The 115,343-nt window shown below is 36.1% G+C and carries 108 protein-coding genes, 2 tRNA genes, 1 riboswitch and 1 other annotated feature (1 of these 112 running past the window's edge); of the genes, 49 read left to right on the top strand and 61 right to left on the bottom strand.

Going from position 1 to position 115,343, the window contains the following annotated elements:
• The 4 genes from BBS29_RS03755 to BBS29_RS03740 form a co-directional block, all read right to left on the bottom strand.
• A protein-coding gene (locus tag BBS29_RS03755) for a metal-dependent hydrolase family protein (RefSeq protein WP_068129180.1) crosses the window boundary here: on the bottom strand, positions 1-875 show its 5' portion. It extends 352 nt beyond the left edge of the window; only the first 875 of its 1,227 coding nucleotides appear in the window; the start codon lies at positions 873-875; its stop codon lies off the left edge, out of view.
• A 10-nt stretch (positions 876-885) separates the two neighbouring features.
• The gene (locus tag BBS29_RS03750) at positions 886-2,040 is read right to left on the bottom strand and encodes a hypothetical protein (RefSeq protein ID WP_068129177.1); all 1,155 of its coding nucleotides are present in this window, start codon (positions 2,038-2,040) and stop codon (positions 886-888) included.
• 125 nt (positions 2,041-2,165) lie between these two features.
• Positions 2,166-4,523, bottom strand: a complete 2,358-nt coding sequence (locus BBS29_RS03745; protein WP_068129174.1) for an FdhF/YdeP family oxidoreductase — start codon at positions 4,521-4,523, stop codon at positions 2,166-2,168.
• A 94-nt stretch (positions 4,524-4,617) separates the two neighbouring features.
• A complete protein-coding gene (locus BBS29_RS03740) occupies positions 4,618-5,799 on the bottom strand; it encodes an L-lactate MFS transporter (RefSeq protein WP_373554033.1) in 1,182 nt (393 codons plus the stop codon).
• Between the two features lie 165 nt (positions 5,800-5,964).
• Between BBS29_RS03740 and fdhD the strand changes: the two genes are divergently transcribed.
• Entirely contained in the window at positions 5,965-6,759 is a 795-nt protein-coding gene (gene fdhD, locus BBS29_RS03735; protein ID WP_441295485.1) for a formate dehydrogenase accessory sulfurtransferase FdhD, read from the top strand.
• Between the two features lie 15 nt (positions 6,760-6,774).
• Here the strand turns inward: fdhD and BBS29_RS03730 are convergent, their stop codons facing one another.
• From BBS29_RS03730 to BBS29_RS03705, 6 genes are all read right to left on the bottom strand, one after another.
• Positions 6,775-7,554: an N-acetylglucosaminidase gene (locus BBS29_RS03730; protein WP_068129169.1), complete on the bottom strand. Its 780-nt coding sequence runs from the start codon at positions 7,552-7,554 to the stop codon at positions 6,775-6,777.
• A gap of 41 nt (positions 7,555-7,595) precedes the next feature.
• Positions 7,596-8,609 carry a 3-deoxy-7-phosphoheptulonate synthase gene (gene aroF / locus BBS29_RS03725; protein WP_068129167.1) on the bottom strand — a complete coding sequence of 338 codons (1,014 nt, stop codon included), beginning with the start codon at positions 8,607-8,609 and terminating at the stop codon, positions 7,596-7,598.
• A gap of 117 nt (positions 8,610-8,726) precedes the next feature.
• Positions 8,727-9,521, bottom strand: a complete 795-nt coding sequence (locus BBS29_RS03720; RefSeq protein WP_068129165.1) for a hypothetical protein — start codon at positions 9,519-9,521, stop codon at positions 8,727-8,729.
• Between the two features lie 113 nt (positions 9,522-9,634).
• On the bottom strand, positions 9,635-11,110 hold the full coding sequence (gene mqo / locus BBS29_RS03715) for a malate dehydrogenase (quinone) (protein ID WP_068129163.1): 1,476 nt from the start codon (positions 11,108-11,110) through the stop codon (positions 9,635-9,637).
• Between the two features lie 87 nt (positions 11,111-11,197).
• Positions 11,198-11,527 (bottom strand): hypothetical protein, encoded by a 330-nt coding sequence (locus tag BBS29_RS03710; RefSeq protein WP_068129161.1) that lies wholly within the window; start codon positions 11,525-11,527, stop codon positions 11,198-11,200.
• A gap of 12 nt (positions 11,528-11,539) precedes the next feature.
• The gene (locus BBS29_RS03705; protein WP_068129159.1) at positions 11,540-12,202 is read right to left on the bottom strand and encodes an HAD family hydrolase; all 663 of its coding nucleotides are present in this window, start codon (positions 12,200-12,202) and stop codon (positions 11,540-11,542) included.
• Between the two features lie 129 nt (positions 12,203-12,331).
• On the opposite strand from BBS29_RS03705, the gene BBS29_RS03700 reads away from it, so the two are divergent.
• The gene (locus BBS29_RS03700; protein ID WP_068129157.1) at positions 12,332-13,312 is read left to right on the top strand and encodes a YeiH family protein; all 981 of its coding nucleotides are present in this window, start codon (positions 12,332-12,334) and stop codon (positions 13,310-13,312) included.
• Positions 13,313-13,376: 64 nt separating this feature from the next.
• The gene (locus tag BBS29_RS03695) at positions 13,377-13,724 is read left to right on the top strand and encodes a hypothetical protein (RefSeq protein ID WP_068129155.1); all 348 of its coding nucleotides are present in this window, start codon (positions 13,377-13,379) and stop codon (positions 13,722-13,724) included.
• 44 nt (positions 13,725-13,768) lie between these two features.
• Here the strand turns inward: BBS29_RS03695 and BBS29_RS03690 are convergent, their stop codons facing one another.
• The 4 genes from BBS29_RS03690 to BBS29_RS03675 all read right to left on the bottom strand — a co-directional run bounded on the left by BBS29_RS03690 (position 13,769) and on the right by BBS29_RS03675 (position 17,803).
• Entirely contained in the window at positions 13,769-14,641 is an 873-nt protein-coding gene (locus tag BBS29_RS03690; protein WP_068129153.1) for a DegV family protein, read from the bottom strand.
• A 135-nt stretch (positions 14,642-14,776) separates the two neighbouring features.
• On the bottom strand, positions 14,777-15,532 hold the full coding sequence (locus tag BBS29_RS03685) for a class I SAM-dependent methyltransferase (RefSeq protein ID WP_068129150.1): 756 nt from the start codon (positions 15,530-15,532) through the stop codon (positions 14,777-14,779).
• Positions 15,533-15,579: 47 nt separating this feature from the next.
• On the bottom strand, positions 15,580-17,025 hold the full coding sequence (locus tag BBS29_RS03680; protein WP_068129147.1) for an amino acid permease: 1,446 nt from the start codon (positions 17,023-17,025) through the stop codon (positions 15,580-15,582).
• Between the two features lie 178 nt (positions 17,026-17,203).
• Entirely contained in the window at positions 17,204-17,803 is a 600-nt protein-coding gene (locus BBS29_RS03675; RefSeq protein ID WP_068129145.1) for a TetR/AcrR family transcriptional regulator, read from the bottom strand.
• A gap of 138 nt (positions 17,804-17,941) precedes the next feature.
• Between BBS29_RS03675 and BBS29_RS03670 the strand changes: the two genes are divergently transcribed.
• Positions 17,942-19,636, top strand: coding sequence for a YhgE/Pip domain-containing protein (locus BBS29_RS03670; protein ID WP_068129143.1), 1,695 nt, complete (start codon positions 17,942-17,944; stop codon positions 19,634-19,636).
• A gap of 35 nt (positions 19,637-19,671) precedes the next feature.
• Here the strand turns inward: BBS29_RS03670 and BBS29_RS03665 are convergent, their stop codons facing one another.
• The 4 genes from BBS29_RS03665 to BBS29_RS08345 form a co-directional block, all read right to left on the bottom strand.
• Positions 19,672-20,058, bottom strand: coding sequence for a YolD-like family protein (locus tag BBS29_RS03665; protein WP_068129141.1), 387 nt, complete (start codon positions 20,056-20,058; stop codon positions 19,672-19,674).
• Positions 20,059-20,139: 81 nt separating this feature from the next.
• Complete coding sequence (locus BBS29_RS03660) at positions 20,140-20,544, bottom strand: HIT family protein (RefSeq protein ID WP_068129140.1); 405 nt, start codon at positions 20,542-20,544, stop codon at positions 20,140-20,142.
• A gap of 64 nt (positions 20,545-20,608) precedes the next feature.
• Positions 20,609-22,222, bottom strand: a complete 1,614-nt coding sequence (locus tag BBS29_RS03655) for an aryl-sulfate sulfotransferase (RefSeq protein ID WP_068129138.1) — start codon at positions 22,220-22,222, stop codon at positions 20,609-20,611.
• A 99-nt stretch (positions 22,223-22,321) separates the two neighbouring features.
• Positions 22,322-22,459 carry a hypothetical protein gene (locus BBS29_RS08345; RefSeq protein WP_155974679.1) on the bottom strand — a complete coding sequence of 46 codons (138 nt, stop codon included), beginning with the start codon at positions 22,457-22,459 and terminating at the stop codon, positions 22,322-22,324.
• A gap of 186 nt (positions 22,460-22,645) precedes the next feature.
• Between BBS29_RS08345 and BBS29_RS03650 the strand changes: the two genes are divergently transcribed.
• Positions 22,646-24,061 carry a pyridoxal phosphate-dependent decarboxylase family protein gene (locus BBS29_RS03650; protein WP_068129136.1) on the top strand — a complete coding sequence of 472 codons (1,416 nt, stop codon included), beginning with the start codon at positions 22,646-22,648 and terminating at the stop codon, positions 24,059-24,061.
• A gap of 77 nt (positions 24,062-24,138) precedes the next feature.
• Here BBS29_RS03650 and BBS29_RS03645 read toward each other — a convergent pair whose 3' ends face one another.
• Genes BBS29_RS03645 through BBS29_RS03630 form a run of 4 tightly spaced genes read right to left on the bottom strand, consistent with a single transcriptional unit; the run spans position 24,139 to position 27,934 of the window.
• The gene (locus BBS29_RS03645) at positions 24,139-24,435 is read right to left on the bottom strand and encodes a rhodanese-like domain-containing protein (protein WP_068129133.1); all 297 of its coding nucleotides are present in this window, start codon (positions 24,433-24,435) and stop codon (positions 24,139-24,141) included.
• Between the two features lie 43 nt (positions 24,436-24,478).
• Positions 24,479-25,678, bottom strand: coding sequence for a 3-phosphoglycerate dehydrogenase family protein (locus tag BBS29_RS03640; RefSeq protein WP_068129130.1), 1,200 nt, complete (start codon positions 25,676-25,678; stop codon positions 24,479-24,481).
• Positions 25,679-25,681: 3 nt separating this feature from the next.
• Positions 25,682-26,761, bottom strand: a complete 1,080-nt coding sequence (gene serC, locus BBS29_RS03635) for a 3-phosphoserine/phosphohydroxythreonine transaminase (RefSeq protein ID WP_068129128.1) — start codon at positions 26,759-26,761, stop codon at positions 25,682-25,684.
• An 18-nt stretch (positions 26,762-26,779) separates the two neighbouring features.
• Entirely contained in the window at positions 26,780-27,934 is a 1,155-nt protein-coding gene (locus BBS29_RS03630; RefSeq protein WP_068129126.1) for an HAD family hydrolase, read from the bottom strand.
• A 150-nt stretch (positions 27,935-28,084) separates the two neighbouring features.
• Between BBS29_RS03630 and BBS29_RS03625 the strand changes: the two genes are divergently transcribed.
• On the top strand, positions 28,085-29,221 hold the full coding sequence (locus tag BBS29_RS03625; RefSeq protein ID WP_068129124.1) for a tyramine oxidase subunit B: 1,137 nt from the start codon (positions 28,085-28,087) through the stop codon (positions 29,219-29,221).
• A 20-nt stretch (positions 29,222-29,241) separates the two neighbouring features.
• Positions 29,242-30,714 carry a ribosomal protection-like ABC-F family protein gene (gene abc-f / locus BBS29_RS03620; RefSeq protein ID WP_068129123.1) on the top strand — a complete coding sequence of 491 codons (1,473 nt, stop codon included), beginning with the start codon at positions 29,242-29,244 and terminating at the stop codon, positions 30,712-30,714.
• Positions 30,715-30,865: 151 nt separating this feature from the next.
• A riboswitch (SAM riboswitch) is annotated at positions 30,866-30,964 on the top strand.
• Positions 30,965-30,997: 33 nt separating this feature from the next.
• Here abc-f and BBS29_RS03615 read toward each other — a convergent pair.
• Genes BBS29_RS03615 through BBS29_RS03600 form a run of 4 tightly spaced genes read right to left on the bottom strand, consistent with a single transcriptional unit; the run spans position 30,998 to position 34,361 of the window.
• Entirely contained in the window at positions 30,998-31,099 is a 102-nt protein-coding gene (locus BBS29_RS03615; RefSeq protein ID WP_068129121.1) for an SE2200 family small protein, read from the bottom strand.
• Between the two features lie 21 nt (positions 31,100-31,120).
• Complete coding sequence (gene lqo / locus BBS29_RS03610; RefSeq protein WP_068129119.1) at positions 31,121-32,617, bottom strand: L-lactate dehydrogenase (quinone); 1,497 nt, start codon at positions 32,615-32,617, stop codon at positions 31,121-31,123.
• Between the two features lie 2 nt (positions 32,618-32,619).
• On the bottom strand, positions 32,620-33,153 hold the full coding sequence (locus BBS29_RS03605; RefSeq protein WP_068129117.1) for a GrpB family protein: 534 nt from the start codon (positions 33,151-33,153) through the stop codon (positions 32,620-32,622).
• A 47-nt stretch (positions 33,154-33,200) separates the two neighbouring features.
• Positions 33,201-34,361: a GNAT family N-acetyltransferase gene (locus tag BBS29_RS03600; protein ID WP_068129116.1), complete on the bottom strand. Its 1,161-nt coding sequence runs from the start codon at positions 34,359-34,361 to the stop codon at positions 33,201-33,203.
• A gap of 205 nt (positions 34,362-34,566) precedes the next feature.
• On the opposite strand from BBS29_RS03600, the gene BBS29_RS03595 reads away from it, so the two are divergent.
• Positions 34,567-36,372 carry a M3 family oligoendopeptidase gene (locus BBS29_RS03595; protein ID WP_068129114.1) on the top strand — a complete coding sequence of 602 codons (1,806 nt, stop codon included), beginning with the start codon at positions 34,567-34,569 and terminating at the stop codon, positions 36,370-36,372.
• 105 nt (positions 36,373-36,477) lie between these two features.
• Positions 36,478-37,212, top strand: coding sequence for a glucose 1-dehydrogenase (locus tag BBS29_RS03590; protein ID WP_068129112.1), 735 nt, complete (start codon positions 36,478-36,480; stop codon positions 37,210-37,212).
• A 216-nt stretch (positions 37,213-37,428) separates the two neighbouring features.
• On the opposite strand, the gene BBS29_RS03585 is transcribed toward BBS29_RS03590, so the two are convergent.
• The 29 genes from BBS29_RS03585 to dnaA all read right to left on the bottom strand — a co-directional run bounded on the left by BBS29_RS03585 (position 37,429) and on the right by dnaA (position 72,222).
• Positions 37,429-38,727, bottom strand: coding sequence for an NtaA/DmoA family FMN-dependent monooxygenase (locus BBS29_RS03585; RefSeq protein WP_257009081.1), 1,299 nt, complete (start codon positions 38,725-38,727; stop codon positions 37,429-37,431).
• Positions 38,728-39,215: 488 nt separating this feature from the next.
• Positions 39,216-39,695 carry a 23S rRNA (pseudouridine(1915)-N(3))-methyltransferase RlmH gene (rlmH, locus tag BBS29_RS03580; protein ID WP_068129110.1) on the bottom strand — a complete coding sequence of 160 codons (480 nt, stop codon included), beginning with the start codon at positions 39,693-39,695 and terminating at the stop codon, positions 39,216-39,218.
• 112 nt (positions 39,696-39,807) lie between these two features.
• Positions 39,808-40,608, bottom strand: a complete 801-nt coding sequence (locus tag BBS29_RS03575) for an MBL fold metallo-hydrolase (RefSeq protein ID WP_371440757.1) — start codon at positions 40,606-40,608, stop codon at positions 39,808-39,810.
• Positions 40,605-41,357: a two-component system regulatory protein YycI gene (yycI, locus tag BBS29_RS03570; RefSeq protein WP_068129109.1), complete on the bottom strand. Its 753-nt coding sequence runs from the start codon at positions 41,355-41,357 to the stop codon at positions 40,605-40,607. Before yycI ends, BBS29_RS03575 begins: the two co-directional genes overlap by 4 nt.
• Positions 41,357-42,667, bottom strand: a complete 1,311-nt coding sequence (locus BBS29_RS03565) for a YycH family regulatory protein (protein WP_068129107.1) — start codon at positions 42,665-42,667, stop codon at positions 41,357-41,359. Before BBS29_RS03565 ends, yycI begins: the two co-directional genes overlap by 1 nt.
• Positions 42,660-44,507, bottom strand: a complete 1,848-nt coding sequence (gene walK, locus BBS29_RS03560) for a cell wall metabolism sensor histidine kinase WalK (protein WP_068129105.1) — start codon at positions 44,505-44,507, stop codon at positions 42,660-42,662. The genes BBS29_RS03565 and walK overlap by 8 nt, the downstream gene beginning before the upstream one ends.
• Positions 44,508-45,206 carry a response regulator YycF gene (gene yycF / locus BBS29_RS03555; RefSeq protein ID WP_068129103.1) on the bottom strand — a complete coding sequence of 233 codons (699 nt, stop codon included), beginning with the start codon at positions 45,204-45,206 and terminating at the stop codon, positions 44,508-44,510.
• 106 nt (positions 45,207-45,312) lie between these two features.
• On the bottom strand, positions 45,313-46,245 hold the full coding sequence (locus tag BBS29_RS03550; RefSeq protein ID WP_068129101.1) for an ABC transporter ATP-binding protein: 933 nt from the start codon (positions 46,243-46,245) through the stop codon (positions 45,313-45,315).
• Positions 46,238-47,293, bottom strand: a complete 1,056-nt coding sequence (locus BBS29_RS03545) for an ABC transporter ATP-binding protein (protein ID WP_068129098.1) — start codon at positions 47,291-47,293, stop codon at positions 46,238-46,240. The genes BBS29_RS03550 and BBS29_RS03545 overlap by 8 nt, the downstream gene beginning before the upstream one ends.
• A 4-nt stretch (positions 47,294-47,297) precedes the next feature.
• Entirely contained in the window at positions 47,298-48,227 is a 930-nt protein-coding gene (locus BBS29_RS03540) for an ABC transporter permease (RefSeq protein ID WP_068129096.1), read from the bottom strand.
• Positions 48,224-49,156, bottom strand: a complete 933-nt coding sequence (locus tag BBS29_RS03535; RefSeq protein ID WP_068129094.1) for an ABC transporter permease — start codon at positions 49,154-49,156, stop codon at positions 48,224-48,226. The genes BBS29_RS03540 and BBS29_RS03535 overlap by 4 nt, the downstream gene beginning before the upstream one ends.
• Before the next feature lie 62 nt (positions 49,157-49,218).
• Positions 49,219-50,847: a peptide ABC transporter substrate-binding protein gene (locus BBS29_RS03530; protein WP_068129092.1), complete on the bottom strand. Its 1,629-nt coding sequence runs from the start codon at positions 50,845-50,847 to the stop codon at positions 49,219-49,221.
• A 170-nt stretch (positions 50,848-51,017) separates the two neighbouring features.
• Positions 51,018-51,090: transfer RNA gene (locus tag BBS29_RS03525), tRNA-Asp, on the bottom strand.
• 27 nt (positions 51,091-51,117) lie between these two features.
• Positions 51,118-51,189: transfer RNA gene (locus BBS29_RS03520), tRNA-Glu, on the bottom strand.
• A gap of 167 nt (positions 51,190-51,356) precedes the next feature.
• Positions 51,357-52,643 (bottom strand): adenylosuccinate synthase, encoded by a 1,287-nt coding sequence (locus BBS29_RS03515; RefSeq protein ID WP_068129090.1) that lies wholly within the window; start codon positions 52,641-52,643, stop codon positions 51,357-51,359.
• A 107-nt stretch (positions 52,644-52,750) separates the two neighbouring features.
• Positions 52,751-54,157 carry a replicative DNA helicase gene (dnaB, locus tag BBS29_RS03510; RefSeq protein WP_068129088.1) on the bottom strand — a complete coding sequence of 469 codons (1,407 nt, stop codon included), beginning with the start codon at positions 54,155-54,157 and terminating at the stop codon, positions 52,751-52,753.
• Between the two features lie 11 nt (positions 54,158-54,168).
• Complete coding sequence (gene rplI / locus BBS29_RS03505; protein WP_068129086.1) at positions 54,169-54,615, bottom strand: 50S ribosomal protein L9; 447 nt, start codon at positions 54,613-54,615, stop codon at positions 54,169-54,171.
• Positions 54,612-56,588 carry a DHH family phosphoesterase gene (locus BBS29_RS03500; protein ID WP_068129083.1) on the bottom strand — a complete coding sequence of 659 codons (1,977 nt, stop codon included), beginning with the start codon at positions 56,586-56,588 and terminating at the stop codon, positions 54,612-54,614. Before BBS29_RS03500 ends, rplI begins: the two co-directional genes overlap by 4 nt.
• A gap of 3 nt (positions 56,589-56,591) precedes the next feature.
• Positions 56,592-57,512 (bottom strand): DUF2232 domain-containing protein, encoded by a 921-nt coding sequence (locus BBS29_RS03495; protein WP_068129081.1) that lies wholly within the window; start codon positions 57,510-57,512, stop codon positions 56,592-56,594.
• Between the two features lie 59 nt (positions 57,513-57,571).
• A complete protein-coding gene (gene serS / locus BBS29_RS03490) occupies positions 57,572-58,849 on the bottom strand; it encodes a serine--tRNA ligase (RefSeq protein WP_068129079.1) in 1,278 nt (425 codons plus the stop codon).
• Between the two features lie 53 nt (positions 58,850-58,902).
• Positions 58,903-59,097 (bottom strand) — a binding site (T-box leader).
• A 49-nt stretch (positions 59,098-59,146) separates the two neighbouring features.
• The gene (hutI, locus tag BBS29_RS03485; protein WP_068129077.1) at positions 59,147-60,385 is read right to left on the bottom strand and encodes an imidazolonepropionase; all 1,239 of its coding nucleotides are present in this window, start codon (positions 60,383-60,385) and stop codon (positions 59,147-59,149) included.
• Complete coding sequence (gene hutU, locus BBS29_RS03480; RefSeq protein ID WP_068129075.1) at positions 60,385-62,043, bottom strand: urocanate hydratase; 1,659 nt, start codon at positions 62,041-62,043, stop codon at positions 60,385-60,387. The genes hutI and hutU overlap by 1 nt, the downstream gene beginning before the upstream one ends.
• A 52-nt stretch (positions 62,044-62,095) precedes the next feature.
• A complete protein-coding gene (gene hutH, locus BBS29_RS03475; RefSeq protein ID WP_068129073.1) occupies positions 62,096-63,592 on the bottom strand; it encodes a histidine ammonia-lyase in 1,497 nt (498 codons plus the stop codon).
• A gap of 94 nt (positions 63,593-63,686) precedes the next feature.
• Positions 63,687-66,158, bottom strand: a complete 2,472-nt coding sequence (gene gyrA, locus BBS29_RS03470; RefSeq protein WP_084778820.1) for a DNA gyrase subunit A — start codon at positions 66,156-66,158, stop codon at positions 63,687-63,689.
• 13 nt (positions 66,159-66,171) lie between these two features.
• A complete protein-coding gene (gene gyrB, locus BBS29_RS03465) occupies positions 66,172-68,091 on the bottom strand; it encodes a DNA topoisomerase (ATP-hydrolyzing) subunit B (RefSeq protein WP_068129071.1) in 1,920 nt (639 codons plus the stop codon).
• Between the two features lie 14 nt (positions 68,092-68,105).
• Complete coding sequence (recF, locus tag BBS29_RS03460) at positions 68,106-69,203, bottom strand: DNA replication/repair protein RecF (RefSeq protein WP_068129070.1); 1,098 nt, start codon at positions 69,201-69,203, stop codon at positions 68,106-68,108.
• Positions 69,190-69,417, bottom strand: a complete 228-nt coding sequence (yaaA, locus tag BBS29_RS03455; protein WP_040928956.1) for a S4 domain-containing protein YaaA — start codon at positions 69,415-69,417, stop codon at positions 69,190-69,192. The genes recF and yaaA overlap by 14 nt, the downstream gene beginning before the upstream one ends.
• A gap of 176 nt (positions 69,418-69,593) precedes the next feature.
• On the bottom strand, positions 69,594-70,727 hold the full coding sequence (gene dnaN / locus BBS29_RS03450; RefSeq protein ID WP_068129068.1) for a DNA polymerase III subunit beta: 1,134 nt from the start codon (positions 70,725-70,727) through the stop codon (positions 69,594-69,596).
• A gap of 166 nt (positions 70,728-70,893) precedes the next feature.
• Entirely contained in the window at positions 70,894-72,222 is a 1,329-nt protein-coding gene (gene dnaA / locus BBS29_RS03445; RefSeq protein WP_068129066.1) for a chromosomal replication initiator protein DnaA, read from the bottom strand.
• A 447-nt stretch (positions 72,223-72,669) separates the two neighbouring features.
• Here dnaA and rpmH point away from each other — a divergent pair, with 447 nt between their 5' ends.
• From rpmH to BBS29_RS03345, 20 genes are all read left to right on the top strand, one after another.
• The gene (rpmH, locus tag BBS29_RS03440; protein ID WP_040928948.1) at positions 72,670-72,807 is read left to right on the top strand and encodes a 50S ribosomal protein L34; all 138 of its coding nucleotides are present in this window, start codon (positions 72,670-72,672) and stop codon (positions 72,805-72,807) included.
• Positions 72,808-72,913: 106 nt separating this feature from the next.
• Entirely contained in the window at positions 72,914-73,249 is a 336-nt protein-coding gene (gene rnpA, locus BBS29_RS03435) for a ribonuclease P protein component (protein WP_068129064.1), read from the top strand.
• Between the two features lie 14 nt (positions 73,250-73,263).
• A complete protein-coding gene (gene jag / locus BBS29_RS03430; protein ID WP_068129062.1) occupies positions 73,264-74,121 on the top strand; it encodes an RNA-binding cell elongation regulator Jag/EloR in 858 nt (285 codons plus the stop codon).
• A 12-nt stretch (positions 74,122-74,133) separates the two neighbouring features.
• Positions 74,134-75,510, top strand: coding sequence for a tRNA uridine-5-carboxymethylaminomethyl(34) synthesis GTPase MnmE (gene mnmE / locus BBS29_RS03425; RefSeq protein ID WP_068129060.1), 1,377 nt, complete (start codon positions 74,134-74,136; stop codon positions 75,508-75,510).
• Between the two features lie 11 nt (positions 75,511-75,521).
• On the top strand, positions 75,522-77,402 hold the full coding sequence (gene mnmG, locus BBS29_RS03420; protein WP_068129057.1) for a tRNA uridine-5-carboxymethylaminomethyl(34) synthesis enzyme MnmG: 1,881 nt from the start codon (positions 75,522-75,524) through the stop codon (positions 77,400-77,402).
• Between the two features lie 42 nt (positions 77,403-77,444).
• Positions 77,445-78,161 carry a 16S rRNA (guanine(527)-N(7))-methyltransferase RsmG gene (gene rsmG, locus BBS29_RS03415; protein ID WP_040928943.1) on the top strand — a complete coding sequence of 239 codons (717 nt, stop codon included), beginning with the start codon at positions 77,445-77,447 and terminating at the stop codon, positions 78,159-78,161.
• A gap of 13 nt (positions 78,162-78,174) precedes the next feature.
• Positions 78,175-78,984 carry a ParB/RepB/Spo0J family partition protein gene (locus BBS29_RS03410; RefSeq protein WP_068129056.1) on the top strand — a complete coding sequence of 270 codons (810 nt, stop codon included), beginning with the start codon at positions 78,175-78,177 and terminating at the stop codon, positions 78,982-78,984.
• Positions 78,985-78,997: 13 nt separating this feature from the next.
• Positions 78,998-79,786 carry a ParB/RepB/Spo0J family partition protein gene (locus BBS29_RS03405; protein WP_068129055.1) on the top strand — a complete coding sequence of 263 codons (789 nt, stop codon included), beginning with the start codon at positions 78,998-79,000 and terminating at the stop codon, positions 79,784-79,786.
• Positions 79,787-80,716 (top strand): mechanosensitive ion channel family protein, encoded by a 930-nt coding sequence (locus tag BBS29_RS03400; protein ID WP_143861256.1) that lies wholly within the window; start codon positions 79,787-79,789, stop codon positions 80,714-80,716.
• Between the two features lie 12 nt (positions 80,717-80,728).
• Entirely contained in the window at positions 80,729-80,914 is a 186-nt protein-coding gene (locus BBS29_RS03395) for a DUF951 domain-containing protein (RefSeq protein ID WP_068129053.1), read from the top strand.
• Positions 80,915-80,931: 17 nt separating this feature from the next.
• Positions 80,932-82,032 (top strand): redox-regulated ATPase YchF, encoded by a 1,101-nt coding sequence (gene ychF, locus BBS29_RS03390; RefSeq protein WP_068129051.1) that lies wholly within the window; start codon positions 80,932-80,934, stop codon positions 82,030-82,032.
• 132 nt (positions 82,033-82,164) lie between these two features.
• Positions 82,165-82,470: a 30S ribosomal protein S6 gene (gene rpsF, locus BBS29_RS03385; protein WP_040928935.1), complete on the top strand. Its 306-nt coding sequence runs from the start codon at positions 82,165-82,167 to the stop codon at positions 82,468-82,470.
• A gap of 24 nt (positions 82,471-82,494) precedes the next feature.
• Entirely contained in the window at positions 82,495-82,971 is a 477-nt protein-coding gene (ssb, locus tag BBS29_RS03380) for a single-stranded DNA-binding protein (protein WP_068129049.1), read from the top strand.
• Positions 82,972-83,151: 180 nt separating this feature from the next.
• Positions 83,152-83,997, top strand: coding sequence for a molybdate ABC transporter substrate-binding protein (gene modA / locus BBS29_RS03375; protein ID WP_068129047.1), 846 nt, complete (start codon positions 83,152-83,154; stop codon positions 83,995-83,997).
• Positions 83,998-84,759: a molybdate ABC transporter substrate-binding protein gene (modA, locus tag BBS29_RS03370; RefSeq protein WP_068129045.1), complete on the top strand. Its 762-nt coding sequence runs from the start codon at positions 83,998-84,000 to the stop codon at positions 84,757-84,759.
• A 7-nt stretch (positions 84,760-84,766) separates the two neighbouring features.
• Complete coding sequence (modB, locus tag BBS29_RS03365) at positions 84,767-85,432, top strand: molybdate ABC transporter permease subunit (RefSeq protein ID WP_084778818.1); 666 nt, start codon at positions 84,767-84,769, stop codon at positions 85,430-85,432.
• A gap of 135 nt (positions 85,433-85,567) precedes the next feature.
• Complete coding sequence (rpsR, locus tag BBS29_RS03360; protein WP_040928931.1) at positions 85,568-85,807, top strand: 30S ribosomal protein S18; 240 nt, start codon at positions 85,568-85,570, stop codon at positions 85,805-85,807.
• A gap of 126 nt (positions 85,808-85,933) precedes the next feature.
• Positions 85,934-87,457, top strand: a complete 1,524-nt coding sequence (locus tag BBS29_RS03355) for an AbgT family transporter (protein WP_068129043.1) — start codon at positions 85,934-85,936, stop codon at positions 87,455-87,457.
• 11 nt (positions 87,458-87,468) lie between these two features.
• Positions 87,469-88,743 (top strand): amidohydrolase, encoded by a 1,275-nt coding sequence (locus tag BBS29_RS03350; RefSeq protein ID WP_083286856.1) that lies wholly within the window; start codon positions 87,469-87,471, stop codon positions 88,741-88,743.
• A 14-nt stretch (positions 88,744-88,757) separates the two neighbouring features.
• Positions 88,758-90,188, top strand: coding sequence for a M20 family metallopeptidase (locus BBS29_RS03345; RefSeq protein WP_068129039.1), 1,431 nt, complete (start codon positions 88,758-88,760; stop codon positions 90,186-90,188).
• A gap of 17 nt (positions 90,189-90,205) precedes the next feature.
• Here BBS29_RS03345 and BBS29_RS03340 read toward each other — a convergent pair whose 3' ends face one another.
• A complete protein-coding gene (locus tag BBS29_RS03340; protein ID WP_143861254.1) occupies positions 90,206-90,679 on the bottom strand; it encodes a general stress protein in 474 nt (157 codons plus the stop codon).
• 133 nt (positions 90,680-90,812) lie between these two features.
• On the opposite strand from BBS29_RS03340, the gene BBS29_RS03335 reads away from it, so the two are divergent.
• Both BBS29_RS03335 and BBS29_RS03330 read left to right on the top strand, forming a co-directional pair.
• Positions 90,813-91,655 (top strand): helix-turn-helix domain-containing protein, encoded by an 843-nt coding sequence (locus BBS29_RS03335; protein ID WP_068129035.1) that lies wholly within the window; start codon positions 90,813-90,815, stop codon positions 91,653-91,655.
• 186 nt (positions 91,656-91,841) lie between these two features.
• Complete coding sequence (locus BBS29_RS03330) at positions 91,842-92,312, top strand: hypothetical protein (RefSeq protein ID WP_070622657.1); 471 nt, start codon at positions 91,842-91,844, stop codon at positions 92,310-92,312.
• Positions 92,313-92,391: 79 nt separating this feature from the next.
• Here the strand turns inward: BBS29_RS03330 and BBS29_RS03325 are convergent, their stop codons facing one another.
• On the bottom strand, positions 92,392-92,778 hold the full coding sequence (locus BBS29_RS03325) for a general stress protein (protein ID WP_068129030.1): 387 nt from the start codon (positions 92,776-92,778) through the stop codon (positions 92,392-92,394).
• Positions 92,779-92,964: 186 nt separating this feature from the next.
• Between BBS29_RS03325 and guaB the strand changes: the two genes are divergently transcribed.
• Together guaB and guaA are read left to right on the top strand one after the other, a co-directional pair.
• A complete protein-coding gene (gene guaB, locus BBS29_RS03320) occupies positions 92,965-94,434 on the top strand; it encodes an IMP dehydrogenase (RefSeq protein ID WP_068129028.1) in 1,470 nt (489 codons plus the stop codon).
• An 18-nt stretch (positions 94,435-94,452) separates the two neighbouring features.
• The gene (gene guaA, locus BBS29_RS03315; RefSeq protein ID WP_068129026.1) at positions 94,453-95,997 is read left to right on the top strand and encodes a glutamine-hydrolyzing GMP synthase; all 1,545 of its coding nucleotides are present in this window, start codon (positions 94,453-94,455) and stop codon (positions 95,995-95,997) included.
• 143 nt (positions 95,998-96,140) lie between these two features.
• Here the strand turns inward: guaA and BBS29_RS03310 are convergent, their stop codons facing one another.
• Positions 96,141-96,992, bottom strand: coding sequence for a LysR family transcriptional regulator (locus BBS29_RS03310; RefSeq protein WP_068129025.1), 852 nt, complete (start codon positions 96,990-96,992; stop codon positions 96,141-96,143).
• Between the two features lie 118 nt (positions 96,993-97,110).
• Here BBS29_RS03310 and tcuA point away from each other — a divergent pair, with 118 nt between their 5' ends.
• Positions 97,111-98,574, top strand: coding sequence for an FAD-dependent tricarballylate dehydrogenase TcuA (gene tcuA / locus BBS29_RS03305; RefSeq protein WP_068129023.1), 1,464 nt, complete (start codon positions 97,111-97,113; stop codon positions 98,572-98,574).
• A 56-nt stretch (positions 98,575-98,630) separates the two neighbouring features.
• Positions 98,631-99,389 carry an aspartate dehydrogenase gene (nadX, locus tag BBS29_RS03300; protein ID WP_068129021.1) on the top strand — a complete coding sequence of 253 codons (759 nt, stop codon included), beginning with the start codon at positions 98,631-98,633 and terminating at the stop codon, positions 99,387-99,389.
• Between the two features lie 66 nt (positions 99,390-99,455).
• Here the strand turns inward: nadX and BBS29_RS03295 are convergent, their stop codons facing one another.
• Both BBS29_RS03295 and BBS29_RS03290 read right to left on the bottom strand, forming a co-directional pair.
• The gene (locus BBS29_RS03295) at positions 99,456-99,896 is read right to left on the bottom strand and encodes a hypothetical protein (RefSeq protein ID WP_068129019.1); all 441 of its coding nucleotides are present in this window, start codon (positions 99,894-99,896) and stop codon (positions 99,456-99,458) included.
• A gap of 232 nt (positions 99,897-100,128) precedes the next feature.
• Positions 100,129-102,024: an acyltransferase family protein gene (locus BBS29_RS03290; RefSeq protein WP_068129017.1), complete on the bottom strand. Its 1,896-nt coding sequence runs from the start codon at positions 102,022-102,024 to the stop codon at positions 100,129-100,131.
• Between the two features lie 197 nt (positions 102,025-102,221).
• Between BBS29_RS03290 and BBS29_RS03285 the strand changes: the two genes are divergently transcribed.
• Together BBS29_RS03285 and BBS29_RS03280 are read left to right on the top strand one after the other, a co-directional pair.
• Positions 102,222-103,253, top strand: coding sequence for a M42 family metallopeptidase (locus tag BBS29_RS03285; RefSeq protein ID WP_068129015.1), 1,032 nt, complete (start codon positions 102,222-102,224; stop codon positions 103,251-103,253).
• The gene (locus BBS29_RS03280) at positions 103,253-103,702 is read left to right on the top strand and encodes an SRPBCC family protein (RefSeq protein WP_068129013.1); all 450 of its coding nucleotides are present in this window, start codon (positions 103,253-103,255) and stop codon (positions 103,700-103,702) included. The genes BBS29_RS03285 and BBS29_RS03280 overlap by 1 nt, the downstream gene beginning before the upstream one ends.
• A 56-nt stretch (positions 103,703-103,758) precedes the next feature.
• Here the strand turns inward: BBS29_RS03280 and BBS29_RS03275 are convergent, their stop codons facing one another.
• Positions 103,759-104,619, bottom strand: coding sequence for a polysaccharide deacetylase family protein (locus BBS29_RS03275; protein WP_068129011.1), 861 nt, complete (start codon positions 104,617-104,619; stop codon positions 103,759-103,761).
• A 121-nt stretch (positions 104,620-104,740) separates the two neighbouring features.
• Here BBS29_RS03275 and BBS29_RS03270 point away from each other — a divergent pair, with 121 nt between their 5' ends.
• From BBS29_RS03270 to BBS29_RS03215, 12 genes are all read left to right on the top strand, one after another.
• Positions 104,741-105,283, top strand: a complete 543-nt coding sequence (locus tag BBS29_RS03270; protein ID WP_084778817.1) for a cysteine hydrolase family protein — start codon at positions 104,741-104,743, stop codon at positions 105,281-105,283.
• 34 nt (positions 105,284-105,317) lie between these two features.
• Positions 105,318-106,073: an SDR family NAD(P)-dependent oxidoreductase gene (locus BBS29_RS03265; RefSeq protein ID WP_068129008.1), complete on the top strand. Its 756-nt coding sequence runs from the start codon at positions 105,318-105,320 to the stop codon at positions 106,071-106,073.
• Between the two features lie 33 nt (positions 106,074-106,106).
• Entirely contained in the window at positions 106,107-106,877 is a 771-nt protein-coding gene (locus BBS29_RS03260; protein WP_068129006.1) for a M15 family metallopeptidase, read from the top strand.
• A gap of 109 nt (positions 106,878-106,986) precedes the next feature.
• Positions 106,987-107,235 carry a type II toxin-antitoxin system Phd/YefM family antitoxin gene (locus BBS29_RS03255; protein ID WP_040928909.1) on the top strand — a complete coding sequence of 83 codons (249 nt, stop codon included), beginning with the start codon at positions 106,987-106,989 and terminating at the stop codon, positions 107,233-107,235.
• Positions 107,228-107,497: a Txe/YoeB family addiction module toxin gene (locus tag BBS29_RS03250; protein WP_068129005.1), complete on the top strand. Its 270-nt coding sequence runs from the start codon at positions 107,228-107,230 to the stop codon at positions 107,495-107,497. Before BBS29_RS03255 ends, BBS29_RS03250 begins: the two co-directional genes overlap by 8 nt.
• 278 nt (positions 107,498-107,775) lie before the next feature.
• Positions 107,776-108,504, top strand: a complete 729-nt coding sequence (gene pxpB / locus BBS29_RS03245) for a 5-oxoprolinase subunit PxpB (RefSeq protein ID WP_068129003.1) — start codon at positions 107,776-107,778, stop codon at positions 108,502-108,504.
• Positions 108,494-109,486 (top strand): biotin-dependent carboxyltransferase family protein, encoded by a 993-nt coding sequence (locus BBS29_RS03240; protein ID WP_068129001.1) that lies wholly within the window; start codon positions 108,494-108,496, stop codon positions 109,484-109,486. The genes pxpB and BBS29_RS03240 overlap by 11 nt, the downstream gene beginning before the upstream one ends.
• Positions 109,486-109,929, top strand: a complete 444-nt coding sequence (locus BBS29_RS03235; protein WP_068129000.1) for an acetyl-CoA carboxylase biotin carboxyl carrier protein — start codon at positions 109,486-109,488, stop codon at positions 109,927-109,929. Before BBS29_RS03240 ends, BBS29_RS03235 begins: the two co-directional genes overlap by 1 nt.
• A 1-nt stretch (position 109,930) precedes the next feature.
• Positions 109,931-111,283 (top strand): acetyl-CoA carboxylase biotin carboxylase subunit, encoded by a 1,353-nt coding sequence (locus tag BBS29_RS03230; protein ID WP_068128998.1) that lies wholly within the window; start codon positions 109,931-109,933, stop codon positions 111,281-111,283.
• A 5-nt stretch (positions 111,284-111,288) separates the two neighbouring features.
• Complete coding sequence (locus BBS29_RS08270; RefSeq protein ID WP_068128996.1) at positions 111,289-112,047, top strand: LamB/YcsF family protein; 759 nt, start codon at positions 111,289-111,291, stop codon at positions 112,045-112,047.
• A 21-nt stretch (positions 112,048-112,068) separates the two neighbouring features.
• Positions 112,069-113,283: an NRAMP family divalent metal transporter gene (locus BBS29_RS08265; RefSeq protein ID WP_068128994.1), complete on the top strand. Its 1,215-nt coding sequence runs from the start codon at positions 112,069-112,071 to the stop codon at positions 113,281-113,283.
• Positions 113,284-113,713: 430 nt separating this feature from the next.
• Entirely contained in the window at positions 113,714-115,006 is a 1,293-nt protein-coding gene (locus tag BBS29_RS03215) for an MFS transporter (protein WP_083302050.1), read from the top strand.
• The last annotated feature ends 337 nt before the right edge of the window (positions 115,007-115,343 follow it).

The following is a 115,343-nucleotide window of genomic DNA, read 5'->3' as shown; positions in this document are numbered from 1 at the left end:
TTTAATCCAACTTCACTCACCCCAAGTTCTTCTGCAAATTCAATCACAGACACTGGTGCGAGTAATGTTGGTACTAAAAATGTCCCTTGCTCTTTCATTTGATCAATAATTTTATCTGTTAAGTAAATCCCGTGCTCAATTGAGTGGATACCCGCATCTAAACATTGTTGAATACCTTCTTCTCCTTGAGCATGTGCCATGACTTTAACGCCATTTCTATAGCGTGCTTCTTCGACGATGACATTCAGTTCTTCTTGAGAATATTGTGTAAATCTTGGATGGTCTGTCGGCGTAGAAACACCACCTGTAGCCATAACTTTAATAACGTCTGCGCCTGCTCGTAATATTTCACGTGTTTTTTTACGTACTTCTTCAACGCCATCTGCGATATTTGTTGGTAGCCCCGGATGCGGTAAAATAAACGGTACATCAATACCAGAATAGTTCGTTGAATCACCATGACCTCCAGTAATAGATAATGCAGATACCGAAATCACCAATCTTGGACCGACGACGAGTTCGTCTTCAACCGCTTTTTTAAATCCTAAATCTGCACCATACGCATCACGTACTGTTGTAATCCCTGCGTTAATTGTATTTCGTGCGTATTCAATCGATTTAAAAAAGTTATAAGAAAATGGTTGTGCAAGTTTTTCAGCAAGTGGCTGAAATTCTGTTGCGAGATGGACGTGTGAATCAATAAAGCCTGGTACTAAATATCTTCCTTCACCATCTAGTACTTCGACAGAATCATCGACTGATTTTGGATTCACTTCTACAAACTTACCATCTTCAACTAGGACACTTGTATTTTCTAATACGTCTTCGTCCGATCCATTGATAAGATTTACATTTTTAACTAATAATTTACTCATTCTAATCCCCCTAAATTAATCCCATCACAAAGCTTGCGATTACTGCTGATGCGATAGTTACTGTCACAAATCCACCGATTAACATCGGCGATACGAGTTCATCGAATAATGCTTCTTCATCTCTGTCATTACTCGCTTCACTTCTCGATACTTCTTCACAAAGAATGTAGTCCGCTGGGAAACCAAGTAATGCTGTTAAAGCGACTGGTATCCCTTTCGTATGATGCCATCCGACGATCTTTGAACCGATAAAACCACCGATTAAAAGACCGACGACACCAACTGCTAAAATTACAACGACTGCTGGGAAGTGATTGACGACGTCTTTTGGTGTAATACCTCCCATCGTATTAATAATGACGATCATTAACGCTGCCATTAAAAATGAGAATGAGTTCGCTTTTTCTAATGCTGCTTTTGGTAAAATACGAAGATTCACTAAAATAATCCCGAATAATAGTGAGTATAATGTATAGTGAATCGGAGTATATTTAGCCAGCACTGTTGCCACTGCACCAAATCCAAAAATAATTGTTAGTAAAACTAAGTTGTTTTTTAGAATATTAAATCGTGCATGCTCATAACGTTCCTTATTTTCTAAATCTTGTTGCTTTTCCGCATCTGTTTTATGTTTTAAGAAGTAACGACTGTACTTTCTCATAAAATAAGTCGTGATTGGCATACCAACTGGTGTTTGGAATGCAGCAATCATGACAGGAACGACGATTAAGCTCGTTAACCCAAGTTCTTGTAGACGCTCTGTCGTAATGAGTAGTGCAATTACTCCTCCAGAAATAGGACCGATACCACTCGCTGCTACTGAAAAATCAAACGCAAGTGTTCCGATAGTAAGTACGAGCACTACAGCACCTACTAATCCAAATAATGCAATGACGACTGCACGCCATTGTTTCTTTAATATGTCATAACTCATCAGTGTTCCCATATGTACGATAAGAGCTGGTATTAACACCATACCGAGTGATGGTATTAACGTTTGCTCTGTCATATTTTCTGGGAACAATCCAGACCATACGAGTAGCAAATATAAAATCATCGCTGTCATCAGCATTGGCACTCTCGCATGAGTCACAATCGAAATCAATTCGCCAATGGTGAGAATTAAAAGAATTAAAACTGTTGCTACAATTGGATCAAAAGTCATTTTACTCACCTCAAAATTAATTAATGATTTGATTATGGACCATCCAAACTTAAAAGTAAATGAATTTTCTGAATATTCAATATATAAAAATATACCTGAGGTGTAAAACCTCAGGTATTTGTAAATTAGTTCGGATTATCTTCTAAATCCGGTACTGGTTTTTCTAAATATTGTCTGTCTTTATTTGCATTGAAGAAGTCTGCTTTTTCTACTTTAACGTTTGCGTTATAATCCGGCATTTCAACGAAGCTCTCGTATACACCGATTTGTGCTAAGAAGTTTCCTTCTGGGAATAACGTACCTACGTTACCTTCACGGATATCTGCATATCTCGCATGTCCTTGGAATACTCCATTTTCATTGTAAAGTACGATTGCTTCTCCGTCTTCAATCGCTTGACGCTTAGCGTCTTGTGGGTTAATCAGTACATCGTGACGACCCATGTGGTTAAAGTTATCTAAGTCACCGTAAACCATTGAGTTAAACTGTGCACCACGGCGCATTAAGAGTTTATACTCTCCAGCTTTTTCATTACTCTTTGGAATCTCCATCGTAATTAAGTTCGCACGACCGTCTGGAGTTGGACATACGCCACCTTCACATAACCAAGCACCACCATATTGGTAAACGTCTCCTGCTTTAGTTAAGTACTGTACCCCATCATATGCAGGGTTACCTTTTGCGATTTCGTTACGAATCTCTTGTCCTGATTTAAAGTCGATTAAATGACTATCTTCAGGTTTAACACGTTTAGCGAGATCGACATAGATCTGCCACTCACTACGTGCTTCTTCGATTCTATTACGGTTTCCTTCAATTTCAGGGGAGAAGTAAACCATACGCTCTGTAGATGTCGATAAACCACCGCCGTCTTGCTCGTAACGAGTTTTCGCTGGTAATACGATGACTGCTTCTTTTGCATCGACGAGTGTAGACGTATTTAAAATAATATCTTGGTGCACACGAATATCTAAGTTAGCTAAAGCTTGTTCTACAAAGTCAGGGTTTGGCATCGTCTCTAAGAAGTTACCACCTGACATATAGTATAGTTTTAGTTTTCTTTCGTTGTCTTCGTCTAACATTGCGTTTTCAATCGTTACACCGACTGTATCTCCAGGCCAGTTTGGTAAGTCAAAGCCCCATAACTTCTCGATTCTTTCGACGTTTTTATCGTCAAATCCTCCACCAGGAAGTGAGAATGGATCTGCACCCATTTCTCCTGAACCTTGTACACTTGAGTGTCCACGTAGTGGCATTAATCCGCAATGTTTTTTACCTAACCATCCACGTAATAACGCGATGTTCGCAACTTGTGAGATGTTATCTGTTGCGTGTGAGTGCATCGTTAAACCGAGCGCCCAGACCATAACACCTGTTTTTGCGTGCGCAAGTGTTTCAGAAAGTTCGATAATATCGCTCTTAGAAACACCTGAAGACTTAACAATTTCATCCCAGTCTTGAGATTTCACGTTTTCTACTAAGTCTTCGTAGTTATTTACATGGTCTTTAATAAATTCATGGTTAATTGCAGCACCTTCACGTGCTTCCTCCATATCAAACCAATGCTTCATGATACCGTGCATTAAAGCAATATCTCCACCGATATTTACTTCGTAGAATTCATCTGCAATTTTCGTTCCGAATAATGCAGATTCTGTTACCGATGGTACCCAATAATTTTCAAGTGCTGGTTCACGGTACGGGTTAATGACGATAATTTTCGTACCACGTTTTTTCGCTTCCATCATGTATTTCGTTGATACTGGTGATGCGTTAGATGCAACAGATCCCCAGAATACTAGTACATCTGTACCTAGCCAGTCTTGATAGTTACAAGTTGAGGCACCAACACCAATTGAGCGCATTAATGCTGATTTAGATGGTGAGTGACAAATACGTGATGCGTTATCGATATGGTTTGTACCTAAGAAACGCGCTATTTTAGCTGCTACATAGTACGATTCGTTTGTAATCCCACGACTCGTTAAGTAAAACGCGTATTGTTTCGGATCTAATTCACGCATTTTATCTGAAATTTGCTCCATTGCCTCATCCCAAGAAATACGTGTAAAACGACGCTCGCCTTTACGGCGGATCATCGGATAAGGAATTCTTCCTTTTTCACGGAGCTCACGACTTGAGTATTTGCGTAACTCATCGATATCTTGGTGTAAAAACTCTGGGTCAATTGGTGGTGCAGTATTTAAACGTAATACGTTAAAACGTGTCGTACACATATGTGGACCGTTTAACGTTTGGTCTTGAAGACCAGACACACCTAATGCACACCCGTCACATACACCTTTTAAAATGATGTTTTTGGCGTAGTTTAAGTTATCTCTATTTTTCCATACGATTTTGGCTGTATCTCTCATATGATGTGGTTTAACTTTAGTTAATCCAAATGGAATTGGACTTACCCATAATTTGGGGTCCCAGCGTTTTGTCTTATTAATTGGACCTGGATGTAATGTTTTGCCCATTATATTTCCCCCTCAAAATATTTCTACCCTATATTATACACAATATAGGGTAGGAATGATGAATGATTTAATTCGTCTAAACTGATTCGCTTGTTTAGTTGTTTAACTCTGATTCTCTTTTAATTTTAGCAATATCTGAGCGGATGAGAATCGAAATTATTAACGCTACGACAAACATCGCAACGAAAATGTATAATGTCATGTCGTAACTTTGTGTTGCTTCGTAAATTTTTGCTACGATAAATGGTCCAACTAAACCTGCAAGTGCCCAAGCTGTTAAAATATATCCGTGGATTGCACCGAGTTGTTTAGTACCGAATAAGTCAGCGATATACGCTGGAATTGCTGAGAATCCTCCATCGTAACAAGAAATCATGATGAATAACATAATCATGAATAGTACGCCGTTTGTTGTAAACGGTAGTAACGCAAATACGACGATTTGAATGATGAAGTATATAGTATACACATTTGGTCGACCAATATAATCTGAGATACTTGCCCAGAATAATCGTCCTGCACCGTTAAATACTCCCATAATTCCTACCATCAGTGCCGCACTCTTTACAGATAAACCTGCAACTTCTTGTCCCATTGGACTTGCAACTGCTAATATCGCGATTCCACACGTAATATTTATGAATAACATTAACCATAAGAAATAGAATCGACGTGTTTTAATTGCTTCGTTCGCAACAAGTTGCACGTAGTCTTTCTTTTGCTCTGGTTGTTCTTCTAATGGAACACCTGATGGGTGGTAACCTTCAGGTGGTCTTTCGATATAGAGACTCGCTGAAAGCATAATTACGAAGTATGTCGCCCCCATTATGTAAAACGTGTTTGCGATTCCAACTGAATCGATTAAGTACCCCATTACTGGACTTGCGATCATCGCTGCAAATCCGAATCCCATAATTGCAAGACCTGTCGCCATTCCACGTCGATCTGGGAACCATTTAACTAAAGTTGAAACTGGTGTAATGTACCCGATACCGAGTCCAATACCACCGAGGACACCGTAACCAAGATATAGTAACCAAAGACTTTCAATCTGTACGGCAAACCCAGAAACGATTAAACCAGATGCGAAGAATATCGTTGAGATTAAACCTGATGCTCTTGGTCCTCTCGCTTCAACAAAGTGACCCATAAATGCTGCAGATGTTCCTAAGAAAAATATCGCGATACTAAAAATTAGCGATACTTCACTTAACGTCCAACCAATTTTGTCTTGTAATGGTTGAGTAAATACACTCCACGCATAAACAGACCCGATAGAAATATGTAAAGCTACACCGGCCAGTGCTATGAGCAGCGATTTTTCGTTGTTGACATTGTGTTTCCCCCTTACTTCCTTTTCACAAAGTTGTCAATCAAGTATAATTAGAATTATATAACTGTAAGTAAGGGTTTACAATATATTTTTTAGGGGTTAATTAAATTGAATATCATTTCAAATGAAACGATTATAAAATATAAAAATAATGCATTCGAAACGTTAACTGACAAGGTCGCTACAGAGTTTCCATTAACGATTTACATCAATGACACAGAGTTTGCAACACTCGTTTGTACACCAGACCATCTCGAAGAATTAGTCATCGGTTTTTTAGCTTCTGAAGGAGTAATTCGTTCATTTAACGATATTAAAACGATGAACATCGATGACCGTGGTGGTTTTTGTCACATTGAAACAACTCGAGAAATTCCGATTGATGTGTTCAGCTTTACAAAACGCGTCCTCGGGTCATGTTGTGGTAAAAGTCGACAGTTTTATTTCCAAAGTGATATGGAGATGTCAAAAGTATCGATGTCTAAAACGAAAGTGACACCAGAGCAGATTGTTGACCTTATGGAGACGATGCAAAATACGTCTGACGTCTTTAAAGAAACTGGCGGTATTCATAACGCGAGTATTGCTTCACCTGACGGAATCATCGTACAACGTGGAGATATCGGTCGACATAACGCACTCGATAAACTTTACGGCTATTGCTTAAAAAACGGTATTACCGTTCACGACAAAGTGATTATTTTTAGTGGAAGAATGTCTTCTGAAGTATTAACGAAAGTGTCTAAAATCGGAGTCGGAATTGTATTGTCTAAATCGGCACCGACGGACCTGGCGCTTCGCCTTGCTGAAGATTTAAATATAACGGCAGTCGGTTTTATTAGACGTGGTGGATTCAATATTTATAGCCATCCGAATAGAGTGATCGGAGCAAAAGAGGAGTAACGCATAGCGTTACTCCTATTTATATATGTCTTTCTCTATAAAATCCGGCTTTAATTGTACTGCTTCGTAATGTGATTCTAACACTCTAGCAATAGAATCTGGCCATTTTATATCCGTCGCATATAAATGCGTTCCTGGCGAGTTTGGATTCCATCTCATATCGTAGAGCGTTACTTGATTATTATCAAAATAATGCTCTTTAATAAATTTCGCACCACCGAGAATTGCGTTCTCTTTTGAATCCCAATTTGCTTTTTTGGCATAACTGCTTCCTGTTTTTATCGCCCCGATATCAAATGCTCCAATCCCAAAGTAATTATAGTACGTAGTTCCATCAACTTTAATTCCTTTTGCGAGCTCTGACTTTCCGTTACCTGTTTCTATTTTTGCATGTGCTATTAAATATAATGCATTCACATTATATTCTTTTTCTGCCTGAACAAAAAATTCACCAGTATCTTTTAAAACACCTGAGTCTTTTAACAATTCATTAGCATCTTCAACAGAGATTTTTGACTGATTATCTAGTTGTACAAACTGAAATACGCCTTGGTGTTTAGGGTCCATAGCATTTTTAATATCTTCATCTGTCGCAGGTACAAGGTAGCCCGAATCAAATTTTAAATCTTCTGTTCCATTATTTAATTGTAGTTGTAACGCTTCTTCAAATGTATACAAAGGCTCGTCCTCCGATTCCACTAAGTAACTCATCGAAACGATAAATGCGATTATAAATGTCACGATAACGATTAACATCATAATGACCATCGCGTGGCTTTGAATTGATTTATTCATAACTCTCCTTTAATTAAAACATGACTATAGCACTTATAGGCTTATAATGTCTTGCCTTCCATTTGGAGCAATAATTGTATCGTCGACATTAAATCACTAAACTCTTCAGGTGTTAACGATTGTTGACCATCACTCCATGCTTTTTCAGGATTTTGGTGCACTTCGATTTGAAGTCCATTAGCCCCTGCCATTACCGCTGCTTTTGCCATTGACGGAATGACGTAACGAATACCTGCTGCATGAGATGGATCGACGACGATTGGTAAATGTGACTCTTTTTGTACAACAGGTACTGCTTGAATATCTAGCGTATTACGAGTTGCATCTTCAAACGTACGGATACCGCGCTCACAGAAAATAACGTTTTTATTGCCACCTGCTAATATATATTCTGCACTCATTAACCATTCTTCAATTTTTGCTGACATACCGCGCTTTAAAAGAATTGGTTTATCTGTTTGGCCGATTGCTTTTAATAGATCAAAGTTCTGCATATTACGTGCACCGATTTGAATGACGTCAACCATGTCAACAAATGTATCTAAATGTTCTGTTCCCATAAGTTCTGAAACGATTGGAAGTCCGGTTTCCTTTTTTGCTTCATTTAAAATTTTTAACCCTTCCACGCCAAGGCCTTGGAAACTATATGGTGATGTTCTTGGTTTAAATGCTCCGCCTCTTAACGCGTTCGCACCAGATGCCTTTAGCTGTTTAGCGAGTTCTATTGTATCCGTCTCGTTCTCGACAGAACAAGGCCCAGCACACATTAAAAAGTGTGGCCCTCCAATTTTAACACCGCCGATATCGATAATACTGTCTTTTTCATGGAATTGACGGTTTGCTTTTTTATAAGGCGCGGTAATACGATATACACCTTCTACGATATGATATTTTTTCAGCGTGTTCACATCTACCTTAGATACGTCTCCTGTTAAGCCTAAAATAATTCTATTTGAACCGTTGGAACGATGTGCATTTAAGCCCATCGACTCAACGAACTGTGTAATTTCATCGATTTGGTTTTCACATGCGTTTTGTGAAATGTGAATAATCACAAACAATCCTCCTATCTAACTGCAAAAAAACTGCCACTAAAAGTGGCAGTCATAATATTACGTCCACACAATAATCTCTTAAGTATTGTAACACGTTTCATGTGAAACAAATAATACTTAACCTCCGAATAATCGTGCGAGAAACCCTTTTTTCTTTTTCTCTGGAGTAAATGTCACTTGAGAAGATTCTTCGTTCTCTTCTTTGTCCGTCTCTTTCGGTTGATAATCATTCATATCGTAACTATCTCGATTATCTTCGCTTTCAGTTTTTGATTCTTCTTGAATTTCTTCTTTTATCTCTTCAGACTCATCTTTAACTTCTTCAGTTTCTTCTACGTCTGATGGCTCTTCTGTTGTTTCTTCTTTTGGAATCGATGCTTCAATTTCTTCTAGCTCTTTATTATCAGATTCTACTTTTTCTGCAGAATGTTGAAGATCCTCTTTAATAGATGATACTTCTGATACGAGGAGTTTTTGTTGCTCTTTCGTATCGAGTAGATTTTCGTCATAACGGTCGAGTCGTGATACGAGCGTTTTAATATTTTGATGAAGTTCTACGTTTTCCTGACGCATTTCTTCTAGCTTATCGACGACGAGTCGTAGTGCTTTTAGTACCTCTTCATTCGACGCAACGTCATTTTTCTCTTCTTTATTTTTTTCTATAATATCATCTGCTTGTTTTAATACTTCATCTGCAGCGAGCTCTAACGTATACCCAGGTTCTTTAGAGATTTTGATCATCTCTTGTAATATAAGCACGTCATTTTGAGAAAATAGACGTCGTTGGTATTCGTCACGTGTCACTTCATATCCACGTTCTTCTAGCATACGGAAGTATTTACGTACGTTTTGATCAGACAATTCGACCATATCTGTCACTTGTGCCGTTGAATAATACACTGGTGTTTGCATTGTCGTCTCTCCTATCGTTATTTCTATCGTTATTATATTATAACCGATAGCGTTATAACTTTCTAGAGAATCCAGTAAAAAAGCCTAGCGACTTAGTATCGCTAGGCGTTATTTTAGTTAATTTTTAGTACTTCACGTACTTCTTTGTCTATGACGTTATATAAGTCTCTTTCGTCTGAAAGTTTTTTACCATAAGACGGAATCATCTTTTTAAGTTCCGCTTCCCACTTTTCAAACGAATCTTTAAATGAGTGTTTTAATACGTTGATCATCGCATCAGTTGATGTTGAAGCACCTGGTGATGCTCCGAGTAACGCTGCGACAGTTCCGTCTTCAGAAACGATTGTTTCTGTTCCGAACATTAATGTTCCTTTTCCTTTGTCTGTATCTTTAATGACTTGAACACGTTGTCCTGCTATGATTGTATCCCAATCTTCTTTTTTCGCTGTTGGAACGAATTCTCTTAACTCTTCAATTCTATCGTTGTCTGATAGTAATAATTGGCTAATTAAATATTTTGTTAATGGAATTTCTTTCGCTCCTGAAGCAAGCATTGTAAACACGTTGTTTGGTTTTACAGAACCAATTAAATCGAAGTATGACCCTGTTTTTAAGAACTTCGGAGAAAATCCTGCGAACGGTCCGAACAGTAATGATTTCTTACCATCGATATAACGTGTGTCTAAGTGTGGTACTGACATTGGTGGGGCACCAACTTTTGCTTTACCGTATACTTTTCCTTCATGTTGGTTAACGATCTCTTCATCTTGACAGACGAGGAAAAGTCCACTCACTGGGAAACCACCGATGTTTTTAGACTCTGGTAATTTTGTCTTTTGTAACAGTGGTAAACTTCCGCCACCTGCACCGATAAATACGAAGTCCGCAATATGGAATTCTGATCTACCAGTCGTTAAATCTTTCACTTGAACTTCCCATTTACTGTCGTCAATTCTCTTTAAATCTACGACTTCATGTTTATATTGTAATGAGGCGCCTTGTTCTTCTAGATTATCGAATAATTGCTTCGTTAACTCTCCAAAGTTAACGTCTGTACCTTTATCGATATACGTTGCAGCGATGTCATCGAATGACTCGCGTCCTCCCATCATAAGCGGCATCCACTGTTCTAACGTTTCTTTATCACTGCTAAATTCCATACCTTCAAATAATGGTTGGTCTTTTAATAGTTCTTGACGTTTCTTTAAAAATGCCACGTTTTCTTTACCTTCGACGTAGCTTAAGTGCGGTACTTTTTTAATAAATTTTTCTGGGGCTTTTAACTGACCTGAATTTACTAAATGTGCCCAATATTGTAATGACGTTTGCCATTTTTCATTGACGTTTACCGCTTTAGTAATGTCAACGTTGCCGTTAGCGTCTTCTGGTGTGTAGTTTAACTCACATAGTGCTGAGTGCCCTGTACCTGCGTTGTTCCATGGACTTGAACTTTCTAGAGCAGGAGCTTCTAGCGTTTCAAACATCTTAATATTCCAGCTTGGTTCTAACTCTTTAATGAGCGCACCTAGCGTTGCACTCATAATGCCGCCCCCAATAAGGACTACATTTTTCTTCTCCTCATTTGCCATATTGAATCGATCTCCCTATTTCATATTCAATTATTATTATATATGTCTCAATATCGTTATAAAAGCCTAGAACTTATCTTTTTTAAGTTAACCTAACTTCTTTTTAACATATTCAACAAATGTCTCTTCTTTGCCTGTTTTCGTCTCTACGAGTGCGATTTTCCCCATACCTTCAGGGAATTCAATAAATAGCCCGTGCTCATTCTGATATACGTCTTTAATATCTTTATAATCAAATACTCTGCGGTATGCTTCACCGTTCATATTGACATTCATTATAAGACGTTCATTCGTTGTAATGAATGCACCTTCCCACTCTGCTTGTCCTTGTACATTATAAATTAACGTACCTTCGACCGCTGGTCCGAATGACTCTGTCGGATATAGTTCTGATTCATTGATGTTTATTAATGACATAATTATCATCCTTTAATTTAAAATTTCCCATCCATTTTTATTTGCGATGATTTTAAGGTTCGTATCTGGTTTCACTACGACTGGATGCCCTACGAGCTTTAACATGCTTAAATCCGTCGCACTATCGCTATATGCATGGCTTTTATCCCAGTCGATATTTTTATGTTTTAAATGGTTACGAATTAAATCGATTTTCCTCGCACCAAATACTCGTACAAATGGTATTTTAGTCGATAGGACGCCCTTCTTATTGTAATTCACTTCTGAACCGATAATGTGGCTAAATTCATCTTTAAACATCGCCTTTAACATCGGTTGAAATGCACCTGAAATTAAAATCGTATAGTAGTCGTTATCACGTAACCATTGTAGCCTTTCGACCACCGTTTGGTTTAACTGTTCTCTCATCGCTTCTCCGACTTCACTGAAAAATGTCTCCACTTCATCTTTAGAAGCACCTTTAAATGCATAAATATAGGATTCTAATGCTTTATTTTGAAATTGGAGTTCTGGAACGAGTTTTAATTTGTGCCCAAAATACGTCGGTGCAAAGCGACGAACAAAGTGTTTATAGTACTTTTTATATTTTGGATTGTCACGCATATGGTATCGAAGTGTTTGGAACGTTTCATATGGATAAAGTGTTCCGTCAAAATCAAATAGTGCGACTTTCATATAGATGTCTCCTTTATGAGTGTTAACAGTTCTAGTTTATCATATTAAAGCTACGTTATAACACATTTAACATGTTGACCAAGTATAGATATTATTAGATTATAATATTAAGTATAGGAGGGGGAACCTATGAAAAATAAAAAGTTATTTACATATGGCATTTTATTTACAATACTAATTGCTTCAATCAGTTATATACTCGCTCAACTACCGTTACTATCGAGTATTGGAGCGCTTGCAATTGCGATTATTATCTCTATGATTTACAGAAATACTCTAGGTTACCCAGAACTATTATCCGACGGCATTACGTTCGTATCTAAAAAGTTACTACGTGTCGCGATTATTTTATACGGACTAAAACTTAACTTATATACAATCGCAACTGATGGTCTATGGCTACTCGTCGGTGGTGTTTTCGTAATTCTTTTTAGTGTGTTCCCATTAATGTTCATCAATAAGCTACTTAAAGGTAATGAAGACATCGCGTTATTACTTGGATTTGGTACAGGCATATGCGGTGCCGCTGCGATCGGTGCGGTATCGTCGATTATTAAAAGTGATGAAGAAGACACAGCGATTAGCATCGGTTTAATATCGCTCGTCGGGACGTTTTTCGCACTCATTTACACATTCTTATACCCGGTCGTTTCAATGACAGACACAGTGTACGGCATGTGGGCTGGAATCAGCTTACATGAAATTGCACAAGTCGTATTAGCAGGTGGAGTAAGTGACGATAGTCTCGCGTATGCGTTACTCGCAAAATTGTCTCGTGTATTTTTACTCGTGCCGGTGAGCTTTGCATTAATGTACATATGGTCAAAGCGAAATAACAGCACGAATGATAGACAAAAAGTGAATTTCCCATATTTTTTAATCGGCTTTTTATTACTTGCTGTCGTCAATACGTTTATAGATATTCCGAGCAATGTGTCGAGTATCGTTGACGAAATAGCGAAGTTCTTTATGATTATGGCAATGGTTGGCCTCGGTTTAAACGTTTCGTTTAAAACTCTCTTTAACAAAGCAAAAGCACCGATGGTATCTCTCTTAGTCACATCGAGTTTACTATCGATTATTACATATTTTGTATTAATTTTGTTTTAGAGCGTTTAACATACGTATGAATTGGATACATTGTATAATAGACAATTAGAAGGAGTGGACAATTATGTTTAGACATATTATTAACTGGTACGTTGCATCAAACATCTACCAGTCAGGTGTAAATAAAGTAAGAGCGAACGGTGAACTTGGAGAAGACTTTGAGAAAAAATTCAATGTAAACTCTAGAGAAATGTTAATTGCTGGCTACTTAGAAAGTGTCGGCGCAGTGTTAATGAGCTTATCACTAGTTAGTAAAACATTCGGACGCCTCGGTTCGTTAATGGCATCGATCGTTATGAGTGCGGCAGCTGTAAAGCACTACTTAGCTGGAGATAGCTTTGACGAGTCAAAATCATCACTTAAACTAGCATCACTTTCAATTTTAAGTTTCTTAGCATCATTAAGAAAATAATAACAAAGGCACGTTCCCTAAGTTTAGGAAACGTGCCTTTTATATTATTTTTCGTATTGATTTGGAATAAATGCCATACCAATTGCGCCATTACCACCATGTACTCCAAGTACTGTTCCTAGGTAATAGACGTGGTATTTAATATCCGGGAACTTTTCTTTAAAGTTTTCAACAATTTTTAATGCGTCTTGTTCCACATCACCGTGAACAACTACAACATCTAAATTCCCTTTAAAGCGTTCATACTTTTCAACTAATATTTCAACCCATTTCGCCATGACTCGACGATCTGTGCGTACTTTTTCGTATAACTTAACGCCTTCATCGTTATCAAACTTCATAATTGGACGAATGCGTAATAACGAGCCGAGAACTGCCGATGCAGAACCGAGACGACCACCTTTTACAAGGTTGTGTAAATCTTTAACGAGTAAATATACCTCTGATTCACTTGCCACCCACTTTAAGTGCTCGATAATCTTGTCAATTTCAACACCTGATTCATCAAGTTCCATCGCTTGTTCGACCATACTACCGATGACGTAAGATGTGTTTTCAGAGTTGATTGGATACACTTGAATCTTGTCTTTATATTCTTCCATAATCATCTGCATCGTTTGGAACGTTCCACTAAGTTTTGCAGATAAAGTAATACCAATCACTGCGTCATAGCCTTTTTCGACGATTTTATCTAATACGTCCATAAACGCTTGAGGCGATGGCTGTGATGACTTTGGTGGCGTCTTTTCTTTTTTTAACCTTCTGTAAAATTCTTGAATTTTAGTTTCATCTTTAGAGTCCTCAATCACGTCGCCATTTTCATATGTCACGTGAAGACTCACTCGATAAATATCTGGGTGATTTTCATAAGCTGGATCGAGATCCGCTGTACTATCGATAATGTATGCTATCTTCATAATAATCTCCTTAAATTTAAATTCTTTTATGCACTTCAAAATAACTATTGCAAACGAAATATTATATCAATTTCCATTATACAGATTAATATCGATCGATTCTATTATTAAACGTATGAAGGAAAAATAAAGTCTTTATGATGTGAGTAAAACTCCATAATGCGATACGGTGTTTTTACGAATGCATTGCATAAATCCAAATTGTTTAAATAAGGGACTATTATAATGCGCTTTTAAAACAACTCTTTTAGCTGCCACACGTTTTGCCTCTTCAATTACTTCTTCTGTTAAATTTGCATAGTTTGCATGTTGCTTTAATGAGTCTATACCTTCAGATTGTACCGCTTCATCGTACATCGGGTCGAAATAGACGACGTCATAACTATTTTCTGGTTGTTCTTTTAAGTATGAATATGCGTCTACATTATATGTTGTTAAACGCTTTGAAGCCTTCTCTAATTGTTGTAACGTATAGCGATATTTTATTAACCCTATAGACACAGTCAAATATATGCTACGAACGGACTCGAGAGATGTAACACTATCCGTTACATGGGCTGCGATTAAGCTGTCTGATGCGAGTCCCATTGTGCAGTCCAATATTTTATCGTTCTTTCTTAGATTTGTGGCTTCTAAAAATGGATCGTCTTCACCTTTTAGTAAGCGTCGTAATCGGACTTGAGCAAAATTCGGATGATACGTGAATGTACCTTCTTCTGATATATACTGTACTTTTTCTTTTCCGATAATGAGTATATCGTTACTTCTAGACCTTAGTTGTTTCACGCTTTGTTTATAACGCTCAACAAATTCTATATTGTACTTTTTTCCTAACTCAATAGTCTCATCGCGCAGTGCTGCATCGTACTTTAATGGCGTCGTAATAATCATCGTTTCACCTCTAAAAAAGAGTACTGAAAGATCAGTACTCTTTAAGATTATTCTGTGCGTTTACGTTCTAAGTCTATCTCAGACAGCTTGACCATTTTACTACCTGTTATTAACTTATGAATAACAATTGCTGCTCCAAATAATATAAACGGTAAGAAATGTCCAAAGACATTTTTAAAGTTTAAGTTTAATAAGTGTGGAATAGCCCCACCTGCGAATAGTAAGAGTAGCACTCCAATCACAACTATTTTACCAATCACATACCCTTTACCGACAAATGGTAAGACGTCTTCTACATTTTTTCCTTGTACTTTGATTGCTTTACGTAATCGAATTTGCGCCCAAACGTTAGAGCCCCAAACCACAATGATCAGCGATCCAACGAGTTCTAATAAGAAGAAAATCGCATTTTCTTTGAAGTTAGAAAATACAATAATTAAAAACACGGCAACGATTACTGTAATGACCGCTGAAAGCGGAGAACGTGTACGTTCGTTAACTTTTCCTAAAAATGCTGGTGCTTGCTTATTATTTGCGAGTGAATATAACATTCTACTTGCTGTGTATAACATCGAGTTCGATGCTGAAAGTAATGCTGTTAAAACAACTGCGTTTATGACAGACGCAGCAAATGCAATACCAATTCTATCGAAAACAATTGTAAATGGACTTTGGTTTACTGATCCGGATTCGTTTAATAACATCGGATCTGTGTATGGTAAAATCGCTGAAATGACTGCAATTGAACCGATATAGAATATAAGTATTCTCCAAAACACTTGCTTTACTGCTTTAGGCATCGATTTTTCTGGTTCGTCAGATTCTCCAGCAGTGACTGCAACAACTTCAGTACCTCCGACAGAGAAACCAGCTATAAGTAGTACACTAAAGAATCCAGCAAAGCCACCAACGAACGGAGCTTCTCCAATTGTGTAGTTTTTAAAGCCGTACGTTTCACCACCAAGGATTCCAAAAATCATTAACACACCGAATACGATAAATACAAAAATCGTAGTAACTTTTATAAGAGAAAGCCAATATTCCGCTTCACCATAAAGTTTTACTGTAAATATATTTAGTAATACGATGATAATGAAAAATACGATACTCCAGCCAAATGGTGAAAGAAACTGCATCGCTTCCCAAAACGTAATTACGTTTGCAGCAACGATTATGTCAACCGCAGATACTAATACGCCGATAATTAAATATAACCAACCGATTGCAAACCCAACCGATGGATCGATAAAACGCGTCGAGAACGCACTAAATGCACCTGACACTGGATAAAACGTCGCAAGCTCCCCGATAGTACTCATTAAAAAGTAAAGCATGACACCGATAATTAAATATGCAAGTAAAGCCCCTCCGGGTCCAGCTTGAGATATTACACCACCTGTCGCGACAAACAACCCTGTTCCAATCGCACCACCAATCGCAATCATAGAGACGTGACGTGCTTTTAGACCACGGTCCATTTCATTGTTGGACATATTGACTCCTCCTTTTCTTATTTTTGACATTCATTTTTATAAAATTGATATGAGTCATTTAAGTATCGTATACCTTTTTCTCTCCGTTTACAATACCTTTTCATGAAATAGTTAAAAGATTTTAATTTTTTTGAATAATTAAAATGTATATAAAAAAGAGCACCTTCTAGGCACTCCTTTATATAACTAATTCTTCATTTACTAAAAGTGATTTAAAAATTCCGTTCACTGTAATTTTCTCTACGATATTAGCCATCTCTTTTGGCGATTCTTTACAACCACCTTCTAACCAACGATGTATAATACCGATATGTGCATTGGACATATACGTAATAAGATAATTTCTAAAATTATCTTGAGCGATTGTAATACCATACTCTTTTTGTTTCGCCTCATAAAATTTATACGTATATTTTGAGAACTCCTCTATAAATTGTAATCGACCGACTGCAATTGCCGTTGCGAATATTTTATCTTTATGGTCTTCGATATATACAAATAACCCTTCAAGTATCTTTTTCATTTCTTCTTCTTTTTGAGTTACTTCCTTACTTCTATATAGCACATCCTCCACACCAATCATTAACTCTTTTTGATATGAGTCAATGAGATCGTATTTATCTTTATAATGGCTATAAAATGTTCCACGGTTAATCATCGCATGTTCGCAAATGTCTTTTACCGTGATATCTTCAAAACTTTTCTCACGAAGTAGCTCGACGATTGATTCATCGATACGTTTTAACGTCTTGATCACTCGCAAATCCATTTTTTTCATTTCTATCGCTCCTGTTTTATTCTTTGTATAATATTATACACTATGTTGATTAAAATTCTTGTAATTCGACTCACTGCGTATTATAATGTTTTATTGTACTCATCATTTTGACGGAAATTAAAAAGTAAAGGTGATTAAATGTTAAGAGATTTTAAGTTTATACGGAAAACGCCTGTGTTATTAATTTCTCTTCTAGTCGTTTCAACACTTCCATTTATATATGCTGTTATCTTTTTAGGTGCAATGTGGAATCCATATGAAAATACTGAAGAGATGAAATTTCACATCGTAAACGAAGACAAAGGTCACGAGGAAATCCATGTCGGTGATTCTTTAATAGAAGAATTAAAAGAGGAAGATCGTTTAGATTGGCAGTTTACTGATTTAGATACTGCGAAAAAAGCGTTACAAAAAGGAGATACGTACGGATATATCTTGATTCCTGAAGACACGTCTAAAAAAGCGATGTCCTTCTTAACGGATAATCCTGAGCAAGTTGAAATGTCTCTGAACTTAAACCCTGGACATAACTTCATCGGTTCTCTCATGTCAGAGCAAGTAGGACATTTCATTATCGAAGAAGTACGTAAAGAAATTACTGATAATTATATTACAGCGATTGTCGATCAACTAAACTCTGTAGAGTCAGACAGTAAAGACGCGCAAGATGCAATTCAGCAACTGACAGATGGAGCAGATGAATTAAATGCTGGTCTTATTGAAGCACATAACGCTTCAGGACAACTATCTCAAGGAGCAAATGAATTAAACAATGGTATCGGACAACTCAATGATGGTGCAAATCAGTTAAGTGGAGGAGCTGGTCAGCTCTACCAAGGTGAGCAACAAATGACTGCACAACTAGAGCAAATTGCACCAAACTTAGGTCCTGCAGGACAACAGCTCGTCCAGGCACAAGGTCAATTAGAGCAAGGTGCTGGCGAAATAAGTGGTGGAGCAAATCAACTTGCTCAAGGAGCAAGCGAAGCAGCAAATGGCGCGAACGAATTAGCTAATGGAATGGGACAATTAAATAACGGTTTAGGTGAGTTACAACAAGGTTCACAACAGCTTTCAGACTCATTAAACGAAATTAATACGCAATTTAAAAAAGTACTCGATAAAATCGAGGAAGAAAACCTAGCGTTTACTGAAGCGGGTGCAAAAGATATCGCACAACCCGTTCATTTAGAAACGAATAACGTAGTTAAGACTCAAAACTACGGACAAAGCTTTGCACCGTTAATCGTTGCAATTAGCTTATTCATTGGATCAATTACGTTTAACGTCGTCTATCCAAACAACAAAATATTTGATGAACATACTGGTGTATTTAAAGCATGGGTCAGCCGTATGCTCCTATATATGGTACATGCATTAATCATCTCATCACTCATTACGATTGTCGTTGACTTCATTATGCAAGTCGATATCGGTAGTAACTGGAGATTCTTCCTACTCAACTATGTATGGGCATTATTATCTATTACGATGATTGGTGCGTTAGTTACATTATTCGGTAACTTCGGTAAATTCTTAAGTATCATCTTACTCATCGTTCAATTATCAGCGAGTGGGGGAACATTCCCAATCGAAACGACAAACGCGATTTACCAAAAACTATATGAATTCTTACCAATGTCTTATACAGTCATCGGTTACAGAACAGCAATATTCAACCAGGCATTCGATCACGAATTCAGTACAGTCATATACGTATTACTCGCAATGCTTGTGAGTGCGATGTTATTTATCTTATTACTATTCTGGATAAAAGAAAAATCACCAAAATACAAAGCTCTTACAAGTCGACTCAGTCGATTAGAGTCATAGAACCAATTAAGTGGCACCTTTCAGGCGCCACTTTTTTATGCCCATAAATTACTACCTTGTTCAACCTCATAAATGTGATAAAAATAAATCGGGAGTAGAGAATTATCTTTATTCACCATAATCATATTCGTTTCTTTGATAATACTTTCTACCGTACATTCAATCATCATCTCATACCCATTCGCCCAATACCGAATAATGGCTCTTTTACCGAGCAATGATTGCAGCATGCGCTCATTATGTTGAAGTGCGTCATCTGTTAACTTTGGATACTCTTTTTTTAATTGATTTTGAATCATTTGATTTACATTTTCGTATTGTTCAGGCATCGTTGCAAACGGCATCCACTTAATCATCCCTCGGCCAATAGGGATGTTTGAATCGAGTTGTTCGTATGGAATATTTCTATAATCGAGGATCATCTTTACCATCTCCTTGATTTTATTATACGAACGTATGTTCTGTTTTTCAACAAAAATAAAACGAGAAGGTTTTCCTTCTCGTTATTTTAATTTTTCTGCTCTTTTCACTTTTATATCTTCTAAAACCTCATCTACATTAATTGAAGTGTCATGAGGTAGATCAAAGTTTAAATTATCTTTGTCATCTCTTGGGATAAAGTGAAAGTGTACTTGTGAATCCGTTTGGCCAGCAGATTCACCGTTATGGCACACGATCGTATAATCTTTATCCATATCTTTCGTCGCGACTTTATGCATGAGTGCCATTAGATCTCCGCGTACGACTTTATTATCGATATCGCCAAATGTTTCAATCGGCATCTTCGGCATGACTAAAATATGGCCTTTTGTCGCAGGTCTTTTATCTAGTATCGCGATACTATAAATACTTTCTCTAATTAAATGATAATCCTTATTTTTAATAGATTCGTATAGTTCATTATTCATATAATCACTCCTATGTACCAATATACTAAATTTTGTCATTCCAATTATTAATTTTGCTTATAAATCACTCTTCAGGCTCAACTAATACATCAACTATATAGTTTTCTGATAGTAACGGCATGCGATACACACGATAGATAGAATCATGGTTATCGTCTTTCTCTCGTTCAATACGCATTTCAGATGTAACATCATTATTTTCTTGACTAAGTTCGACAATGTTAGAAGTGATATGGTTCTCTTCACTCGACATTGAAGACGTTACGAATACACGATTATTTTCATCTTCAAAGTATACGTTACCTCCGTTGTTATAAAACGGCTCACGATACGAGTCAATTTCCTCAATTCTATCTTCTAATTGGTATATACGATATTGAACTACTCTACTATATTGATCTATATCGCTCTCGTAATTATCAAATACTAATACATCTATTGTAGATACATTATTATCTTGATCCGGTAAAACTTCGACACTATATGGATACATTGGTAAGTCGACACCTTCAGTACTTAAAATCTTTTCACCTAACCCATCGTCTTCTTTCGGCCAATTATCGTCTCGTGTGATTATCCATTCTATTTTATTTTCTGGATAACTCATTTTTGCAATGATATTTTGATTTAAGAAAGAAATGATTAATGAATCGTCCGATACGTCGACGTTATTTACGTGTAACCAATCATCACCGACGTGATACTTATATAACGCTTCAGGGAATACTTCTTTAAAATTAATATTATTCACAATCTCACCGTTTTCCCAGTCAACTTCTATCATAGCATCATAATTATGCTCATCAACATTATTATGAGTAAGTAGCAATACATTGCCATTTTCAAGCGTTATAACGTCGTCATGAAGCGGTCGATCTCCATCATAATTTGACTGCGAGTACGTATACGCACGATATATTTTTCCAACCGGATCAATCTCAATCAGCTCGTTGAATATCGTATTTGTATCGTCATGCGTTACATTTAATATAAAGTGCCCCGTTTCTTCAATGACTTCAAATAGTTCTGTCGAAATATTTGAAAGTACGAAACGAATATCCCCTGCATGATCTACTCCGAACAATTCGCCAGTTGTTGCTTTTACATACGTTAGTTCATCTGTTCTTTTTATTTGTTTTTCTTTAACAGTATCAACAGTGTAGAAATCCTCATCTAACTCATCTGTTTCAATTTCTATTTGGTGCTCAAGTTCTTCGCTATTTTCATTTGTTACAGTAATTAAAACATCATTCACCGTTCCTGCATACAAACCAACAATCGGTATTTGATGACGTACTTCGTAGTTTGATGACTCATAAGTAAAAGACGTGTCTTCTGTTTTCCCTGTAACGGTATACGTTACTTTCGTCGGTTCATCTGTATTAAACATTACATATGCGGATAACGGACTATTACCGTACGGATTAACTCGTATAAAAGGGTTATCGTACGTATAATTATCGCTATAATATGATTCGTTAATTTCTTTGTCGATCTCTTTTATAGATTTAAGCGTATCTTTGTTTTTCTCTAATTGATAAAAATCTTCTTCAAGATCAATAATTTCTTCAACAATTGATTCATTTTTTTCTTCAGGTGTTTCTTTTGGTTTCTCGTCCGGTTGTGCTGAACAACCAGCGATGAGTATTAAACACATTGATAATAGAATTTTTCTCATCGTTTTCTCCCGAATTTTTAATATAAAAATACTCCCCGTAAAGCAATACAGCATACTGCATGTTTTATGGGGAGTATCTTCTAACTTTAGTTAGACAGATTATTTATTTTTCTTCTTATTGTAACTATTTTCCTCAAGCACGAGTGCGACTAGGAAAAAGAGCATGAATACCGGAATTGCAATAAAGAATCCCATAACAAGCCAATCTGTTACTGCACCTAAAACGAACAATTTCATTACTCCTTTACAATATATTAATTATAAAACATACAGTCTTATCTCTATTCTAGCATTTTTTAGCGTATCTTCCTATAGTTTTTAGTAAAAACAGAATGATTACAACTATTATACATCTTATTATTAATAGATTTAACAAATCATAGTCAGTTATAATCAACTTATGACTACGAAAGGGTGAATGTAATGACATTTAATGAAAAGAACCTTGATCTAGAAACGATAATTCGAGATGAGGTCAACAAATACTTAAATCGAGATGTCAGTCAGTTACCAGCGACTGTACAAGCACCAAAAGAATTAACTCAAAAGTATGAAAAGATGGAGGTTCCAAAAGTCGGAAGAGATATTTATGAGGTTCTTTCTGAGTTAAACAACGAAGTATTGACTTATTTATATCGTCCAAATCATAAACGTGCGTTTTCGTTTATCCCTGGTCCAGCATCACGATTATCATGGTTAGGTGATATTTTAACAACTGCAAATAATATCCATGCTTCGAACTTTAAAAACGCGACGTTACCAATAAGTATCGAGCGTAATTTAATTAACTATCTTGCAGAAAAAGTTGGATATGAAGTGAAGCCAAGCGGAGGCGTCTTTGTATCGGGTGGGTCAATGGCGAATCTAACGGCTGTCGTTACAGCACGTGATGCAAAAGTAACGCTAGACAAACTCACTCAAACTACCGTTTACTTAACGTCTCAAACGCACCACTCAGGTCGTAAAGCGTTACATGTCGCAGGTTTTCCAATTGATAACATACGTATCATTGACCATAACGAAGACTTTACAATGAACGTTAATCATTTAAAAGAAACAATCGAGGAAGACGTGAAAAATGAATTTATACCGGCACTCGTTATTTCAACTGCCGGTACAACGAACACAGGTGCAGTAGATGATTTCGATGCGATTGCTGATATTTGTGAAGATCATAATATTTGGCAACACGTCGATGGGGCATACGGTGCATCACACTTACTATCTACTAAAGGTAAGGCGTTATTTAAAGGGATCGAACGTTCTGATAGCGTTACCTGGGATGCACATAAACTTCTCTTCCAAACGTATAGTTGTGCAATGATTATCGTAAAAGATAAAGACAACCTCATTAACAGTTATGGTGAAAAAGCAGAGTATCTTGACGACATCACATCAGACGATGACGTTATCGATCCAGAGATGCTCGGTATCGAACTGACACGCCCAGCACGCGCTGTAAAATTATGGCTAACGTTACAAGTTGTTGGTGAAGATGAGTTTAGAAGACGTATTGACTATGGTCAAGAACTTGCAGAATACACAAAAGATTACGTAGAATCACTCGAAAACTTTGAAATTATCTCACAGCCGAGTCTATCTATTTTAAGTTTCAGATATTATAACGACTCATTTACTGATGAAGAAAATGATCATCTAAATAACCTTGCAGCTAAAAAACTTGCCGACTCAGGATACGGTGTTGCATATACAACGACTCTAAACAATAAAAAAGTGTTCCGTCTGTGTACGATTCATCCGGAAACGACAGAAGATGATATTAAAGAAACAATCGATCGACTCAGACTTTATATTTTAGAAGAGATAGAAAACTTATAACGCTATGCGTTACAACGTTGACGTCGTCAACTAAATAACGCCCACCGTTATATTTAAAACGATGGGCGTTATTATATCTATTTATTGGTAAACGATCCGTAGCCACCCTTTAAGTTCACTGTCTTATAACCTTTAGCAGCTAATTCTTCACATGCTCTTTGACTTCTCATACCACTTGCACAATATACGTAATACGTCTTATCTTTAGGTCCATCAAAGTTAGAAACCTTCATAAGCGGTACATGCGTTGCACCCTTAACTTTCCCGAAAAAACGTTCTAAAGTAGAACGCACATCAATAACTTGACCATTCGTAGCTAGTTCTTCCAACTCAGCCTTAGTAAAATCATTAATACCTTTAGACTTAACTTTCATATTAATTCTCCTTTTAATAATAAGTAATGCCTAGCGTTACTTCTTAGTTATACCATGCATCATGCTCTAAATTCTTAATGAGTCGAACCTTTAGTATTCCGTCCTTTGATTCGATTTCTTGGATGAGGTCTTTTACTTTTTCTTCATCCGCTTCAGTGATATCCACTAACGTATATGCGTAATCTCCACGTGATTTGTTTATGATACGATCAATATTGAGTCCTTCTTCAGACAATAGTTTTGTAAGTGATGCAATGATGTTTTTGATGTTCCTATTACATACCGCAATTCGTAACGGTGACGATAGTGTCATTGAGACTCTTGGATAGTTTACTGAGTTTACGATATTTCCATTTTCTAAATAGTCTTTTAACTCATTTGCTACCATTACTGCTGAGTTTTTCTCAGATTCTCCTGTTGAAGCACCGAGATGAGGGAGTAGTGTTACTTTATCTTGCCCGAGTACTGTTTCATTAGGGAAATCGCTAATGTAGTGACCGAGTCTGTTGTGGTTTAATGCTTTTACAAGTGCATCTTCGTCTACAATTTCAGCACGTGAGAAGTTTAATAATACTGCTGTTGCTTTCATTTGACGAATCGCTGTTGAGTCGATCATATGCTTTGTACTCTCTAAAAACGGTACGTGAATCGTAATGTAGTCCGCTTTTTGTAACACTTCATCGATTGATGATGCTTTTGTAACTGAGCGGTTAATGTTCCATGCAGCATCGACACTAATGTAAGGGTCGTATCCGATAACGTCCATGCCAAGGTTTTCTGCATCGTTCGCAACGAGTAAACCTACTTGACCAAGACCAATAACACCTAGCGTTTTACCTTTAATTTCATGACCTTTAAATTTCTTTTTACCATCTTCGACTTGTGTAGCAATATCATCACCCGTAAGCTCAGTTGCCCATTGCGATGCTTCAAGTGTATTTCTTGCATGTGAGATCAGTGATGTTAATACGAGTTCTTTAACGGAGTTGGCATTTGCACCTGGTGCGTTAAATGCAATAACGCCCGCTTCAGATAATTTATCTACTGGAATATTGTTAAACCCTGCTCCTGCGCGACCTACTGCTAGTAAACTATCGTTAATTGGTTCATCATGTAAATTATAACTACGTAAAATAATTGCTTCTGGATCGTCTGTTTCGTTGATTGTGTACTTGTCTTTTGTAAAACGTTGTAAACCTTCAATTGCGATACTGTTAAATGTTTTTATGTCAAATTGTGACATTGCTTAATTCTCCTCTTCGAATTTCTTCATTAGTTGTACGAGTGCTTCTACACCTTCAATAGGGAATGCGTTATAAATAGATGCACGCATACCACCGACTGAACGATGTCCTTTAATATTTTCAAAACCATTTTCTTTCGTATATGCTACAAATTCTTTATCTAACTCGTCGTTTCCTGTAGAAAACGTGACGTTCATCAGTGAACGCGCGTCTTTATTTGCAGTAGGTACGAATAATGTTGATTCGTCTAAGTAATCATATAAAATACGTGCTTTTTCTTTATTTCTCTTATAAATCTCTTCTAGACCACCAATTTCTAACAACCAATCTGTCACGAGTTTATGAATATAAATAGGGTAAGTCGATGGTGTATTATACATCGAGTTTTTATCGTTAAAGACTTTGTAGTCAAACATTTTAGGAACATCATTTAGCCCAAGTAAGTCTTCTCGAATAATAACGAGCGCTAGTCCTGCAATACCGAGGTTCTTTTGAGCACCTGCATAAATCATTCCAAAATCGTTGATATTAAATGGACGTGAAAGTATATCCGAACTCATATCACAGACTAAAGGAATGCCCTTATAAATCGGGAACTCTTTAAACTGTGTTCCTTCGATCGTGTTATTTGAGCAAATATGCAAGTAATCATAACCTTCTAACGTATCTGGATAGTTTGGTAATGACTTATAACCATCTTCTTTGGATGATGCAACGACGTCGATTTCAAGTCCATAGTCGTCTTTTAATTCTTCAGCAGCTTCTAATGCTTTTTTAGCAAAGTTACCGCTATCGATGTATGCAACTTTACCAGATTGTTTTAAGTTCATAACTAACGTATAGAATGCTTGGCTCGCTCCGCCTTGTAAAAAGAGAATTTTATAATTATCGTCAATATTCAGTAATTCTCTTAAGTTTTTTTCAGCATCTTGGATAATGTCATCAAAGTAACTACTTCTATGACTCATCTCCATTACAGACATGCCTGTCCCGTCATAATCTAACATCTCTTTTTGTGCGCGTTCTAAAACAGATGTCGGTAACATTGCTGGGCCTGCTGATAAGTTAAATGTGCGTTTCACGTGAAACACTCCTTTTATTTATAATTTTGGTTCAGTTTCTCCAAATGAAATCGATGATTGACTCGGTATAAGAACACCTGTATTTTCATCGCGTCCTTGTAATACAAAGCGTGCATCTTTTTGATTATATTGTTCAATTGCGAGATCGATTAACTGTTTAAAGTCATCTGTCATATGACGGTTAAAAATAACGCATAGTGGTGTTTCGGTAAACGTTTGCATCATATCGTAATCACCGATACTGTCACCAAACATCGCAACTGGTTGTTTACCATTATGCTTCGGCATAATCAGCTTTTGTATTGCCTCTGTTTTACCAGGACCTTTTGTGATTGGTGAGTCGGCTTTCATAACGGGCGTTATAACGCCGTTATCTTCTTCAAATTCCATGGCGACAATATTGTCTACCTTTACTGAATGCCCAAGCATTTCAGCTGCGACTTCAACATATACTCTCGGACTTGCACTTACGATATAAGTCGTAATTCCATTATTTGTAAACGCGCGATATAAGTTTAACAATTCTTCAGGCACTGATAATCCCGATTTAAAAGTAGAAATGACTACACCTGATTTTCCAGGTATATTTTCTGAGCTTTCGTACGTCACTTTTTCAAACGGTTTTTCTAGTGATTCTTTAATACAACTTCGGCATAACTCTTTAAATGAATCGATCGTATGATCTGCAAATAAATACGTCATCCATCTATTAGACGGTCGCCTTGATAATTTGCCGTTAACATGTGTATGGAACAGCCTTAACTTGGCTCTAAACGTTTTGTAGTGGTCTGTCTCTTTAATCTTCTTTAAAAGATCCTCTGAACGATTTTCTAGACTAATGTAATTATCGTATAACCACTGATATTCCTTATAAATATCTTCAGCTAAATTAAAACCTGTCGCATTTTTAAACCGACTATCAAACGTTTGAGATAACTCCTCACGATAATCTGGATTCGTTAACGTTTCATATAACACTTCAGGCGTGAGCCGATATGCTAAATGTTCCATCAAATAAACATTTAAATTGTCTTCAATATCCATAATAATACTTGTATTATCATAGTCGAAAACAACGTAACTATCAGTGTCATTTTTGTAAGTATCAATAACCTCATTCAATCGCTTGTACACAAACGATTCAAAGTTTCCTTGCTTAAAATAGTTGTCCATTTTTTCACCTACAAATATCATATATATCTTCATATTAAGTGTATCATAAAATAAATATCTCCTATCATTAATGCTTTAGTTTTTAGAAAATTTAAAAATATGATAAAATAACTCATACATAAATGAAAGCGTTTTTAAGGAGGAGAACAAATGTCAAAAGTGGAGTTTTTATTTTTATCCGAAGAAGATTTAGTTGAAGCAGGTGTGTTAGATGCAAAAAAATGCGTCGACACAATCGAAGAAGTGTTCCGTTTACTTGGTGAAAAAGATTACATTATGGGAGGACCGAGAGAAAACAGTCACGGCAGTCAACTATGGTTTCCAAAAGAAAAGCGTACTGAGAATATGCCAGTCGCAGGGCCAGACCGTCGATTTATGTCAATGAACGCATATTTAGGTGGGAAATATAATATTACGGGACAAAAATGGTACGGATCAAACGTAGCAAACAAAGAAAAAGGATTACCACGTTCCGTTTTAATGATCACGTTAAACGATGCAGACACTGGTGCACCTTTTGCATATATGAGTGCAAATTTAATCAGTGCGACACGTACAGGTGCAGTCCCAGCAGTTGCTACAAAGTATCTTGCTTCAAAAGAAGCACATACTCTCGCAATTATCGGAGCAGGGGTCATCAGTTGGTCAAGTACACTTGCAATTTTAGAAGCAAATAAAAATATCAAACAAGTCAACATCTTCGACATTAACGAACAACAAGCAGAAAAATTCTCAAATAACCTTAAAAAAGAACACGACGTAGAAACAGTGATATCAAGCTCCTTAGAAGATGCAGTCAAAGAAGCAGACGTCATAAACGTCGCAGCATCAGGTGCTGTTCGTCCAGAAATTAAAGAAGAGTACTTAAAAGACGGATCTCTTCTTTTACTTTCCGGAGAAGCAAACCTCAGTGATGACTTCATACTAAATAACACAGTCGTTATGGATAACTGGGAAATGCACAAAGAAACAGGTGAAGAATGGGAAGAGTGGGAATACCTACAAAGCGGTACAAAAGGAGTTTCTAAAGACTTAAACTACGGTATCGGCGGACAGGTATTTAGACTCGTAAAAGAAGAAAAACTCGACGAAAAAAGCATCACAGATCTTGGTGACGTTGTCAGTGGTAAAAAAGAAGGGCGTAAAGACGACAAAGAAAAAATCGTCTTCCTCGCAGGAGGAATGGCTGTAGAAGACATATCATGGGGATATGAACTCTATAAATCAGCACAAGAGAAAAACTTAGGACAATCATTAAAAGTATGGGATCAACCTTTCTGGTCTTAAGTTAGAAAGAAGGTATGGATATGACTAAAGTTCTCGTTAAATTAAACAAAATCGCACTCGACTTTGGCAGTTACTTATTATTCGACACTGATGAGTTAGAAATTAAAGAGAGTAGTCGAATTGGTTTAATTGGTGAAAACGGTGCAGGTAAATCATCTTTAGCACGATTAATTTTAGAGGAAATTAAACCGACACAAGGTCATATCCAGTTAAACACCAATAACATAGGCTACTTAGAACAAGTATCTGATAATATTCCATATGACTTCAATTTTGATGGAAGATTACTTAGTGAATTAAACATACCTTATGGTACATCAGAGTTTAGCGGCGGAGAACTATCAAAACTACGTATATTAGAAGTATTCTCTTCGCACTATGATTTACTTATACTTGATGAACCGACATCTCATTTAGACAAAGAGGGTATCGAATTTTTAATACGTACAATTAAAAATTATGACGGTGCAACTTTAATAATTTCACACGATAGACGTCTATTAAATGAATGTGTAAATGAAGTATGGTCAATTGAAGAACAGTCAATACATGTATTTAGCGGAAATTATGATGATTATAAAAGAGAAATCGAAAAAGAGCGTGAATCACTCTATCATCAAAAAGAAATACAAGATAAAGAAATCAAAAGATTGGAAGCATCAATAAGTGACGCAAAAATACATGCTGAAAAAATATTAATCGGTAGAAAGGGAGCAAATCATCGTTCTCTATCCTCACGAATGACAAAAGAAAAAGGGACGGTACAAAAAGGAATTATGCAATCTGCGAAAAACATGCAGAACCGTATCGATAGTATGGAAGAAATAAAATTACCTGAAGAAAAAGTACTACCGATATTTGAAGAAGCTGACATCAAGACAGATCATAACCGTTTTCCAATTATATTTAACTATATTGATATTACAGCAGGAAACAAATTACTTATAGAATCTCTAAACTTACAAATCAGTCGTGGAAAAATTACGGCATTAAAAGGGAACAATGGTACCGGTAAAACGACTATTATTGAATATGTAAAAGGAGCTTTTAATAATAAACTTGATATCATCACATTTTCTAAAAATGCAGAGCTTGGCTTCTATAATCAATTAAGTTATCTAGAATTTAAGCACCGCACAGAGCCATTATTAGAATACGTATCAAAACATACGTCTGTTTCAAAGTACCTACTAAAAGAAATGCTCAATGATTTAAAATTCACAGACAACGATTTTGAAAGAAGTATTTCAACATTAAGTGGAGGAGAAGCGGTACGCGTATCGTTATTTCTAACATTAATATCTGGAGATAACTTGCTAATACTAGATGAACCAACAAATTATCTAGATATTGATACAATAAATGTTCTAGAAACATATTTAAACACATATCCAGGCACAGTACTTCTAACATCACATGATGAAGAATTTTTAGAAAATGTCGCAGACGAAGTATATAAGATAGAAAACAAAAAACTTAAAAAGATAAAATAAGAAGTAACGTATGGCGTTACTTCTTATTTTCATCCTTTAGATAATATCCTAATGCTTCAACATTATTTTACGTAACGGTAAGCATCACCTTTTTAGTTTTACTTCTAAAACACATATAATATGCTATATATTTTTAATCAATAGAATAGTTCTCTTATTAAGAGTGAGTGGAGGGATTTGGCCCTGTGAAACTCCGGCAACAGCTTTTAGCGATGTGCCAATTCCAACAGTTTATACTGAATGCAAAGAGGCCGTGATAAAAATTATCACGGCCTCTTATATATTAATATTCTATATTTGGCGTTTCATTGACCTTGTCTTGATATAACTTAAACGCTACGAGTAACGCCGAAATAACGCCTAAAATAACGATTGTTTTTTTCATGAATATAACCTCTTTTTAAAATTAATTATAATAATTTAAATTCAAGTTTTCAGATGTTTCTTTACGCGTTTCTCTCATCAGTTTTTCGTCATCAATCAGTGATTTGCCATATGATGGAACTAACTTTTTAACTGCAGGTTCCCAGAGCTCACGGTCTTCTTTAAAGTTTTTCTCTAATGCTTCAAGCACTACAGAGAATGATATTGAAGCACCTGGTGATTCTCCTAATACTGCAATAACAGAGTGATCATCAGAATTCACAACTTCTGTTCCGAATGCGACGTAGCCTTTCCCGTATTCATCATCGTCTTTAATCACTTGAACACGTTTACCAGCAGTATATAATTTCCAGTCCTCATCTTTTGCATCGGGTATGAATGTTCTTAAGTAGTTCATATAACCTTTTTTAGTCATCACCATCTGGTCAATCGAGTATTTAATGAGCGGTATATTTTTAGCTGCAGATGATAATAGCGTTGTAATATTATACGGTTTTACTGAGCCAAATAAGTCAAAGAACGAACCGTATTTTAAGAATTTAGGATCGATATTTGCATATGGTCCAAATAATAACGTACTTTCACCATCAATATAACGTGTATCGAGATGCGGTACTGTCATAGGTGGCTTACCTAGAGGCTCTTTACTGTATACTTTCGCGTGATGTTGTTTAATAATGTCTTTATTTTTACACGCTAAGAATTGACCAGTAATCGGGAAACCTCCGACATTTTGTCTTTGAGCAATGCCACTCTTTTGAAGTAGTGGAATAGAGTAACCCCCAGCACCGATAAACACTTTATCAGCTACTTTTACGAACTTCTCTTTCGTCGCTCTATTTCTTACGAGAACTTCCCATTTGCCGTCTTCTCTTTGAGTTAAGTCGATTACTTCATGGTTATATTTTAAAGAGACATTTGATTGCTTTTCTAAATATGTTGCTAATTTACGTGTTAAAGCACCATAGTTTACGTCAGTTCCTTCATCGATCTTACTCGCTGCCATTAACTGACCTGGTTTACGATTTCGCATCATCAATGGCATCCATTCTCTCATCGTTTCGATATCTTCTGTGTACTCGATATTATCAAACATAGGAATCGTTTTAAGTTTTTCATAACGTTTACGTAAAAACTCAACATTCGTTGGGCCCATTACAAAACTAATATGCGGTAGTGGCTGAATAAATTCTTCAGGGTTAGAAATATCCCCATTTTTCACTAAACTGCCCCAGAACTGCTTAGACAGTTCAAATTGCTCATTGATCACTTCTGCTTTAGAAGCATCGATAGAGCCGTCCTTTTGTTCCACAGTATAGTTTAGCTCACAGAGTGCAGCGTGACCTGTACCTGCATTGTTCTTTTCGTTCGAACTCTCGATTCCCGCTTCATCTAATCTTTCATACATATCGATATTCCAGTCCGGGCTCACTTTTGAAAACATCGTCGCTACCGAAGTACCTATAATACCCGCACCAATCACAATAATATCTTTATGCTGATTGTCTGCCTCAGTCATAATTAAAAATCCTTTCTCTTTTTATAAATTTCTTTCACAAATTCTTCCTTATAGTTAGTATATTCGATAATATCTTTCGAGGCGTTGCTTAGATATTTATTTTTAACATCTAAATATTCTTCTCTAGCTTCTCTATTACTATTTAAATAATCCCTAAAGAATATTAAATCATGCCATAAATCTCCTTTATACTCAACTAAATGGATAAAATGTGTTTTTACTTTGTAAGAATCATCTAAAAATTTTGCAAGGACAATTTCATTAGGACGGTCCACTTTTAATCTCAGAAATCCTGCTTTTTCTAATCCTTGAAACAAATCTTTCTCAACATTATCTAAATCACCTATGCCTATAACAATATCTACTATAGGCTTAGCTGACATACCGATTATTGATGTACTACCAATATGTTCGATTCTGTTTTCAGGAATATGAGTATAATTTAATATTAAATTTTTAGTAGTTTCAAACTCATCTTTCCATTTTGGTGAATACTCTACTAATCTAATTTCATTATTTTTAAGCCCTAAACTCAAAGAATCACCTCTAAATTTAATTTCCTAATTACCATAAAAAAAGCATCCTAAATATAGCGATACACTAACTCATTGTTTGTTATATAAGGTTTGTATTTATCGCTATTTTCTACTCGATATCCTGACTTTATTATCATCCTTTGTGCTACAATATTCGTTTTATCAGTAATTGCAATGATATCTTTTGAAGGGTATTTTCGACTCACTTCAGCAGTTATTTTAGAGAATAATAATGAACCATACCCTTTATTTCTAAAGTTCTTATCACCAATTGCAATACCTAGTTCTATTATATTTTCGTTATGTGTATATAAATCATAATAGCCGATGATTGTTTTATTTGATACCAGCATTTTTCTTTGAAAACTATCTGATTGTGATTCAATTACATAATTCCACCATTCAAAAATTGCTTCGTTTGTACGATTTAACGGCCAACCATTAGATAAACAAAAATGAATATCTTTAGACCAATTTAGAACGTAATTAATATCATCGTGTTCTATATTTCTACTGGAGAGTTTGGTCATTTTAGATTTATAAATTAAAGTTTTCATATACGCTGTAGAATCATCAATAAAAGCACCAAAAATTTCATATGCATATTTGTCGGTAGTATCAACTTCGGTAACTATACGGTGTATTCCTTTATTGTTTAAAAATATTAAACGATTGAAAAGTACTTCTAACAATTGTTGCTTAGATTTAGTATCTTTAAAATAGACGTATCCAACTTCTTTTTTATCTTTAGAATCATCATAAATCAGTGCATATGCAATTATTTCACACTGAGTATTAAAAATAGCTATAGAATTCTCAAAATCTAAACCCTCAGCTAATCTCTCTTTAAACTCTTCTAAATTCAAACTCTTCACAGGATTAACTTTATGAGTTTTTTTATATATCTCGTACCATTTTTTTATCAATTGGTTCGACAACGTAAATGGACTAGAAGCCCGTTGAACGATGTTCTCTTTGTTTTCAAAGAAATTATTTAAAAACCTATTAATTTCAACATTTAAATCATAAGTTCGACGACACTCGATAAATCCATAATCGGAGTAGTTATTAACTTCATAATCTCCTATATTTAAAATGTAGTCATGATAAGGAAATTTTCTTTTAAGTTCTTCAAAATAGAGATTAAATTTTTTATTTTCGCTTATTAAATATATAGAGTTTGGATGGAATGGATTGACTCGATACATACTATAAAACTCCTATTTTTTGATCGTTTATAATAATTTGCTACGTATTCCTCAAATAATAATTTTTAAAATAGACGTTCCAATAATATTATTCTATCATTTCTAACAAATTTATATTCAAATTATGGAAGCGATTTATATCACTTCTCCATTATTTCCTGTATGATAAATGTAACTACATTTTACTTTGAAAGGAAGGAATTTGATGAATTACAAAGATAATTGGGATATGGAAAGTGTGTTTCCTGGTGGAAGTGAATCTTCTGCTTTCCAAAATCGTTTAGTAGAAGTGAGTAACAGTATTAGAGAGTTCTCTGAAAAACTAGGGGAGTGGAATTCTGACGAAAGTTCTAATGATTTTACACCGCTAAAGAGTTTATTAGAGCAATACGAAAAAATTTCAAACGCGCTTGGCGAGATGGGAAGTTTCTCTAACGGATTAGCATCTGCAAATATTACGGATCAAAAGGCATTAAAAAATACAAATGCTGTAGCTAATTTACGTAAAGATTTCTCATCTGAGATTATTATTTTAAATAAAAAAATCAGTGCACTTACTGAAGATCAATTTAACACGTTATTAGAAGATGACTTCTTTAACGCAATGCGTTTTCCTTTAAAAGAAATTCGTAAAAACGAAGCGGATTTACTATCGACAGAAGAAGAAACAATTATCAATAGCTTATCACTCGATGGCTTACACGGTTGGGGCAATATGTACAATCAACTCGTTGCATCAATTCAAATCCCAGTCACTGAAGACGGTGAGACTAAGTATTACTCAGCAGGGCAATTTGAAAACAAAATGGGATCAGAAGAGAATCCAGAAAAACGTGAAGAACTGTTAAAAATTTGGGAAGAAGAGTGGAATAAAAAAGCAGATTTATTTGCTACAACGTTAAACCATCTATCAGGCTTCCGTTTAAATAACTATGAACTTCATGACTATAAAGATTATATGAAAGTACCGTTAGACTACAACCGTATGGAAGAAGAAACACTCGATACAATGTGGAATACGATTGCGAAAAATAAATCACCATTAAAGAAATACTTCGAAAGAAAAGCACAGCTTCTTGGTGTCGAGCAATTAGGGTGGCTCGACGTGCACGCAAGTGTAGATGTCGGAGACTATAAGAACAAAAAATATACGTACGATGAAGCGGCAGAGTTTATTATCGATAACTTTAAATCATTTAGTCCAAAGATGGCAGAGATGTCTCGTCGTGCATTTGAAGAGCAGTGGATTGAAGCGGAAGATCGTCCAGGAAAACGTCCAGGTGGATACTGTTCAAACCTTCCGGAATCAAAACAGTCACGTATTTTTATGACGTTTGCAGGTAGCACAGGTAACGTCTCAACACTCGCACACGAACTCGGACATGCGTTCCATAGTTATGTCATGCGTGATTTACCGTTACTTAACCAGCGCTATGCTATGAACGTTGCTGAAACAGCATCTACATTCGCTGAACTCGTTGTTTCAAACGCAACGATTGAAAACGCGGCGTCAGAAGCAGAGAAAATCAATTTAATCGATGAAAAAATTTCTAGAAGTGTGGCATTTATGATGAATATCCACGCACGCTATATCTTTGAACGTAATTTATATGATGAACGTCAAAAAGGAACGTTAGACAGCAATAGACTAAAAGAACTGATGAAAGACGCACAAGAAGAAGCATACGAAGATGCGCTGAAATCTTATCATCCGATGTTCTGGGCAACAAAATTACATTTCCATATTACGGGTGTACCGTTCTATAACTTCCCGTACACATTTGGATACTTCTTCAGCTTAGGTATATACAACCGCTTCTTAGAAGATGAAAACGTAACTGAAGATGATTACATCGCACTTCTACGTGATACTGCGAGTATGACAACAGAAGATCTAGCTGAAAAACATTTAAACGTTGATTTACGTAAACCAGACTTCTGGCAAGAAGCATTAGAATCAGTGCATAAAGATATTGAAGAATTCTTAGAACTGACAGAATCATATATTTAAGTTATAAAACCTATATAAATATAAGTGACTTTTTTAGCTTCTGAAGTGAGTTAAATATATAATAATATTATGAACAATATTAATTTAGAGGAAGGATGTTTTACAATGGGAAAATTACAAGATAAAGTCGTCGTTATTACTGGTGGTGCACAAGGTATGGGAGAACTTCATGCCAAAAAAGCGATAACTGAAGGCGCCAAAGTCGTGATAACTGATATTAATGATGAATTAGGTCAAAAAACAGCTAATTCTCTTGGAGACGATGTTTTATTTATCAAACATGATGTATCTAAAGAAGCAGATTGGAATCATGTCATTCAAGAAGTAATGAACAAATGGAATCGAATTGATGTATTGGTTAATAATGCTGGAATCACATACAATAAAACAATTGACCAAATATCATTAGAAGATTATATGAAGATTGTAAATATTAATCAAGTATCTGTATTTTTAGGCATCAAAACTGTATCTGAAATTATGAAAAGTCAAAAACAAGGGTCAATTATCAATATTTCTTCAATAAATGGTCTTGTTGGTGGTGCAATTGGCTATACAGATACAAAATTTGCGGTCAGAGGTATGACAAAAGCTGCAGCTAAAGAATTGTCTCCATACAATATTAGAGTTAACTCAGTACACCCAGGTGTTATAAAAACAGCAATGTTAGAGCAAGAAGATGTTAAAGAAGCCGTTAAAGAATTCGAAAAAACAATTCCACTGCGTAGAGTGGCGCAGCCAGAAGAAGTATCTAACCTTGTATGTTTCTTAGCGTCAGACGATGCTTCTTATTCTACAGGATCAGAATTTGTTATAGATGGTGGTATTACAGCACTATAAATGATAAATCACTTAAAATATAAATGATTCTTTTGAATAAGTTTTAGGCGAAGTGCTGAGGAGCACTTCGCCTTCATTTAAATCCTCTTTTACCAATACATAATTACATTTTATATTTAGTAACCAATTAGTTCTTAATATTTACCATATAATACCATAATTCTATATCTTTTCTGATATTACATATGTAAAATTGAATAAAGTAAATATTGATTTTTAGTTTTTTATACCCAAATGATTTTTTAACAGATGACTCTCATAATCTCTTCTAAACACACCACGTTCTTGAAGAATTGGTATCACTAAATGAATAAATTTTTCAAATGATTCTGGATACGTCGGGGCCATCAACATAAAACCATCGCACGCTTCTTTTTCAAACCATTCGATCATTTCATCCGCCACTTGTTCAGGAGTTCCTACTATTGTCTTATGCCCTACCCAAGTACCAAAACGATCTAATAAATCTCTTAATGTAAGTTGCTCAGTCTTAACGGCACGTTGTATGGCTTTATACATATATTTTACAACTTTTTTCTCTAATGCCTCATAAGGTGGTAATGATGGCACGACTTCATCTAGTGTCCACTCACTTATATCTAGACCAATGGCTTTAGATAATTGTTTCTTGCGTTTTTCAAGTGGAATCATATCATCTAATTGTTGCTTAAGTTTATAAGCATCCTCTTCATTCTCATCAACATAAACGGTGAGACCTGGTAATACAAGAGGGGGTTGACGATTTGCTTCCATAGCCCGTTGATGAATGTCTTGTCTGAACTGTTTGCCATCTTGTATATTCCATGCAATTGAAAAAATAGCATCCACGTGTCGTACTGCTAAATCACGACCTGGAATGGAAGTTCCTGCTTGAAATAAACGTGGTCGACCATATTTTGGTGTTGGAATGTTAATAGCTCCGGCAACTTGAAAATACTTTCCTTGATAATGAAGTGGATGAATATACTGATGATTTAAGCCAATCCCTGACTCTTTGTGATTAACGATAGCCTCTACAGTAAATGACTCCCATAATTTTTTCATTACATTAATAAATTCGTCTGCTCGTTCATATCGTTTTTCAAGATGTGGTAAAGCTTGCATCGAATAGTTTTGTGCTTCTAAATCAAATTGAGATGTTACAATATTTGCCCCAATACGTCCATGAGATATTTGATGTAAACTTGAAAGCATACGAGCTGCAAGATAAGGTTCATAAAAAGAAGAAGAAATGGTACCTATCAGACCAATTGAATGTGTTTCACGTGAAATTGCGGCAAGCGCCGTTAGTGGTTCAAAATAATAAGAGATATGTCCCGTTTCTTCTCCAGAAATATATTGACCATCACCTAAGAAGAATGCATCCAGTTTACCTTTTTCAGCTAATTTTGCTAACTTAATTTGAAAATCAATATCTCCAACTTCTTCAACATATGAATGTGGTAGTCTCCAAGAGGCAGGATGTAGACCTGTACTATAAGCTAAAACGGATAAATGCATGTGTTTCATTGTCATTAACCTCTCCACTATAAGATAAAAATAATCTTTTAATTTATATTTATCGTAAATAACTTAATGATATTTTACAACATTTATTAGATACTTTATATTTGAAATATAAATTTATTGCATCATTAACTAATTATTTTATTGAAAAATTACATCATGATCATTAATTATTGCGGTCCAACGTGTTGATGACACGTTGGACCTTTATTTGAACTTATTCATAAATATATATTATCTTCGTGGAGGTGAATACTATGGTCAAAGCCATTGGTTATGTACGTCAAAGTACATTAAAACAACAAAGCTTAGCTACTCAGAAATCTCTCATTTTTGGAATGCCGCTTCATGATCATATTTATTATGGTTAGCAGATATTAACCAATATTGAGTCATTTACATTCACCTCATAAACTTTATTTGAATTCAATAAACTAATTGTATGATAAAGAATCTTCAAAGTAATGAATAATGTATGTTTATTTTAAGTAACCACATCACTTATGATAACTCTCATTATTCAAAATCTTATTCACCCTAAATAACTGCTCGAGTAGTATAACTTTCATCATTTGATGAGGGTAGGTCATTTTTCCGAAGCTGATTGCTTCGTTTGATCGTTTTAACACGTCTTCTCCAATTCCGTTACTTCCTCCAATGACGAATACGACATTACTTTTGCCTTGTGTTTTCCAGTTATTATATTGTTTTGCAAAACTTTCTGACGAGTGTGCTTCTCCGTTTATTTCTAACGTGACGACGTGTTGGTTTGGTTTTATTTTTGATAAAATACGTTCCGCTTCTTTATGTTTAATGTTTTCTATATCTTTTTCACTCGCGTTATTTGGTTCCGGCTCGTCTTTTACTTCAATGAGTGAGACGTTCGCATATTTACTGAGTCTCTTTTCATATTCTTTAACCGCTTCACGCCAATATTTCTCTTTTAATTTTCCAACAGTGATAATCGTTATTTTCATATTTTCACCTTCTTTTTAAACTTATTCACAGAAAAGGACCAAGTATTCCACACTTGGTCCCCAAGTTATCCACATTATTCAGTAGTTATACACATATCTCTGTGGATAACTTTTATAATGTATATATTCTCGTTGGTTCGTCTTTATCTGTATCGTGTAATTCCACATGTGACACTGTATCGACATCATGATGATTTAACACTTGCTCTACACTCATACGTGCGAGTTCTTTGATGTTGTTGTCTTGACTTAAATGCGATAAATAAATTCGTTTCGTTCGATCTGTAATAACGTCCTTCATCGCATGTGCGGCGTCTTCGTTTGATACGTGTCCAACATCACTTAATATACGTTGCTTTGTTACCCATGGGTATCTACCCGCACGAAGCATATCGACGTCGTGGTTAGATTCAAATACGAATACGTCGCTATCTTTTATAATACCTTTCATCTCATCTGAGACGTATCCAGTATCTGTAATGACGGATAGTTTTTTATCATTTTGTGATAGGGTGTAAAACTGTGGATCTACCGCATCATGTGAGACGTTGAATGATTCGACATCTAAACCGATAATTTCTTTATAGTTTAATGCGTTAAATTCAAATTTTTGCTCTCTATTGACGTGAATATTTTTAGATTCAATAGCTTGCCATGTCTTTTTATTCGCGAATATCGGTATGTTATAACGCTTTGCGATGACTTTTAAACCTTTTATATGATCGCTATGCTCATGTGTGATTAAAATAGCGTCAATATCGTTTAATGATCGCTCTATTTTATTTAACGCAAGTTCTGTTCGTTTACATGTAAGACCCACATCGATTAAAAGACTACCTGATTCGGACTCAACATATATACAATTCCCTGTCGAGCCGCTCGCAAGTACGCTCATTTTCATTGTGGATGTCACTCACCTTCAATTATTTCTTCAGATGCATTGATTGCATCTACGTATATAATACGCGTTCTATCATCTTCTTCAATGACCAGTTTCCATTTCGGTCGCAATAATACTTGTTGATCTTCATCGTTTAAAAGTACGACGTAATGACCGAGTGTACTCGATTTTATAATCGCTTCATTTGAAATTACCTTTTCTTGAGCAAGTTCTTCAGCAAGTTTAATCGGATCATTCACTTGAACTTTTTTTGAATATTCGTTTACAGTGATATTAGAAATGTACCCCTGTTCAAAACGCAATGTGTTATCACTCGCTCTAACTACTTTGATACGCGCTGCGCTAATATTGAATATCGGAAGGGAGTCGTACATTTGATTATAGTAAATCGTGTCGGAAGTACTACTTTCTGAATCAAATGTATACTCACTGCCTCTATATATTTCTTTATCAATATGTGCTTTAACTATAGTCGCATCTAATTCTAAATCTTTTACTTCAACAATATTTCTAATTGTTCCACTTTGATCAGCCCCAGTTTCAGACTGAAACTCATGTTGCATACCGTTTAATACAGATAGTTTTATATTTTTTAGAGCATCGACGTTTGTTTTATAATCTGCACTTTTACTAATAGACTGACTTCTACTCGATTCGTGTCGTTCTTGTATATTATATTGATTATATAAAACTATCAACAATACGATATTGATGATTAAAAACACTGTAATATATATAGATTTACTTAGTTTCCAATCCATTACGCTTCCTCTCCAATATCGTATTTTATCCATTCTCCATCATATAAAATATACCAACTCGGTGTATACTCAACTACGTTTAACTCACTTTGATCTGTATTATGCTTTAAATCATATGCGATGATAATTTTGCTAACCTTTGATAGCTCATAATCTTCATGTAATACAATTTGGTAACGTACTTTTTCAATATCTTCTAACGTCACACTTAAATCAGAAGGAATGTTTGCATTTAACTGAATCATCGGTCGACTATATTCTGTGATTGTCGTCTTACCGATTTTCACGTAAATTTCACTCATAATTTCATCGCTAAAAACAATATAGTTATTTATAAGTGGTCGATACACTACGAGATTATCGTCGCTATCATACTCAAGTAGAGTATATCTTGACGTTAAGCCCATATGTCCATTTAAAAAGATGAATGACTTTTCAATCGAACGATAGGGGGACAGTTCATTAACGTCTGATCCTTTTAAATTCATAAACGTATATTGATAATTACTCGATGTATACGTCGCGATTTCAGTATCTGCTTCGTACACTGTAATATCTTTTGTTTGCTTTTGTTCTATATTTGATTGAGTAAACAGTGTTTCGTTCATTGCAGAAACACTGATTGTCGATGGTATAAATTGGTGTACAGTCTTTTTACCTGGCGACTTTGGACCGTATATCGCTGTCAGTCTGTTTGATGTCGCTTCGTTTGTAATCACCATCGAATAATCTGTAAATTTGTCACTATTTCGATTGATAATCTGTATAACTTCGTCTTTACCGACATCAATGCGATACGGTATAAACATCGTACGTTCACTGTTAAAAAAGTTAAAAACGACGTAATTGTCGTGCAACTCTAAAAACACACGATCAAACTGAAAATCTACAAAATTCTCATCGATTTCACTTTTTAACATCGTAAAAAATGTACGTGCAGGTATCTCTGAGTAATAATCAATTAAAAGCATCTCGCTACCTTCAATAAGTGCATCTGCTTTTAACTGATTAATGCTTTCTGGATGATTTAAAAATTGAACCTCTTTTTTGTTAAATAACTTCTGAATTTCAGCAATTACGTCTTTATCGACTGTTCCAATTTCTTCTTGTTCTGTTGCATAGACAACTTGATACGCTCGTATCACATCTCCAAACGTCACATCCTCACCTTGAGAGGCCATCGGTGACGGTGAAAGTGTTGTATCAATAGTTTCGAATTCTGCAGTATAACTCCAGCTTTTATATGTGAGTATACAACTTATAATGACGAGTAACGTTAGCACTACTGTTTTGACGTGTTCTTTATTCATCCCACTCATCCTCTTCAATATCTAAACAAGGTAAGTTAATGAAAATTGTCGTGCCTTCACCTTCAATACTCGTCGCCCAAATTTTACCGTCGTGCGCTTCGACAATCTCCTTAGAAATTGCGAGTCCAAGTCCAGTACCACCCATTTGACGTGTACGTGATTTATCGATTCTATAAAATCGATCGAAGATTTGATTGACATTTTTACCCGGTATTCCGAGACCGTGGTCTTTAATTCGTAACGTCATGCGTTTGTATAACGTGTTCTCTTGTAAGTGGAATTCAACCTTTTTTGGTGTACGTGTTTGATATTTTATAGCGTTAGTTATAACGTTATCAAGCACTTGCATCATCTTATCTATTGCGATTTCAGAATAGATTGGTTTGTTCGGTATATTTTTAGTAAATACAACCTCATCTTTAAATGTTACCGTGAATCGCTCGATAATATTTTCTAAGAACATATTAAAGTTCACAACTTCTTTATTGATTTCTTCGACTTCACTGTCCATACGTGAAAGTTGAAGTAAGTCTTCAACGAGTCGGGACATACGCTCTGTTTCTTCACGTGTAACTTTTAAAAATCGTGGCGCGATTTCGTCATCTTGCCATGCACCGTCTTCTAAAGCTTCGATATAACTATGCATCGAAGTGAGTGGGGTACGAAGCTCGTGAGATACGTTCGCAACGAATTCTCGACGCTCTCTTTCGAATTCTTCTTGTTCTGTAACGTCATGCATTACAGCGATAAATCCACTGACAAATCCAGTATCTTTAACGATAGCACTAAAGTTCACACGGACGATGCGGTTACCTTCTTTAGATTCTAAAAATATTAAATGAGACGTATCACGATCATCTAGTATATCGGATAACTCGAGTTCATCTTCAAGTCCGAGTTCTGTAATCATATTTTTATTTAAAATATCCTCGTACTTAACATCTAACATATATAACGCTGTGTCGTTTGCGAGACGTATTCCACCGCGTCTGTCAGATGAAATAATACCGTCTGACATATGTGTGATAACAGAGTCTAGTCGGTTCTTCTCACTTTCAGTATTCGCTTGTGCTTCTTGAACGCGTTTAGACAAGATATTGAACGATTCAGCAAGTTGACCAATTTCATCATCACTATATATTTGTACGCGAGACGTATAGTTACCCTCAGACATGAGAAGTGCTTGGTTTCTCATACTAATAATCGGTTTTGTAATCGTACGTGCAACAAATATACCGAGCGCTGTCGTAATAATGAGTGATATCGCAGTTGCGATAATAAATGTATTGTTAATTTTTTCGAGTTGCGAATATACGTTCTCGATGTTTGATGCAACGTATAGACTTCCAATTACTTTATCGTGTGCAATAACAGGAGAGTTCACAATCCACATACGTTTGTTATCATCCGCTTTACTTACGAATATATCATCATTTTGAGTGCCGGTTTCTAACGCTTCGTTTAACTCTTTTATGTTCACTCGAGAGTTTAACGTCGATTCGTTAGAAATCTTGCTCGTTGCAAGAAGTATTTGATCGGAGTTTACGTATCGAATTTCATTAATATCTGAACGATTACCATAATCATCGATCACTTTTTGTACTTCTTGCTGAAATTTATTACGATTGTTTTCATGTTCGCTATCGAGCTCGACGATACGCGTTTCGATTAAGTCAATTTGTGACTCGATGTTACTTTTAAAGTTTTCTGTTAAATCTCTTTCTAATACGTTTGTAAAATATAATCCGATAATTTGCATACCGATAATGATTAATAAAACGTATATAACGACGAGTTTAACTTGAAGAGATTGAATGTTTCGACGCCAATAGTTCAGCATTTAGTCGTCACCTTTTAAAAAGTATCCGACACCACGGCGTGTTAAAATGTACTCTGGATGACTAGAATCTGTTTCAATTTTCTCTCTTAAACGACGGATTGTTACGTCTACAGTACGTACATCTCCGAAGTAGTCATAACCCCAAACTGTTTCAAGTAAATGTTCACGTGTCATCACTTGCCCTGGATACTGTGCTAAATATTTTAATAACTCAAATTCACGTTGTGTAAGTTCGACTTCAACATCATTCTTTTTAACGAGATATGCATCTAGATCAATCGTAATCTCACGATTTGTGATGATGTTTTCATCTTTTTTAGCCTCTTCAGTTGACGGTGTTTTACGGCGTAAGTTTGCCTTAACACGTGCAATTAATTCACGTGCTGAAAATGGCTTCGTAACGTAATCATCCGCACCAAGTTCTAAACCGAGTACTTTGTCGATTTCGTCATCTTTTGCTGTTAACATAATAATCGGCATATCATGATATTTACGTACTTCTTTACAAATATCCATACCATCTTTACCCGGTAACATAATATCGAGCAAAATAAGATCTGGTACTTCTTCCATAATTAGTTCAAGGGCTTCGTTACCTTCGTGCGCAATTAAAACTTCGTAACCTTCTTTTTGTAAGTTAAATTCTAAAATCTCTGCGATTGGCTTTTCATCATCAACTACAACTATTTTAGCTGGCATTGTTTTCCCCCGTTCTAGAGAAAATAATATATCTCTATTTCTAAAATATTTATGTACATATTATTATACTATAACTATAAATTATACCACGAAAAATCCCACAGTATTAAACTGTGGGATACTCTTTTGACCATGCTTCAAATTCTTTTGTTGTACAGTAAACGAAATGACCGTTACCGAGGTCTCTCAGCATCAAATCTTCTTCGTCGGATTCGCTGTATTCTGTCGGTGTATATGGAATACGTTGACGTTCTTTCTCACTTTCAGGGTCTGGTTGTGGTACAGCCGAAAGTAGGGACTTCGTGTATGGATGAACTGGATTTTGATATAAGTCATCCGCTTCACCAATTTCTAGTAACTTACCTTTATACATCACTGCAATTCTATCTGAAATGTATTTAACCATCGATAAATCATGCGCGATAAATAGATACGCAAGTCCGCGTTCTTTTTGAATTTCTTTCATCATGTTAACGACTTGTGCTTGAATAGATACATCCAATGCTGAAATCGGTTCGTCTGCGATGATGAGTTTTGGATCAAATGATAACGCTCTTGCAATTCCTATACGTTGACGTTGACCACCTGAGAATTCGTGTGGATATCGTGAGGCGTGCTCTTTGTTTAGTCCCACAGATTCCAGTAACTCATGAACTTTAGCTTCACGTTCTTTTTTATTTTTATATAAACCGTGAATCTCATAACCTTCACTTAAAATTTCTTTTACTGTCATACGGGGATTTAACGACGCGTACGGATCTTGGAAAATCATCTGCATATTCTGATAAAACTGTTTCATTTCTTTATTGCTTAACTTTGTGACGTCTTTACCATCGAATATAACTTCTCCATCTGTTGGCTCGTATAGATTTATGATCGTTCGTCCTGTCGTGGATTTACCACAACCAGATTCTCCAACTAATCCAAGTGTTTCACCTGGTTGAATCGTAAATGACACATCATCTACAGCACGTACTGGATGATTAGAAGAGCCAAAGTATTTTTTTAAATGTTTTACTTCAAGTAGTGGTTTACTCAATGCTCTCACGATCCTTTTCTTTATATTTATTATAACGTGCACGAATCACTTCTGGAATTTCTGTTTTCGGCGCGTCTGGATGTAATCTCCATGTTTTTGCCATGTGAGTGTCACTCACTTTAAACATCGGTGGATTCTTTTCATAATCAATACGCATTGCTTGCGGGTTTCTCGCAGCGAATGCATCACCTTTTGGTGGATTCGTTAAGTCTGGTGGAGTACCTGGAATAGTACGTAATTTCTCACTACGGCTAGATGTTAAATCAGGCATCGAACCGAGAAGACCCCACGTATATGGATGTTGTGGATTATAGAAAATATCATCTACTGTTCCGATTTCTACAATCTCACCCGCATACATTACAGCTACTCTATCTGCGACGTTTGCTACGACTCCTAAATCGTGTGTTATAAATATAATCGACGTATCAAATTCTTTTTGAACACGTTTCATCACTTCTAGAATTTGTGCTTGAATCGTCACGTCTAGAGCAGTCGTTGGTTCATCAGCTATTAATAATTTTGGGTTTGCAGCGAGAGCAATCGCAATTACGACACGCTGTCTCATCCCACCAGAAAATTCGTGTGGATACTGTTTGACACCACGTTCTGGGTCTTTTATACCGACGAGCTCTAATAATTCAATTGCGCGACGATTTGCATCACTTTTAGAAATCTTTTGATGTTTAAGCATAACCTCTGTAATTTGCTTACCGATTTTCATCGTCGGATTTAAGCTTGTCATCGGATCTTGGAAAATCATACTAATATCATTACCACGAATTTTTTCCATCTGTTTATCGGATAATGTTAATAAATCCGTATCTCCGAACATAATTTCTCCGCCTTCATAAATTGCAGGGGGGACGGGAAGGAGTTGCATAATTGCCTGAGACGTTACACTTTTACCTGAACCTGATTCTCCAACAATTGCGAGTGTTTCTCCTTGTTTAATATCGAATGATACATTTCGAACCGCTTGTACTTTCCCAGCATACGTTTTAAAGTTAACTTTTAAGTCTTTGACTTTTAAAATTGGTTCCTTCATACGATCACTTCCTTAACTTTGGATCTAGTGCGTCACGTAGTCCATCTCCAACTGTATTAAACGCAAATATAGTTAAACTGATAAATGCAGCAGGGAAGAATAATCTCCACGGCGCATTTTGAAGTGCTGGATAACCGTCATTGGCCATCGTACCCCAACTTGCGAGTGGTGCAGGTACACCAAGTCCTAAGTAACTTAAAAACGCCTCTGTGAAAATTGCTGATGGGATTGTTAACGTCATTGTTACTAAAATTGCACCTAATGCGTTTGGAATTAGGTGTTTCATAATTAAATGTCCTGTAGATGCACCAAGAGTACGTGCCGCGAGTACATATTCTTGGTTTTTAAGTTTTAATATTTCAGAACGTGTGATACGTGCCATGTTCACCCAGCCTGTAATAGATAAGGCAATAATCATCGGTAGTAAACCTGGTTGCATGACGACGAGTAAAATAATAACGACGAGTAAATATGGTACTGCTGTGAGGATATCCGCAATTCTCATCATTATTTCATCTAAACAACCGCCTTTCATACCGGCAATCGCACCCCACGTCACTCCAATAATTAAATCAATGATTGCAGCAGCGAATCCAATAAATATCGAAATTCTTGCCCCTACAAAAACACGTGTAAATATATCTCGTCCTAAATCATCTGTACCAAAGAAGTAAGTACCGTTTGGTGCGATGTTGTAATCACCTGTTTGTTGACGATACGTAAAGTTAGAAAACATCGGAACAAAAGTTGCACCTAATATAATTAAAATCAGCGTAATTAAACCGATTAATGCAAGTTTGTTTTTTAAAAACCGCATTGTTACTTCTTGCCAGAAGGATATCGATTTTTTCGATAATTTTTCTGACTTTTCTGTTTCAACACCGACAATCTCAAAGTCTTCAGGGGAAAGTTTTATATTTTCTATTTTTGTCATTTCGATTTTCCTCCTCCAACTTTAATACGTGGATCGATAAATCCATATAAAATATCTACGATTAAGACCGCAAATAATAAGATGATTGAGTAGAATACTGTCGTACCCATAATGACTGTATAATCACGGTTTGTGATACTATTTACGAAGTGTTTACCGAGCCCTGGAATCGAAAATATTTCTTCGATAACAAAACTACCTGTTACAACCCCAGCTGTTAGTGGTCCTAAATACGTAACAACCGGTAATAATGCGTTTCGTAACGCATGTTTATAAGTAATTGTAACCTTTTTAATTCCTTTTGCTTTTGCCATCTTCACGTATTCTGAGTTTGTTTCTTCAAGCATTGAAGAGCGCGTCAGTTTCGCAATAAATGCCATAGGTGTCGCTGAGAGGGCAATCGCTGGTAAAACAGAATAAATAAACCCTTTCCAACCTGCGATAGGGAATATATCTAGTTTTAATGCTAAGTAATATTGTAATAACGTCGCCATAACGAAAGACGGTATCGATATCCCCAACACAGCGATGATGGTCGTCAAGTAGTCCGGCCACCTATTATGGAATAAGGCTCCAATAACCCCAATTAATACACCGAAAGCGACTGCTAGAAACATCGCTTCTAACCCTAATGTCATTGACACTGGGAAACTTTCTTTAATAATATCGTTTGTCTCACGATATTTATATTTCATCGAAGTACCGAAATCACCTTTTGCTGTATCTATTAAATAATCTTTATATTGAATGTACCATGGGTTGTCTAAACCGTATTGTGCATTTAAGTTTGCTTCAATTTCTGGAGGTAATGCACGTTCAGATGCAAATGGGTTACCTGGCGCGAGTCTCATTAAGAAAAACGTTGCCGTAATAATCAGCCATAATGCAAGTAATATATATAAGAGTCGTTTACCTATATACGCTAACACCGGTGTAGCCTCCTTATAAAAAATTAAAGGTGAGCACTTAGACTCACCTTTGTTAACTTTTTTTATTCATTAACTTTAACGTACTTAAGCTGTAAGTTACTAAGTGGATCTGGATCCATGTTGCTCACACGGTCAGATTTAACTGCGATATTTGTATAGAAGTAAATAGGAGAGACTGGGAAGTCTTTCATAAATAATTCTTCTGCATCTTTAAGTAATTGAGTACGTGTTGCTTCGTCAGTTTCGACTGTCGCTTTATCAAGAATATCTTGGTACTCCTTACTTTCCCAGCCAGTTGTGTTATTTCCACCTTTACGTTTGTATAACTCTAAGAAGTTGTACGGATCGTTAAAGTCTCCAACCCATCCGTAACGACCAGCTTGATAGTCTAAGCTCTTGAGCTCTTCTAAGTAAACTTGCCACTCAGAGTTGTCTAACGTAACATCTATACCTAATGTATCAATCCAGTTTTGCTGAACGAACTGCATGATCGCAGCGTGAGCTTCACTTGTGTTATAAGATAATGTAATTTTAACTTCTGATGGGCTATTTAAACCTAATTCCTCTAAACCTTTTTCTAATGCTTCTTTAGCTGCTTCTGCATCGTTAGATTTAAAGTAATCTCTGTGGTCTTCGAAACCTTTCATCGTTAATGGTACTAATCCAGAAGCTGGTTCTTGTTCACCTTTAGTAACGTTGTCGATTAAACCTTGACGGTCAATCGCTGTCGTTAACGCTTCACGGATATTTTTGTTTTTAAGAATGTCGTCTTCAGTGTTGAACGTAATCATGTAAGTTCCCGCCATATCTGAAACAGAGAGATCTCCTGATTCTTTGAAGCGATCTAACGCGTTTAAGTCTACAGAGTTAAACGGTGCACCTAGGTAGTCTAAGTTTCCTGCTTCAAACTCTTTTAATGCTGTTGCTTCACTTTCGATAATACGAACGTTTACAACATCTACATCAACATTGTCTTTGTCCCAATATTCATCGTTTTTCTTTAATACGATTTCAGAGCTTGATGCAAATTTATCTAAGTTGAAAGGACCATTTCCAATGTAGTTTTCGTTGTTTGGATTCTTGTATGCATCTGGATCCTCTTCAGCAACTTTAGAGTTTACAGGATAGTACGTATAGAATGCTGTTAACTCATCGAAGAATGGTGTTGGGTTTACAAGCTCAACTTCTAAAGTTTTATCGTCAAGCGCTGTAACTTTTACATCATCCGCTGAACCCTCACCAGTGTTATATTCTTCTGCACCTTGAATGTAGTAAAGTTGGTATGCATAGTCTGCTGCATTTTCAGGATTTAATGCCCATTTCCACGCAAATTCGAAATCGTGTGCTGTCACAGGATCTCCATTTGCCCACTTTCCATCACGTAATGTGTATGTATAAGTTTTTCCATCTTCAGAAACATCAATTTTTTCCGCCATACCTTCTACAGGTGTACCGTCAGAATCTAAACGTGTAAGACCTTCAAATACACTTGCTACAATTACACCTGAAGTTGTATCTGTTGCAAGCGCTGGGTGGAATGCTGGTGGGTCTTGGTTAATAGAAACGTTTAATTCTTTTAACGCTTCACCATCTTCATTACTAGAAGAGTCGCTGCCACCGCCACCAAAATCACACGCTGCTAATACAAGTACAAGTCCAAGTAATAACATGAGTGTTCTTAGTTTATTCATATATTTCTCCCCCTTTTTTATGAACGCGTTTTCTTAAAACGTTTTCATATTTTTATTTTAATCATTTTAACTATAAATTGTCAATAGTAATAATAATTTTTTCAGACTATTCTAATAATATAAAATTCCATAAAAAAATCCTCTAGCGATATTTCACTAGAGGATACTTACGGTCCCGACGGGAATCGAACCCGCGATCTCCTGCGTGACAGGCAGGCATGTTAACCGCTACACCACGGGACCAATTCAGATAAGTAAACAAAATAAAAATGACCCCTACGGGACTCGAACCCGTGTTACCGCCGTGAAAGGGCGGTGTCTTAACCGCTTGACCAAGGGGCCAGTTATCTGAACACAAGACTTATTATAGCATGGTGGTAATTTAAAGCAAGGTTTTTTTGAATATTTTTAAAAGTTTTTTTCTAATTAATCTTTTGATTAGATTTTTTATTGAAAAATTTGGTATGAATAAGAAAAGGGCTATCTCGTTTTGAGATAGCCTTTAAATATTACTCCCATAAATCTGAGAGTAGGTTTGTTTGTTCTCTGTCGGGTCCTACTGAGAATATTGAAATTTGAACACCACATAGACGTTCGATTTCTTTTAAGTAGTTTAGTGCGTTCTCAGGTAGATCTTCTAAACGACGTACTCCTGTAATATCTTCTTTCCAACCTGGATATTCTTTATAGATTGGTTTTGCTTTTTGTAATTCTTCAAGTGTTGCAGGATACTCTGTAATTTCTTTTCCATCGATTTCATAAGCGACACAAATTTTAACAGTATCTAATCCACTTAATACGTCAATTGAGTTTAGTGATAAGTCTGTAATCCCACTTACACGGCGTGAGTGACGTACTACAACTGAGTCAAACCAACCGACACGTCTTGGGCGTCCTGTTGTCGTACCGTATTCACGACCAATTTCACGAATATGATGACCATCTTCGTCGAATAGCTCAGTAGGGAATGGACCATCTCCAACACGTGACGTATATGCTTTACATACGCCGATAATATGCTTAATGAATGTCGGTCCAACACCACAACCAACTGTTACGTTACCTGCGATTGGATTTGATGACGTGACGAATGGGTATGTACCGTGGTCGATGTCTAACATAACACCTTGAGCACCTTCAAATAATACACGTTCATTTGCTTTAAATGAATCGTCTAAAATTTTTGCTGTGTCACATACATATGGACGTAAGCGATCAGCTGCTTTTTTATATGTGTCATAAATTTCTTCAAATTCAAATCCTTCGTGATTGAAGAGTGATTTTAAATAATGGTTTTTATATTCAATATTTTCTTTGAGGCGTTTTTTAAACACTTCATCGTTCACTAAATCAGCCATACGAATTCCAATACGTTGAACTTTGTCTACGTAACATGGTCCGATTCCTCTTTTTGTCGTACCAATCTTATTGTCACCACGTGCTTCTTCTTCTAATTCATCTTGAGCGATATGGTAGGGTAGGACGACATTTGCACGGTTTGAAATTCTTAAGTTATCAACGTTAATACCACGTGCTTCTAAACCGTCGAGCTCTTTAATAAGTGATAGTGGATCAATTACAACACCGTTACCGATTAATGCGATTTTATCATCTGCAAAAATTCCAGACGGTACTAAATGTAATTTGTATGTTTCTCCACCAAATTGAATCGTGTGACCCGCGTTATTTCCTCCAGAGAAACGAGCGATGACTTTTGCTTCTTCAGCTAAAAAGTCTGTAATTTTACCTTTACCTTCGTCTCCCCATTGTGTTCCGACTACTACTGTTCCAGACATAAAAAAAGCCTCCATTAAGTCTAATTTAACCGTATTATACTTTATCACTAAATACGGCTAAAATCAATTAAAATAAGCACTTCTAAACGTTTAGAAGTGCTTTAATGTTAGCTCCCCGGTGGGATGTATCCATCTTCAAATTCTTGAACCGCAAGATCTATAAAGTTACTATGTTGTTTATTAAACATTAATTTAACTGTTCCAGTCGGTCCGTTACGATGTTTTGCAATGATGATTTCTATTTCATCTTGAGTACTTTGTGCGCCTTCATCGTCTTCACCTTCACCGCGATTGTAATAATCATCACGATATAAAAATGCAACGATGTCCGCATCTTGCTCAATCGATCCAGATTCACGTAAGTCACTCATCATCGGACGTTTATCTTGCCTAGATTCAACACTACGTGAGAGCTGAGACAATGCAATGACTGGACATTCCATTTCACGTGCCAGAGCTTTTAACATACGTGAAATTTCAGATACTTCTTGTTGTCTATTTTCACTATTTCTTCGACTAGATCCTTGAATTAGTTGTAAGTAGTCGATAATAATTAAATCGAGACCGTGTTGTGCTTTTAGCTTAATACACTTTGAACGAATCTCATTTACACGTATACCTGGTGTATCATCTATGAAAATATTTGTATCTGATAATTTACCAGTAACGTGTGCTAAGTTGTCCCATTCTTCTTGGTTGAGCTGTCTATTTCTTAAACTCGATGAATCGATATGTCCAACACTTGAAATCATACGTGTCGCGAGTTGTTCTGCACCCATTTCGAGTGAGAATATTGCGACTGTATTTTTATTAGTGCTAGACATTCCTACGTTTTCTGCAATGTTTAATGCAAAAGCTGTTTTACCCATCGACGGACGCGCTGCGAGAATGATTAGATCATTCGGTTGTAGACCACTCGTCATTTTATCGAGTTGTCGATAACCTGTTGGTATCCCTGTAATACCTTTGTTATCGAGTTTTGAGTATTCATCGATTTCTGTGAAAATATCGTAAACGACATCTCTCATCGTTTTAAATCCGTCACGTCTACGGTCTTTTTCGATATCCATCATCGATTTTTCTGCTTCAGCAATTAATTCCTCGACATTAGTCTCAGGGTTGAAACTATCTAATGATAGACGCTCTGCTTTTCGAATTAGAACACGTCTCAACGAATTTTTACGTATAATATCTGCATATTCTTCCCAATTGGATGACGTCGGTGACATTTCAAATAAATTTGTTAAATACGATAATCCACCGACATCATTGACTATATTTTTTACTTTAAAGTGTTCCATGAGTAGTAGTGGGCTAATCTTTTTATTCGCTTGATTTACCTCGAGCATACTACTATAAATGAGTTGGTGTGCGCGTTCATAAAAATCATCGATTTCTAACGTCGTCTCGACGTCTATCATAATCTCTGGATCTATTAAAACCGCACCGAGTAGTGCTTGTTCTGCATCGGTACTATGTGGCATTTGACGCGGAAAATGATTGTTATTTTCCATGACGACACCTCTTACTGTTCTACGACGTGAATTTTAAGTACTGCAGTAACTTCTTGATGTAACTTCACATCTACTTTATGATATCCAAGTGCTTTTAGTGGTTCAGGCATATCTAATTTTCTACGGTCGAGTTTAATGTCATGTTCTTTTTTATACGCTTCAATAACTTGTTTAGAACTCACTGAACCGAATAGACGACCATCTTCACCAGATTTCATTTTAATCGTAACTTCTAACTGTTCTAATTTTTCCTTTAACGCTTTTGCGTCCTCAAGCTCTTCACGTGCTGCTTCACGTTTTTGTTCTTGTTGAGCTTCTAATTTTTTTAAGTTAGCTGGAGTAGCTTCTTCTGCAAGTCCTTTTTTAAATAAAAAGTTTTGTGCATAACCTGCAGCAACTTCTTTTACTTCTCCTGCTTTACCGATATTCTTAACATCTTTTAATAGAATGACTTTCATTCTTCTTCACTCCTAATATCTTTCATTTGGTCTATGACATGTTTTAACTCGTCATATAACTCGTCCATCGTCACATCTGTACGTCTCGTTGCAGCGTTTGTTAAATGCCCACCGCCGCCGAGCTCTTCCATAATAATTTGTACATTAATATCTCCTAAAGATCGTGCAGAAATTCCAATTGAATCATCTTCACGTGTCGCAATAACAAACGATGCACGTACACCTTCAATTTGAAGTAGAGAGTCAGCTGCTTGTGCGACAGTGACTGGATGATATGTCATCGTTTGGTCTGCTTTAACGATCGCAATACCATCAGAGTCTATCTCAGCAGATTTTATGAGATCACTACGTGCGATAAACGTATCGATATCATCTTTTAAGAACGTCTGAGCGAGTACTGGGTCAGCACCGTTTGAACGTAAGTAACTCGCTGCATCAAACGTACGACTACCTGTACGTAACGTATAGTTTCTCGTATCGACGATAATACCCGTCAACATAATCGTCGCTTCTAAACGTGACATTTTATGTTCTTGATACTGATACTCAAGTAGCTCTGCGACAAGTTCACATGCACTAGATGCATATGGTTCCATGTACACAAGTAGTGGGTTAGAAATCATTTCATCCGCACGTCTATGGTGGTCGATAACAACTTTACGCGTTGCTTTATTTAAAATATCGGTATCGAGCACCATCGATGGTCGATGCGTATCAACGACGACGACTGTCGTGCCTGGCGTCATTAAGTCAAATGCATCTTCTGATGAAATAAATGTTTCATATATATGTTCGTGGTCACGTACTTCGTTCATCATACGTGTTAACGTATCGTCTAAGTCTGACTCATTTAATACAATATGTGCATCGATTCCGTTTGATTTTGCGATTTTCGCAACACCAATACTCGCACCGATTGAGTCGACGTCAGGATTTTTATGACCCATAATTAAGACATTTTCACCTTCAAGTAACAAGTCACGTAGGGCATGCGCCATAACACGAGCTTTTACGCGTGTACGTTTTTCCATCGGATCTGTTTTACCACCATAAAAACGTGCTGAACCGTTCACTGCTTTAATTGCTACTTGGTCACCACCGCGTCCGAGCGCTAAGTCTAACGCAGATTGTGCGAGTTGTCCGATTTCAATGTAATCTGTCGATCCTTCACCAAGACCGATAGATAACGTAACCTGTGCGCCCATTTCTTGAGTAGATTCACGCACTTTATCGAGTAGTTGAAAACGTGTGTCCTCGACCGCTTCAAGACTGACATTTTCCATAACAATCATAAAACGGTCATTTGAAAATCTACGAATGTACACATGGTGTTCTTCAGCCCATTCGTTAATCGTTGACATAATGAGATTATTTAACTCACTTTTTAAGTTTTCTGTCATGTTTTGAGTGACATCATCATAGTTATCTAGAAACAAAATACCAATGACAGGTTTTCTATCATCAAGTTTTTTTCTCAATTTTTTTTCATTTGTAATATCAATAAAATGAAGCATCGATAACTCTTCTTCATAAAAAACTTTGTATGACTTACCTTCATAGACTGTTTCCGTCTGAGTTAAATTGTTTGTTTTAATCATCGTTAACAAATTCGGAAATACTGTATTAATCGGTTCGTTATACAGTTCTTCTGGCATTTTCTCTTCCATGTAGGCGTTCATCCATATAATTTCGTCGTCATCATTAATCATAATCATGCCGACTGGCATATGGTCTGCCGTATACTCTTTTCCTTTTGCGATATCATCTGCTAGCACTCTTAAATTTTTCTCTGATAATGTTAGCCAACGATTAGCGTATATATATACGAGTGCTAATAAAATCCCACTTACTAAAAAGCTCAGTACTCCAAAACTAAAGTGGTTGATAAATATAAATGTACTCAATATCACGATGTGTAAAAGAATAATACTAAACGGAATGAGTATGAGTTTTTTATCGAGTACTTTAAACATGTGCTATTTCCCCCCTGTCTCAATACGTCGTCTAAATCTAAATAACATATCTATAAATCCAACAAATAATGTAATTGGTTTAAGAATGACTGAAACAATCATAATGAGTACAATCCATACAATGTTAAGTTCTTTATGTTTTAAAAAGTATAAAACAAATGCTAAACCATGTATGTATATAATCCACTCTAAAATTACCATTGAGTTCATGACAATCGCATAAACTGCATCACCTAACGTATTTTGAAATAGCGTTAAGATCATAAATCCAAAATAAATATAAGCGATATTTCTCGGGAAAACCCATTTACTAAATGGTACATATGTCCAAAGTTGAGATTTGTCTGTGACTAATACTCGAATCATTAGTACCGTATAGAGTGCAATCACAAAACTCACTACAAAAAATTGTGATGGAATTAATGTGAAAAATCCTTTTACTGACTGAATAATCATTTCTGTATCAAATGTTTGACCAGTAATGCTCGATACGTCATTTAACTGTTCTGTGTAAAACGAAATCATTCGTGATTCTATATGTCCAAAAGACGGAATCACATTAAATGCTTGGAGAATGAGAACACTAGATAACGATAGTATACCCATTAAAAACGTTAAATATGTAAGTGTAACTTCTTGTGTGAAACGTTGTTTCAACGTACCTTCAAGTAATAAGACTGAACACACGATAACAATAAACATCACAAATGATAGTATTGAAAATCCGTATAGTGTTGGAATCCATATGATGAAAACCGTTATAAAAAATGTACGATCAGATTTGAACTTAATATCTAATAATAAATAGATGACAAACGGAACGAGTAAAAATCCGAGTATAAATGTAAAGTCGGTTAGTAAAAATAATATTAAACTCACAGCGATTGCTGATACAACTTTTAAATAAGGTATATCTTGTTTCAAAATTACACACCCTAAGCTTATAAAAATATGCTCCTATGAAATAGGAGCATTCAATATTATTATACCTTTTCGATGATAGATTGACCACCCATGTACGGTCTTAGTACCTCTGGGATAGTTACCGTTCCATCTTCATTTTGATAATTTTCAATAATTGCTGCCATCGTACGTCCAACAGCTAAACCACTTCCGTTTAACGTGTGTACATATTCAGGTTTTGAATCTTTGTCTCGTTTGAAGCGGATGTTTGCACGGCGTGCTTGGAAATCTGTCATGTTTGAAATTGAACTGATTTCTCTGTAGTCACCGTATTGTGGTAACCAAACTTCAACGTCATACGTTTTTGCTGAACCAAATCCGATATCACCCGTACATAAAATAACTGTGCGGTGTGGGATTTCTAATAAGTTTAAAATATTTTCAGCATGACGTGTCATTTCTTCTAACACTTCAAATGAATCTTCTGGCTTTTCAAAGCGCATCATTTCAACTTTATTAAATTGGTGAAGTCGGATAAGTCCTCTCGTATCACGACCAGCTGAACCCGCTTCACTACGGAAACATGCTGTAGCTGCTGCAAACTTTGTCGGCACATCTTCACTTTGTAAGATTTCATTCGCAAAATAGTTTGTTAATGTTACTTCTGAAGTTGGAATAGTGTACATTGATTCGTCTTGAATTTTAAATAAATCCTCTTCGAATTTTGGCAACTGTCCTGTTCCGTACATTGCGTCTCCACGAACGATTTGTGGTGTCATCATTTCTTTATAACCATTTTCTCTATGGACATCTAACATAAAGTTAATTAATGCACGCTCTAAACGTGCACCTTCACCTGTTAAATATACAAAACGTGAGCCTGATACTTTTGATGCGCGTTCAAAATCAGCCATTTTAAGCTCTTCAAGAAGTTCCCAATGCGCTTTTGGTTCAAAGTCAAATGTTTTCTGTTCACCTGTACGACGTACTTCAACGTTTTCTGAGTCATCTTTACCAACAGGTACTTCATCGTCAATTAAATTTGGAACACGGTCTAAACGATAGTGTAATTCGTATTCGACTTCTTTTAACTCATTATCGATTTCAGAAATACGTTTACCGACTTCTTGCATTGCTTGAATATCCGCATCTGCATCTTCTTTGTTACGCTTTTTTTCTGCGATGTTTTGAGATACGGTATTACGTTCTGCTTTTAACTCTTCTGTTTCTTTTAATAACGTACGGCGTTTTTCATCGTACTCAATAATCTCATCGATAACGACTGGATCCATTTCACGTTTTTTTGTTTTGTCTTTTACAATGTCTGTGTTGTTACGAATAAACTTAATATCTAACATTTATTTTCCTCCTAAATTTACTTGTAGATACAAAAAACCACGCCCCAATATACAAAAGGGACGTGGTTATATACGCGTTGCCACCCTAATTACATACGTTTAACGTATGCATCTCATTTTAAAACGAAGTGAACTTCGTTTACTTGCTGTAATAGAGATAGAAATTCACATCGCTTACTAACTATTCTCACCAACCATAGTCTCTCTAAAAGTAGGGCGAATGTTACTGCATCTCACAAGTAAATGTTATTTGATTACTTTTATTATAATAATTTTCTTCGTTATTTTCAATAATGACTATAGGTTAAGTCCAGGTTGCTCAAAAACGACTTGACCATTAGCAATTACTTTTGATGCATGGTTTACACCATAATGATACGGTACGTATTCGTGGTTTGGTGCGTTCCAAATGACGAGGTTCGCATCATCTCCAGCATCTAACGTACCACGATCTGTTTTAATTGCGTGTGCTGCGTTTACTGTTACTGCGTTCCATACTTCTTTTGGTGTCATTCTAAGTTTGATTGCACCGATTGTCATAATCATTTGTAAGTTATCTGTCACACAGCTTCCAGGGTTAAAGTCCGTCGCGAGAGCTACAGCTCCACCGTTATCAATCATTCCACGTGCATCAGCATAATCGTCTTTTCCTAAATAGAACGTTGTACCTGGTAGAAGTACAGCGATTGTGTCGCTATCTTTCAATGCTTTTTTGTCTTTATCTGAAGCGGCGACTAAATGATCTGCACTGACTGCACCTTGTTCGATAGCGAGACCTAAACCACCGAGTGGATCGATTTCATCTGCATGGATTTTTAAATCGTATCCCGCTTCTTTAGCTGCTTCCATATAACGTCTTGACTCCTCAACGCTGAAAACTCCTGTTTCAGTAAATATATCTGCAAAATCAGATAGCTTTTTAATTTCATTGTTTTGAAGTAAATCTGTCATCTCTTGTAAAAATTCTTCGTTTTCTCGGCCTTTAGGTACTGCGTGTGGACCTAAGTACGTATGTTTCATTGTGATTGGAAACTTTTCTTCAAGTGCGTGTGATACTTTTAATTGTTTTAATTCATTTTCTAAATCGAGACCATATCCACTTTTTGATTCTACTGTTAGTACACCGTGCTGAATCATACGGATAATGTTTTTCGATGCTTTTTCTAACAACTCATCAAACGATGCTTTTTTAGTCGCTTCAACAGTATTTAAAATACCGCCACCTTGTTCTAAAATCTCTAAATAATCGACACCCTGAATTTTTAACGCTAACTCGTGCTCACGTGATCCACCATGAACGACGTGTGTATGAGGGTCGACTAGAGCAGGTGTGACAAGCTTTCCTTCAGCATCAATTTCTTGATCTGCTGTATAATCATCTGTTTTTTCACCACTATAGATGACTTTACCGTCTTCAATGACGACCATACCGTCTTTCACGATTAATAACTCGTCCATCTCTTTTCCTTTTAATGCACGTGTTGATTTCTTTGGTAATACTAACTCACCAATATTTTTAATAATTGTTGTCGACATTATTTATTCTCCTTTAACATTGGTATATTCATGTTGTATTTTTTCGCTGTTTCGATTGCTATATCATATCCAGCGTCAACATGTCTTACTACTCCCATACCCGGATCTGTAGTTAATACTCTTTCTAATCGTCTCGCTGCTCTGTCTGTTCCATCTGCAACGACGACCATTCCTGCATGTAATGAGTATCCCATACCAACACCACCACCGTGGTGGAATGAAATCCATGATCCTCCTGCTGCCGTGTTCACTAACGCGTTTAATACTGCCCAGTCACCAACTGCGTCACTTCCGTCTTTCATCGACTCAGTTTCACGGTTAGGACTTGCAACTGAACCAGAGTCTAGATGGTCACGTCCAATAACGATTGGTGCGCTAATTTCTCCTGTACGAACCATTTCGTTTAATGCTAACCCCATTTTCGCACGTTCACCGTATCCTAACCAAGCGATACGTGATGGTAATCCTTGGAAATGAATACGTTTTTCAGCCATATCTAACCAACGAATTAACTTTTCATTATCTGGGAATAATTCACGCATTTTTTTATCTGCCGCTTCGATATCTTTAGGGTCTCCAGATAACGCCGCAAATCTAAATGGTCCTTTACCTTCACAGAATAATGGGCGAATGAATAGTGGCACGAATCCTCCAAAGTCAAATGCATTTTTTACACCGTAATCATACGCAACTTGTCGAATATTGTTACCATAATCGAAAACAACTGCGCCTTTTTCTTTAAATCCGAGCATCGCTTCAACGTGTTTTGCCATAGAGGCTGTAGATAACTCAACATACTTTTCAGGATTTTCTTCGCGTAGTTTTTTTGCTTCTTCTAACGAGTATCCTTCAGGTACATAACCGTTTAACGGGTCATGCGCACTCGTTTGGTCAGTAACGACGTCGATTTTCGTATCGCTATTTAGAATTTTAGGTAAAATTTCTGCAGCGTTTCCTAATAATCCAATCGATAAATTACGTCCTTCATCTCTCGCTTCTTCAGCGACTTTTAATGCTTCGTCTAAGTCTTCAATCATGACGTCACAATAGCCCGTTTCAATTCGTTTTTCAATTCGAGATTTGTCGACCTCAACAGTAATCGACACACCATCACAAAACGATACCGCAAGTGGTTGCGCACCACCCATACCACCAAGTCCAGCAGTTAACGTAATCGTTCCTTTTAAACTACCGCCGTAGTGTTGGTTTGCGAGTTCTGCAAATGATTCGTACGTCCCTTGAACGATTCCTTGAGACCCGATATAAATCCATGAACCAGCCGTCATCTGGCCGTACATCATTAATCCTTTTTTATCGAGTTCATTAAAGTGTTCCCAGTTTGCCCACTTAGGTACGAGTACTGAGTTAGATAAAAGTACGCGTGGTGCCTCGTCATGCGTCTTAAACACCGCAACAGGTTTACCAGACTGAACGAGCATCGTTTCATCATCTTCAAGATTTCTTAACGTATCTACAATCGCATCAAATGCTTCCCAGTTACGCGCTGCTTTACCGATACCCCCGTATACGACTAAATTCTCTGGATGCTCAGCAACCTCAGGATCTAAGTTGTTATATAACATACGTAAAGCTGCTTCTTGTTCCCAACCTTTACACTCAATTTCTAAACCTTTTTTAGCTCGAATATTTCTTGACATAATTTAACACTCCTTGAAATTTAAAATAGTTCACGACATAAAAAAAGACCGATTAAATACTTTGAATAGCACGTAATGCGAGTGATAGTTGTTTGATATCGTCTGAGAATTTTCGATCTTGGTCGATAAACGCCGCAACTTTTCTATATTCGTCAAATTTCTCTTTCGTTTTTGGTGATAGTTTGTCCACACCACGAATTTCTACAGCACTTAGTGCGATGAACAACTCAGTTGCAAGGACGTTTCGAACGTTTTCCACGATGTCTCTAGCGTGTCTAGCACCAATTGTTCCCATAGAAACGTGATCTTCTTGGTTTCCACTAGACGGTATTGAATCAACAGATGCTGGATGTGCGAGTGTTTTGTTTTCAGAAACTAAACTTGCCGCCATATATTGTAAAATCATTGCACCTGACTGTAGTCCATCTTCTGGACTTAAAAATGCTGGTAATCCGTCGTTTAAATCTGGGTTTACTAATCGCTCGATGCGTCTTTCTGAAATATTTGCAATTTCTGCAACACCGATTTTTAATAAATCCATCGCGATAGCGATCGGTTGTCCGTGGAAGTTTCCACCAGAGTAGACTTCGTTTTCACTAAATATTAATGGGTTATCATTTGCAGCGTTCATTTCAATTTCTAACTTTTCTTTTACATATTTTAACGTTTGGAAACTTGCGCCGTGCACTTGTGGAATACAACGAAGTGAGTATGCATCTTGTACACGTAATTCACCTTGATGTGTAGTCAGTTTTGAGTCTTTTAAATACTCTCTCATTTTTTTCGCAACGTAAATTTGCTCATCGTATCCACGTGCAATGTGAATTTTTTCATCGTATGCGTCTGTAATACCATGTAAACTTTGATGTGTTAAAGATGAAATCCATAAACTATCTTCCATCAGCTTTTCTGCTTCGATATATGTAATGACACCAACTGCTGTCATCGCTTGTGTACCGTTAATTAAAGCGAGACCTTCTTTTGCAGCAAGTTCAATTGGTTCGATTTGTTTTTCTTTTAACACTTCAATAGTCGGAGTCACTTTACCGTCTTTTAACACTTCACCTTCACCAGTTAGTGGAAGTGCCATATGAGATAACGGTGCGAGATCTCCTGAAGCACCTAAAGAACCTTGTTCTGGAATGGCTGGAATAATTCTTTCGTTAATAAATGTTTTTAACTGATCGACGAGAATTGTTCTCACGCCTGAATGTCCTTTTAACATTGTATTTAAACGTAATACCATCATGAGTAGTGCAGTATTTTCACTTAAATAATTTCCAACACCAACCGCATGAGAGCGAATAAGATTTGTTTGAAGCTGTGATGTTTTTTCTTTTGAAATTAAGACGTCACTAAACAGTCCAAAACCTGTTGTAATCCCGTAAATTGTACGTTCATTATCGATGATGTTTTCAACGATTTGTCTTGATGCATGAACTCTTTTATACGCGTCTTCGGTCACTTCAATTTTAGAATTTTCATGTTGTAAAAATGATTTAATATCCTTAATTTCTAAAGCGCTTCCATCTAATTTTAAAACTACCAACTCAATTCCTCCTTAAAACTCTGAATTTAACAACAGTATAACGTTTACATTTTTTAAAATCAAAAAAAGTTGGAGAAAATCTCCAACTTTTAATTTATTCTTCGGTATTTTCCTCTTCGTCTTCAATATCCGCTTCAACATCTTTAACAACCGCTACAGTAGCAACGTTGTTAGAGTCATCTAAGCGCATTAAACGAACACCTTGAGTACTACGTCCCGTAATCGATACATCATTAATCGCGAATCGAATAATGACACCACGATTTGTAACGACCATTAAATCTTCGTTTCCGTCAACCGCAGCGATAGACTCGAGTTCTCCGATTTTTTCAGTTAAGTGAATCGTTTTAACTCCGAGACCGCCACGTTTCGTTTGACGATACGCGCTTTCATTCGTCTGTTTACCGTAACCTTTATTTGTCACGACTAACACGTGTTGATTTTCTTTTAATATATCAATTCCAACGACTTCATCACCTTCACGTAGACGCATTCCAAGTACACCTGCTGCCGTACGTCCCATAGAACGAACGTCGTTTTCATCGAAACGAATGAGTTGTCCTTGTTTAGATCCAATGACTACTTCTGATTGACCGTCTGTAAGACGAACTGCGAGTAATTCATCGTTATCTCTAAACGTAATTGCGATTTTACCGTTACGATTAATACGGTTAAATTCTGATAGTTTCGTACGTTTCACAAGACCATTACGCGTAACGAATAGTAGGTGATAGCCATCCGTATCTCCGTCTTTATCTTTAACCGATAACATCGTCGTGATTTTTTCGTCTTTATCGACTTCAATCATATTAACGATTGGAATACCTTTAGATTGACGCGATAATTCCGCAACTTCGTATCCTTTGAGTCGGTATACACGACCTTTATTCGTAAAGAATAATAAATAATCGTGTGTCGACATCGCTACGATTTTTTCAACGAAGTCATCTTCCACCGTATTCATACCTTGAATACCGCGTCCACCGCGTTTTTGTGCGCGATACGTGTCAGCTGGGAGACGTTTAATATAGTTTTTATGAGATAACGTGACGACGATTTGTTCTTCTGGAATTAAATCCTCATCTTCGATATCTATTGCGCCTGCAGTGATTTCTGTACGGCGCTCATCACCATATTTATCGCGAATTTCAATTAATTCTTTACGGATAAGCTCTAACAGTTTAGCTTCAGAATCTAAAATCGCTTGAAGTGATTCGATAGTTTTCATAAGCTCATCGTACTCTGATTGGATTTTGTCGCGCTCTAAACCTGTAAGGCGACGTAATCTCATATCTAATATCGCTTGTGCTTGCTTTTCAGATAAACTAAATTGCTCCATTAAGCCTAATTTAGCTTCTTCATCTGTTTCTGACGCACGAATTAAAGCGATGATTTCATCGATATGATCGAGTGCAATCATCAGTCCTTCTAAAATGTGTGCACGTGCTTTCGCACGATCTAAATCGAACTCTGTGCGTCTTGTTACGACTTCTTTTTGGTGCTCAAGATAGTGATATAACATCTCTTTTAACGTGAGTGTTTGAGGTTCACCATTTACAAGAGCGAGCATGTTGACACCAAACGATAATTGTAGAGGTGTTTGTTTATATAAGTTGTTTAATATAACGTTCGCGTTTTGATCGCGACGAATCTCAATGATGATTTTAACGCCTTCTTGAAGTGACGTTTCATCACGTAAATCTGTAATACCTTCGATTTTTTTATCGCGTACAAGTTCTGCGATTTTTTCGACTAAACGTGCTTTGTTTACTTGGTACGGAATTTCAGAAACAACGATACGTTCTTTACCGTTTTTCATTTCTTCAATCGTACATTTCGCACGCATAATAATCGAACCACGACCTGTTTCATACGCTTTTTTAATACCAGAGCGTCCCATAATCAGTCCTGCTGTTGGGAAATCAGGTCCTTTAATAATATCCATTAACTCTAGCGTCGTAATGTCTGGATTTTCTGAAAGAGCAAGGACACCATTAATAGATTCTACTAAGTTATGTGGTGGTATATTTGTCGCCATACCGACTGCAATTCCTGACGCACCATTGACGAGTAAATTCGGAAAGTGTGCCGGTAATACGACTGGTTCCCGTTCTGTTTCATCGTAGTTTGGTGCGAAATCGATCGTATTTTTGTTAATATCTCTTAATAGTTCCATCGCGATTTTCGACATTTTTGCTTCTGTGTAACGCTGTGCAGCTGCTCCGTCACCGTCCATTGAACCAAAGTTCCCTTGTCCATGAACGAGTGGATAACGCGTTGAGAAGTCTTGTGCGAGTCTCACCATCGCTTCATAAATTGATAAGTCACCATGTGGGTGATATTTACCCATTACGTCTCCGACGATACGTGCTGATTTTTTAAACGGTTTGTCGTTCGTCATACCGTTATCATACATACCGTATAAAATTCTACGGTGTACTGGCTTTAATCCGTCTCGAACATCTGGTAACGCACGTGATACGATAACACTCATCGCATAGCTCAAGAAGGAACTCTTCATCGTTTTACTAATATTTACGGGTTGAATATTACTATGTTCAGCCAATTAAATTTCCTCCTTAAACATCTAAGTTTTCTACATATCTTGCGTTTTCTTCAATGAATTCACGGCGTAACTCTACGATGTCACCCATTAACATCTCAAATACTTGATCCGCTTCAATCGCATCTGACAACTCAACTTGTAAGAGTGTACGATTTTCTTCGTCCATCGTCGTTTCCCATAATTGGTCTGCGTTCATTTCACCGAGACCTTTGTAACGTGAAATTGAGATTTTTGGTGTTTCTGGTAGTGTACGACGTAGTTCTTCAAGCGCTTCGTCATCATAGACATAATGTTTTTTCTTACCTTGCTCCACTTTATAAAGTGGTGGTTGTGCAATGTAAATATATCCTGCTTCAATTAACGGACGCATAAAGCGATAGAAGAACGTGAGTAATAGTGTACGGATATGTGCACCATCAACGTCTGCGTCTGTCATAATAACGACTTTATGATAACGTGTTTTTTCTAAATCAAATTCTTCTCCAATTCCAGTACCGAGCGCTGTGATAATCGCACGAATTTCGTTATTTTCTAATATACGGTCGAGTCGCGCTTTTTCAACGTTTAAAATTTTACCTCGTAACGGTAAAATAGCTTGTACTGTCGAGTTACGACCAGATTTTGCTGAACCACCTGCTGAGTCACCCTCAACGATAAATAGCTCAGAAATACTTGGATCTTTTGATGAACAATCTGCTAGTTTTCCTGGTAAACTTGATACTTCTAAAGCAGATTTACGTCGCGTCATTTCACGTGCTTTACGTGCTGCAACACGCGCATGTTGTGCGGTAATTCCTTTTTCGACAATCATTCTTGCTTCTTGTGGGTTTTCTAGTAAATAACGTTCAAACCCTTCAGAGAATAATTGATCTGTAATCGAACGTACTTCAGAGTTACCTAACTTAGTTTTTGTCTGTCCTTCAAACTGAGGATCTGTATGTTTGATGGACACAACTGCAGTCAGACCTTCTCTAACATCTTCACCTGATAAACGTTCGTCGTTTTCTTTTAAAATATTTTGACTAAATCCGTAGTTGTTTATGACACGTGTTAACGCACGTCTAAATCCTTCTTCGTGCGTACCACCTTCATAAGTGTGGATATTGTTTGCATATGTTAAAACGTTCGATGAAAAACCTCTATGATACTGCATAGATATTTCAACTTCAACGTTTTCTTTGTCACCATCTAGATAGATGACTTCTTCAGTTAAGATTTCTTTATTTTTGTTTAGTTCTTCAACATATGACTTTAAACCGCCTTCATAGTGGTACTCATATGTTTCACCGTCTGATGTACGTTCATCTTTTAGACGAATTGTTAAACCTTTATTTAAAAACGCGAGTTCTTTTACACGTTTTTCGAGTATTTCAACTTCATATTCTTGTGTCTCTGTAAATATTTCAGCATCTGCTTTGAAACGAATAACAGTACCTGTTTTGTTTGTTTTATCGATGACTTCTAAGTCAGCATCAGGCACTCCGCGCGTATAACTTTGGAAATGCACTTTTTTATCTCTATGAACATATACTTCTAATGACTCAGATAAGGCGTTTACTACTGAAGATCCTACACCGTGTAGACCACCAGATACTTTATATCCACCGCCACCGAATTTACCTCCTGCGTGAAGGACTGTTAAAATAACCTCTACCGCAGGACGTCCCATCGATTCTTGAATATCGACTGGAATACCACGTCCATCATCGATAACTTTTACCCAGCCATCTTTCTCTAATATAATGTCGACTGCTGATGCATAGCCAGCGAGCGCCTCGTCAATAGAGTTATCGACGATTTCCCACACTAAATGGTGTAACCCTCTAGAAGACGTCGAGCCGATATACATACCCGGACGTTTTCTTACTGCTTCCAAACCTTCAAGTACTTGTATTTGGGTTGCATCATAAGATTCATGTCTTTGTTCTGCCATTTTGTCACCTTCCGCTATTTTTTAACCGTACCTTCTTCAATCGTGTATAAATTCATTTCATCCATAATTTGATGGTTAATATCACTAATTGAAGTCGTCGTTACAAACGTCTGTACACGGTTACGTATCGACGTTAGTAGGTGTGCTTGACGGTGCTCGTCAAGTTCACTGAGTACATCATCTAACAGTAAAATTGGATACTCTCCAATTTCATTTGCGATAACATCGAGTTCTGCAAGTTTTAAAGACAACGCAGTCGAGCGTTGTTGACCTTGTGAACCGTATGTCTGCACATCCATATCATTAATATAAAACTTTAAATCATCTCGATGTGGACCGATTAAACATTGTCGACGTTCTATTTCGTTATCGATTACAGATGCATAAGTTTCTTTTAAAAACTGTAATCGTTCTTCTTTTTTAAGTTCTAAACATTTAATATTTGGACGATATTCAACTGTTAAATTTTCTTTATTATTTGAAATGTCGCTATGTATTTGTTTTGCATACTCATTTAAGGCTTCAACAAATGCTTCGCGCTTATTAATGATTTCTAATGCTGCTTCAACGAGTTGATCGTTAAAGATTTCGACCATCATTTTATCGACGTGTCTTTCTTTTAAATACAAGTTTTTTTGTTTTAAGACACGTTTATAGTCTGATAAGCTTTGTAAATATATTTTAGAAATTTGACCACACTCTACATCGATAAAGTTACGACGTACTTCTGGTGCACCTTTAACAATTTCTAAATCTTCTGGTGCAAATAATACACAGTTCAGTGCCCCGACATACTGAGATAATTTAGCCATCTCAATATGATTGATTTTTGCACGTTTTCCACTTTTAGAAAGTAAAAGTGATATCGGTATTTCACTAAATCTATTTTGTACATATCCAGAAATTAATGCTTCATCTTGATTCATTCGAATTATTTCTTTATCGCGCGTCGTACGATGACTTTTTGTCGTTGCGAGACAATAGATCGACTCGAGTAGGTTGGTTTTTCCTTGTGCATTCTTTCCAATAAAAACGTTCAACTTGTCGTGAAAGTCGAGTGACAATGACTCGTAATTACGAAAATTTTCTAAATGTATACTAGATAGTTTCATCTACATACTCTATTCGATATACTCCAAACTCACCTAGATCGAGGACGTCACCATGATGAAGCTTTTTACCACGACGATTTTCGGGTTCATCGTTTAAATACACTTCATTCTCTGCAAGAAACCACTTTGCTTCTCCACCAGACTGAATAATAGACTGGTGTTTTAAAAATTGACCGATTGTAATAATTCCATCACTTAATTGAACGATTTCCATCTGTTTTTCCTCCTCGTATTGTTTATATTATACAGTATTTTCAGTGTATTTTCATCTTAATCGCTATTTAAAGGGTCATAGAGGGCTTTTATATTATTTTGTACTCCACCTACTTAATAACAATTAAAAAAGCTATATGCTCATATTTTAAAACATGAGGCATATAGCTTATAAATTTAGTAAGTTCTAATTGGTAAAATTAATTGAACAACATCGTTTGATGTACTTGATTGAATCGTAAATGGTTTCATCGTTCCAAAGAACTCAATTGAAACTTCTTCTTCAGGGATTGCACGTAGCGCGTCCATCATATATCTTGAGTTGAATGAAATTTGTAGCGGTTCACCTTCTAAATTTAGTGCACCCACTTCTTCTTCTACGTTTCCAATTTCTGGACTATTTGACGATAAAAGAACACGACTATTGTCGATTGTCATTTTAATCGCGCTATTTCCACCCTCAAGTGCAAGTAATGACACTCGGTCAATCGCTTTTAAAAATTCGTTATTATTGATTACTAACTTTGTCTCGAAGTTTTCTGGGAACAATCTTGACGTGTCAGGATAATTTCCTTCTAGTAAACGAGAGATAAATCTTAAATGACCGTATTTAAATAATACTTGGTTTTGTGAGAAGTTAATTTCCACATCTTCTTCACTATCTTCGATAATTTTATTTAGTTCGTGTAATGCTTTACCAGGAATAATCGCATTACTAATTTCGATAGAGTTTTCTTTGTCATTTAACTTACGTAGCGCAAGTCTATGTGAATCTGTCGCTGTAAAATGCAGTGACTCATCAAAGAATTGCCAGTTAACACCTGTTAAAACTGGGCGAGTTTCTGAACTTGATACTGCAAAGTTTGTCTCGTTAATAATCGTTTTTAAAACAGATGCTGCGATTTTAATATTTTCTTCGTTATTCACTTCAGGAAGTAGTGGGTAGTGATCTGGATTTGATCCACTAATGACGAAATTAGATTTACCGCCACTCACTTGAATTCCAAATTGATCTGTTGATTTTAATTGGACGTAAACTCCATCTAATTTTTTAACGATATCTGTGAAAAATCTTGCAGGTAAGACTGCTTCACCAGGTTCAGTAACTGTTAAAATTTCTTCGTTATCTACTTCTGTTGGAATTGTGATTTCGATTGAAATCTCTCCGTTACTCCCTATTAGTACTAATTTGTCAGAAGATACTTCTATTTTAATTCCTGACAAAATAGGAAGCGTTGTACGATTTGATATTGCTTTTAATACGTCGTTTAGTTGTTCTGTGAAATAAGCACGTTGAATTTGTATTTGCATATGATAACTCCTTTTATTCTATATATTATATATAAAAATAGTAAAAGTCGTAGTAGGCACTGTGAATATGTGGATAAGTGGAAAACACGTTGATATATCAAAGTTATTCACATGTGTATAAACTGTTGATATTAGTGTACCATTTATCCACATTACTCACATAATATTAACCGAGTTTATTTTCGATTTCTTTTAATTCCTCTACGAATTCTTCGTCAGTTTGTAGTAATTTAGAAATTTTTTCGTGCGCATGAATAACCGTCGTATGATCTCTACCGCCAAAAATCTCTCCAATTTTTGGTAAAGAGTTATCTGTGAGTTCACGCGATAAATACATTGCGACGTGTCGTGGAAATGCGATAGAGCGCGTTCTTTTTTTAGAACTAAAATCATCTATTTTAATGCTGTAATGTTCAGCGACAACTGCTTGTATATCTTCTATACTAATTTTTCTTTGTTTTGGCTCTTTGACAATATCTTTTAGAGCTTCCGCAACAACTTCTGGAGACATTTCTTGATTTGTTAGTTTTGCGTATGCTGCGACTCGTGTTAAGGCACCTTCTAGTTCACGAATATTCGTATCAATTTGATTTGCGATGTACAGCATCGATTCTTTTGGAATGACGACGTTTGCTTCTTCACATTTTTTCTTTAATATTGCAATTCTCGTTTCAAGGTCAGGTGGAGTAATATCTGTAATTAACCCCCAACCAAATCGTGATCGTAATCTATCTTCTAATGTAGGGATTTCTTTTGGCGTACGATCACTTGTAATTACGATTTGTTTATCTTCATCATGAAGTGCGTTAAATGTATGGAAGAACTCTTCTTGTGTTTGCTCTTTTCCTGCTAAAAATTGAATGTCATCGATTAATAAGACATCAATATTTCGATATTTATTTCTAAATGCTTCAGGTTTGTTATCACGAATCGAGTTGATAAAATCATTCGTAAAACGTTCGCTTGATAGGTATGCGACTTTAGCATCTGGACGTGTTTTTTGAATATAGTTACCGATTGCGTGCATTAAATGGGTTTTCCCTAATCCAACACCACCATATATAAATAGTGGGTTATATGCTTTTGCAGGTGCTTCAGCGACTGCGAGTGAAGCAGCATGTGCAAATCGATTTCCATTTCCAATAACGAATGTATCGAATGTGTTTTCTTCGTTAATATTAAATACACGTTCTTCAGTAGGTTCAACTGGTTTTTCATCTTTAACTATAGATGAATTTACTGATTCTTCACCAGCGACAATGAGTGTAATCTCAGGCGATTCACCGACTACTTTAAAAATAGATTCTGCAATGAGATCTTTATAATGATCTTCTAGCCAGTTACGATTGAATTCTGAACTTGATTCAATCACTGCATTTTCTTGAGAAAGTTCTACTAATTTTAAGTCTGCGAACCAAACACCAAAACTTGCACTAGACACATTTTGTTCGATTTCATCTAAAATCTTTTTCCAAATTTCTCCTAAACCATCCATAAATTTAACCTCACTTTTAAGATAATTCACATACTGTGGATAAATATATAAACAATGGTGATAAAAGTTATCCACAACCTTTCCACAAATGTGGATAAAACACTTATGTTTTTAGTTATTCACATAGAATTCAATAAAAATTATAATAGATAAACATTAATATATCAATGATCCAACAAAAGTATCCACAAATCCACAAGTTATCCACATAAATAATTAAATGTGTGTTACTTTGTTTATAAGTTATGCACAATGTGGTGGAAAACTATGATTCATTGAAAAGTTATCCACATTTTTACGAAGAAAACATCTAATTTAATCTGTTAGAATACGTAATAATGCCAAAAAAATAATTGAAATGGTATTTGGATTCTGTTATTATGTAGTAGTTGCTAAAATTATTGACAGAAAAATTCATATAGCATTGGATTACATGGAGGTGTAGTTATGCCTAAACGTACGTATCAACCAAATAAACGCAAGCGTTCAAAAGTACACGGATTCCGTGCGAGAATGAGTACTAAAAATGGACGTAAAGTACTTGCGCGTCGCAGAAGAAAAGGTAGAAAAGTATTATCTGCATAATATGAAGATCATCTAGTCATAGGTGATCTTTTTTTGTGTTAATTCATAAAGTGTCATATCATGTCTATATTTTGTATAATATGTAATCATAAAGAGGTACAGTTGTATGAAAAAAGAGTATCGTATTAAAAAACAAAAAGATTTTCAGTATGTCTTTAAAAAAGGTAAGTCTGTTGCGAATCGACAATTCGTTATTTATACGAAAGAAAAGTCTGATGAAACACATTTTAGACTTGGTATCAGTGTTTCGAAAAAATTAGGCAATGCCGTAAAAAGAAATCAAATTAAACGTCGAATCCGCGCATTTTTCACTCAACATAAAGACACACTTAAAACAACAGAATACATTGTGATTGCAAGACAGCCTGTTAAAGATATGGACTATCACGACATTGAAAAGTCTTTATTACACGTTTTGCGAATCGCAAAATGCATAAAATAATGGAGGATAGACACATGTATAAAGTTTACAGAGGTGAAACTGTAGAAGACGCGCTGCAAAAAGGTTTAAACGATTTAAATGTCGAAGAGTCAGACATCAGTATTGACGTACTACAACAAGGTTCTAAAGGTTTCTTAGGTTTAATGAAAAAAGAAGCTGAAGTTAAACTTACGATTATTAATCCGGAGTTAAAACAATTAAATACAATTGAAGCAGTTCAAATGAGGTACCTGGAAGATTCTATAGAAGAAACTACAGAATTAGAGGTTACTGAACAAGAAGTTGTAGAAGAAGAGACAGACGTTAATCAATTAGATACTGTCGAAGAAGTTGTAGGTATGAAAGAAGATACTGTTGAACAACACGAAGAGCAATTAGACGATTCATATGAAGAGACTGATGTACAAACTCCGAAATTTACGTTCGATGAAGCAGTCGAAAGTACAGCGAATTATATTCAGTCTGTTGTTAATGAAATGGGTATTTCTAACTATACAGATTATACAGTCGACGATCGTACAGTAATGATTAACGTATTTGCAGATAAAGCGGCAAAAGTCATCGGTAAACGTGGATCGACATTAAATGCGTTAAGTGAAATTGGCCAGCATTACTTCAATAGAATATATAAAGGTTACGGAAGAATTATTATCGATACAGAAAACTATCGCGAAAAACGCGAAGAAATACTTGAAAATCTTGCGATTAATATGTCGAAAAAAGCAGTACGTACAAACCTACCAGTACACTTAGAACCGATGCCAGCATATGAAAGAAAGATCATTCATAACGCTCTTTATAACGTTACAAACATCAAAACTTACTCAGCTGGTAAAGAACCAAATCGTCATATTGTTATTGAAAGAGAATAGAGGGATAATCCAATGAAATTTGACACAATTTCGAGTATATCAACACCGGTTGGTGAAGGAGCCATCGCAATTGTCAGACTTTCAGGAGATGAAGCAATCGCCATCGCAGACCGACTATATAAAGGTAAAAAGAGTTTAAAGGAAGTAGACTCTCATACGATCAATTACGGTCATATCGTCGATCCAAAAACGAACGAAGTAATCGAAGAAGTAATGGTAGCCGTTATGCGTGCACCAAAAACATATACACGTGAAGATATCGTTGAAATTAACTGCCACGGTGGTATTCATACAATAAATCATATCCTTCAGTTAACATTACAAAATGGCGCTGAAATGGCAGAGCCGGGAGAGTTTACAAAACGTGCATTTTTAAATGGACGTATTGATTTATCTCAAGCAGAAGGAATTATGGATTTCATACGATCAAAGACAGATGACGCGTCTAAAATTGCGAACCAACAAATGCAAGGACGCTTAAAAGAGTATATTGAACATTTACGACAAGAAATATTAGTCGTACTTGCTCAAGTTGAGGTTAATATCGATTATCCAGAGTATGATGATGTCGAAGAAGCAACGACGCGTCAATTACTCGAAGCATCGCGCACGATTAAAACAGAAATCGAGGACCTATTAAAATCATCACGTGAAGGACGTATTTTACGTGAAGGATTAAATACAGTAATCGTCGGAAAACCAAACGTTGGTAAAAGTTCTTTATTAAACTATCTCATTCAAGATAACCGTGCAATCGTTACTGATATCGCAGGAACAACGCGAGATATTTTAGAGGAATACGTCAACGTCAATGGTATTCCGTTAAAACTCACAGACACTGCAGGCATTCGTGAAACAGAAGATATCGTTGAGAAAATCGGTGTCGAACGTTCACGTGAAGCGTTACAAAATGCAGAATTAATACTTTATCTATTAGATCATACGACTGGTTTTTCAGAAGAAGATAAAGATATATTAAACAATTTAAAAGAGCGTAACGTCATCATTATCGTCAACAAGACAGATTTAGAAGGTACAATTGATATCGATACTTTAAAATCAGATTATGATTTTCCTGTCGTGTTAACTTCTGTTACAGAGGGCACAGGGATTAAAGATTTAGAAGAAAGTATTAAAGAGTTATTCTTTAGTGGTGGTATTTCGATACAAGATTCAACTTACGTATCAAATAATCGTCATATTCATCTACTAGAACAAGCGCATAGAAGTATTATTGATGCGATCGAAGCTGCTGAAATGGATATTCCAGTAGATATGATCCAAATAGATTTAGTAAAAACGTGGCAATTACTCGGAGAAGTAATTGGTCAAGATGTTTCAGAAGAATTGATTGATCAGCTATTTAGTCAATTCTGTTTAGGAAAATAGGAGGAAAAATTATGGAGCATAATAAATACGATTGTATCGTCGTCGGTGCAGGACATGCGGGTATTGAAGCGGGACTTGCAACGGCTCGTAAAGGGTTAAAAACTTTAATGCTGACAATCAACCTAGATAATATTGCGTTTATGCCATGCAACCCGTCAGTAGGGGGTCCAGCTAAAGGTATCGTCGTAAGAGAAGTGGATGCTCTTGGCGGAGAAATGGCAAAAGTTGTCGATAAAACAAATATTCAAATGCGTATGTTAAATACGGGTAAAGGACCTGCAGTTCGTGCATTACGCGCACAAGCAGATAAATTAGATTATCAAAAAGTGATGAAGCAAGTATTAGAAGATGAAGAAAATCTAGATATCCTTCAAGCGATGGTCGATGCTTTAATTATCGAAGATGATGTCGTAAAAGGTGTCCGCACTAATATTAACACTGAATATTATAGTGATGCAGTGATTATCACGACAGGTACATTTTTACGTGGAGAAATTATTTTAGGAAACTTAAAATATTCTTCAGGACCAAACCATCAAATGCCTTCATTAAAACTTGCAGATCAATTAAAAGAACTAGGATTTGAAATCGTTCGTTTTAAAACAGGTACACCGCCACGCGTGAATTCAGACTCAATCGATTACGAGGAAACTGAAATTCAACCTGGTGACGATGTACCACGTGCATTTAGTTATGACACAACAGAATTTAATATGAATCAACTCCCATGTTGGCTGACTCACACGAATGAATTTACACACGAAATTATAAACGATAACTTACATCTTTCAGCAATGTATTCTGGACTTATCGAAGGTACAGGGCCGAGATATTGTCCATCTATCGAAGATAAAATCGTCCGATTCAACGATAAACCACGTCACCAAATATTCTTAGAGCCTGAAGGTAGACATACAAAAGAAGTCTATGTACAAGGGTTATCTACGAGTATGCCAGAACATGTACAACAAGAAATGTTAAAGACAATTCCTGGACTTAAAAATGCACGTATGATGCGTACAGGTTACGCAATTGAATACGATGCGGTCGTACCGACACAATTATGGCCAACACTTGAAACTAAAAAAATAGAAAATTTATTTACAGCAGGACAAATTAATGGAACAAGTGGTTATGAGGAAGCGGCTGCACAAGGTATTATCGCGGGTATTAACGCAGCAAACAAATTACTTGGTAAAGAACCATTAATTTTAAGTCGTACAGATGCGTATATCGGTGTGTTAATCGATGACCTAGTAACAAAAGGAACAGAGGAACCATATAGATTATTAACGTCTCGTGCAGAACACCGTTTAATTTTACGTCACGACAATGCAGATTTACGATTAACTGATATTGGATACCGTGAAGGACTTATATCAGAAGAGCGTTATGAGAGATTCCAAAGTAAAAAAGCAAGAATTGAAAATGAACTTGAAAGACTCGAATCGATTCGTATTAAACCAAATGAACATACGCAGTCTATTATTGAAAATAAAGGTGGATCTCGATTAAAAGACGGCATTCTCGCTAGAGATTTACTGCGTCGTCCAGAAATGAATTACGATGATATTATGGAAATTCTAAACGAAGAATCCGTACTTTCACCTGAAGAGAAAGAACAAATTGAAATTCAAATTAAATACGATGGCTATATTAAAAAATCTTTAACGCAAGTTGAAAAAATGAAGCGTATGGAAAGTAAACGTATTCCAGATAATATCGACTACGATCAAATTCATTCACTTGCGTCAGAAGCGCGCGATAAGTTAAAAGAAGTAAGACCGTTAGATCTCGCACAAGCGTCTAGAATTTCTGGCGTTAACCCAGCAGATATTTCTATCTTACTCGTTTATATCGAACAAGGGAAAATAGCGAAAATACAAGATTAAAGGCTTATTTAAGCCTTTTTTCTTAAATTCAGAGGGATAATGATGACAAGAGAAGAGTTTATAAGTTATTTAAAAGACGAAGGTATTGAAGTGACAGATTATCAGCTCGAACAATTCGATATATACTTTAAAATGTTAGTCGAATGGAACGAAAAAATGAATTTAACAGCAATTACAGATGAAGAAGAAGTGTATGAAAAACATTTCTATGACTCAATTACGCCGTTATTTTTCTTAGATATCGAAGAAGGTGCATCAATTTGTGATGTTGGTGCAGGTGCAGGGTTCCCCTCATTACCGATGAAAATCATTCGTCCAGATTTAAAAATAACGATCGTCGATTCATTAAAAAAGCGTATTACTTTTTTAAATGAATTAACAGCAAACTTAAAATTAGATAAAATTACATTAGTACATGACCGTGCAGAAACATTCGGTCAACATGGTCAACGACATATGTTTGATATCGTAACAGCACGTGCAGTTGCACGCTTAAATGTATTACTAGAATTATGTTTACCACTCGTTCGTACAGGTGGGCGTTTAATCGTATTAAAAGGTCAAAAGGCAGAAGAAGAATTAAGAGAAGCGGAATTTGCTTTAGAATTACTTGGTGGAGAATTGAGTCAAGTGTTCTCGTTATCATTACCACATGAAAATAGCGAGCGTTATATTATCGAATTCGATAAAAAACGAAAAACTCCGAGAGATTTCCCGAGAAAACCAGGTACACCGAATAAAAAACCATTAGTAAAGTAAAGGAGGAATCACGTTGAAAAAGCCATTTTCAAAGTTATTTAATCTACTCGATAAAACGGATCGTCACGTTGAAGATAAGATTGAAAAAATACCGGTTGAAAAAATCGTACCGAACAGATTCCAGCCGAGAAAAGTATTTGATAACAAATCGATCAAAGAACTTGCCGATTCTATTGAAGTTCATGGTCTACTTCAACCGATTACGTTACGACCAATCGAAGAAGGTATGTATGAAATTATCGCAGGCGAACGCCGTTTTAGAGCAATAAAATCATTACATTTTGAAAATGTCGAATCGATTATTCGCTATTTTACAGATCAAGAAGCAGCAGTTATAGCGATTATTGAAAATATTCAACGTGAAGACTTATCTCCTTACGAAGAAGCACTTGCATATAAAGACTTATTATCTATGGATGACATTACACAAAAGGATCTCGCGCATTCACTTGGAAAAAGTCAGTCCTTTATCGCGAATAAATTACGATTATTAAAGCTATCATCACCCGTTATAACGGCGTTACAAAATAATGATATAAGTGAAAGACACGCGAGGGCAATGCTTTCTTTAGATAACGCTATGCAGTACGAAGTGTTAGAAAAAGTAAAAGACAAAGATTTAACTGTTAAAGATACCGAGCAGCTCGTTAAAAACCGTTTGAAACAAAAAGAAACGCAAATTAACTTTAATGATGACATGACATTTCTCATGAATGATTTAGATAATGAAATTCAAAAAATTAAACGTCACGGTCATGAAGTGTTATGTGAAAAAACAGAAGATGAAGATACGTATATCATTAATATAAAAATTAAAAAGTAGGAGAGATGCAGAAATGAGTCGTTTAGAAAGTATTCGTGTTTCTGACATCAAACCGAATCCATATCAGCCGAGACTGCATTTTGACGAAAAAGAGTTAAATGCATTAAAAGTTTCTATACAAGAAAACGGACTACTTCAACCGATTATTGTGCGTCAAACTGTTATAGGGTATACGTTAATTGCTGGAGAGAGAAGATGGCGTGCGTTTAAAGCGTTAAACTTAGAAACTATCGATGCGATTGTCAAAGAAATGTCAGATGAAGAAATGATGACATATGCGATAATTGAAAACTTACAACGTGAAGATTTAGATCCATTTGAGGAAGCGATGAGTTACAAAAAATATATGGAAACGTTGAATCTCAATCAATCAGAAACGGCTAAAAAGCTTGGTAAATCGAGATCATATATCGCGAACATGATTCGTTTATTAAATTTACCTCATTCAGTAATACAACTTATACAAGATGGTAAATTAACAACAGCACACGGACGAACATTACTCAGTTTAAAAAATCAGTTACATATTGAAGAAATCGCTAAACGAATTGTCGATGAAAAGTGGAATGTTCGTGAGACAGAACGTTTTGTACGTAAATTCGAAACGACTAAAAAAACAGAAAAGAAATATGTCGAAAAACCCGCACCAATCGCACGTGTGGAACAGTCCTTAAAACGACGGTTAGGTACGGATGTCGATATTAAACAAGTCGGCAAAAAGGGACAAATAGTTTTATCTTTTACGAGTGTTGAAGAGTACAAGCGACTCGTCACATTACTGAGTGAAATAGGAGAGGATTAAATGATTCTAAAATGGCTAACGTTGATGGCAGTCGAAGCAATTGATACACCATTAGATACGAGTTTTTTAGATACGATATGGAAAAAAATCACATCTGTAGAACTATGGGTTAACGTTGGAGAACGTGTATTATGGTCAATTTTTATAGTCATTTTAGGGATGATCATTATAAAAATTGTCAATCGTATTATCGAAAACTTTTTACTTAAGAAAATTTCCATTCGACCAGGTAGAGCACCCATTAGTTTAAAGCGCAATAAAACACTTCTAAGTATGTTACAAAATAGCGTGACAGTATTTGGATGGTTCGTTATTGTCGTGACAATATTAGAAATATTTAACATACCAGTTGGAACACTGCTCGCTGGGGCAGGGATTGCTGGTTTAGCAATCGGTTTTGGTGCACAAAGTTTAGTTAAAGATATGATTACTGGGTTTTTTATCATTTTAGAAAATCAGTTCGACAAAGGTGACTTTGTAAAATTTACAAATCAAGGATCACCAATTGCAGAAGGACAAGTCGTATACCTCGGACTTAGAAGTTCGAAAGTTTTAGGTTATAACTCTGAAATGTATATGGTGCCAAATGGTACAATAGGAGAAGTTGTGAACTTTTCAAAAGAAAATTCAATAGGCTTCTTAGAATTTTACTTACCAATCGATACAGATATTAGTCGAGTTGAAAGATTATTAAGTGTATATTTTGAAGAAAATTGGCAGAAAAACGAAAGTATCGTAGAACCACCACAATTACTCGGTGTTCAAGATTTCATTAGTGGTCAATTACAATATAGAATTATGTTTATTACGCGTCCAATGGAACAATTCCAGGTGCTACGTGATTATCGTAAAAACATTCAAACGCTTCTTAAAAATAACGAAATTACTCTTGGTGTTCCATCTGTGGAATTTAATGAAGAGAAGCAATAAAGAGGTAAATATATGAGTAAAGAATTCCAGCTTGGCAGTATTGTTGAGATGAAAAAACCACATCCATGTGGAAATAATGAATTTAAAGTCACGCGTCTTGGTGCAGATATCAAAATTAAATGTACAGCGTGTGATCGTACGATTATGTTACCGAGACCAGAGTTTATAAAACGTATAAAGCATGTCAAACAATTTTAATTTGAGGAGAGAAAATAATGGCATTAACAGCAGGAATCGTCGGATTACCAAACGTTGGTAAATCTACTTTATTTAACGCAATTACTAAGGCAGGGGCACTTGCTGCGAACTATCCATTCGCAACAATCGACCCAAACGTCGGAATCGTAGACGTACCAGATGAAAGACTTGATAAGTTAACTGAAATCGTCGTACCAAAAAAGACAGTCCCAACAGCATTTGAATTTACAGATATCGCAGGTATCGTAAAAGGTGCATCAAAAGGGGAAGGTTTAGGTAACAAATTCTTATCTCATATCCGTGAAGTAGACGCAATTTGTCAGGTCGTTCGTGCATTCGATGACGACAACATTACACACGTTTCAGGTAGAGTCGATCCAATTGATGACATCGAAGTAATTAATATGGAGTTAATTTTTGCAGACTTAGAAAGTATCGAAAGACGCTTACCACGTGTTGAAAAAATGGCACGTCAAAAAGATAAGGACGCAATGTTTGAAACAGATGTATTAACTAAAATTAAAGTCGCACTTGAAGAAAACAAACCAGTACGCTCAGTTTCACTGACAGCTGAAGAAAAAGCAGTTGTAAAACATTTAAACTTCTTAACACAAAAGCCAATTATATACGTGGCAAACGTTGCTGAAGATGAATTAGCTGATTTAGAAAACAACGAATATTTAAAGAAAATCATCGATTACGCAAAAGCGGAAGATGCACAAGTTGTACCAGTATCTGCGCGTGTCGAAGAAGAAATGGCAGTACTCGACGATGAAGATAAAAACGAATTTTTAGAAGCACTCGGACTTGAAGAATCAGGACTTGATAAATTAATTCGTCAAACATACGACTTATTAGGACTTGCGACATACTTCACAGCGGGCGTTCAAGAAGTACGCGCATGGACGTTTAAAAAAGGAATGACTGCACCAGAATGTGCTGGGATCATCCATACAGATTTCCAAAAAGGGTTTATCCGTGCGGAAGTAATGAGTTACGATGATCTCGTAGAACTAGGAAGTGAAGCGGCTGTAAAAGAAGCGGGTAAATCACGATTAGAAGGAAAAGATTATATTATGCAAGACGGAGACGTCGTGCATTTTAGATTTAACGTTTAAAAATTAAGGAATAGTTACATTAACAATTGTATTTCGTAAACCTAACTGGTATAATATCTGATTGTGAGTAATGAAAATTATTCCTTGCCAAAACGAATGTTTTGGCCGCAAAGTCCATAAGGAGGTGTAAAGATGAAAAGAGCATACGAGATTTTATATATCGTACGTCCGGATTTAGAAGAAGACGCAGTAAAACAACTCGTTGAGCGTTTTGACGAAGTGCTTACTTCTAACGGTGCTGAAATCATCGAATCTAAAGAGTGGGGTAAACGTCGTTTAGCTTACGAAATCGAAGACTACAAAGACGGTTTATACCAAATTGTTAAATTAGATGCAGAAGATTCAAAAGCAGTTGACGAATTTGACCGTCTTGCTAAAATCAGCAACGACATCATTCGTCACATCGTAGTTCGCGACGAAGAACGCGAAGAAAAGTAATGAATAGAAAATGGAGATGATTACATGCTGAATCGTGTCGTTTTAGTTGGCCGTCTCACAAGAGATCCTGAACTCCGCGCTGGTCAAAGTGGTGTACAAGTAGGTAACTTTACCTTAGCAGTCAACAGACCATTTACTGACAGAAACGGAGAACGTGGTGCTGACTTTATCAACTGTGTTGTATTTAGAAAACAAGCAGAAAACGTTAAAAACTACGTTCAAAAAGGTAGTTTAGTAGGCGTTGATGGAAGACTCCAATCACGTAGCTACGAAAACAAAGAAGGCCAAAGAGTATATGTTACAGAAGTAGTATGTGACAGTGTTCAGTTCTTAGAACCGAAAAATCGACAAAACAGCAGTAATCAGGCAAGTCATGCGGCAGAAAGTTATTCTGAGCCGTATAACAGCGGAAATCAATCTTACGGTTCACGTCCACCTGAGAATCCATTTGCGAATTCTACAGGAAACGTAGACATTAGTGAAGACGATTTACCGTTCTAACATAGAGAATTTAATTTTATAACTACGAATTGTATGTGTATTAGTAGTGTTAAAACTGAAATCAATGTGTGGATTTCGGTGTGTGCAAACCGAGACAATCGTCTCGGTTTATTTTTTTACATAAGTTATTTTAAAATATTTATATAGTGTGTTTAATGCTATTTTTTAAGGAGTTTAGTTATGAGTTTTATAAATAAAAGACAGTCGATCATACTATTTGTACTTATGTCGGTGACATTTGTATTGGTCGCATGTCAAAATAATTCATCTTCAAATAAAGAGGAGCCACCGAGTAAAGACAAAACGGTAGAAGAAAAAGAAGAAGAAAAAGTAAAAACGATAGAACCAGAAGTTGTAACGATATATGTACGTGAAAACTTACAAGAACCATTTGAGGAAATTGCGAAAAACTTCCAAGAAAGTCATGAAGACATCATTCTCGACGTTAAATATTTAAAAAATGATGAAATGATCGATGAAACAATCAATAATGATAAAAATGCAATTGTATTTACAACAGAAGATATTGTAAATGAAATGATTGATGAAAAATTAATCGAACATAAAGACACTGGTGTTGGCATGATGGATGAGCTTGTATTATTTACAAAAGTAGATTCACCAGATATTCAAAAGACATCAGATATCGATGAAGATACGCGTATTGCTATCTTAAACCCTGAGCTTTATGAAGAGGGTGAGTTGAGCAAAAAAGTATTTGAAGACGATGAATTTAAAGATGTAAGTACGACAGACAATCTAATTCTCGGCGATAGTGTAGACGATGTAAAACAAGACATTGCAAATAACAATGCATCTGTTGGAGTCTTATATCTATCAGAAGTTGAAGCAGATGAAGATTATCATGTCCTGAAACGATTACCACGTAACATTGTTGAACCGTATATCTACAAAGTAGGAATTATAAAAAAGGAAGAGCTCGAGAGTAGCACACGAACTGTTTATAGTTACCTATTATCAAACGATAGTTTAGATGTATTCTCTGAGTATGGGTATATTATTTAAATGAAAAGAATACTATTCTTAATCTCACTTATTTTTGTATTAGTAGTAACTGCTTGTAGTAATGATTCAAAACAAGAAAGTAAAAAAGAGACAAAAGCAGAAACGATTACAGTATCTGCAGCAGCAAGTTTACAAGATGCGCTAAATGAAGTAATCGAAGAGTACAACAAAGAAAGTGACGTAAAAATCGATGTCAACTATGGTGGTTCAGGCGCGTTACGTGAACAGATTTTAAAAGGTTCACCAGTTGATCTATTTATTTCAGCGTCACAAGATGATTTTAAACAAGTCGATGACGAAGGGTTAATTTTTGAAAAGAAAGATTACCTTGAAAACAAACTCGTTTTAATTCGTCCTGAAGACGGTACTGTAAATTCAATTGATGATTTAAAATACGTATCACAAATCGCAATTGGTGAGGTAGAAACAGTACCAGCAGGAAAGTATGCAAAAGAAGCGTTCACATCTCTTAATTTGTTTGATGAATTAGAGAGTAAATTTATATATGCAAGTGATGTACGTGCAGTACTCACTTACGTTGCTCAAGGTGAAGTAGACGCTGGGGTTGTTTATGAAACAGATGCTGAAACTGAAAAAGACAACGTCGATATCGTCGATGAATTTGGTAGCGACACACATAAACCGATCATTTATCCGATTGGGACACTAAGTGAGTCTGAATCAGTAAAGGAATTTTATGATTTCTTAAATAGTGACGCTGTATTAGATATCTTTAAAAAGTACGGTTTTACTGTAGAGTAGGGTTTATATGAATATTACTGATATGGCCTTTTGGACCCCGGTAATTTTATCGCTAAAAGTGGCGTCAGTTGCACTTATACTTGCATTTATATTTGGTGTACTTGTAGCGCGTCTCATGACGAAGTATCAATTTAAAGGTAAAGTCGTTTTAGAAACGATACTCATGTTGCCAATTGTACTTCCACCAACAGTAGTTGGATTTATACTCATTATCGTATTTGGTAAAAAGTCGTATATCGGTCAGCTGATATATATGATTTTTGATCACGGAGTACTCTTTACGATATATGCAGCAATTATCGCAAGTACAGTTGTCGCATTTCCTTTAATGTATCAATCAGCGAAAAATGGTTTTTTATCAATTGATCAACATATCATTGAAGCGGCACGTGTAGATGGAAATTCAGAAGCACGTATATTTTTTAAAATAATTATTCCTCTGTCAAAAAATTTACTCATTACAGGAGCGATGTTAAGTTTCGCACGTGCACTCGGTGAATTCGGTGCGACGTTGATGTTTGCAGGTAATATCCCTGGTAAAACACAAACGTTACCTACAGCTGTATACTCAGCGATTCAATCAGGTAACATGACACTCGCTTGGATGTGGGTGATTTCAATTATTACAATTAGTTTTGTGATGATGCTATTTATCCGCGTAAAAGAAAATTGACATTAAAAATTAAACACTATATAATAGTAAAGCACATAAACACACACTACTATACACGTTTTGAATATGTAGTTATAGATACGAATATCGATCACACACATCGATAGTAAATCTATAATCAAGAGGAGGATTACTATGGCAGGTCCAAGAAGAGGCGGTCGTCGTCGTAGAAAAGTTTGCTACTTTACTGCAAACGGAATTACGCACATCGACTATAAAGAAGTAGATCTTCTGAAAAAATTCATTTCAGAACGTGGTAAAATTTTACCAAGACGTGTTACAGGTACTTCAGCGAAGTATCAACGTCAGTTAACAACTGCAATTAAACGTGCACGTCACATGGGATTACTTCCTTTCATTAAAGAAGAAGCTTAATCTTAACACCCTCACTGTACTAGAGGTTACAGCGAGGGTATTTTTTTCTGTTTTATTTTGAAAACGATTGCTTTATAGGCTAAAAATATTTTATGATTACTATAACTATAAGTGGAGGTGTATTCCATGGAAAACACGAAGAAAAGTCTATTTCAAAGAACGTTAGACGTGATTGAAAAAATTGGATCACGTTTACCGGATCCCTTTGTACTATTTTTAATATTTGCAGTCTTAATAGTTGTTATATCAGTTATTGCAACAAGCCTTGGTGCATCAACAGTGCACCCGTCAACAGGTGAAGTTGTTGAAGTTAAAAGTTTACTGTCACGTGAAGGTATTGAATTTATATTAACTGAGACAGTGACGAACTTCACAGGTTTCGCACCACTTGGTCTCGTATTAGCGATGATGCTCGGTGTTGGACTTGTAGAAAAAGTAGGATTTTTTGATTATGTAATTAGAAAAACTTTACTTAAAGCACCACCATTTATACTTACGTATACAGTTGTGTTTGTTGGTATTATGGGGAACATTGCTTCAGATGCTTCCGCAGTTATCATTCCGCCACTCGCAGCGCTCGTATTTTATAAAGTTGGACGTCACCCACTTGCTGGTCTTGCAGCAGGTTTCGCGGGTGCAGGTGCCGGATTTACAGCGAACTTATTAGTCGCGGGTACAGACGTATTACTTTCTGGTATTTCTACAGAAGCGGCGAGAATTATTGATCCAGAATTTGTAGTGACTCCATTAGATAACTACTTCTTTAACGTAGTATCAGTATTTATGTTAACGATTATCGGTGGGTTAATTACGACGAGATTCATAGAGCCAAGACTCGGTACATATGAAGGTGCAGTAGAAGATGAAGAAGAAACTGAAGTTCAAAATGGTGGACGCGGTGTGTTATTAGCGGTAATCGCATCAGTTATTTACTGGGGACTTATCGTTGGTGGATTCTTCTTACCAAACTCATATTTAGCAGGAGAAGACGGTGGATTTTTAAATTCTCCATTATTAAAAGGAATTGTACCTGTTATTTTAGTATGGTTCATGATTGTTGGTGTGACGTTTGGCTTTACGACAAAAGTGTTAAAGACTTCAACAGATGTCACTAATAAAATGGCGGAAGCGATAAAAGATATGGCACCTTATATCGTATTAGTGTTTGCGATTGCTCAGTTCATCGCGTACTTTAACTGGTCTAACTTAGCAATTTGGTTAGCAGTAAACGGTGCAGCATTCTTTGAAAGTATCCAATTCACAGGTATTCCGCTAATTATTCTATATGTCATATTTACTGGTTTATTAAACTTCTTAATTACTTCAGGATCAGCAAAATGGGCATTAGAAGCACCGGTATTTATACCGATGTTTATGCAACTCGGTTATGACCCAGCATTCGTACAAGCAGCATACAGAATCGCAGACTCTAGTATGAACATCGTAACACCACTGTATCCTTTAATGATTGTTATTATTTCATTTATGAGACGTTACGATAAAAATTCAAATATTGGAACATATATGTCATTAATGATTCCATACGCATTCTCATTCTTATTTGCATGGATCATATTACTATTAGTGTTCTACTATACAGGCCTGCCACTCGGACCAGGTGCATATACGTTATTAGAATCTAGAGGATAGAAGGGATATTTATGGACGAGCTAATTAAGTATGCAAAAGAAAATCGTAGGTTACTACATCAAGTTCCAGAAGTTGGATTTACAGAGTATATTACGACATACTTAATTTATGAAAGACTGTCTCAAACAAACTTTAATTTATATGTTGGAGACGACGCACTCGATATTGACACGCAAGTCGGTTTACCGAGTGATGACGTAATGGCAAACACATATCAACGTGCATTAGATTACGGAGTACCGTCTTCATTTCTAGAAAAAATACACCCGTATAAAACAGGTGTAGTTGCGACAATCGATACAAATCAAAAAGGACCTCATGTGGTCCTTCGATTTGATATCGACGCGTTACCAATTAAGGAAAGTAATGAGATTGAACACGTTCCGTTTAAAGAAGGATTTCAGTCGAAACATGACGGTGAGATGCATGCTTGTGGTCATGACGCTCATGCAGCGATTGGAATTAGTGTAGCGACGTATATCGACGAACATATCGATGAGTTAACAGGGAAGTATACAATTATATTTCAAAACTCTGAAGAAGGTGTTAGAGGTGCGGCAAGTTATGCTAAAAAAGGTTGGTTAGATGATGCGGACTACTTTTTAAGTGGACACGTCGGGACAATCAGCGAAGAAGTCGGGACAGTAGGAGCGACAGCGACAAACTTTTTAGCAAGTACAAAGTTCAACGTTGAACTTTTCGGTCAGTCATCTCACGCGGGGTCTAATCCGCAAGACGGCAACAACGCACTTCTCGCAGCATCAGCGATTGCTTTATCATTAAATACAATCGCACCACATAGAGAAGGAGCAACAAGGTTAAACGTCGGTACACTGCAAGCAGGACAAGGTCGAAATATTATACCGGATTATGCAAAACTCGAGTGTGAGTCACGCGGGGAAACGACACAGTTAAATGAATATATGTTTGAACGTGCAAAAGAGATTATCGAAAACGGTGCAAAGATGTACGGCTGTGAGAGTAAAATTACGGTTGAAGGATTCGCACCGAGTGCGACATGTTCTAAAGAGATGATCGATATTGTGAAAAGTGCGACTGTAAGTAATGACGCTGTAAAAACAATTGTCGATGAAGTGTCTATGGACGCATCGGAAGATGCAGCAGTATTTATAAATATTGTTCAGGAAAATAATGGAAAAGCGACGTATTTAATTTTTCCATATCACTTAAAGTACGGTCACCATCATCCGTCGTTTGATGTTGATGAAGCAGTTCTAGAAGTTGCGATTACGACATTTATTAATATTTTAAATGAGTTAAAATGAAGGATTTGAAATTAATGAAACATGAAGAATTTATAAAAGATATTATTGAGTCAAAATCAAAATTTTTAAACGAGGTTAGTACGTATATATTTGAACATCCAGAGACGCGCTTTCAAGAATATAATTCATCAAAAAAGTTAATCGAAACGTTAAAACATGAAGGATTCGAAGTTGAAGAAAATGTCGCAAATATCGATACGGCATTTTTAGGAAAATTTGGTTCTGGGAAACCAGTCATTGGTTTTCTTGGAGAATTCGATGCATTATCTGGTTTAAGTCAAGAGCCAGGCATTGCTGAGCATAGTCCTATTGAAGATGGAGGGAATGGTCACGGTTGTGGACATAACCTACTCGGTATCGGGTCACTTGCTGCAGCAATCGCTGTAAAAGAATATCTCGAAGCTAATAATCTAGAAGGAACTGTAATTTACTACGGAACGCCAGGAGAAGAAGGCGGATCTGGTAAAACATTTATGAGTCGTGAAGGCGTATTTGATGATTTAGATTATGCATTTTGTTGGCATCCAGCGCCAATTAACGCTGTAATGATGAACAAAACACTCGCAAACTATCAAGTGAAGTTTAAATTTAAAGGTACGAGTGCACACGCTGCACAATCTCCTGAACTTGGTCGTAGTGCGTTAGACGCTGTAGAACTTATGAACGTTGGCGTTAACTATATGCGTGAACATATGAGTGACACGGCGCGTGTCCATTACGCAGTGTTAAATACAGGAGGAACTTCTCCTAACGTCGTTCAATCAGACGCAGAAGTGTTGTATTTAATCCGTGCAGAAACGTTAAAAGAAACACGCGAATTATTTGAACGTGTTAAAAAGATAGCTCAAGGTGCTGCATTAATGACAGAAACAGAATCATCATTTGAAATTCAAAAAGCATGTTCAGACTACGAACCGAACCGCGCACTTGAAGCGGTCATGTACGATTATCTTAAAAAAGAAGAAGCGGAAATTACTTTTACAGATGAAGAACTCAAATTCGCTCAAAAAATTGTCGATACACTTTCAGATAGTGAAAAAGAAGGAGCAATTAAAGCCAATGAGAGTTTTGGTGCGGTTGTAGATGGCGAAAAAGTAATCGGAAAACCATTAAGTGACGTCGTTCATGATTACGTTGTAACGGGCAAGATAATGCTCGGATCAACAGACGTTGCAGATGTAAGTTGGGTCACTCCAACTGCACAAATATCTGCAGCAACGTCAGCATTTGGAACACCACTTCATACGTGGCAAATGACAGCGCAAGGTCTATCAAGTTATGCATTTAAAGGGATGTACAGAGCAGCGAGAGTGATGGCAAATACAGCAGTTCACGTACTTCATGACGAAACACTTCTAAGTGAAATGAAAGAAGAACACGAAGAAAAACTAAAAAAACAACCATATGAAAACCCGATTCCAAAAGATGTAAACCCGCAACCATAAAAAACGAAGAGAGGATATTATCCTCTCTTCGTTTTTTTATTATTCCCTTCTATAAATGAACGCTCAGAGTTCAGCCCATAGCTATCCAGTATTTCTACAAATTCTTCATCTTCTAATACGTGATTCGCCTCAGATTTTGGCTTTAAATCTGTTTCATCATCTATTTCGACTTCTTTTTTTCCATCATTGATAATAAGTATAAACTCACCGTTTATAAGTGCTTCATGATACGTATTTAAACTCTCGCCATCTAGGTTAAAGCGGCGTGATATGAGTGATTCTGGAGATTTGTTAAAAAGCCCTCCAACGGTTCTTTCCCATATCGTTCCATCACCTTTTACAAATTCAACATCTGTATTATGTTTAAATTCTTTCGTTGGTCGTTTATTACTGACTACAGTCATTTGGCGCGTCTTAATAAAATTTAATTTTAATTCAGTAATTTTATCAACGAGCGATTTTTCGTCTTGGAATGTATATAGCGTCATCATTTCAACCCCTATTATTGATCTATGTACTTAAATGATACCATAATCGTCTATATGATAACTCGCTCTGTTATAAGTTGTACTTTTATAATTTATAGGATATGTTTATATCAAATATATTTATGAGGTAAAAATAATGTTGAAAGAATTGATGTTCTATTTAAAAGATAAACGACAACGACTCAAATGGACTCAGCATGATTTATCTCTTGAGAGTTCAATTAGTCAAACGGTGATTTCACGCATTGAAAATGGACACGATACGGGAAGTGTACGAGAGTTTTTTGCCTTGTTAGAAACGTTAGATATCGACAGAGAAGAATTCATAATGCAACTCGATTTAATTAGTCCGAGAAAGCAATTAGATGACGCAAGGAAACATAAAGATTTTACTAAAATGAAAGAAGTACTTGAAGGTATTCCAAGCTACATACGTGAGAAAAATTCATACTTAAATACATATTGTATATACCATGAAGCACTTTTAAGCTATAGAGCAGACGATTTAGTTCGTGCAATCCACTTGTTACAAGAAGCTAAATCAATGCTAGAAATATACAATCCTATCGACGTGATACTCGCAGAGATTCATTTAATGATAGGGATTATAGAGTTACAGTTAGGACGAGAAGCGTTTCAACATTTTAAAAAAGCGAATCATGTTATCAAAAATGTCCTTGTTACTCGACAAAACTTTAAACATATCATAAGAGTTTATGGTAACTTAGCAGCAATTTATTGCCGTAAAGGATGGTTTCATCTTGTAAAAAGAGAGTTAGACAATGCAACAGCGCTACAAAAGCAATTCGAGTCGACGTATTTAAAAACAGACATCGAGTATTCACGACTGTTGTTATACATGAATACAAAGGACCCCTTACTACATGATCAATTCACGTATATGAAATGCTTATTAAAAGATTATCCAAATGAGAAAATCAAGCAAAGATTAAGCAATATTCGTATACGAATAGATTAAAATTAATCGATAACATTTAAAATACGCTCTGCTATAATCGATTTAAATTTACAATCATTTAAATTAAGAGGAGAGATATTTAATGAGAATGTTATATTTAGTCACTACGATGTTAATTACAATACAACAGTTGGACGACTGCATCTGTCCGGATTTTATTATTTTTTAAAATAGTGAGGCATATTGATGAAGTCGTTAAATGATCGATTATTGATATGTGATATTTTAGAATGCAAGAAACGTGAAAGCAGCTGCGACGAAGTAAAGCGTTACTGTGATTATTGTATCGATATTATTAAAAGCGGAATTAGCAGTATGTATAAAGAAGTGTTCCAGTTTTTAGAAATGGATGAAGAAATTAACAACCAACTGATTAAAGAAGTAAATCGAATTATTAAGATGTATGAAGAAGTTGAACATTTATTAAAACACAATGATGCGTTATACAAACGATATCAACATCAACTATTTACTGGATTTACAGACCATCTATGTGAGAGCTATTATCTATTTTTAAAACGTCATAACAAAGTAACGATTCCGCGTCACCCTGGAAAACGTAAATCATTAAAAGAATATCGAAACTTTTTAAAGCGCTTTAATTACTCGATACGAGAGGAATATTTATTTGTAAATGAAAAAGAAGATACGAATTGATGTGCTACCCTAAAGTTGGATTTTAGTGTCCAACTTTAGGGGTGCAGCTCAAATTAACGTCTCTTCTTTTTCATTAATTTTAGTAATTGTCTCTTTTACTTAGATCGATTTTTTCTTCATCTTCAAGTTGTACTTGCGCTATACTCTGATACGGAATATAAAGTACGTATTGATCAGCATCCATAGCGTTACTAAACTCTGTTTCTTCATAAGGAGTAAATTGTAAATCTTCAGTAGCTCGCTCTTCGCCGTCTTTATCAGTAAATAAAGACTCAAACTTTTGCCATAAATTTCCTTCTCCCATACGAATTTCTACATCATGCTCGCGAGTAAATTCTGTCGGAGGAGAATGTTTTGAGAAAAGAATGACACGTCTTTCATCGACACCTTCGTGTCTTAATTGTTGTACTCTTTTACTTACGTTACCGATATCATCAAACACTTCTATATTTCTATTTTGTTCCATAATAGAACACCTCGTTTATTTTATAGTCATACTTATATCTACCCTAAATAAATTCATGTAAACAGATATAATTAAATTCATACACAATTTAGACAATTTAAAATATTTAATCTTGAAAATAATATACTTTAAATACGTTTTAGACTGGTCTATAATAGTACTAATCTATTTTAGGAGGCTAGTTCAATGTGGGAAAACAAATTTACTAAAGAAGGATTGACGTTTGACGACGTACTACTTATGCCAGCTCATTCAGAAATTCTACCAAGAGAAGTAGACACAAGTGTGCAACTGACTGACAAAATTAAGCTCGGCATTCCAATAATCTCTGCAGGTATGGATACTGTTACAGAGTCTAAAATGGCGATTGCGATTGCACGCCAAGGTGGTTTAGGTGTTATTCACAAAAATATGTCAATCGAAGCACAATGCGAAGAAGTAGAGAAAGTTAAACGTTCAGAAAACGGTGTAATTACAGATCCATTCTTCTTAACAAAAGAAGAAAAAGTATTCGCGGCTGAACATTTAATGGGTAAATATCGTATTTCAGGTGTTCCAATTGTAAATAATCCAGAAGAGAAAAAACTCATTGGCATCCTAACAAATCGTGACTTACGTTTTATTACAGACTATTCAGTAGTAATTGATGACGTAATGACTAAAGAAAATCTGATTACAGCACCAGAAGGTACTACGTTAGAAGATGCACAGAGCATTCTTCAACAACATCGTATTGAAAAGCTTCCAATTGTCGATGAAAACAACGTATTAAAAGGTTTAATTACGATTAAAGACATCGAAAAAGTCATCGAATTCCCAAATGCTGCTAAAGATGAGCATGGACGCTTACTTGTAGCTGCAGCAGTTGGTATTTCTAGAGATACAGACAAACGTATTGAAGAATTAGTAAAAGCTGGTGTAGATGCGTTAGTTATCGACACAGCACACGGACATTCAGCAGGCGTTTTAAACGCAATCAAAAAGATTGTTGAAGAATATCCAGAAGTCGAAGTAATCGCAGGAAACGTTGCCACAGCTGAAGGTACGAGAGCTTTAATTGAAGCGGGTGTTGACGCAGTTAAAGTAGGTATTGGACCAGGATCTATTTGTACAACGCGTGTCGTTACAGGTGTTGGTGTACCACAAATCACTGCAATTTATGACTGTGCAACTGAAGCACGTAAACATGGTAAATCAATCATCGCAGATGGTGGTATTAAATTATCAGGAGATATCGTTAAAGCTTTAGCAGCAGGCGGACATGTCGTAATGCTAGGTAGTTTACTCGCAGGTACGACAGAATCTCCAGGTGAAATTGAAATGTTCCAAGGTCGTCGTTATAAAACATATCGTGGTATGGGATCGCTCGGTGCAATGGAACAAGGTTCAAGTGACCGTTACTTCCAAGATGAAAAAGAAGCGACTAAATACGTTCCTGAAGGTATCGAAGGTCGTACAGAGTACAAAGGACCTGTAGCAGATACAATTTATCAGTTAATGGGTGGATTACGTTCAGGTATGGGTTACACAGGCTCTAAAGACCTTAAAGCATTAAGAGAAAACAGTCGATTCACACGTATTACGTCAGCTGGACTTATCGAAAGTCACCCACATAACGTTCAAGTTACTAAAGAAGCTCCGAACTACTCTATTTAAGAGAGAGGCTATAAACTTATGGAAATGGCAAAAGAACAAGAACTTATTATTGTAATAGATTACGGTAGTCAATATAACATGCTTTTAACACGTCGTATTCGTGATTTAGGTGTATATAGTGAATTACGTAATCCAAGTATTACTTTAGAAGAAATTAAAGAACTAAATCCTAAAGGTATCGTATTATCAGGTGGACCAAAATCAGTATACGAAGAAGATGCATATACTGTTGATAAAGGTATTTTTGACTTAGGAATACCAGTTCTCGGTGTCACGTATGGTATGCAGTTAATTGCATACAATAACGGTGGAGAAGTAAAACCATTAGACAACGCATTTTCAGGTGTTGATACGATTGAACTTAATACTGAAAGTCCATTATTTAAAGGATTAGACAAAGAAGTTAACGTTGCGATGAGTTACCACGACGAAGTGGCGTCAATCGGTGATGACTATGAGATCATCGGAAGTACGAAAGACTCAAAATACGCAGCAATTCAGCATAAATCAAAACCTATTTACGGTATTCAGTTCCACCCAGAATCAAAATCAACAGAGAATGGTGATACATTCACCGAAAACTTCGTAAGAGATATTTGTGAATGTCACGGTGAATGGACGATGGGTAACTTTATCGACATCGAAGTTGAGAAAATTCGTGAAGAAGTTGGCGACAAAAAAGTAATCTGTGCGATGAGTGGTGGAGTAGATTCATCAGTTGTTGCGGTACTTATGCAAAAGGCGATTGGCGACAATTTAACATGTATCTTTGTAGATCACGGCTTACTTCGTAAAGGTGAAGCGGAAATGGTAATGGAAGCGTTCGGTAAAGGATTTAACATCAACATCATTAAAGTCGACGCACAAGACCGTTTCTTAGGAAAACTAAAAGGAGTATCTGATCCAGAACAAAAACGTAAAATCATCGGTAACGAATTTATTTATGTATTTGACGATGAAGCGGCGAAACTTAAAGATATCGACTACCTTGCACAAGGTACGATTTACTCAGACGTCGTTGAATCAGGATCTGAAACGTCAGAAACAATTAAATCACACCATAACGTTGGTGGATTACCAGAAGATATGGAATTTAAACTCATAGAACCAATCGCGACACTCTTTAAAGACGAAGTGCGCCAATTAGGACTTGAGTTAGGTATTCCTGAAGAACTCGTATGGCGTCAACCATTCCCAGGACCAGGTCTAGGAATTCGTGTCCTTGGAGAAGTGACAGAAGAAAAATTAGAAATCGTTCGTGAAACAGACTATATTTTACGTGATGAAATTCAAAAAGCAGGCTTAAATAAGAGCATTTGGCAATACTTCACAATATTACCAGGTATCCGATCAGTCGGTGTAAAAGATGATAAAAGAACGTATGACTACACAGTAGGAATTCGTGCAGTACACAGTGTAGACGGAATGTCATCAGACTTTGCGAAAATCGACTGGGATGTACTTGAAAAGATTTCAAAACGTATGGTTAAAGAAGTTAAAAATGTAAACCGTGTCGTATATGACATTACTAGCAAACCACCCGCAACAATTGAGTGGGAATAATAACAAAACCGTAGCCAAGACAGATGTGCTACCGAGAAGTTGGGCTTTTAGAAATAAGCAGATTGTAAGGCATGTTTCCTGAATTGTTCAGGTGACATGCCTTTTAATTTTATCTTTATCATATTGTCTATACTATTAAATTATTAGGAGTTTATAATTAATCGTACAAATTCATCGACAACTTTTAAATTTAAGCTTTCTTCTTTATACGCTAGCCACGTATTTCTATAAATATTTTTACCATTATCTTTAATTGGCATCGTATAGAGGTTGTTTTCATTTTGAATGTTAATAGCTGGAACGATTGTATAACCGAGTCCACGTTTTACCATCTCTATACTCGTTTCTATTCGGTCAACTTCCATTGTTGTATAGACTGGAGAATTATAATTATCTCTCCACCACTTATCGATTGTATTTTTTAAACTGAGATCTGTTAGATACTGTATATAGTTTTCTTGTGGTAGTGATTCTAAATCAATTTTGTTTGTAGAAATAATATGTAGATTATCCTTTTCAAGTATGTGCTTTTTACTGTTCCACTTAAAATCTCCTCTTAAAAATGCGACGTGGATTGTTTCGTTTTGGAGCTTTTCTAATATTTCACTACTCCATCCGGTTACGAGTTCAACTTCAATATTCGGATATTTTTTAATAAAATTTTCCAGTAAATCTGGTAATTCATAATGCGCATAGTTACTCGAAGACCCGATGCGAATGGTCCCTTGAAGTTCATCTTTCATATTTTTTAAATGATCCAGTAGCTTTCTTTCTTCTTTTAACATTCTCTTTGAATGTTCAACTAAATAAATACCTTCAGCAGTAAAAGAGATTCCTTTATTTCCTCGATGTAAAATTTGTATTCCAAGAGATGATTCGATTTGTTTAATTCTGTAAGTTAATGATGGTTGTGTCGTGTACAATCGTTTAGCGGTGCGTGTTAAATTCATTTCTTCATATAGAGTAATTAATAATACCCAATCTTTCGTATCCATTTTTAACCTCTTGATATAAATAAATTCTATTAGTTTATATTTAATATATATATTTTACTTATGTCAAATGGACACATAAAATTTATATAAGAGAACTTTTAAAAGGAGTAATATAAATATGGAATATAAATTTGACATTGTCGTTGTAGGTACTGGTAATGCTGCGTTATCAGCAGCAGTTGCTGCAAGTGAAGAAGGTAAAAAAGTATTGATGCTAGAAAAGGGACCAAAAAATAATAGAGGCGGAAACTCGTTTTTCACAGACGGCGCGATACGCTTTGCATATAAGGATTTAGATAGCTATAGAGAAATCGTGTCGGATATTTCAGAAGATGATGAAATCGTACTTCCGAAATACGATAGTGAAGACTTCTATAATGACATGATGAAAGTCACGCAAGGTAAATCGAAACCTGAACTCGCAAGACATCTCGTAGAAAATTCATATGACACAATTCTTTGGATGAAAAAACAAGGCGTAGAATTCATAGCAAATGAAAACCAGTATTTTGAAAAAGACGGTGTAAAAACGTTTTGGGGAGGATTACCTACAAAAACATATCGTAAAGGGATTGGTTTAGTAGAAGCATTATTTAAAAAAGCTGAAGAGAACGGTGTAGAAATATGGTATAGCTCACCTGCAGTTAAACTTGAAGCAAGTAATAATAAAATTACTGGTGTACACGTGAATAAAGACGGTGAGAACGTACAAATTGCTGCAGATGCAGTCATATTAGCATGTGGTGGATTCGAAGCAGACGCTAAAAAGCGTACAGAAAATCTAGGTGAAGAATGGTCTGAAGCAGTCGTTCGAGGCACAAAACATAATACAGGTGACGGTATTTCTATGGCGTTAGAAGTCGGGGCTGTAAAAGCTGGACAGTATGATGGATGTCACGCACATACGACAGATTACAATGCACCAAAATTCGGTGATTTCGAAAAGCCTGGCGATATATACAAAAAATCCTCATATCCACTCGGTTTAATTGTAAACGCTGAAGGTAATCGATTTGTAGATGAGGGTGCGGATTTTAGAAACTATACGTACGCAAAATACGGAAAAGAGACGTTAAAACAACCGGGTCATAGAGCATTTCAAATTTACGATAGCCAGGTGAAACCACTACTTCGTGTTGAATACGAATTAGACGAAGCGACTAAAATCGAAGCAAATACTTTAGAAGAACTTGCTGAAAAAATGAATGTCGATACAAAACAATTTTTAAAAACAATTGAAGAATATAACGCTGCAGTTCTTGAAGGTGACTACAATCCGAGCATTAAAGATGGTAAATCAACATCTGGCATTGACCCTAAAAAATCAAATTGGGCGTTAAAATTTAACGAAGCACCGTTTTATGCATATCCTGTCACTTGTGGGATTACGTTTACATTCGGTGGCATTAAAGTGAACGATAAAGCAGAAGTATTAAATGTAAATGACACACCAATCACAGGGCTATATGCAGCTGGTGAGATGGTCGGTGAATTATTCTATCATAACTATCCAGGTGGATCAGGACTCATGTCAGGATCAGTATTCGGAAAAACAGCAGGGAAAAATGCTGCGAAATTATAAATAGAGACGATATCATCGTATAATGAATAAATAACAATCTAATTAGGAGAGATACGATGAATATTGGCTTAATTGGTGCAGGTGCGATTGGACAGTTTTTATTAAAACATACGAAAGAACGTAGTGACTTACGTATTACGAATATTTTAGTACGAGATAAATCTAAGTATCAGCATTTAGAAGAGGCGTATAATGTAGATCTGTATACGGATCTGAACGAATTTTTAAACTCAAACATTGATATTGTAGTAGAAGCCGCGAATGTTGAAGTAGTTAAAACGTATTTAAAAGATGTCTTAAACGTAAAAGATATGATGGTAATCAGTATCGGTGCGTTTAGTGACACTTCGTTATTAGAGAGTGTAAGTGCGAGTCAACATAAACTCTATTTACCATCAGGCGCAGTTGGTGGTCTAGATTTAATACAAAACGTAAACACTCTAAATCATTTAAGTAGCGTCACACTTACGACGACAAAACCAGCATCATCACTTGTAGACGATGAACTATCAGAACCAACAGTCGTATTCGAAGGTGATGCAAAAGACGCTATCGACAAATTTCCTAAAAACATGAACGTATCGATTATTTTATCTCTCGCAGGATTAGGGATAGAAAAAACAAAAGTTCGACTCATCGCGGATCCGAATGCGACAGAAAATGTACACCACGTAAAAGTAACGGGAGAATTCGGAGAAGCGACAATTGAAGTTAAAAATCATCCGTTAAAAGAAAATCCAAAGACAAGTGCACTTGCAGCTCTTAGTGTCTTAAGTTCGTTAGAGCGTCTTGATAGTAATGTTTTTATTGGATGAACTTCGTAGAATAAACAAAGGACGTATTCTAAAATGTTTTAGAGTACGTCCTTTTAATTATGAATATTATTCAACTTCATAGAATCCCATATATTCATTTCCAGAATAATTTCGTAGTAGTACATTCAGACCATGATTTTCTAGGTGAGTAAAATCTGAGAAAATACCTGTATATAATTTCTCGTTTTTAGGATGCTTTTTAAAATCTGTAAATAATAAAGAGACTTCATTTTTATCTTTATCCAGAACATCTATGGATAAATTCGTGCCATTTAATTTATAAGAGCCAGGATAACTTTCACCAAGATATTGAATAGAAACTTTATTGTTTTTATTAAAATCAAAGATTAAGTAAGCACTGTTTGTCGAGAAATCATCTAACGTATTACCAATCTGAATCACAGTAAACACAGAGAGCTTTTTGTCGGTTAATTCATTAGCTTCTGAAGAACATCCGTTCAGCAGGAAAGCTACAGATAAGATAAGAGCAATACATAGTTTCTTCATAATAAAATTCTCCTTATATATAGTAATTTTATTATAAAAAAATAATTGTAAATTGCAATTATTTTATCTTATAAAACACTTTTTACTTAATGAATGCCAAACACATTGTTTAAATAATTGCTGATAATATTTACTTTCAAGTCAAAATAAACTTGCTTCACTTCGTAAAAAATACCCTTAAAGTTGATTGTCGTTTTCAACTTTAAGGGAGTAGGTCATTGTGATGTACCTGTTATTTTTTGTTCTGCTCTTGTTCTAAGATATGATCAATGATTAGGTCGACCATTGCTTCTACACCGTCTGCGTTTAAGTGAATACCGTCTGGTTCAAAGTATTCGACATGTCCTTCTGATGCTTTGTACCAGTCGATGACTGTGACGTTTTCAAATTCTTCTCCTGCAGTGTGTATTTTTTTGTTAACATTGCCTTCCCAGTCTCTTGGGACACGTATTGTCACGAGGTAAATGTTTGCACGGTTAAATGTTTGAATGAAGTCTTCAAGTTGTTCTAATGAAAAGTCTCCGTTTGTTCCAAGTTCGAGTACGATGTTTTCGTTTTCGCTATTAAAGTGTGGGTATTTCGTTCTTGAAATTTCAATTGCTTGGTACATTTGACGTCCGACTTCACCGTTGATGACGGCGTTTGGTATACGGTATTGTATGTTACTACCGATATTTACCATGATTGAGTCTCCGATAAATAGTGGCGATGCATGTGATAAATATTCACTCGCAAAGTCTTGTTTTTCTTTTTCAAGTTCGGCTTGTTCTTCTTTGTCAGCTTCTTCTTGAGCGATTCTCGCTTTTTCATCGGTAAATTGCTTATGATTTTTCTTTATGTTCCATGCAACGCTTTTTGGTGTACTAGAAAACTGCATCGTACCATCTTCAGTGTTGAATGATGATTGTTTGTTCACATCTTTATGGAGGTGATCAAAAATTCCGAGCAATGTGACGAGTAAACCTGCGACTAAAATGACACTTACTGTGGATTTCACAATGAGTGCGCGACTCGTGTTATATGCGGGCTTAAAGAAGTTAAACCCTTGTTTACGAATCGGTGTTTCAACAAATCTAAATGAAAGCTCAGCAGCAATACAAGTCAGTATCACTTGTAGTAGGATAATGTGAAGTGGGATTTGTCCTGCTACGTAATGCATGTTCATAAAGACGATAATCGGGTAATGCCATAAGTAAAGACTATATGAGCGTGTCCCGATCCAAAGCATCACCGGATTTGATAACGCGTGGCCGAGCTTTGACACCGGATGTACACTCGCAGCAATTGCTGGAAGTGTTAATAGAGTAACAAAGAATAGTCCGCCGGCATATAACCAGTTTGAATAATCTTTTGTAAACATCATAAACAAAATGAGTATGATGAGTGACGTAATACCAATAGTATCAATCACTTGTTGATACCTTTTAGGTGTTTCTGTTTTTAAGTTAAATGGTGGCCAAATGAATGCAAGTAATACACCGAGTAAAATCGTATGTGCACGTGTATCTGTTCCGAAATACACGCGTGAGTTGTCCATATCTGGCACCATGAATAAAGTCATTAAAAAGAGAGACACAAAAGTCATTAGTAAAACGGCTATCGGCATCGTTTTATTTGAACGCCCGAATTTAAGTAATAAGACGAAAATCACAGGCCAAATAATATAAAATTGTTCCTCAATTGCTAAACTCCATAAGTGCATTAAAGGTTTTGGTTCACTTGCTTCGAAGTAACTCACATCTTCAAATATGTACCACCAGTTCGACACGTAAAAGAGTGCAGCGAGTGAATCGTGTTTAATTGTTTTAATCATTTGAGGTTCAAATATTAACGTATAAAGGATGACGACCCCGATTAAAAAGAACACAGCCGGGATTAGTCGTTTAATACGGCGAATCCAAAAGGCGATTAAATCGATGGATCCTTTTGATTGGTACTCATGAATGAGTAAACTTGTAATTAAATATCCTGAAATTACAAAGAACGTATCTACACCTAAAAATCCACCAGGAAGCCATAGTGGATTTAAATGATATATAATAATCGCAATAACAGCGATTGCACGTAGGCCATCGAGTCCTGTTAAATAGCGTTTCGGTTTTACTGAAAAATGAAATTTATCCGGCATGAGTATCTGTGCCTCTCTATAATATGATTCAATATAATAATTTTATAATATAGAATGTTACTGTATCATGTCAATTGTTACACGAAAAAGACAAAAATAAATCGTTATCATTACTAATTATACCATTTTTATTATTTGATATAATGAAATTGTGTAAAAATAAATTGACGAAAATTCAAAATAACGGGGGTTACATTATGTTTAATCAAACAGATACTTTACAGTTTTTAGAAGACTTACTTAATATCAATAGTCCAACAGGATATACGAAACAAGCGATAGATTTCTTAAGAACTGAAATAGAAAAACTCGGTGTAAAAACTTCGACGACACATAAAGGGAATTTAATTGCGTATATCGAGGGAGAAGATACGTCAGTGACGCGTGCATTGTCTGGACACGTGGACACACTTGGTTTGATGGTACGCTCTATTAATAGTGACGGTACGTTAAATTTAACAAAACTTGGTGGACCGCTGACACCAACGTTAGATGGAGAGTACTGTGACATTATTACGAGAAGCGGTCATGTATATACGGGTACAATACTATCGACGTCACCATCGATTCACGTATTTAAAGACGCATCGAAAAAAGACAGAGACATCGATAACTTAGTCGTAAAAATCGATGAACGTGTCGTGTCAAAAGAAGATGTTGAACGTAAGCTTGGTATTCAAAACGGTGATATCGTCGCGTATGATCCGAAAACTGTAGTGACATCATCTGGTTTTGTTAAGTCGAGATTTTTAGATGATAAAGCATCTGTAGCGTTATTAGTAAGTCTCATTAAAGCAATTAAAGCAGAAGACGTTAAACCGAAAACAAACTTACAGTTTATATTCACAGCGTACGAAGAAGTCGGTCACGGTGCATCATATTTACCTGAAGAAATTACAGAGCTTCTTGCGGTAGATATGGGTTGTATTGGAGAAGACCTAAGCTGTACAGAATACGACGTCAGTATTTGTGCAAAAGACTCCTCTGGTCCGTATGATTACGAAATGGTTTCGAGTTTAATAGAATACGCAAAACAAGAAGAACTAGGGTTCGCTGTAGATATTTACCCAATGTACGGCAGTGATGCGAGTGCAGCACTGAGTGGTGGCGCAAATATTAAGGCCGCGTTAATTGGACCAGGCGTTGCAAACAGCCACGGCATGGAACGTACGCACGTCGACGCGTTACTCAATACGTTTAAATTACTCGTGAAATATGTAGAAAACTAATGATGAAGTGGCATAAAACGGTCACCATATCCGCCCCGATTGATGAGGTGTTTCATCTATTTAATGTTGAACACTTCAATAAAGTGAAGCCTGAGTTGAAGCGGATCGAAGTGATTCGTAAGACTCATAACAAGGTCGGCAGCACGTACAAAGTGACGCACGAAGAACACGGCAAAACGATACAGTATGTTGTGACGCTCGATAGTTATGAGGACGAAGCAGACTATAAGTTATTACGATTCTCTTATACGATTAGCAACTTCTTTCAAAAGAGTACACAATATAAGTTGATAAAAAAACAACAAAGAGAGACTGAACTCATCTACAGTGGAGAGATGCGCGGTAAATATTTCCTAGGAAATATTATATTGAAGATGTTATCAAAATCTCAACACGACCAGACGATTGAGACGTTTCTCTTACGCATAAAAAATTTGTATAAAGATTGATAGATAAAAAACCTCTTTCCCGTTCAGATGAGTGGGGAAGAGGTTTTTAATCACTTTTATGGTCTAACTTCTAATTTTTTTGGATTTACAAACTCATAGCCTTTATATCTCAGGCCTTCAAGTATTTTTGGGAGTGCGTCTCTCGTCCATTGACGGTCGTGCATAAGTAAGTTTGCTCCGTGATCGAGGTATTCTGAATGTACCATCTTATATTCGAGAATGTCTTTGTCGAGGTATCCAGGAGTTGCATCGTATCCATACGTCCAGTTCATGGACTGCATACCTTTATTTTTTAAAATTTGTTCAGAAGCTTCTGTATTAATACCAAAAGGAGCGCGGAAGAATCTGGGTTTTTCTCCGGTAATTTCTTCGATGAGATTATTTGTTGATATAATTTCTTCGTTTACTGCTTCATAAGATAACTTTGATAAGTCTGGGTGATTTTGTGTGTGGTTTCCAATTTCAAAACCTAAATTATAAATTTCTTTTAACACATTTTTACCGCGCTCCGAGTTTAAAAACATTCCGTTTACAAAAAAGATTGCAGGTGCGTCGTACTCTTTTAATATATATGCGATGTCTAGCGCATAATCTGCGGGTGCATCATCAAACGTGAGTAACGCAACTTGTGTGTTAGTACCTTCTTCGATTGGAAGGACTCTATACGTTTCGTGATCTATATAATACTCTCTCGCTATTTCTTCATCTTCTTCTACAATTTCAGTTTCAGTGTCTTCTTCACTCTCATCATGATCATTTTCGTCTTCTTCAGGTTCAGTTTCCTCTTCAACAATTGTTTCAGTGTTGTCATCAGTTTGTTCGGGTACTTTTTCTGTATGTTCTTGAGTGTCTTCTTTTGATGTACATGCAGATAAAATAAGGAAAGATAGTAGTAACATATAAAGAATTTTCTTCATAACAATTAAACACCTCTTACTTCATATTATATATGAAATTTTAAGAAGTTTAATAAACTTAAAGGAATTTCTATGAAAGATTAGTATAATAATGTTAAACATGTTTATTGAGGTGGTATAAGTGAGTAAAGAAGCTTTATTGATTGTTGATATGAGTAACGACTTTGTAGATTTAGACGGGCCATTAAACGTTGGAGAAGCTGGACCTGCCATTACGCCTTATATACGAGATTTAGCGGACGAATTTTTAAAAGACGGTAAGTATGTAGTGATTTCTATGGATGACCATGCGCCGGATGATGCGCACTTTGATTCTTGGCCAGTGCATAACGTAACAGGGACAAAAGGACAAGAGTTATATGGACCACTTAAAGAATGGTACGATGAAAACAAAGATAATGATCACATTATTTATTCAATGAAAGAAAACTATAATGCATTTTTTAACACTGGTTTAGATGAAGTGTTACGTGAGCGTGACGTTGAAACGGTACACATTTGTGGAGTCGCAACAGATATTTGTGTGTTTTTAACAGCGTCAGGTGCAGATGCGAATGGTTTTAAAACAGTCATCCACAAACGTGGAGTCGCGACGTTTACAGATCAACAAGAGTCGAGTCTAGAACATATGGAGCGTTGCTTCCATTCAGAAATTGTAGAGTAAAATTACATACATAATATTGAATAGGAGGAATTATATGTTTGATTTAACGAAAAAAGTTGCACTTGTCACAGGTGGTGCGAACGGAATTGGTAAAGGGATTTCGACGATGCTTCAAAAAGCTGGAGCATTCGTTATTATTGCAGATTTAGACAAAGAAAACGGTGAAAAAGTCGCAAAAGAATTAAACGGAGAATTTTATGAGCTAGATGTGACAAATCTTGATGGTATCGAAAAAACGGTCGACAGCATCGTTGAATCTCACGGAAAAATCGATATCCTCGCTTCAAATACAGGGATATTCCCTCAAAAATTCATTGAAGACATGTCTGAACCAGATTACGACAAAGTACTTGACGTTAACTTAAAATCATCTGTCTTTGTAAGTAAAGCTGTGTTAAAGCATATGAAAAAGGCGAATTACGGCCGTGTTATCTTTACATCTTCAGTAACAGGACCAATCACTGGATATCCAGGGTGGGCACATTACGGTGCGTCAAAAGCAGCACAACTTGGATTTATGAGAAGTGCAGCGTTAGAGTATGCAAAGTACGGTATAACAGTAAACAGTGTGCAACCAGGTAACGTGTTAACTGAAGGGTTAAAAGCCCAAGGTGAAGAATATTTAGAAGGTACAAAATCTATCATTCCGATGCATGAATTAGGAAAGCCCGAGGATATTGGTGCAGCAGTTGCATTCTTTGCATCTGACGAAGCGGGTTATATTACAGGACAAAGTATCGTCGTCGATGGTGGACAGATTTTACCAGAAGAACCAGACGGTATTTTATAGAACGATTTGAAAGTTTAAATGGAGCGTATTTTTATGAAAAAAATGATTGGACTTTCAGTGCTTACGATATTTTTAGTCGGATGTACTGGAAACAACGGCATTATTAATAAAGACGATCACAAAGTAACTTCAACGCCTGCTGAAACTGAAACAAATGAACAGGAGGAAGAAGAAGTTGTCGAAGAGACACCACTTGTAACGGAAGAAAATGTGTTTACAGAAGGTACAATCGAACAACTCGTAAACCCAGCGTATGCATTATCTGAAACATATGAACCGTCTGACTTAGTACTCGTTGACTTACTGAGCACGCAAGAGACATATTTAAGAAGTGAAGCATATGAGGCACTGAAAGAACTGTTTGAAGCGGCAAATGAAGAAGGACTACAACTTTATGCAGTGTCTGGATATCGATCATATGCAATGCAAGAAACGCTTTACAATAACTATATATTTCAACATGGACAAGAAGAAGCCGATCGATTTAGTGCAAAACCAGGGACAAGTGAACACCAAACAGGACTTGTGATGGACGTCAGTAGTGAAAGTGCGTGGTTTGGATTATCAGAAAGCTTTGAAGCAACACCAGAAGGTGAGTTTGTAAAAAACAACGCACATAAATATGGATTTGTCGTTCGTTATTTAAAAGGTAAAGAAGATATTACGGGGTATATGTATGAACCATGGCATATACGTTACTTTGGTAAGGAACTCGCACAAGAATTATACGATAGCGGGTTAACATACGAAGAGTATCTAGAAAATAACAATATATCATTAACACCAGTAAGTGAAGTAAAATAAATTTCAATAATACTAACGCCTTTTGACCAATCAACATCTCTTCTGAAAAAGATATATCGCTTTTATAGTTGTACAATATATTGTACAATTCAATTAGGAGATGATAGTAATGAGTGTAGAAACATATTCAAATGCAAGAAAAAATTTCAGACAACTAATTAATCAGGTAAATGAAAATAGCGAAGTGATAACAATCACAACAAATGAACATAATGCTGTTTTGATGTCTGAAGATGATTATAATTCTATTATGGAAACTTTTTATTTACAAAAAAATCCATACAATAACGAGCACTTAAAACGTTCAATTTCACAATTAGAAAATGATGAAATAGTTAAGGTTAATATTGATGACTAAACTACTCATTACATTTTCAACTGATGCTTTTGAAGACTATAAAGAGTGGCAAATACAAGATAGAAAAACTTTGAAAAAAATTAACCAACTCATCAAAAGTATTGAGAGAGATGGAGTACTTGAAGGTATCGGAAAACCAGAAAAATTAAAAGGAAATTTAAGTGGCTGGTATAGTAGGAGAATTACACAGGAACATAGACTTGTATATAAGATTGATAAAGGATCAATTATGATTGCTTCATGTAAATATCATTATAAATAAATGCAGTGTATACTATGTTCACATCGGTGATAAAATGAAAAATATGAGCTAGAAAAGTGGAAATATAATGAACGATATAATTAACGGAAAAGAGATATAAAGCAAGATTCGTGTTGTTTAAACAGAATCTTGCTTTTTTATTTCTTAACAGTGATTAAGTCAACTGATACAGGTCGGTTTTTATATTGAGATAGTATTATTCATACAAAACGTTGAATTATTTATCTATTTTCGTTACATTTTAGAAAAGAGAACGCTTTTTGTGAGGAGTGTGTCGGATGGATATTAAGCAGTTTTCCGAGGATTCTTTAACGATTTACCTCGGTGACACAGTGGATGTTGAGACGAATCAAAAGTTGATGATTTTAAAATCGATAATTGAGTCATGGAATTTTCATGGCATTTATGAAATTGTACCGTCTTATACGTCGCTTACGATTCATTATGACTTATTAGAAACTGATGTGACAAAGTTAAAAGAGAAGCTAGGTGAAGTGGATACGGCTTTACTCGACGTTTCTGAGTTGTCTTATAAAGTTGTCGAGATACCGGTATGTTACGGCGGAGACTATGGGCCAGATGTCGAACGTTTTGAAACGGATGAGTTTACGGAGGATGATTTAATTCGTCTTCATGCAGGTAGAGAGTATCATATTTTTATGCTCGGATTTATGCCAGGATTTCCGTTTCTCGGTGGGTTAGATGAAAAACTATATAAAGAACGTTTAGACAACCCACGTACAAAAATCCCTGGAGTATCTGTAGGGATTGGGGGAGAGCAAACGGGTGTGTATCCGTTTGATAGTCCAGGTGGTTGGAATATTATCGGTCGTACGCCAGTCCCGTTATACGATAATAATCGAAGTGAACCGATACTGTATGAAGCAGGAGACCGCATTGTGTTCCGTTCAATTTCTGAAGAAGAATATGACACGATTGTCGAGGCGTATAATAACGGTGTTTATAAAGCAAAAGTGACGAAGCGAGGTAGTAATAATGACAATTAAAATTATTCATCCTGGAATGTATACGACAATACAAGATAGAGGACGTTATGGATATGAGTCACTCGGTTTTTCACCAGCTGGTGCGATGGATTATGAGAGTTATTATTTAGCAAACCAGTTGATCGGTAACGACTTAAACACGCCTGTCTTAGAGATGACATTAAAAGGCGCGAAGTTTCAAGTGACGAGCAACGTTACAATTGGAACGGCTGGAGCAGATATGCCGCTACTCATAAACGATGAAGAATATAGAGTCGGAGCAGCGATTGATTTAGTAAAAGGCGATATCGTTGAATTTGGATACGCGCGTCACGGTGTGCGTACATATGTCGCATTTTTAGGTGGATTTGATATCGATGAAGAACTTGGGAGTTATTCTACTCATTCGAGAAGTAAAATTGGTGGGTTCCAAGGTAGAGCACTTCAACCGTTTGACGTCTTATATATAAACGGTGGGCTCGCGCGACATGGTTATAAAGTTGTAACGAAAGAGCTCGACACGTCAAACGTAATTAGAGTAGTTAAGGGACAACAATATGACCGCTTCGATGAGGAAAACTTAGATCACTTTTTCCATAGCGAATATACAGTATCAAAAGAAAGTGACCGAATGGGATATCGTTTAGATGGTGAATCTGTTGAAGCGACGAGTCACGATATTATTAGCGAAACGATTCTATTCGGGAGTATTCAAGTGCCTAAAAATGGAAAGCCAATTATATTACTTTCAGACCGACAAACAGCGGGCGGTTATACAAAAATTGCGACCGTTGCGAAAGTAGACATTCAAAAAATCGCACAAAAGAAACCTGGAGATAAAATACAATTTAAACTCATCACGATTGAAGAAGCGACTGAGCTATATAAAGAACAGTTACGCGCGATTCATAATAAAGAGTTTATCGGAACGACAAAAGAGTTTAATAATGTGAGACGTCCAGTTTCACAGCGTATTCATACATTAATTGGAGGTAAATCGTAATGGATATCAATACAGTTAAAGAACTGATCAAACTATTAAACGATGAGAATTTATCTGTTTTAAAAATAGAAAGTGATGATATTAAAGTACACCTTGAACGTGATACGAATGTTTCAAAAGGAGGTAGTCAGAAAGTTGTAACGAATGCGCCTGTCGAACGTAAAGAAACAAACACACCAGCAGACCCTTCGAAATATGTAGAAATTACAGCACCTCAGATCGGTACATTCTATACAAAGAAAGATGAGCACAGCAGTGAAAACTTCATAGAGGTTGGCGACCGAATTGAAGTTGGGGACCAAATTGGCTACATTGAAGCGATGAAAATGTTTAACGATTTAAAATCAGACGTCTCTGGAATTGTTAGAGAAATCGTCGTACACAATGGAGAAGATGTAGAGTACGGAGATGTACTCGTCCGAGTAGAACCGGAGGGTAATTAGTATGAGAAAAGTATTAATTGCAAACCGCGGAGAGATTGCGGTACGTATCATTCGTACGTTAAAAGAAATGAACATGACGAGTGTTGCGGTATATTCTACAGCTGACAAAAACTCGCTCCACGTGGCGATTGCGAACGAAGCATATGCAATTGGTGGACCAAAAAGCATCGATAGTTATTTAAACATCGATGCGATTTTAACTGCAGCTGAATTATCTGGAGCCGACGCGATACATCCAGGTTATGGATTTTTATCAGAATCAGCGGAGTTTGCGAGACGCGTCGAAGAAGCGGGACTGATTTTTATTGGACCAACTGCAGATATGATGGAAAAAATGGGTAACAAATCGATGGCGCGTGAAACGATGGCGAGTGTTGGAGTACCTGTAATCCCAGGAAGTGACGGGATCATCGACTCTGCTGACGACGTAAAAGAGATTGCGAAAGTCCATAACTACCCACTCGTCATAAAAGCTGTGTCAGGTGGCGGCGGTAAAGGGATGCGTTTTGCGTATAGTGACAAAGACGTAGAAAAACTATATTATGACGCTAAAAACGAAGCGAAAAATGCGTTTAATGATGACAGACTATACGTAGAAAAGTTTATCGAGAAAGCACGACATATCGAAGTTCAAGTCATTGGTGATGGTAAAGGTGATGCGGTTCACTTATATGAGAGGGACTGTTCAATTCAGCGTAACAACCAAAAGCTGTTAGAAGAAGCACCCGCTGCTATTTTATCTGACGAAGAACGTAAATACATTACAGAAACGACACGTGACGCGATGAAACAGTTAAAATATCGCGGTGCTGGAACGGTCGAGTACTTATATGTTGAAGAAGAAAAGAAATTTTACTTTATTGAAATGAATACACGTGTGCAAGTCGAACATACAATTACAGAAGAAGTCACAGGTAAAGACATTATTAAAGCACAAATCATGGTCGCTTATGACGGTGAAATAGGTTTTACTCAAGACGACGTGAGTTTAAATGGTCACGCAATTGAAGCACGTATTAACGCTGAAGATCCGATGCACCAATTTAGACCGTCTCCTGGTAAAATCGAAGAGCTGCACTTCGGGCTTGGGCGTAATGTGCGAATTGACTCACATTTATACACGGGGTATACGATACCTCCGTATTACGACTCGATGGTCGCAAAACTCATCGTAAAAGATGATGACCGTGACTCTGCACTTACAAAACTCAAACTTGTCATCGGAGAAACAGTCATTGAGCCGATTAAAACGAACTTAGACTTTCAATTTTTCTTACTGTCACATCACAAAGTAATTGCGAATGATTATGATATCAAATTTATTTACGAAGAAAATATTATCGATACGGAGTGATAACGATGACACTAACAATTGATTTAAATGCAGACTTAGGCGAAAGTTTCGGGAACTATACAATCGGAAATGATGACAAAATTATTCCGCTTATTTCGTCAGCAAACGTCGCATGTGGTTTTCACGCGAGCGACCCTAAAGTAATGTTAGAAACAGTTAAACTCATTAAAGAATCAGGCGCGGGGCTCGGAGCTCATCCAGGATTCCCAGACAAAGAAGGATTCGGACGTAGGTATATGGACTGTACAGATGAAGAAATTTATAGTATGGTATTGTATCAACTTTCTGCGCTAGACGGTATTGCGAGAACAGTCGGAGTTGAAATGAATCACGTCAAACCACACGGTGCATTATATAACGCAACGTTTACAGATAAAAACCTCGCCCGCGTAATCGCACAAGCCGTCAAAGACTTTAATCCAAATTTAAAGTTAATGGGGCTATCGGAAAACAACCTCGTAAAAGCTGGAGAAGAAATAGGTTTACAAGTGGTACATGAAGTGTTTTTAGATCGTGCGTATGAAAACGACGGTACACTTGTCTCTAGACGTAAAGAGGGTGCGATGATTACAGATAGTAAACTAGCAGTTGAACGCGGGATTAGAATGCTTATTGAAGGTAAAGTAGAAGCAATAGACGGCACAGACATAGACATTAAAGCAGATAGTATTTGTGTACACGGTGATGGTGAAAAAGCACTACAATTTGTAAGAGAAATTAAATCTGCACTTGAAGCAAAAGGAATTGAAATACAAACGATGTAATCAAGATGAAGGAGTGAACTTATGCAAGGTGAAAAACAAAAATTAACAGCGTCACAACGTAGGCTACTATTTGGCGCAGTATTCTTGATGGCTACGTCATCAATTGGTCCAGCATTTTTAACACAGACGACAGTATTTACTGAACAGTTTTTAGCGAGTTTTGGATTTGCGATTTTAATATCAATTATCATTGATATCGGCGCACAATCAAATGTATGGCGTGTGTTATCAGTTAGCGGGAAACGTGGACAAGATGTTGCGAATGAGGTATTTCCTGGTTTAGGATCATTTATCGCAATTTTAATCGTGATCGGAGGATTTGCGTTTAACATCGGTAACGTTGCAGGCGCAGGGCTCGGTTTCAATGCGATATTTGGTTGGGATGTGCGAATTGGTGCAGCAATTACAGGAATATTTGCGATTATCATTTTCCTCATTAAAAATGGAAGAGCCGTAATGGACATCGTCACGCAAGGGCTCGGTATACTAATGATTTTAATCGTGTTATACGTTGCGATTGAATCAAAACCAGATATCGGTGAAGCAGCATTTAGAACGATTGTGCCTGAAGATCCACTATCAATGTTACTTCCAATTGTTACTATTGTAGGTGGGACAGTTGGAGGATATATCACGTTTGCCGGAGCACACCGTTTAATTGAAGCGGGTGTGACAGGTAAAGAGAATTTACATTTCGTATCTAAAGCAGCAAACTATGGGATTATTACAACAGGTGTCATGCGTACGTTACTATTCTTAGCAGTACTTGGTGTACTTGCTCAAGGTGCAGTGCTAGATCCAGATAACCCGCCAGCGTCAGTATTCCAATTTGCGCTTGGAGACATCGGAGTAAAAGTATTCGGTGTCGTATTACTCGCTGCAGCACTATCTTCAGTCATCGGTGCGGCATATACGAGTGCGAGTTTCTTACGCGGATTTGGAAAAGTGTTTGATAAGCACAACAACCTCATCATCATAGGTTTCATTTTAGCATCGACAATTGTTTTCGTATTCATCGGTAGACCTGTAACATTACTCATACTTGCAGGCGCATTCAACGGACTCATTTTACCAGTCACACTCGCTGCGATACTACTCGCATCGAGAAAGAAAAGTATCGTTGGAGATTACCACCATCCAACAGCATGGTTAATATTTGGAGTGATAGCAGTTATCGTTACTGCAGTAGCAGGGGTACTATCGTTAGAAGGACTTGCACAACTTTGGAATGGATAAAATAATAGAAACTATCGTATATTCGAACTATATGACAAAACAAATATATGATTATAGTATGGATTTAAATTTTATATAAAAAGCACCCTGAAGTTTGATTAAAGTCTAACTTCAGGGTTATTTATTATTATGAGATGAAGTGATTTTCTATAATAAGTTAAAGGAATAGGGAAGAGTCAGGTAATTTTTTTATTTCTTCCAAAACTTGATTAGGAGTTTTTCCTCGATATGCCAAGTTCTGTACGTCGTTTTTTTATAAATTCATTTAACAATATCTCCACATCCTTTATGCAAATTTGCATATATAAAATTTTGTCAAATTGTTTTATGATTAAGTTAATATGCATATATGAATGAGGTATAGATTCAATCATAGGTGAAATATAAACAAGAGTATTACTATACATACATAAACTTATATTAATAAGTAATGGAACCAGCTAGTATTTGTAAGAGGTGTTATATTATGAGAAATATATTCATTTATTTTGCAAGTGTCTTAGTTCTAACGACAGGTGGTCTTATATATAATTTTGCGATAAGTTATTATATATTAGACGTTACAAAGTCTCCCTTATTATTTTCAATTAATACTGTAATAATGAGTGTTGGAACAATCATCTCACTCCCGATAATGGGTACTTTTATAGATAAGTATAACAGGAAATCTATAATAATATTTTTGGAAGGGCTTTCTTGTTTAAGTCTTATTTTGCTTCTAACATATATATATATTTATGGTTTTAATATTTATTTTCTATTTTTTATAACAGCGATTAGATCGTTCATCGTGCCGGTTGTTTCTAATGCTTTTGATGCTTCACTCACCCAATTATTTAACGAAGATAAAATTCAAAATATTTTAGGGCAGGTTGGAACGATAAGAACAACAGTATTTTTATTAGGACCATTAATAGCAGGAGTTATCTATGGCTTTGTTACCTTAGAAACTATGATATTAATATTTTTAATCTTACAATTTATTTCTTTACTTTTAAATTTCTTTTTAGTGTTTGATGAATATGAGACTAATCCGATAAAAGAACATGAAGACAAAGAAAACATTATAAAATATGTGGTGAGAAAGAATAAAGAAGCCTTTAAATATATTGAAAAAAATGATGTTTTATGGAGAATTATTCTTTTAGCAATGATTATTAATAGTGTTGGTGCGGCAAGTTTCAGTGTTTTACCAGATACAATAATGATTAAAGAATTATCATTCGATCCATATTATGTCGGAATAGCTAGTTCCATAATGGGCTTAGGATCCTTATTAGCTACATTAGTTCTTTCGAGGTTGAAACTAAACAATCCCTTAAAAGCAATGAAAATGGCATTTTTAGTACTAGCTATAGTAATGACTACCTTTACATTACCTGTATACGTTAATATGAACAATATTTATAGCTTGGTATATCTATCGCTGATAGGATTGACTATGGCTTTTACATTTCAATTTGTATCCATACCAATGATGAGTTATATGCAAAAGAGTATCGATAACCAATTCAAAGGAAGAGTTTTTTCTCTGTTAAATACTTTAGGAAATGTTTTGTTGCCTATTGGAACTTTAATATTTGGAGCTCTTTATGAAATGAAAATATATTTTTCAGCTAACTTATTTTCTTCAATCATAGTTATTATTGTTGCTTCCTTATTATTAAATAATAGTGTGATTAGGAAGAGCAAAACAATATATAATAACAAAATCCAACTATAGAAGGAGGGATGAAAATAGTACTAAAATTACAAGAGTTAAATCCAGTTAAATCACATTCTACGATACTAGGAAGTGAAAAAAGTGTTTTCTGTTCTGTAGGAAGTTGTCACGAGAAAATTTAAAAGATCTAAAGGGATAGTACTAGTGCATAATATAGTACTGTCCCTTTTATAATATAGGGAGGAATTATTTGAGATATACTAATAACATTTCAGATTTAACATTATATACTTTATCGGATGAGTTATACTTTTGTGATATAGAAAATTATAAACATGGTAAAGAATATATAAATATTGTTAAATCTACACTTAAAAACTGGAATATCTATAAAGAT

The organism is Nosocomiicoccus ampullae (genome assembly GCF_001696685.1).
Taxonomy (GTDB): domain Bacteria; phylum Bacillota; class Bacilli; order Staphylococcales; family Salinicoccaceae; genus Nosocomiicoccus; species Nosocomiicoccus ampullae_A.
Note: the sequence above shows the minus strand (reverse complement) of the source record. Positions and strands in the feature narration are given on the sequence as shown.

Bases quoted from the DNA above. Each gene is read 5' to 3' on its own strand.
- BBS29_RS03720 (WP_068129165.1), bottom strand. From the start codon at position 9,521: ATGCAAACACCAGTGTATTATTCAACGGCACAAGTGACAGATATGGTC.
- modA (WP_068129045.1), top strand. From the start codon at position 83,998: ATGAAAAGAATACTATTCTTAATCTCACTTATTTTTGTATTAGTAGTA.
- BBS29_RS03565 (WP_068129107.1), bottom strand. From the start codon at position 42,667: ATGAATAAAGAACACGTCAAAACAGTAGTGCTAACGTTACTCGTCATT.
- BBS29_RS03675 (WP_068129145.1), bottom strand. From the start codon at position 17,803: ATGAAAAAAATGGATTTGCGAGTGATCAAGACGTTAAAACGTATCGAT.
- dnaA (WP_068129066.1), bottom strand. From the start codon at position 72,222: ATGGATGGTTTAGGAGAAATTTGGAAAAAGATTTTAGATGAAATCGAA.
- BBS29_RS03630 (WP_068129126.1), bottom strand. From the start codon at position 27,934: ATGGACAACTATTTTAAGCAAGGAAACTTTGAATCGTTTGTGTACAAG.
- BBS29_RS08345 (WP_155974679.1), bottom strand. From the start codon at position 22,459: ATGAAATTGTTCGTTTTAGGTGCAGTAACAGATTGGCTTGTTATGGGA.
- BBS29_RS03355 (WP_068129043.1), top strand. From the start codon at position 85,934: ATGGAAAACACGAAGAAAAGTCTATTTCAAAGAACGTTAGACGTGATT.
- walK (WP_068129105.1), bottom strand. From the start codon at position 44,507: ATGCTGAACTATTGGCGTCGAAACATTCAATCTCTTCAAGTTAAACTC.
- mqo (WP_068129163.1), bottom strand. From the start codon at position 11,110: ATGGCAAATGAGGAGAAGAAAAATGTAGTCCTTATTGGGGGCGGCATT.
- BBS29_RS03215 (WP_083302050.1), top strand. From the start codon at position 113,714: ATGGAACCAGCTAGTATTTGTAAGAGGTGTTATATTATGAGAAATATA.
- yaaA (WP_040928956.1), bottom strand. From the start codon at position 69,417: ATGGAAATCGTTCAATTAAGTGATGGAATTATTACAATCGGTCAATTT.
- hutU (WP_068129075.1), bottom strand. From the start codon at position 62,043: ATGTCAAGAAATATTCGAGCTAAAAAAGGTTTAGAAATTGAGTGTAAA.
- BBS29_RS03295 (WP_068129019.1), bottom strand. From the start codon at position 99,896: ATGAAGAAACTATGTATTGCTCTTATCTTATCTGTAGCTTTCCTGCTG.
- BBS29_RS03745 (WP_068129174.1), bottom strand. From the start codon at position 4,523: ATGGGCAAAACATTACATCCAGGTCCAATTAATAAGACAAAACGCTGG.
- BBS29_RS03650 (WP_068129136.1), top strand. From the start codon at position 22,646: ATGACATTTAATGAAAAGAACCTTGATCTAGAAACGATAATTCGAGAT.
- BBS29_RS03265 (WP_068129008.1), top strand. From the start codon at position 105,318: ATGTTTGATTTAACGAAAAAAGTTGCACTTGTCACAGGTGGTGCGAAC.
- BBS29_RS03750 (WP_068129177.1), bottom strand. From the start codon at position 2,040: ATGACTTTTGATCCAATTGTAGCAACAGTTTTAATTCTTTTAATTCTC.
- BBS29_RS03545 (WP_068129098.1), bottom strand. From the start codon at position 47,293: ATGAAGGAACCAATTTTAAAAGTCAAAGACTTAAAAGTTAACTTTAAA.
- BBS29_RS03590 (WP_068129112.1), top strand. From the start codon at position 36,478: ATGGGAAAATTACAAGATAAAGTCGTCGTTATTACTGGTGGTGCACAA.
- rsmG (WP_040928943.1), top strand. From the start codon at position 77,445: ATGACAAGAGAAGAGTTTATAAGTTATTTAAAAGACGAAGGTATTGAA.
- dnaN (WP_068129068.1), bottom strand. From the start codon at position 70,727: ATGCAAATACAAATTCAACGTGCTTATTTCACAGAACAACTAAACGAC.
- BBS29_RS03530 (WP_068129092.1), bottom strand. From the start codon at position 50,847: ATGAATAAACTAAGAACACTCATGTTATTACTTGGACTTGTACTTGTA.
- ychF (WP_068129051.1), top strand. From the start codon at position 80,932: ATGGCATTAACAGCAGGAATCGTCGGATTACCAAACGTTGGTAAATCT.
- BBS29_RS03405 (WP_068129055.1), top strand. From the start codon at position 78,998: ATGAGTCGTTTAGAAAGTATTCGTGTTTCTGACATCAAACCGAATCCA.
- BBS29_RS03670 (WP_068129143.1), top strand. From the start codon at position 17,942: ATGTTAAGAGATTTTAAGTTTATACGGAAAACGCCTGTGTTATTAATT.
- BBS29_RS03345 (WP_068129039.1), top strand. From the start codon at position 88,758: ATGAAACATGAAGAATTTATAAAAGATATTATTGAGTCAAAATCAAAA.
- BBS29_RS03350 (WP_083286856.1), top strand. From the start codon at position 87,469: ATGGACGAGCTAATTAAGTATGCAAAAGAAAATCGTAGGTTACTACAT.
- rlmH (WP_068129110.1), bottom strand. From the start codon at position 39,695: ATGAAAATAACGATTATCACTGTTGGAAAATTAAAAGAGAAATATTGG.
- BBS29_RS03660 (WP_068129140.1), bottom strand. From the start codon at position 20,544: ATGAATAATGAACTATACGAATCTATTAAAAATAAGGATTATCATTTA.
- gyrB (WP_068129071.1), bottom strand. From the start codon at position 68,091: ATGGCAGAACAAAGACATGAATCTTATGATGCAACCCAAATACAAGTA.
- BBS29_RS03730 (WP_068129169.1), bottom strand. From the start codon at position 7,554: ATGAATAAATCAATTCAAAGCCACGCGATGGTCATTATGATGTTAATC.
- BBS29_RS03280 (WP_068129013.1), top strand. From the start codon at position 103,253: ATGATGAAGTGGCATAAAACGGTCACCATATCCGCCCCGATTGATGAG.
- BBS29_RS03640 (WP_068129130.1), bottom strand. From the start codon at position 25,678: ATGTCACAATTTGACATAAAAACATTTAACAGTATCGCAATTGAAGGT.
- rplI (WP_068129086.1), bottom strand. From the start codon at position 54,615: ATGAAAGTCATTCTATTAAAAGATGTTAAGAATATCGGTAAAGCAGGA.
- guaA (WP_068129026.1), top strand. From the start codon at position 94,453: ATGGAAATGGCAAAAGAACAAGAACTTATTATTGTAATAGATTACGGT.
- ssb (WP_068129049.1), top strand. From the start codon at position 82,495: ATGCTGAATCGTGTCGTTTTAGTTGGCCGTCTCACAAGAGATCCTGAA.
- nadX (WP_068129021.1), top strand. From the start codon at position 98,631: ATGAATATTGGCTTAATTGGTGCAGGTGCGATTGGACAGTTTTTATTA.
- BBS29_RS03655 (WP_068129138.1), bottom strand. From the start codon at position 22,222: ATGAGAAAAATTCTATTATCAATGTGTTTAATACTCATCGCTGGTTGT.
- BBS29_RS03400 (WP_143861256.1), top strand. From the start codon at position 79,787: ATGATTCTAAAATGGCTAACGTTGATGGCAGTCGAAGCAATTGATACA.
- jag (WP_068129062.1), top strand. From the start codon at position 73,264: ATGTATAAAGTTTACAGAGGTGAAACTGTAGAAGACGCGCTGCAAAAA.
- BBS29_RS03395 (WP_068129053.1), top strand. From the start codon at position 80,729: ATGAGTAAAGAATTCCAGCTTGGCAGTATTGTTGAGATGAAAAAACCA.
- BBS29_RS03230 (WP_068128998.1), top strand. From the start codon at position 109,931: ATGAGAAAAGTATTAATTGCAAACCGCGGAGAGATTGCGGTACGTATC.
- rpsR (WP_040928931.1), top strand. From the start codon at position 85,568: ATGGCAGGTCCAAGAAGAGGCGGTCGTCGTCGTAGAAAAGTTTGCTAC.
- BBS29_RS03310 (WP_068129025.1), bottom strand. From the start codon at position 96,992: ATGGATACGAAAGATTGGGTATTATTAATTACTCTATATGAAGAAATG.
- BBS29_RS03695 (WP_068129155.1), top strand. From the start codon at position 13,377: ATGTTTAGACATATTATTAACTGGTACGTTGCATCAAACATCTACCAG.
- BBS29_RS03290 (WP_068129017.1), bottom strand. From the start codon at position 102,024: ATGCCGGATAAATTTCATTTTTCAGTAAAACCGAAACGCTATTTAACA.
- modA (WP_068129047.1), top strand. From the start codon at position 83,152: ATGAGTTTTATAAATAAAAGACAGTCGATCATACTATTTGTACTTATG.
- BBS29_RS03500 (WP_068129083.1), bottom strand. From the start codon at position 56,588: ATGTTTAAAGTACTCGATAAAAAACTCATACTCATTCCGTTTAGTATT.
- modB (WP_084778818.1), top strand. From the start codon at position 84,767: ATGAATATTACTGATATGGCCTTTTGGACCCCGGTAATTTTATCGCTA.
- recF (WP_068129070.1), bottom strand. From the start codon at position 69,203: ATGAAACTATCTAGTATACATTTAGAAAATTTTCGTAATTACGAGTCA.
- BBS29_RS03540 (WP_068129096.1), bottom strand. From the start codon at position 48,227: ATGACAAAAATAGAAAATATAAAACTTTCCCCTGAAGACTTTGAGATT.
- BBS29_RS03680 (WP_068129147.1), bottom strand. From the start codon at position 17,025: ATGTCCAACAATGAAATGGACCGTGGTCTAAAAGCACGTCACGTCTCT.
- serS (WP_068129079.1), bottom strand. From the start codon at position 58,849: ATGTTAGATATTAAGTTTATTCGTAACAACACAGACATTGTAAAAGAC.
- rpsF (WP_040928935.1), top strand. From the start codon at position 82,165: ATGAAAAGAGCATACGAGATTTTATATATCGTACGTCCGGATTTAGAA.
- BBS29_RS03585 (WP_257009081.1), bottom strand. From the start codon at position 38,727: ATGACAATGAAACACATGCATTTATCCGTTTTAGCTTATAGTACAGGT.
- yycI (WP_068129109.1), bottom strand. From the start codon at position 41,357: ATGGATTGGAAACTAAGTAAATCTATATATATTACAGTGTTTTTAATC.
- BBS29_RS03285 (WP_068129015.1), top strand. From the start codon at position 102,222: ATGTTTAATCAAACAGATACTTTACAGTTTTTAGAAGACTTACTTAAT.
- BBS29_RS03685 (WP_068129150.1), bottom strand. From the start codon at position 15,532: ATGATTATTACGACGCCATTAAAGTACGATGCAGCACTGCGCGATGAG.
- BBS29_RS03600 (WP_068129116.1), bottom strand. From the start codon at position 34,361: ATGTATCGAGTCAATCCATTCCATCCAAACTCTATATATTTAATAAGC.
- BBS29_RS08265 (WP_068128994.1), top strand. From the start codon at position 112,069: ATGCAAGGTGAAAAACAAAAATTAACAGCGTCACAACGTAGGCTACTA.
- mnmE (WP_068129060.1), top strand. From the start codon at position 74,134: ATGAAATTTGACACAATTTCGAGTATATCAACACCGGTTGGTGAAGGA.
- BBS29_RS03615 (WP_068129121.1), bottom strand. From the start codon at position 31,099: ATGAAAAAAACAATCGTTATTTTAGGCGTTATTTCGGCGTTACTCGTA.
- BBS29_RS03255 (WP_040928909.1), top strand. From the start codon at position 106,987: ATGAGTGTAGAAACATATTCAAATGCAAGAAAAAATTTCAGACAACTA.
- dnaB (WP_068129088.1), bottom strand. From the start codon at position 54,157: ATGGAAAATAACAATCATTTTCCGCGTCAAATGCCACATAGTACCGAT.
- BBS29_RS03235 (WP_068129000.1), top strand. From the start codon at position 109,486: ATGGATATCAATACAGTTAAAGAACTGATCAAACTATTAAACGATGAG.
- BBS29_RS03340 (WP_143861254.1), bottom strand. From the start codon at position 90,679: ATGATGACGCTATATACATTCCAAGACGAAAAATCGCTCGTTGATAAA.
- BBS29_RS03335 (WP_068129035.1), top strand. From the start codon at position 90,813: ATGTTGAAAGAATTGATGTTCTATTTAAAAGATAAACGACAACGACTC.
- BBS29_RS03645 (WP_068129133.1), bottom strand. From the start codon at position 24,435: ATGAAAGTTAAGTCTAAAGGTATTAATGATTTTACTAAGGCTGAGTTG.
- mnmG (WP_068129057.1), top strand. From the start codon at position 75,522: ATGGAGCATAATAAATACGATTGTATCGTCGTCGGTGCAGGACATGCG.
- rnpA (WP_068129064.1), top strand. From the start codon at position 72,914: ATGAAAAAAGAGTATCGTATTAAAAAACAAAAAGATTTTCAGTATGTC.
- BBS29_RS03330 (WP_070622657.1), top strand. From the start codon at position 91,842: ATGAAGTCGTTAAATGATCGATTATTGATATGTGATATTTTAGAATGC.
- BBS29_RS03515 (WP_068129090.1), bottom strand. From the start codon at position 52,643: ATGTCTGGAACAGTAGTAGTCGGAACACAATGGGGAGACGAAGGTAAA.
- guaB (WP_068129028.1), top strand. From the start codon at position 92,965: ATGTGGGAAAACAAATTTACTAAAGAAGGATTGACGTTTGACGACGTA.
- tcuA (WP_068129023.1), top strand. From the start codon at position 97,111: ATGGAATATAAATTTGACATTGTCGTTGTAGGTACTGGTAATGCTGCG.
- BBS29_RS03710 (WP_068129161.1), bottom strand. From the start codon at position 11,527: ATGTCATTAATAAACATCAATGAATCAGAACTATATCCGACAGAGTCA.
- yycF (WP_068129103.1), bottom strand. From the start codon at position 45,206: ATGCCAGCTAAAATAGTTGTAGTTGATGATGAAAAGCCAATCGCAGAG.
- BBS29_RS03625 (WP_068129124.1), top strand. From the start codon at position 28,085: ATGTCAAAAGTGGAGTTTTTATTTTTATCCGAAGAAGATTTAGTTGAA.
- lqo (WP_068129119.1), bottom strand. From the start codon at position 32,617: ATGACTGAGGCAGACAATCAGCATAAAGATATTATTGTGATTGGTGCG.
- BBS29_RS08270 (WP_068128996.1), top strand. From the start codon at position 111,289: ATGACACTAACAATTGATTTAAATGCAGACTTAGGCGAAAGTTTCGGG.
- abc-f (WP_068129123.1), top strand. From the start codon at position 29,242: ATGACTAAAGTTCTCGTTAAATTAAACAAAATCGCACTCGACTTTGGC.
- BBS29_RS03595 (WP_068129114.1), top strand. From the start codon at position 34,567: ATGAATTACAAAGATAATTGGGATATGGAAAGTGTGTTTCCTGGTGGA.
- hutI (WP_068129077.1), bottom strand. From the start codon at position 60,385: ATGTCGACAACAATTATTAAAAATATTGGTGAGTTAGTATTACCAAAG.
- BBS29_RS03250 (WP_068129005.1), top strand. From the start codon at position 107,228: ATGACTAAACTACTCATTACATTTTCAACTGATGCTTTTGAAGACTAT.
- BBS29_RS03705 (WP_068129159.1), bottom strand. From the start codon at position 12,202: ATGAAAGTCGCACTATTTGATTTTGACGGAACACTTTATCCATATGAA.
- BBS29_RS03260 (WP_068129006.1), top strand. From the start codon at position 106,107: ATGAAAAAAATGATTGGACTTTCAGTGCTTACGATATTTTTAGTCGGA.
- BBS29_RS03690 (WP_068129153.1), bottom strand. From the start codon at position 14,641: ATGAAGATAGCATACATTATCGATAGTACAGCGGATCTCGATCCAGCT.
- BBS29_RS03665 (WP_068129141.1), bottom strand. From the start codon at position 20,058: ATGATCCTCGATTATAGAAATATTCCATACGAACAACTCGATTCAAAC.
- BBS29_RS03240 (WP_068129001.1), top strand. From the start codon at position 108,494: ATGACAATTAAAATTATTCATCCTGGAATGTATACGACAATACAAGAT.
- BBS29_RS03275 (WP_068129011.1), bottom strand. From the start codon at position 104,619: ATGAAGAAAATTCTTTATATGTTACTACTATCTTTCCTTATTTTATCT.
- BBS29_RS03325 (WP_068129030.1), bottom strand. From the start codon at position 92,778: ATGGAACAAAATAGAAATATAGAAGTGTTTGATGATATCGGTAACGTA.
- rpmH (WP_040928948.1), top strand. From the start codon at position 72,670: ATGCCTAAACGTACGTATCAACCAAATAAACGCAAGCGTTCAAAAGTA.
- BBS29_RS03700 (WP_068129157.1), top strand. From the start codon at position 12,332: ATGAAAAATAAAAAGTTATTTACATATGGCATTTTATTTACAATACTA.
- pxpB (WP_068129003.1), top strand. From the start codon at position 107,776: ATGGATATTAAGCAGTTTTCCGAGGATTCTTTAACGATTTACCTCGGT.